Below are 101,794 nucleotides of genomic sequence, written 5' to 3' on the forward strand. Positions count from 1 at the left end.
GCCGGGTGAGGGGAGACCCGCGCTTACCCCTCCGCCAGCGCCGTCGGCTTGGGCAGCAGGCGGGCGAGGCCGTTGATCAGGGCGGCGGTTTCCTTGTCCAGCCTGCCGTCGAGGCAGGCGGGCCGGTAGCGCCGCTGGAAGGCGGTCAGGGTGGCCGGCAGGTCGGATATGTCGTAGCCGATCTGCGCCAGCAGGAAGGCGGCCTCCAGCGCGGTGCCGGGCGCGCCGGCGGGCTGCGGCTTCGGCCATAGGCCCAGCCGGTGGCGGGCGAGGCGCTGCCAGGGGAACAGCTCGCCGGGATCTTCCTTGCGGGTCGGCGCGATGTCGGAATGGCCGACCACGCGGTGGGGCAAAATCCCATGCCGCTGCCGGATGCTGGCCGCCAGCGTCAGCAGCGCGGCGATCTGCGCGTCCGGAAAGGGACGGTAGCCATGCTCGTGTCCCGGATTGACCAGTTCGATGCCGATGGAGGCGGAGTTCAGGTCGCTCTCCCCGGCCCAGAGCGACAGGCCGGCATGCCAGGCGCGGTTTTCCTCCGCGACCAGGCGGAAGCAGGCGCCGTCCTCCTCGATCAAGTAATGCGCGCTGACCTGGGCGGCCGGATCGCACAGCCGCTCCAGCGCCGCCTGGCCGCTCTCCATGCCGGTATAATGCAGCACCAGCAGATCGGGCCGCCGGCCGTCGCGGCGGTCGCCGAAATTGGGCGAGGGGCGGTCGATGACGGTCATGAGCGGGGGGCCGTCGGCTGCGCCTGCTGCGGCCGGCGGATGGTGATGATGGCGACGCCGACGATGGTGACGATACCGCCCAGTATCTTCAGCAGGCTGAGGCTCTCGCCCAGCATCGCCACGCCGGCCAGCACGCCGAAGACAGGGGCCAGCAGCGTGAAGGGCATCACCTGGGTGACCGGATATTGGCGCAGCATCCGCATCCACAAAGTATAGCCGATAATGGTGACGGCGACCGCCATGTAGACGATGGCCCCCCAGCCCTTCCAGCCGGCGGCGGCCAGCGCCGCCATGTGCCCGTCCTCCAGCAGCAGCGAGCCGAGCAGCAATTGCGGCGCGGCGAACACCGCCATCCAGCCATTCAGCGCCAGCGGGTCGATGTCCGATATCTGTTTCATCTGGATCGCCGCCACGGCCCAGACCATCGAGGCCATCAGCACGAAGCCGAGATAGAGCAGGTTGCTCTGCGTCTGCGGCTCGCCGGCCAGCAGCACCACGCCGCAAAAGGCCAGCGCCATACCCAGCGCGCGCCGCCAGCCCAGCTTGTCGTTGAAGAAAAGCGCGGCCAGCAGCGCCGAGAACGGCACCTGGATCTGTACCGCGATCGCCGCCGTGCTGGCGTCGACATGCTTCATGCCGGTGAACATCAGTGCGAAATGCACGAAGCCCAGCGTGAAGCTGAGCAGCACGATGCGGCCGAGCTGGGCGCGGGGCAGGGGAAAGAACGGCACCAGCAGGGCGGCCGTCAGCACGAACCGCAGCCCCATGATGAGCAGCGGCGGCAGCTCCTCCAATCCCCATTTGCCGAAACCGAAATTGGCGCCCCAGACCGCCATGACGAAGACAATCAGGGCGACGTCGCGCAGGTTCATGCCGACTTTGCCTGCTCGACTTCTTCGCGCATCGCCTCCAGCTCCAGCCAGCGATCCTCGGAAGTGGCGACAGCGGCGCGGGCGCGCTCCAGCAAAGCGCTGGATTTCTGGAAGCCGGCGGCGTCGCGGCGGAAGAAATCCGGATCGGCGAGCAGGGTTTCCAGCCGCGCGATCTCCGTCTCCAGCTTGGCGATGATGCCGGGCAGCTGTTCCAGCTCGCGCTGATCCTTGTAGCTCAGCTTGGCGGCGGGGGGCTTCGGCCGCTCCGGCTTTGGCGCGGCGGCTTTCGCGGCTTTCGGGGCTTCCTCGACCGGGACGGGGCGCTGCGTCAGGTAATCCTGATAGCCGCCGGCATATTCGGTGACCACGCCCTCGCCCTCGACGGCCAGGATGCTGGTGACGGTGCGGTCCAGGAAATCGCGATCATGGCTGACAAGCAGCACGGTGCCGGCATAATCGGCGACGACCTCCTGCAGCAAATCCAGCGTCTCCATGTCGAGATCGTTGGTCGGCTCGTCCAGCACCAGCAGATTATGCGGCTGGCAGAACAGCTTGGCGAGCAGCAGGCGGTTGCGCTCGCCGCCCGACAGGCTGCCGACGGGGCTGCGGAACTGCTTGTCCTGGAACAGGAATTCCTTCAGGTAGGTGGCGACATGCTTCGGCTTGTCGCCGATGAACACGGTGTCGCCGCCGGGGGCCAGCGTCTCCCACAGGCTGGTGGCGGGGTTGAGCTGCTCGCGCTTCTGGTCGAAATAGGCCAGCTCGACGCCGAAGCCGATCTTCACCCTTCCCTTGTCCGGCTTGGCCTCGCCGATCAGCATCTTCAGCAGCGTGGTCTTGCCGGCGCCGTTCGGGCCGATCAGGCCGATGCGGTCGCGGCGCAGCACGCGGGTGGAGAAATCCTTCACCAGCACTTTCTCGCCGCCCTCCGGCGTCGGATAGGATTTGAAGATGTGGTTGGCCTCGATGATCGCCGTGCCGGCCCCGTCGGCGGTTTCCACCGTCACCGTCATCTTGCCGGTCGGGCGGATGCGCTCGGCCCGGTCGCGGCGGCTGGCGAGCAGCGATTTCACCCGGCCCATATTGCGCTTGCGCCGGGCGGTCAGCCCCTCGCGCAGCCAGCGCGTCTCCTCGGCGATGCGGCGGTTCAGCTTCTGCGCCTGCATCTCCTCGTCGGCCAGCAGCTTGTCGGCCCAATCCTCGAAATGCGCGAAGCTCTGGTTGGTGCGGCGCAGATCGCCGCGTTCCAGCCAGTAGGTCTTCTGCCCCAGCCGCGTCAGGAAGGCGCGGTCATGGCTGACCAGCAGGATGCCGCCGCGGAAATTCAACAGCTCCTGCTCCAGCCATTCGATGGTCGGCAGGTCGAGATGGTTGGTCGGCTCGTCCAGCAGCAATATATCGGGGTCCGACACCAGCGTGCGGGCCAGCGCCGCGCGCCGGCCCTCGCCGCCGGACAGCCGCTCGGTCGGAGTATCCGGAGACAGGCTCAGGCGGCGCAGCACCGCCTCCACCAGATGGTCGCGGGGCGCATTGTCCTGCACCGGGCGCAGCCCCTCGGCGACGTACTGGCCGACCGTGCCACCCTTGGCGAATTTCGGCTCCTGCTGCAGATAGGCGATGGTGGCGCCCGGCTGCTGGAAACGCTCGCCGGCATCGAGATCGACCATGCCGGCCAGCGCCTTCATCAGGGTCGACTTGCCGCTGCCGTTGCGCCCGACCAGGCACAGCCGGTCGCCGACGCCCACCGGCAGGTCGACATTGGCGAAGACCGGATTGCCGCCGAAGCTGAGCGCCGCATTGCGCAGCGCCACGATGGGGGGATTGCTGGCCATGTCAGGGAAGTCTGTCCAGATATAAAGGATTGTCATTGCCGGCCTGAAACGTCACAGGCAAGGCAGTGCCCCTGGATGCCCGGATCAAGTCCGGGCATGACAGAAAAGAATGACGTCGGCTTGAGCGAATGCTCATTTCATCCCGCGATGTTTGCGGATTCGGTCGTAGGCGGCATTGATGGCGGCCACTTTCTCGTTGGCGACATCGATGAATTCCGGCGGCATGCCCTGGGCCATCAGCCGGTCGGGGTGGTTCTCGCGCATCAGGTCGCGATAGGCCTTCTTCACCGCCTCGTCATTCGCCGCCGGCTCGATGCCCAGCACGGTATAGGGATCGGCTCCGGATTCACCGGTATGCTGGGCGCGGATACGGTCGAAGGCCATCTCGTCGAAGCCGAAGATCGCCGCCACCTGGCGCAGATAATCATGCTCGGACGGCTTCAGGCTGCCATCGGCCTTGGCGATGTGGAACAGGCTGGCCAGCAACTCCTCCAGCACCGGCGAGCCGGGTTCGAACAAATTGGAGATCTGGCGCGCATAGGGCTCGAAGCCGCGCGCATCCTTTTTCGCCAGGTTGAACACGCGGGCGACGTTCTTGATCTCGTCCGGCGGCACGCGGAACACTTCCCGGAAGGCGCGGATTTCATGTTCCGAAACCGCGCCGTCCACTTTCGCCATCTTCGCGCCCAGCACGATGACGCCGATGGTGAAGGCGACCTTGCGGGTGCCGTCCTCGGTGATGCGGGGGTCCGCCTCCACCACGTCGATCTCGCGAATCTTGTCCACGGCGTGGCCGGCCAGCGCGCCCATGATCGCGCCCAGCGGCCCGCCCAGCGCGAAGCCCGCCGCTCCACCGATGATTGTGCCCCAGACGCTCATCCAATCCTTCTCCATCCGCGCGCGACCAGACCCTAGCGGCAAAGCGGCCGTCACGCCAGATGCGGCGGGTTGCCTCAGCCCCTCTCATCGACTGGCGCTTGACACTTACCCCTGCCGGCAGCATCTATGGAAGGTCGATTTGTGCAGTGCAATATAATCGACACGCATAGAGCGTTAAAGAAGCCCCTGGGGAGGGTGCCTGCAGTCGAAAGGGTACCCCTATGATCGTCTATCGTCGCCTTTGGCCGACCGACGTAAACGCCTACCACACGCATTTGATCCGGCTGACGCCAGAACAGCGCCATTACCGCTTCGGCGGCATGGTTGATGACGGCTTCCTGGAGCGCAAGACCGGCGATATCGACTGGATGCGCTGCCTGGGTTTCGGCTGCTTTGTCGATGGCGAGTTGCGCGGCGCGGTCTTCCTCATCCGCGCCCATAATGGCTGGCCGGACGAGGCGGAGCTTGCGATCACCGTCGAAGCGGCGTTCGAGGGACGCGGCATTGGCACGCAGCTTGCCCGCCGGGCGATCACCCAGTCGCGCAATCGCGGCGTGCGCCGGGTGACCCTGTTCTGCCTCAGCGATAATTACCGGCTGATGGCGCTGGCCCGGAAGTTCGACCCGAAGATGACCGTGGATCATGGCGACGCGGAGCTGACCATCGATCTCAGCCCCGCCGACCAGATCAGCTATGCGGAAGAAGCGCTGGGGCTGATGGAGACCACCCTGTCCAGCTTCTTCGAGAGCATTGGGGCGAAGGCGGCTTAAAAAGCCGTCGCCTGCCGCGTGACAGTGGCCGGGGAAGTTGCTAAGCACGTTACCGCAGTGCGACAAGATCGCGGATCGTAGCAAGGTGACGGAACATGGCGACACAACAGGTCGGCGCGGGCGAGTGGCAGTTCTGGATCGACCGGGGCGGCACCTTCACCGACATCGTCGCCAGGAAGCCGGATGGCGCGCTGGTCACCCACAAGCTGCTGTCGGAGAACCCGGAAGCCTATAAGGACGCCGCCCTTCAGGGCATCCGCGAGCTGCTGGGCCGGACAGCCGAGCAATCGATCCCGGCTGAGCTGGTCGAGGCCGTGAAGATGGGCACCACCGTGGCCACCAACGCGCTGCTGGAGCGCAAGGGCGAGCGCACGGCGCTGGCGATCACGCGCGGTTTCCGCGACGCGCTGCGCATCGCCTACCAGAACCGCCCGCATCTGTTCACCCGCAAGATCACTTTGCCGGAGCTGCTCTATGAGCGCGTGGTGGAGGTGAATGAGCGGATGAGCGCCCAGGGCGAAGTGCTGACGAAGCTTGATCTGGAGGCCGCACGCAAGGATTTACAGGCGGTGTTCGACAGCGGCATCCGCTCGCTCGCCATCGTGCTGCTGCACGGCTATCGCTACACCGAGCATGAGGCGGCGCTGGAGAAGGTCGCGAAGGAGATCGGCTTCACGCAGATTTCCGTCAGCCATCAGGTCAGCCCGCTGATGAAGCTGGTCGGGCGCGGCGACACCACGGTGGTGGACGCGTATCTCTCGCCGATCCTGCGCCGATATGTGGATCGCGTGGCGGGAGAACTGGGCGATACCCGCCTGATGTTCATGCAGTCGAATGGCGGGTTGACCGATGCCTTCCTGTTTCAGGGCAAGGACGCCATCCTGTCCGGCCCGGCCGGCGGCGTTGTCGGCTGCGTGAAGACCGCGCAGATGGCCGGCTTCGACCAGGTGATCGGCTTCGACATGGGCGGCACCTCGACCGATGTGTCGCATTTCAACGGCGAGTATGAGCGCGCCTTCGAGACCATGGTCGCCGGCGTGCGGATGCGCGCGCCGATGATGCGTATCCATACCGTGGCGGCGGGCGGCGGCTCGATCCTGTTCTTCGACGGATCACGCTTCCGCGTCGGCCCGGAATCGGCGGGCGCCAATCCGGGCCCGGCCTGCTATCGCCGGGGCGGGCCGCTGACCGTGACCGACGCCAATGTCATGGTCGGCAAGCTGCATCCGGATTTCTTCCCGCCGGTCTTCGGGCCGAAGCGCGACGAGAAGCTGGACGCCGATGTGGTGCGCCAGAAATTCGCTGCCATGGCCGCCGAAATGCAGAAATCCATGGGCGTGACGCGTACGCCGGAGGAAGTGGCCGAAGGCTTCCTGAAGATCGCGGTCGAGAACATGGCCAATGCGATCAAGCAGATTTCCGTGCAGCGCGGCTATGACGTGACGCGCTATGCGCTGAACTGCTTCGGCGGGGCCGGCGGGCAGCATGCCTGCGCTGTGGCCGACGCGCTGGGCATGAAGACCATTCTGATTCACCCCTTCGCTGGTGTGCTGTCGGCGTATGGCATGGGGCTGGCCGATCTGCGCGTGCTGAAGGAAAAGGCGGTCGAGGCCAAGCTGGCCGACGATCTGATCCCCGGCCTCGCCACCCAACTCGACGTGCTGGCCGAGGAAGGCGTCGCCGAGATGCAGGGCCAGGGCGTCGAGGACGACCACATCAAGGTGCTGCGCAAGGTGCATGTGCGCTATGACGGTTCCGACACTGCGCAGGTGGTTGAATTCGGCAGCCGGCAGGAGATCGGCGAACGCTTCGTCGAGGCGCATAAGCAGCTCTATGGCTTCTCCATGGAGGGCAAGGGCATGGTGGTGGAGGCGCTGTCGGTCGAGGTGATCGGCGTCACCGATTCCGCCGAGGACCCGATCCTCGATGCCGGCAGCGGCGTATTGCCGGCGGCCAAGGGCAATCTGCCGATGTATTGCGGCGCGGAACGCCACGACACCCCGGTCTATGACCGTCTCGATCTCGCCCCCGGCTGCAAGGTGGATGGGCCGGCCATTGTCACCGACGCCAATGCCACCACGGTGGTGGAGCCGGGCTGGCAGGCGGAGGTCACGACCCGCGACCATATGGTGCTGCGCCGGGTGAAGGCACTGCCGACCCGCGTCGCCATCGGCACCCAGGTCGATCCGGTGATGCTGGAAGTGTTCAACAATCTGTTCATGTCGATCGCCGAGCAGATGGGCGTGACGCTGCAGAACACCGCCTATTCGGTGAACATCAAGGAACGGCTGGATTTCTCCTGCGCCATCTTCGACGATGCCGGCAATCTGATCGCCAACGCGCCGCATATGCCGGTGCATCTGGGGTCGATGGGCGAGAGCGTGCGCACGGTGGTCCGCGAGAACCCGGATATCCAGCCCGGCGACGTCTATGCGCTGAACGCGCCCTATAATGGCGGCACGCACCTGCCGGACGTTACCGTTATCACCCCGGTGTTCGATGAGGCGGGCAAGAAAATCCTGTTCTATGTCGCCTCGCGTGGCCATCACGCCGATATCGGCGGCACCACGCCGGGCTCGATGCCGCCGGATTCGGTGACCGTCGATCAGGAAGGCGTGATGATCGACAATTTCCAGCTGGTCGATCAGGGCAAGTTCCGCGAGAAGGAGCTGGTCGAACTGCTGACCGGCGGGAAATACCCGGTGCGCAACGTGACGCAGAATGTCGCCGATTTGCAGGCGCAGATCGCCGCCAACGAGAAGGGCGTGGCGGAGCTTCGCAAGATGGTCGGGCATTTCGGCCTCGACGTGGTCATGGCCTATATGCAGCACGTCCAGGACAATGCGGAGGAGCAGGTGCGCCGCGTCATCGGCGTGCTGAAGGATGGCAGCTTCGCCTACGAGATGGACGATGGCAGCGTCATCAAGGTGACCGTTTCCATCGACCGCGAGAAGCGGTCGGCGAAGATCGACTTCACCGGCACCAGCGCGCAGCAGAAGACCAACTTCAACGCGCCCTCCGCCGTGTGCAAGGCCGCCGTGCTGTACGTGTTCCGCACGCTGGTCGATGACGATATCCCGATGAATGAGGGCTGCCTGAAGCCGCTGGAAGTCATCATTCCCAAGGGCTCGATGCTGAACCCGAACTACCCGGCCGCCGTGGTCGCCGGCAATGTCGAGACCTCGCAATGCATCACCGACGCGCTCTATGGCGCGCTTGGCGTGATGGGCGCGGCGCAGGGCACGATGAACAATTTCACCTTCGGCAACGAGACCTACCAGTATTACGAGACGATCTGCGGCGGCTCCGGCGCCGGCCCGGATTTCGACGGCTGCAGTGCGGTCCACACCCACATGACCAACAGCCGCCTGACCGACCCGGAGGTGCTGGAATGGCGCTTCCCGGTGCTGGTCGAGGATTTCCGCATCCGCGAGGGCTCCGGTGGCGCCGGCCTGCACAAGGGCGGCGAGGGCGTCATCCGCCGCGTGCGCTTCCGCGAGGCGATGACGGCGGCCATGCTGTCCGGCCACCGCGTCATACCGCCCTATGGTATGGCCGGCGGCGGGGAAGCGAAGACCGGCCGCAACGCCGTCGAGCGCACCGACGGCACGGTGATTGAGCTGGAACACATCAACCAGATCGAGATGCAGCCGGGCGACGTTTACGTGATCGAGACGCCGGGCGGCGGTGGCTATGGCCGCAAGCAGGCCTAAGGCGGCGGAGTAGGGGGGTTATCTCCGGGCCTCACTCTCCGTCGTCACCCTCGGGCTTGACCCGAGGGGCCAGACTTTCCTGGCGGCGGAGCTGTGAAGGGCGCGTCTTTACCTGCCCGGGGCACCTGCCGGGGCGGCGGAAAGATGCAGCCCGCTTGATCCCCACCCCCCACATCGCTACGGTTCTGGTCTTACCAGTTAAGTCACGGTGGAGTGGGTAGCCATGGGCGTCGCGGCGATCAGGCGGAACGATGCGCGGATTGAGGAGGCGGTGGCGGCGCTGAAGGCGCTGCTGGGGGACCGGCTGTCCACCGCCCGGGCCATTCTCGACCAGCATGGCAAGGATGAGAGCTATCACCCGGTGATGGCCCCCGACGCCGTGGCCTTCGCGGAATCGACCGAGGAGGTGGCTGAGATCGTGAAAATCTGCGCCGCCCACAAGGTGCCGATGATCCCGTTCGGCACCGGCACCTCGCTGGAGGGCGGGGTGGCGGCGCTGCAGGGCGGCGTGACCATTGATGTCAGCCACATGAATAAGATCCTGGAGGTCAACGCGCAGGATCTCGATTGCCGCGTCCAGGCCGGCGTGACGCGCAAGCAGCTGAACGAGCATCTGCGCGATACCGGGCTGTTCTTCCCGATCGATCCGGGGGCCGACGCCTCGCTGGGCGGCATGGCCTCGACACGGGCATCCGGCACCAATGCGGTGCGCTATGGCACGATGCGCGAGAATGTGCTGTCGCTGACCGTGGTGACCGCCGACGGGCGTATCATTAAGACGGCGCGGCGCTCGAAGAAATCGGCGGCCGGCTACGATCTCACCCGGTTGTTCGTCGGCTCCGAGGGCACGCTGGGCATCGTGACCGAGGTGGCGGTCCGGCTCTATGGCGTGCCGGAGCGGATATCCTCCGCCGTCTGCGCCTTTCCCGATCTGGAGGGCGCGGTGAACAGCGTCATCCTGATCATCCAGTCCGGCATTCCGGTCGCCCGCATGGAATTGCTGGACGAGGTGCAGATGGGCGCGTGCATCGCCTATTCCAAGCTGGAAGGCTACCAGGCCGCGCCGACTTTATTCTTCGAGTTTCACGGCACCGAGGCCGGCGTGGCGGAGCAGATCGAGATGGTGAAATCCATCGCCGGGGATTTCGGCGGCACGGATTTCAAATGGGCGACCAAGGCGGAGGAGCGGACCGCGCTGTGGGAGGCGCGGCACAAGGCCTATTACGCGGCCCTGGCGCTGCGCCCCGGCGCCAAGGGCTGGCCGACCGATGTGTGCGTGCCGATCTCGCGCCTTGCCGAGTGCATCTTGGAGACCAAGAAGGATATCGAGGCGTCGGGCATGCTGGCCCCGCTGGTCGGCCATGTCGGCGACGGCAATTTCCACCTGGTCTATGTCATCGACCCGGACCGGCCGGAGGAGCTGGCGCAGGCCAACGCCTTGAACGACCGCATGGTGCTGCGCGCCCTGGCGATGGAGGGGACGTGCACCGGCGAGCATGGCATCGGCTATGGCAAGATGGATTTCCTGGTGGCCGAGGCCGGTGAGGCGGTCAGCGTCATGCGACAGATCAAGCTGGCGCTCGACCCCGACAATCTGATGAATCCGGGCAAGATATTGCGTATTTGAGCGGCGTTTTGCGGTTTTCCGGCCGCGATGCCACACAACGCCTTGAAACTGCCATTCCCCCCCGCTACAGCATGCGGGCGACCGCTGGACGGAGCCGTGGTTCGCAAGGATAGTCGGCTCCGGCCCGATGGTGGCGTATCGCCATGCGCGAAGACATGGACGGAAGATTTGGGTATCGAAGGGGGCACAGGGTGCGGGTAGTTCTAATTATCGTCGGTAGCCTGCTGGCCCTGGCCGTCGCCCTGGTGCTGATCGTGCCGGCTGTCGTCGATTGGAACGACTACAAGCCTCGGCTGACCCAAGCGGTGCGCGACGCCACCGGCCGCGACCTCGCCATCGATGGCGATATCGGCCTGTCGATCCTGCCCACCCCCACGCTTTCGGCCCAGGGCGTGCGCTTCGCCAATCTTCCTGGCGGCAGCGCGCCGGACATGGCGCGCCTGAAGGCGCTGGATGTCGAAATCTCCCTGATGCCGCTGCTGACCGGCACGGTCCAGGTCGAGCGGCTGGTGCTGGTGGAACCCTTCATCCTGCTGGAGCAGACGGCCGACGGGCGGCATAACTGGATATTCGAAGCCCCCGCGCCCGACGCTGGCGCAACCGGCGACCCGCAGGAGGACTTCACCCCGCCGGCGCGCGGCTCCGCCATTCAGTTCGACAATGTGCGGATCGAGAACGGCACCTTGATCTATCGCAGCCCGGATGCCGCCGATCAGCGCATCGAGAAGCTGACGGCGACGATCACCGCCCCCACCCTGTACGGGCCCTACCAGGCGAACGGCACGCTGGCCTATCAAGGTAACCCGGCCACGCTGGAAGCCTCGCTCGGCAGTCTGGAATTCGATCGCCCGGCGCCGCTCTCGCTCCGTCTGGGGCTGGCGGAGCGCGGCAATCTCGCCTTTTCCGGCAGCCTTCAGCGCAGCCCGAAGCTCAGCGTCAGCGGCCGCGTGGAGGCGGAATCGGGCAATCTGTCGACCTTGCTGAACACGGTGTTCGGCGGCAAGACGCCGATCGTGGCGCTGGAGCAGAAGCTGGCGTTGCAAGGCACCCTCAGCGCGACGCCGGAGACGCTGGCGCTGGACGATATGCTGCTGACCTTCGGTGCCGCGCGCGGCACCGGGGCGTTGAATGCGCGCCTGGACGGCACACCCACCGTCGATCTGGTGCTGGAGGTCGGGCGCGTCGACCTCGACAAGATCATGGGCGACATCATCGCCCAGCGCGGGGCGGAGCCGCCGGCCCGCGCGCAGGGCCAGGACCAGCCGCAAGGCCGGCTGCAGGGAACTTCCTCCGGCTTGCCGAGCCATTTGCCGGAGGATATCAACCTCTCGCTCGACCTGACGGTCGAGGCGATCGATTATCGCGGCCGGCTGATCCGCCAGCTGCGCACCAATTTTGCGCTGGAGCAGGGCCGGCTGGCGTTGAATCAGCTCTCCGCCCAACTGCCCGGCGGCAGCGAGGCCTCGCTGCTCGGCGCCGCCAGTAACGGGCCTGATGGCGCGCGCTTCGAGGGGTCGGTGGAGATGGCGTCCACCAATCTGCGCGACCTTGCCGAATGGCTGCGCATGGATCTGTCCAAGGTGCCGGCCGAACGGCTGCGCAGCCTGTCGCTGCAAAGCGACATCGCGGTGGATTCGCGGGAACTGCGGCTCTCGCAGATCGACCTTCGGGTGGATTCCAGCAAGCTGACCGGCGGGCTGACCTATCTGCTGCAATCGCGCCCGTCCTTCGGCGCGACGCTGACATTGGACCGCTTGAACCTGGATGCCTACATGGCGGCGGTGCAGCAGCGCCTGGCCCCGGTGGTGCCGGAACAACTGCCGCGCACCGACGGCGCCGCGCCCCGGCCGTTGTTGGCGGTGCTGGACAGTTTCGACGCCAATCTGAAGCTGCAGGTCGGCCAGATGACCTATCGTGGCCAGCAGATACGCAACATCACCATCGATACCTCGGTGCTGGAAGGCGTGGCCACCATCCGCGACATCAGCGTCGCCGATCTGGCGGGCGCGCGCGCCAAGCTCAGCGGCAGCCTGGCGGCGCGCGAGGATGCGCCGGCCGGCGAGTTGCTGTTCGATCTGTCGACCCGGGCGCCGGGCCAGTTCTTCCAACTGCTGAATATCCAGGCTCCAGTGGAGCCGGCGCGGCTGGGCACGCTGGCGGTTAAGGGCAAGCTGGCCGGCACGCCGACCGCCTTCGACGTCGATAGCGCGCTGTCCATCGCCGGGGCCGAGATGAAAGTGACCGGCAGCATGGGCGTGGCGCAGTTTCCGCCGCGCCTCGATCTGGTCGCCGAAGGCAGCCATCCCAATTTGGCCCAGCTTCTTACCGCCTTCGCCGGGCGCAGCCCGACAGACGGGCCGCCGCTGGGCGATATCCGCCTGTGGTTGACCGCGCGCAGCGGCGAGACCGACGCCATGGCGATGAATGGCCGCATCGAGGCCGCCGGCGGCATGCTCAGCCTGGCCGGGGATGTGAATCCGTTTGCGCCGGTGCCTACCTTCGCGGTGCAGTTGGAGGCCAACAACGCCAATGCGGTGCGCATGCTGCGCGTGGTTGCGCCAAACTATCGCCCGCGCGGCGACCGGGATCGGCCTTTCATGTTGAATACCCGCCTGTCCGGCAATGTCTCGGCCTTCGACCTGGCCGATATCAAGCTACAGATGGGCGATATCGAAATGGCGGGCGCGGCTACGGTTTCGCGTTCCGGCAACCGGCCGAAGCTGACGGCGAAGCTGACGGCGAACGATATCGTCGTCGACCCCTGGCTGTCCGATCCCGACCGTGCGCCGAAAAGCAAGATGCCGGTGCCAGTACCGGTTTCCGGCCCGCAGGGCTGGTCGCGCGAGCCGCTGTCGCTGGCCGGGCTGCGGGCGATGGATGTCGATCTGAACGTCGAAGCCTCGGCGGTGCAGCTCGGCGAATATCGGGTCGATGAGGCGCTGCTGGCGCTGCTGCTGCAAGACGGCGTGCTCGACCTGTCAAAGCTGGAGGGCGGTCTGTTCGGCGGCACCTTCATGGCGAACGGCCAGCTTGTCGCCAACGAGACGCCGACCATGCGGCTGTCGCTACGGGTGAAGGATGCCGACTTGCGGCAGGCCGCGGCCAGTGCCGACCAGCCGCAGCATATTCGCGGCTTGGCCGATTTCGATCTCGATGTGAACAGCCGGGGCGTCAGCCAGGCGGCGCTGGTCGGCGCGCTGGCCGGCGAAGGCCGCTTCGCCGTGCGCGAGGGCGTGGCCGAGGGCTTCGACCTTGCCAGCGTCAGCGCGCAGTTGAAGGAGCTGGACAGCGCGGCCGCCTTCCTCGGCCTCGCCAAGGCCGCGTTCGGCGGCGGCGAGACGCCGTTCCAGCGGCTCGACGGCACCTACAAGATCGAGAAGGGCATGATCCGCACCGAGGATGCCACGCTGGTCGCGGCGGCCGGCGAAGGCAAGGTCACCGGCGTCATCGACCTGCCGAAGCAGCTGGTCGATGCGCAGGCGGTCTTCACCTTGACCGAGCATCCGAAGGCGCCGCCTTTCACGGTGAATTTCACCGGCTCGCTCTCCGAGCCGCAGACCAATTTCAGCACCCGCGCGCTGGAAGCTTTCATCGCGCAGCGCGCCATCGAGCGCGGGTTGATGCGCCTGATCCCGGAACAGGTGGCGCCGGACAGCGGCGCGGCCCCGGCGACCCAGACCCCGGCGACACCGGCCCCGACAACCGAGCAGCCGCAGAGCCAGCGCACGCCGACGCCGCGCGAGCAGCTGCGTCAGATGCTGCCGCGCCTCCTGAACAAGGAATAAACCTCAGAGATAGCCGAAGGCCTGGAGCGCCGGGCGGGCCGCCTCGGTCAGCCGGTCCTGCTCGGCCATTGGCCTGTCGCGCCAGCGGCCGTGGCCCGGCATGGCGGTGACGGCGGCCTGGGCTTCCTCCAGGCGCTGCGCGTCGATGCCGGGCACCAGGCTGCGCAGCAGATCGGCCAACGCCGGGCTGGTAGGATCGGTCGCCTCCTCCAGGCGCAGCACATGGTGATGCGCGCCGAACAATCGCCGCCCGCAGGCCAGTATTTCCAGGTTGGTCGCGGTCCAGAAGCGGATAGAGGCCAGCGGCAGGTCGTCGCCGGGGGCCTCGCCGAAGCGGCTTTCGTAATGCCGGTCGAGTTGCTTCTGGTTGGCGGACAATGCGATGTCCCGCCCGTCGCGCACCACATGCACGATCCGCGCGCCGGGCAGCGCCTCGGCGATGAAGGGCAGGACGAACAGCAGGCGCGGGTTTTTCCAGCCCCACAGGGCCGGTTCCCCGCCCTCGGCGCGCACCGTGGCGGCGACCTGGCGGATGCCCTCGACGCCGCTGCCGCGCAGTTCCGACGGTACGTCCGGCAAGCTATAATCCAGCGAGCGGGTCCGCGTCAGAATCGGGTTGATCAGCCGGTCCAGCACCGGCGGCAGATGGCGCAGGTCGCCGGCATGATTCACGGTCGAGCCCATGAAGGCGCCGGCGGCGATCATCGCATCGCGGATGGCGCGGGTGCCGGACCCGCCGGTGCCGCCAATAAGGATCGGGCTCATGAGGCCAGCGCCGCGGCGCGCAGGCTTTCGTCGCGCACCAGATCGGTCAATTCCGCCCGCAGCGCGTAGAATTCCGGCTGGGTGCGCAGATGGTAGTCGCGCGGGCGCGGCAGGTCGACGGCGGTGACCGCCTTCACCCGGCCGGGGCGGGCGGTCAGCACAACGATCCGGCTGGCCAGGAAAATCGCCTCCTCGATGTCATGGGTGACGAACAACACGGTCTTGCGTCGCCGCTCCCACACCTCCAGCAGCAATTCCTGCATCAGGCCGCGGGTCTGCGTATCGAGCGCGCCGAACGGCTCGTCGAGCAGCAGCAGCGCGGGGTTCGGGGCCAGCGCGCGCGCCAGGGCGGCGCGCTGTTGCATGCCGCCGGACAGGGCCTTGGGGAAATGCCCGGCGAATTCGGCCAGCCCGACCTGGGCCAGCAGATCGTCGGCGGCCTGGCGCGCCTCGGCGGTGCTACGGCCCTGCTCGATCAGGCCGAAGCCGACATTGTCGCGCACGGTGAGCCAGGGGAACAAGGCCGGCTGCTGGAACACCATGCCGCGCGTCGGCGAGGGCCCCTCGACCGGGACGCCATCCAGCGCGATGCGGCCGCTGCTCGGGCGATCCAGCCCGGCGACCAGCCGCAGCAGGGTGGATTTGCCGCAGCCCGACGGGCCGAGCAGGGCGACGAACTCGCCATCCTCCACCGTCAGGTCGATCGGCTTCAGCGCCTCGATGGCGGGCCCGCGGGCGCCGGCGTACAGACGGCCGACGCCGGAAATTTCCAGCTTTCCCATGCGATGTTAACGAGGGCTAGACGAGGAAGTTCAGATAGGAGCCGCGTGGCGCGTCCTGGTCGATTTCGTTCCGCGCCAGAAGCTGCGCCAGGCGTGTGAGCTGGCGACCGATCTCCGTCTCGTCGATGGCGGTGCGCAGCAGGGAGGGACGGCGCTGCGGGCCCTGGCGCGGGCCTTCCAGCTGCGCCTGGCGCGGCTGCACCCGCCCGGATGCGCCGTTGGCGCCCTGGCCGCCGATCCGGGGTCCTGTTGGCGTCAACGCCATGAACGCTGCCTTCCCTCGATAAAACCTGTCGTATTATGCCGTTAATTGACCAGCATTTGAAGCATGGCTTTGTCGCACCGGTCGCGATGGTCGCCAGCGGGCGGAAATGGTAGTCTATGCTGCATTTGTGAGGAATTGGGACGCCATGCATATCCTCGTCATCCAGAATCATCCCGGCTCCCCCGCCGGTATTCTCGGCCAGCAGATGGAGGCGCGCGGCGCCTGGCTGCAGGTGGTGGAGCCGCTGACCGGCGCGGCGATCCCGCAGAGCGCCGATCCCTATGACGGCGTGCTGATCCTGGGCGGCGCGCAGAGTGCGGCCGACGATGCCGGCAATCCATATTTCGCCGATCTGTTCGCGCTGCTGCGCGGCTTCCACGCGGCCGGCAAGCCGATGCTGGGCATTTGTCTGGGATCGCAATTGCTGGCCCGGCTGTTCGGCGAACGGGTCTACCGGCACGACCATGTGGAATTCGGCTTTCTGCCGCTTGAACTGACCGAGTCCGGCGGCACCGATCCGCTGTTGCGGGGACTGCCCGGCCGGCCGCACCTCATGGAGTTTCACGAGGACGCGTTCGATCTGCCGGCCGACGCCACGCTGTTGATGACCGGCAGCGGCTGTCGCAACCAGGCCTACCGGATCGGCGAAAGCGTTTACGCCTTCCAGTGCCATATCGAGGTCACGCCGGAGATCGTGCGCGACTGGGCCCGATTGCCTGCGGCGACCGAGGCGAATGGCGGGGCCGACCCGATTGCGCGCACGGAAGCGGAGATGGCGCGCCATATGGAAGGTTCGGCGCGCTTTGCCCGGCAGGTGGCGGATCGCTGGATCGATCTGGTGGCGCGCCGGCTTGCCGCCGGCCTGCGGAAGGCCGGGTAATGGCGGAGTCGCGGGACGGTGACAGGGGAGAGGGCTGGATGGAAAGGGTTAAATCGCTGTTTCGCGCGTCGCGCTTCGCTAATCGGCGCAAGCATCGGCGCTATCCGGTCAGCGCGCCGGTGGAGATATTGCATGGCGACGCCGCCGCGCGCGATGCCGAGATCACCGATGTCTCGGCTGGCGGGGCGCTGCTGATTCCGGTGCAGACGGTGGCGCCCGGCGCGTCGGTGGTGATCTATCACCCCTCCTCGATGATGCGGGTTGATGCGCGGATTGTCGCCAATGATGCGGTCGGCACGCGGGTGCAGTTCCTGTCGGAAGGGGCGGGGGCCATCGTCTCGGTCTGGCTGCGCGGGCTGCACGCCCGGCATCTCGGCGAACGGGAGATGGTTTAGCCGGTCAGCGGCGCGGCTTCGGCCATTCCGGGCTGCGGAATTCCTGAATCTCGATCAGGTAGCCGTTCGGGTCGCGCAGGAATGAGGAATAGACCTTGAATTCCTCGCTGTAGCGCGGCGGCGCTTCATACACCACGCCCTTGGCGGTCAGGAATTCGTACCAGCCATCGACATCCGGCGAGACGATGGTGAAGACCACGCCGCTCGGCTGCTTGGCGCGGATGTCGCGCGCGCAAAGGCCGACGAAGCTGTCCGGCCCGACCCTGTAGAGCCGGCAGGCGCCCTGGTCGAGCACCATCTCCAATTCCAGCACGCCACCATAGAAGATTGCACTCTTCTCCAGATCGTAGGTGTAGAGGAAGGTGACTTGCTGGTCGATCGGCGGGCGGGGCATCGGTTCTCTTCACTGCTATGGCGGATGGCGATCTAATAATTAGCCCAAGCGGCGGCCGCATGATAGATTCTTTCAATAGAATCAGAGGCAGGCGGAGCGAGGCCGAGAGCAGTACCGGATGGTGGCAGCGGAAAAATTCGATAAATCCGGACCCGAGTCCGATCAGGAGATGGATACCGGCGACCGTTCCGGCGCGCTTAATTTCGATCTGCGCACCGGCCAGCGGCTGGATCGTTTCTCCCGCACCGGAACCCATGCCTATGCGGCGGATTCGAAACTGGGCGTGCCGGGTCGGTTCTATGGCATGGTGCTGGACCCCAATCACCCGCCGCGCGTCAAGGCGCTGCGGGGGCTGAAGGGCGTGCGCCAGCCTGGCCTGACCTGGCTGGAGGAGTGGGCGGTGGTCCCCTGGCCGCTGGCGGGCGGCGCCCAGCGGCTGGTCTGCGTGTTCCGACAGCCGAACGGCGATCCGATCTTCGACGAGCGCTATTCGCCGATCATGCCGATGTCCGAACGGGTCGTGCTGGACGATTTCCTGCGGCCCACGGTGGAGATGCTGCTCAATCTCTACCGGCTTGGCCTGTCGCATGGCGGCATCCGGCCGACCAATATCTATGAATGCCGCGACCAGCACCGCTTCGTCCTCGGCGAATGCGTCAGCATCCCGCCGGGCCTGGATCAGCCGGCCCTGTTCGAGAATGTGGACCGTGCCGCCACTGAGCCGCTGGCGCGGGGAGAGCCGACAATGGCCGACGATGTCTACAGCCTGGGCATCACCATGGTGGCGATGCTGATCGGCCGCAACCCGGTGCCCGATCTGGACGATAAGGGGTTGCTGCGCAAGCGCGTCGAGGGATCGACCTTCATGATGCTGGCGGAGCGCCACCGCCTGCCCTACGCCACGTTGGACTTGCTGCGCGGCATGCTGCAGGACGATGCGCGGGATCGCTGGTCGCTGATGGATATTGATGCCTGGCTGAGCGAGGCGACGATACCGCCCTTTCGCCTGCATCTGCCGAAATCGGCGGGTTGGCCAATGGAATTCCACGGCAGCCAGCACGGCACCCTTCGCTCGCTCGCCTACGCGGTTGCCCGGCACCGGGATATCGAAGGCGCGAAGGAATTTCTGAAAAGCCGCAAATTCCGCAACTGGATGGTGCGCGGTCTCGACGAGGAGCGCCTGCTGATCTCGCTGGAGGGGCTGTTCACCGAGCGCGAGGACGTCAATACCGACAGGATGGCAGAGGCGGTCTCGCTGACCTGCATGCTGATCAACCCCTTCGCGCCGCTGCACTATAAGGGGCTGGCGGTGAACCCGACCGGCATGGGCACGATGCTGGCCGCCAGCATGGATGACAGCGTCATTCGCGGCCTGCTGATCGAATTGGTGAAGACCAACCTGCCGTTGCGCTGGCTGGGCATGCAGTCCGATACGGAGGGCTATGTCTCCACCCACCGCCAGCTTACCAAGGCTCAGGGGCTGGCCAGCCGCGCCGGCTGGGGCTTCGGGGTCGAGCGCGCCCTGTATGAGATGCAGCCGGCGGCGCGCTGCCTCAGCCCGTTGCTGGAGCGCTTTCTGATCTACCGGGTGGAAACCATTCTGCTGGCGCTGGAGCAGGTGGCTGCCAGCGCCAAGGAACCTTTTCTCCCGGTCGACCGGCACATCGTTGCCTTCGTGATGTCGCGGCGGCGCGATTTCTCCCTCGCCCTGCTGGATGGCATCGACAGCGAGGATTCGTTCGTGAAGGCCCAGGCCGCGCTGCGCTTCGTCGCCTATCTGGAGGAGAAAATCGCCGGCGCCGCGCTGCCGGAACTGACCCGCATGATTGGCGCCATGCTACAGCCCGGCATTGACCGCATCCTGCGCCCCCGCCGGAAACACGATTTGCAGCGCAAGACCGATAAGGCCATCGAGGACGGCAAGTTGCAGGCGCTGCTCGATGTGTTCAAGCAGGGCGGGCTGTTCGAAAAGGATCAACGCGAATTTGCCGATGCCTGTTTCCGCTGGCGGGTCAATAATTCCCATCTGATATCGGCAGAGCACGACCAGAAACTGATGATGGCCCGCGCCGGGGAGATCGGCAGCCGTGTCGCCTTCTTCATCGCGATCAGCGCGTCGTCGCTCGTCGCGTCCGGCATCATGCTGTTCATGCTGATCTAGCGGCCCCTCTGGCGAAAGCCCGCCTTCCGGCTATACTGGCGCCATGAAGCTCTATCGGTTCCATAGCGAGCGGCCGGCCAACCGCCATCGCGAATTGCTGATCCTGTGCGCGCGCATTGGCTATAACCCGTAGCGCTGGGTGTGTTCCGAACCGCCGGTCCAGGCGACCGGCGTCCCCGACACCGCCCTCCACGGAGCCTGCCGCATGAACGCCGTTAACCGTTCCATCGACACCAAGACCTATCAGCAGCGCGACGCCGCGCACCATCTGCACCCCTTCACCGACTACAAGGCGCTGGCCCGCGAGGGCACGCGGGTGATCACCCGCGCCGAGGGCTGCCATATCTGGGATTCCGAAGGCAACAAGATCCTCGACGGCATGGCCGGCCTGTGGTGCGTGAATGTCGGCTATGGCCGCAGGGAGCTGGCCGACGCCGCCTACAAGCAGCTGATGGAGCTGCCCTTCTATAATAGCTTCTTCAAGACCACCAACGCGCCGGCAGCCGACCTGGCGGCGAAGCTGGCGGAGGTGACGCCGGCCGGGCTGAACCACGCCTTCTTCGCCAATTCCGGGTCGGAGGCGAACGACACCATCGTGCGCATGGTGCGGCACTACTGGAACCTGAAGGGCCAGCCGGACCGCAAGACCATCATCAGCCGGGAATATGGCTATCACGGCTCCACTATGGCCTCGGTCAGCCTGTGCGGAATGAGCGCCATGCACGGCCAGGGCGACCTGCCGCTGCCCGGCTTCCACCATATCGATCCGCCCTACCAGTTCCGCGACGGCGCCAACATGACGCCGGAGGAATTCGGCCTGGCGGCGGCGCGCAAGCTGGAAGCGGCGATCCACCATATCGGGCCGGACAGGGTGGCCGCCTTCATCGCCGAGCCGATCCAGGGGGCCGGTGGCGTGATCATCCCGCCGATGAGCTATTTTCCGGAAATCCAGCGCATCTGCCGTGAATACGGCATTCTGCTGATCGCCGACGAGGTGATCTGCGGCTTCGGGCGCACCGGCCGCTGGTTCGGCTGCGACAGCTTCGACATCCAGCCCGACCTGATGCCGATCGCCAAGGGCCTGTCCTCGGGCTATCAGCCGATCTCTGCCGTCATGGTGGGGGAGCGGGTGGCGACCACCTTCATCGAGGAAGGTGGCGAGTTCTATCACGGCTTCACCTATTCCGGGCATCCGGTGGCGGCTGCCGTGGCGCTGGAGAACATCGCCATTATTCAGCGCGAAAAGCTGGTGGAGCGGGTGGCCGGCGATATCGGCCCGTATTTCGCCGAGAAGCTGCGCAGCCTGGAGGATATCCCCATCGTCGGGGAGGTTCGCACCATGGGGCTGATCGGCGCGGTGGAGCTGGTGAAGGACCGCAAGAACCGCACCTTCTTCGAGCGGCTGGGGGCCACCGGCACGATCTGCCGCGACCATTGCTTTGCCAATAATCTGGTGATGCGCGCTGTGCGCGACACGATGGTGGTCTCCCCGCCGCTGATCATCAGCCACGACGAGGTGGACGAGCTGGTCGCCAAGGCCCGCGCCGCGATCACCGCCACGGCGCGGGATGTCGGTGTCCTCTAGCATCGAGGCGGCGGGCGGGACGGTCGGCTGGCTGACGGCCGACGACGGGATTCGCGTCCGCTACGCCGTGTTCTCGCACGCCAAGCCGCGCGGCACCTTCCTGGTGCTGCCCGGCTTCACCGAGTTCATCGAGAAATATCTGGAAGTCGTCGCCGAATTGCAGGCGCGCGGCTTCCAGGCCGTGGTGCTGGATTGGCGCGGCCAGGGCAAGTCCGACCGGGCCTTGGAGGATCGGCACAAGGGCCATGTGCTGCATTTCGGTCATTTCCAGCAGGATACGGCGCAGCTTCTGGATGCGGTGGTGACGCCTCTGGCGGCTGGCGGGCCGCTCTACGGGCTGGGCCATTCGATGGGCGGCCATAATCTGCTGCGGCTGCTGCATGACCGGCCGGGGCGGTTCCGTTGCGCCATTGCGGTGGCGCCGATGGTCGATGTCTGGGCCGGCTGGCTGCCGCCCTGGGCCAGCCGCCTGATCGTGCGCATCGTCGCGCGCTTCACGCCGAACCATTATGTGCCGAAGACCGGGCCTTACGATCCGGAAACCAAACGCTTTGCCGGCAATCCGCTGACAAGCGACCGGGAAAGGTTCGAGCGCACCAAGCAGCTCATCCTGGCCGATCCCGAACTGGCGCTGGGCGGGCCGACCTGGACCTGGCTGAAAAGCGCCTATGACAGCATGGATACGCTGTCCGACCCGGCCTATGCGGCGGCGATTGACACGCCGGTGCTGCTGGCCAGCGCCGGGGCGGACCGGATCGTGCGTAGCCCGGCGCAGCATCGCCTGGCGCGGTTGATGCCGGCTTGCCGGCTACTTGATATGCCCGGCGCGAGGCACGAAATTTTGCTGGAACGGGATGACATTCGCCAAGCCTTCTGGCAGGCAGTGGACGATTTCCTGGCCGAGCATGAAGGAGAGAAGGCGTGAGCACCCCGGTCGAGGAGGGCTTCCATATGCCCGGCGAATGGCATCCGCATCGCCGTTGCTGGATGGCCTGGCCGGTCGGCGACCGGCTGTGGGGGGAAAAGACCGGCCAGGCGCATGACGCCTTCGTCGCCGTCGCCCGCGCCATCGCCCGGTTCGAGCCGGTGGCGATGCTGGCCAACCCGGCCGACGCGCCGGTCGCGCGCCGGCTGCTGGGCGACGCCGCCACGGTGATCGAGGCGGCTTTCGACGATTCCTGGTTTCGCGATACCGGCCCCAGCTTCGTCATCGACGGCAAGGGCGGCCTTGCCGGGGTGGATTGGGTGTTCAACGCCTGGGGCAACCGCCAGCCGCACGATAAGGACGCCGCGATAGCCGGCTGGCTGCTGGCGCGCGAGGGCATCGCCCGCTATTCCAGCCCGCTGGTGAATGAGGGCGGGGCGATCCATGTCGATGGCGAGGGCACGATGCTGGCGGTGGAGACGACCATCCCCAACGCCAACCGCAATTCGCTGACTCGCTATCGCATCGACAGCGAGCTGCGCGACGCGACCGGCTGCACCAAGGTGATCTGGCTGCCCGGCGGGCTGGACGGAGATTACGGCCCGGTCGGCACCGACGGGCATATCGACACGGTGGCCTGCTTCGCCCGGCCGGGCGTGGTGCTGGCGCAGGTGACGCTCGACCCGGCGGACAGCGACTATGCGACGCTGCAGGCCAATCTCGCCATCCTGAAGGGGGCGACCGACGCCAGGGGGCGGAAACTGGAGATCGTCGAGATCGAGCAGCCGGCCCGGCGCGAGGATCACGCCACCGGTGGCCGCCTGCCGATGTCCTATGTGAATTTCTACCTGGCCGGCACGTCCGGCGGCCCGCGGGGGCTGGTGCTGCCGGTCTATGACGACCCGGCGGACGGGCCCGCCATCGCCACGCTGCGACGGGTGTTCCCGGATCGCGAGATCGTCACCATCCCCGGCACCATCCTGTTCGAGGGCGGCGGCGGGGTGCATTGCATCACGCAGCAGGAACCCGCGCCTTAGGACGTTTCCGCGCTCATGGTGAACGCCATCACGCCGAGGAAGCGATTCACCACCGTCTTGTTATCCGACAGCGGCAGGATCGCCACCTCGTAGCGCAGGAAGTGCTTCTGTCGCCAGCCGACCGGCCCGAAGGCGCGGGCCGGGATCGCTTCGTCGCGAATTTTGCAATAGAGCAGACGGGTATGCTCGCCCAGCACGGTATCGACCAGCTGGCCGGTATTGTCCACGCCGACCCAGCCGGTGATGCGGGTGCCGATCAGCGTGTAGCGGAAATTATCGATCTCCGGCAGCGATTCGACGAGAAACAGATCGCCCAGATAAGGCTTCATCCTGGCCGGGTCGAAATCGGCGCGGGCCGGCAGCCGGCCCGGTGCCGATTTGCTGCGCCACAGCTCGACCACGGCCCGAACGCTCGGCGACTGGCAATCGAGCGCGAAATCGACAAAGCTGCCATTCGGTCCGAGGGGCTGGAGCGGGCGGCTTGCGTTCATGCTGCTTCCGGCTTTGCGGTATCGGTCACGCCTATTCTACGGCGTCATACTCTTTTAGGATCATCGGCGGCATCGTCGGCGGGGTCAACCGCCCGGCTGGAATTTCACGTCACATCACCAATATGGCGGCTATCCGCCAATGCCCAGCAATTTGGAGAGGCTGAATGACCGAAGTGACTCTTGCCGCGACGCAGATGGCCTGTTCCTGGGACAAGGCGGCCAATGTCGCCCGGGCCGAGGCGCTGGTGCGCGAGGCGGCGGGACGGGGCGCGAACGTCATCCTGATCCAGGAGCTGTTCGAGACGCCTTATTTCTGCGTCGACCAGAAGCTGGAGCTGTTTCGCCTGGCCAGCCCCATTGCCGAGAACGAGACGGTGAAGCGCATGCAGACGCTGGCGGTTGAACTGGGCGTGGTGCTGCCGGTCAGCGTGTTCGAGCGGGCGAACAACGCCTATTACAATTCCATCGTCATACTGGATGCCGACGGCGCCAATCTGGGCGTCTACCGCAAGTCGCACATTCCCGACGGGCCGGGCTATCAGGAGAAATTCTACTTCAACCCCGGCGACACCGGCTTCAAGGTGTTCGATACGCGCTTCGGCAAGCTAGGCTGCGCCATCTGCTGGGACCAATGGTTCCCGGAAAGCGCGCGCGCCATGGCGCTGATGGGGGCCGACTTCCTGTTCTACCCCACCGCCATCGGCAGCGAGCCGCAGGATGCCAGCCTGGATTCGATGGAGCATTGGCGCACCACGATGCGCGGCCATGCGGCGGCCAACATGATGCCGCTTCTCGCCAGCAACCGTATCGGCCGGGAGGAGGGCGACGCCGCTGGCATCACCTTCTACGGCTCCTCCTTCATCGCCGACCATAAGGGCCAGCTTGTGGCGGAAGCGAACCGCACCGACGAGACGGTGCTGACCGCCCGCTTCGACCTGGACCGCATCCGCGCCGAGCGCGCCGGCTGGGGGTTTTTCCGTGATCGCCGGCCGGAATTATATGGGCCGCTGATGACCTTGGATGGACAAACCCGGCGCTAGGTCAATCCAGAATACGATCGGCGGCCGTCTTCCTTTCATTTTCCGCATCATGCAAAAGACAGGGCCAGATACCCTGTACTGAAACATCCCGTTTATGAATCCGTCTCAATTCGCGATTGCTTGCCAAGGCAAGGCGGATATGCCGGCGTTATTTTTATTTTTTGCGAGATTTTTGTGGTTTCCATCGTGTTTACCATCTTACGGTATGTGGAATACGCCGTTATGCACCGGCAGGGCGGGCGGCGCCTTATGACCAACCGGATGGGACGATGCTCGACCGGCAAATCATTGAGGGGCGGATCGAGACGCAAGAGCTGTCTCTGGACCTTCTCGGCTATGGGAGCCTGTACAAACTGCATCGCTACTGGGATCAGGCGCGCCAGGGGCGGCGCTGGCTGCGCTATGATTTGCTGCGGCCGGAGGAATTCGCCTTCGCCTGGCCGCGTGTCGCCCTGGTGGAACGGCGGGAGAAGCCTTGCCGGAATCGCCAGTTCCTCATCCGCTTGACCGGCTCCAATCTCGAGAACACGCCGTTTGGTTTCACCGCGGGCAGCTTCGTGGAGGATGTCGCGGTCGATTGGTATCGCGCGCATCTCATGGCCCGCTACGCGCGCTTCTTCGAGGCCGGCCAGCCCTGCCTGGACCGCGTGCGCGTGCAGCTTCCGCCGGCGTCGCGCCACTTCGCCTATGACCGGCTGCTGCTGCCCCTGACGCTGACCGGCGACCGCGTCGATCTGCTGCTGCTCGCCAGTGCCGGCTCCGACCCGCTCAACCTGTATATGGCCAGCCAGATGCGGGATTACGCGGTCGATGCCTAAAAGGCCGCCCAGCCCGGCTTGCGCGGGGTGAGGCGCGTCTCGCCGACGGTCATCGCGCCGTCGGCTTCCAGCGCCTCCAGCCGGATCAGCGCCAGGCCCTGTCCGTCCACGGCGCTGCGCATCTCGCCCGCTTCCTTGCCGGCGCTCTCGATGATGGCGCCGGGTTCGGGGATCGGCCCGTCGATGGCGACCGGCATCAGCCGCTTCTTGATCAGGCCGCGATATTTGGTGCGCGCGGTCAGCTCCTGGCCGACATAGCAGCCTTTCTTCCAATCGACGCCGCGCAGCTCGTCGAAGCCATTTTCCAGCAGAATGGCCTTTTCCACCTGCATGTCGCGGCTGCCGTCGGGCAGGCCCAGCGAGATACGCAGCCAGTCGTAATCGGCAACTAGGCCGGCCGAGAAGCCGGCCTGCTCCAAGGCGGCCATGTCGGGCAGATACAGCCGCGCCCCGGCCTCCGCCAGGCGGGGATCGACGAAGGCCACGCCCGCGCCGAAGCCCGTGGCCGCACCGGGCTCGGCCGGCAGGCCCAGCGCCTCCAGCGCGTCGTCGCCATAGGCCAGCGCCACCGGCCAGTCCAGCAGTTCCAGCACCACCTTGGAACGCAGCTTGTAGAGCGACAGACGGCGCTTCAGATCTTCGATGCGGTCAGCCTCCGCCTCCAGCAGAAAGGCGTCCTCCCGTTCGACGATGAAGAAATCATGCAGAAACTTGCCCTGCGGCGTCAGCAGCGCCGCCCAGATCGCCCGTCTGGGTCCGGCTTTCTCGATGTCGTTGGAGATCAGCCCCTGCAGGAAGCCGCGCCTGTCCTCGCCGGCGATCCTCAGCAGACGGCGGGGCGGCAGGATAAAATGGCGGTCGGTCATTCCGGTCTTTCCGTTGTCAGGCTCCCGGACATATCTCGGACCGGGACGGGGCGGATGCAAGTCTGCCATGAAGCGATGCCGCCAGCCCTTTTCTTTGCATCGGGTACGCGGTAATCATCGCTGATGCCGCTGAAAGGGAGTGCTTCTTCATGGATACGCAGGACATCACCCGGCCGAACGATCTCGAATCCTTCTGGATGCCGTTCACCGCGAACCGGCAATTCAAGAAGAACCCGCGCATGCTGGTCGAGGCCGAGGGCATGTATTACACCACGGCCGATAATCGCCGCATCCTGGACGGCACGGCCGGCCTGTGGTGCGTGAATGCCGGTCATCGCCGCGAAAAGATCGTGAAGGCGATCCAGAAGCAGGCGGAGAAGCTGGATTACGCCCCATCCTTCCAGATGGGCCACCCGCTTTCCTTTGAGCTGGCGAGCCGGCTGACCACGCTGACGCCGGGCTATGACCGGGTGTTCTTCACCGGCGGCGGATCGGAATCGGTCGATACCGCGCTGAAAATGGCCATCGCCTACCATAGGGTGCGCGGCGAGGGCACGCGGACCCGGCTGATCGGGCGCGAGCGCGGCTATCACGGCGTCGGCTTCGGCGGCATCTCGGTCGGCGGCATCGTCTCCAACCGCAAATTCTTCGGCAGCCTGCTGCCCGGCGTCGATCACCTGCCGCATACCCATAATCCGGAGAAGCAGGCCTTCACCCGCGGCATCCCGGAATGGGGCGGGCACCTGGCCGACGATCTGGAGCGCATCGTCACGCTGCATGACGCCTCCAACATCGCCGCCGTCATCGTGGAGCCGGTCGCCGGCTCGACCGGCGTGCTGATCCCGCCGCAGGGCTACCTGCAGAAGTTGCGCTCAATCTGCGACAAGCACGGCATCCTGCTGATCTTCGACGAGGTCATCACCGGGTTCGGCCGCCTGGGCGCCAGCTTCGCCACCGAATATTTCGGCGTGAAGCCGGATTTGATCACCACCGCCAAGGGCCTGACCAACGGTTGCGTGCCGATGGGCGCCGTGTTCGCCCGCGAGGGCATCTATGACACCTTCATGAACAACGCTCCGGAAGGCACCATCGAGTTGTTCCACGGCTACACCTATTCCGGCCATCCGCTGGCCGCCGCCGCCGGTTTGGCGACGCTGGACGTCTACAAGGAAGAAGGCTTGTTCGAGCGCGCCGCCGAGCTGGCGCCCTATTGGGAGGATGCCGTGCATTCGCTGAAGGGCGTGGGCCCGGTCATCGACCTGCGCAATCTCGGCATCATCGCCGGCATCGAGCTGGAAGGCATTCCCGGCAAGCCGACCGCGCGCGCCATGGAGGCCTTCACCAAAGCCTACGATAAGGGGCTGCTGATCCGCACCACCGGCGACATCATCGCGCTGTCGCCGCCGCTGATCCTGGAGAAGAGCCATATCGACGATATGTTCGGCATGCTGGGCGACGTATTGAAGACGCTACACTGATCCCAGACGGCTTGGTTGCTAAAAGGCGGCGGCATTTGCCCGCCGCCTTTTGCATTTGCGGTATTCGAAGGTGCTGCGTGGCAGTGGCAGGGAAATTGCTTTATGCTGATCAGTGAATTCCTTCCGGGAGTGAGGTTATGAGACGCCTTTTGCTGATCGTCGGAACGCTGATGGCGCTGAGCGCGTGTACAGCGGCGCAAGAGCAGGCGCCGGTATGGCTGGGCGGCACGCCACGCGACGCCGAGGCCCAGATGGTGGAGGAAGTGCCGGTCTATTGCTATCACAGCCTGGCGCGACCGGAATGCTACAGCCATCCGCTGCCGCCGAAGGAAACCAGCCGGCTGGTCAGCTATTTCGGCCCGCCGCCGCAATCCCTGGACGCCACCGGCCCGACCCGTCCCTGATCCCTCTATCCGTTGGAATCATTAATCTGTTTTGCTTTCCCGCAGTCTCCGCACCGGTTGCCGCCGCCGTCCTGACAATCCTCCTGATGTCCGGTTCCGGACAGGTGCGGGCGGAGAGTCCGGGCAGCTATGGCGCGGCCATGCGCTGGTATGAGGCCGAAGCCGCGGCCGGCAATGCGCGGGCGCAATATCTGCTGGGCCTGTCGCTGGAGCAGGGCGCGCGCGGACCGGTGGATCCGGCGGGTGCGGCACGCTGGTATGAGAAAGCGGCGGCCCAGGGGCTGGCGGATGCGCAGCTGAAGCTGGCCTTGGCGCTGCAGTTCGGGCGCGGCGTGGCGGCCGATCCGGCCCAGGCGCGCGCCTGGTATGAGAAGGCAGCCCGGCAAGGCTTGCCGGAGGCGGCGTACAATCTTGCCTATCTGCAGGAAAGCGGCCTCGGCGGACCGGTCCAGCCGGCCAAGGCGATAAGCAATTACGAACAGGCGGCGCGGGGCGGCATCGGCCGCGCCTACATGGCGCTGGGCGGGGTGTACGCGCGCGGCCTGGAGAGCGTCGCGCAGGACCTGCCCGCCGCATATTCCTGGCTTATTCTGGCCGTCGATGCCGGGCAGCCGGGGGCGGAGACCCTGCTGGAAGCCGTTGGCGCGGAACTTACCGATGTCCAGCGCGCCGAAGCGCGTGCAGGTGCGAAGAAATGGCGCGACAAGCCGCTATCTTAGCGACACATTAAATAGTATTTTCACTAAATGTTAATGAAAGTGTTGTGGAATGCTGTCTGCCTCCTCGACCACGAGGATGGCTCTTAGCATTTGCACCCAAAAACGGTAGAGGTGAGTTTCATCGCGTTGCAACATGATCAAAGCCTGGTTGGCCGCAAAAGTGGCCGCCCGGCCGTGCATGGCTTCGCTTAGCTTTTCCGCACACTGCAGCACTTCCTCGCTGGGGAGCATGGCGGGGATGGTTTCAGCGGCGGGCGTCACCGGGCGTACCGCGGAGCCAGCCGAACCTGGCCGGGAAGTATGTTTGACGGATAAGGCGTCGCAACCGTGATGAATAGCGTGCGCACTTTTTGACAACCTTTGTATAGTATGGGTCACACGAGTTTATTCTGATGAACATTGGCCGAGACACGAAATCCCCCGTCATGCCCCGCAAACCCAGACGCACCAGCCAGGACTTGCTGATCGGTCGTCGCCTGCGCGACCGGCGGAAATTCCTGAAACAGAGCCTGCAGGAGCTTTCCGCCCAGGTTGGGGTCTCCTACCAGCAGATCCAGAAATATGAGAGCGGGCAGGACCGTATTCCCGCCAGCATCCTGTTCCTGCTGTCCAAGGCGCTGGACACCTCGCCCAACTATTTCTTCACCCGTACCCTGGAAGACGAAATCCGCGAGCTGTTCCCGGACATCACCAAGGAAGCCCTGGCCGAGGCCATGGCCTTCCTCTACTGGTTTCAGCGCATCGAGGACGACACGTTGCAGGACCATATGCGCAAGATGATCATGCATATGAGTGGCGACCCGGCCCCGAAATAGGCGCCCGGCCCGGCAGGAGCGCCCAGCGGGACGTCCCGCAATGCATCTCGTGGGGTGGTGATATCCGGCGCGCATGACCTCCACCTGACTACCGGCGGCGCGGACGGGCGGCGAAGAAGATGCCGCCCTTGGGGCGCAGCGAGATCATCGGCTCGGTCTCGACTTCCTCGCTGGTATGCAGGGAAAGGTCGAAGCGCTGCAGCATCTGCGCCACCATGATCTGCGCCTCGAACATCGCGAAGTGATTGGCGATGCATTGGCGCGGTCCGGTGCCGAACGGGAAGTAGGCGTGTTTCGGCCGGTCGGCCCCAGCTTCCGGGGTGAAGCGGTAAGGGTCGAACTTTTCCGGATCCGGCCAGTATTCCGGATTGCGGTGCATGACATAGGGGCACAGCATGATGGTAGTACCCTTGGGGATGCGATAGCCGCGCACCTCGTCATCGTTCAGCGCCGCGCGGCTCATGGTCCAGAAGGGCGGGTAGAGGCGCATCGCCTCCTGCGCCACCATTTTCACGAAGGGCAGGTTCGACAGGTCCTCGTAAGTAGGCTGCCGGCCGCCCAGCACCCGGTCGACCTCGTCGCGCGCGGTCGCCATATGCTCGGGATTACGGCACAGCATGTAGAGGCACCAGGCGATCGAGACCGCCGTGGTCTCGTGGCCGGCCAGCACCATGGTCAGGAAATCGTCGCGCAGCCGCGATAGCGACAAGGGCTCGCCGGTCACCGGGCAGGCGCTGTCCAACAGCATCTGCAGCATGTCCGGCCCGGCCGGGTCGTGACTGGAGCGGCCCTCCATGCGGTCCTTGATGACCTTGTAGAGCAGTCCGTCGAAATCGGCGATGGCCTGCAACCGCTCGGCGCGGGCGCGGGTCGGCAAGTCGTGCAACAGCTCGAACAGCGACCAGACGCGCTTCTCGCTCTGCACCATGATGGTGGTGATGATCTCGGTGAAGCGGTCCTTATCCTCGGCCAAGTCGCAATTCATCAGCGTGCGGGTCGCCACGTTCAATGCGGCGGCCATGACCTTAGGCACGAAATTGACCGGCTGGCCGTCGCGGGTTTCCGCCTCGATGGCGTCGCAGAGATTGTCGCCGCATTCCGCCATCACCTGGCAGTAATGGTCGAAGCGGTGCCGCCTGAAGGAGGGCTGCGCCAGCGTGCGCTTGGAGCGCCAGACCTCGTTCTCGGTGACCAGCATGCCGTCGCCGAACATCGCCTTCAGGCGGTAGTAGAAGTCGCTCTTGCGGTAATTGCCGGCATTGGTCTGCATCACATGCTGGATGAATTCCGGATGGTTCACCAGATAGAGCGGCTTGCCGGCGATGTCGAAACCGACGATCTCGCCATGCTCGCGCGCCATCCGCACGAAGAAGCTGGGCGGATGGGGCTTCGAGGCGAACAGCACGCCGACGAAAGGCAGCAGCTTCGCCTTCGGCACGCGCTTGGCCTGGGCAAAGGCCCCGGCGCTGACGGCAATGCGCCGGGGCTGCTTGCGCGCCGGCGCTCCGGCGAAATCCAGCTCAGCGACCATCGCCGGTCATCGACAGCGAGTAGGGGGAGATGCTGTCGCTGCGCTCCTTGGCGTAGACGGCGGCGGCCTTCAGCAGGTCGCGCAGCACGGTCTCCTTGTTGGCGTCCGCTTCCTCGGCGAGGAACAGCAGACAGTTGGTAATGCCTTCGAGGCTGTTGGCCCCGGTCGCGGCGTCGCGGAAGGCGTTATTGTCGGTCATGCGCATGGTGGTTTCCTTCATGATATTCAGGTTCCTCAACCGGCGATGGCGGGACGTTCGCCCGTCATCATCCGGCCTGGCACAACCGGGCGACGGCGTTCCCAAAGGACCGTCATCCGTTCTGCGGCGTTGCGATTGTGCCAATTCACAGTGAGAGAGCCGGCGACGCAGCTCTCGACCCCGATCTGCAGCGCGTCGCCGAAGCGGCGGCATTCGAAGCCGCCGATATGCAGCAACCGCTCGAATTGCGTGTCGGTCACGCAGGTCAGCGCGCCGATCTCCAGATCGTCGCAAACCTCGAACAGGGTTTTCAGCAGGTGCGCGGTGATGCGCATCGTCTCGGCCCGGAACACCCGCCGCTTCATCCGGGGGATGACGGCGAGGCGGCTGATCTCCCACACATCCGGGCCGCGCAGCACCGGGTGCTCGCCCATCAGCGCGGGGAAATGCGTATCCAGCAGGTGCGGGCGTTCGGTCGGCAGCAGGCGAAAGCAGCCGACCAGGGTGCCGTCCTCCTCCACCGCGGCGACGTGGATCGCCGGGTCGCAGTCGAACCGGTCGATCTCGCGGCCATGATCGAGCGGCAGGTTCCAGCCCCGAATTTCATTGAAATAGCGGTTGCGGAACCGGAACAGCTCATCCAACTGCCATTCGCTGAAGCGATCATGCGCCGGGCTGTGGATCTGGAGTCGCACGTGCCTTTTCCCCCGATAAGGATGGGGAAAGAGTGCCGATCCGGCCTCAGCCTACCTAGCTGCACAATTGTCTAGGTGTAGATTAAGGGATTGTTTTTATTGAAGGTTGGTTGCGCGACGTTAGACCATGCGATGGGTCTTGTTGCCGGTGATGCCGCCCGGCTCCAGCACCCCCAGATAGACCAGCTTGGCGATGGCGTGGGGGGTGGAAAAAACGTTCAGCTTGTTATGCGCATTATAGATATGGAACTTCACCGTATGCATCGACACGGCGAGGATGTCGGCAATCTCGTCCTGGGTCTTGCCGGCGGCGACCCATTTCATCACCTCGATCTCGCGCCCGGTCAGTTTCAGCTCCTCCTGCACCAGGAATTCGGTGCCCAGCTTGCTGCGCAAGGTGAGGTGAAAATGGTTGGCGACCAGCGTGCAGTCCTGCAGCACGGTGGGGTCCAGCGACATGAAATCGCCCTCGCTGCCGGCGGAGACGAAGGTGATCAGGCCGTAATCGCCGCCCGCGCCATAGATCGGGATTGACAGCCCCTTATCGACCCCGACATCGATGGAATCGCCGAGCAGCCGGCGCTGCGGGTCGCTGACCTCGCGCTTCAGATAGTCGCGGACATTCCAGGCGAAAGGCAGGCGGGTGGCGTTGCTGTCGGCGATGACCGGGTCGATGCGGGCCAGTTCGTTGGTCTGGTAATGCCGCACCCAGTCGCTGGGGTAATCGCACAGAATCAGCGGGATTTCCGCGAAGCTGCCGGGCCCCGGATGCTCGTTCGGCAGCAGCTTGGCGCCGACATAGAAGATGCGGCCGAAACCCATCAGATCGGCCATGCCCTGCAATTGGGCCTTGAATTCGCCGACTGTCTTCAGCGAATGCAGTTCGACAAGCTTCTGAGCAAGCGAGCTGTCCATACGAAGTTTCCCCGGTTCCCGGTCAGCAGGGGCGCGCCTGGCAGGCGTCTATTCTACCCTTGTGGCCTGTCGCTTGGCTGCACGATGGAACGAACCTCATTATAAAGAGCATTCGATGAAATTCCTAACATGCAACCGCATGGGTGTCATGGATAAGCAAAACCTAAGTTATGTCCTGAGCGGGCTTCTGCCATGAGCCGTCCGGCCATCTTTCTCGACCGCGACGGCGTGATCAACGAGGATGTCGGCTATGCATGGCGACAGGCCGACATACGGTGGGTGAGGAACGCGCCCGAAGCCATCGCCTGGTTGAACCGGCGCGGCTATCTGGTGGTGGTGGTCACCAACCAGTCCGGCATCGCGCGCGGCTATTATAGCGAGCGCGATTTCGACGTGCTGACTGGCTGGATGCATGCCGCCCTGGGGCAATATGGCGCGCGGATCGACGCGGTCTATCATTGCCCGCACCACCCCACGGCGGGTCAGCCGCCCTACAATGTCGTCTGCAACTGCCGCAAGCCGAAGCCGGGGCTGCTGGTGAAGGCGATCGGCGATCTCGGCATCGATCCGGCGCGCAGCCTGATGATCGGCGACAAGCTGACCGACATGGAGGCCGCCGCCGCCGCCGGCGTGCCCGGCCTGCTGTTCCCGGGCGGCGACCTGCTGGAATTCGTGCGCGATGCGCTCGACAATGGATAAGCCCGTCCCGCCGCGCTACCTGCCCTATGGAGAGGGCGGTTGGCGGCTGTCGATGGGGCTGCTCTCGCTCGACCCGGCGGAGTGGATCGAGGCGGACGCGGATTATCCCGCGCAGCTCGCCTTGAAGGAGGAATTGCTGGCGACGCGGCACGATGCCGTTTTCCAGGCCCTGCCGGGCACCGAGGCGGCGCAGGCCGAAGTACTGGCGCTGTTGGCCCATCATCTGCCGGCGCGTTTTCCCGACCGGTTCCGGCGCGCGGGGAATGCGCTGCACAGTCTCGCCGATGACCGCCGGATAGCGCTTGATGATTCCGGCCGCGCGCCGCTCGATATCGCCGGCCGTCTGGTGCAGGAGGATTTATGCCTGATGCGCGCCGGCCCGGAGGGATACGAGCTGGTCGCCGCCTCGCTCTGCTTTCCGGCGAGCTGGCGGCTGGCCGACAAGATCGGCCGGCCGATGCTGGCGATCCACGCGCCGGTGCCGGGCTATGCGGAAAAGCTGGGCAAGCCGGTCGACCGGTTCTTCGGCTTTCTGAAGGCCGACAAGCCGGTCTGGCGCTTCAACTGGTCGCTGCCGGACAATGACCGGCTGTTCAGCCCCACCGGCCATGGCCGTGCCGCGCATGATCCCGAGATCACGGCGGAGAATATCGGCCAGCGCGTCTTCATCCGCGTCGAACGCCAGACACTGCGCCGCCTGCCGGCAAGCGGCGACATCCTCTTCACCATCCGCACCTATCTCGACCGGCTGGATCGGCTGGAGCCGTTTCCGCCTCTCGCCCGCGCGCTGCTGGGGGCGGTCGGCGACCTCACCCCCGGCATGACGCGCTACAAGAGCATCCAGCCGTTCCGCGCCGCGCTGGAGGAATATCTGACGCGGGTGGGAGGGGCGTAGTCGCCGTTCCCTGGCCAGACCTCAATACATATGCTGGCCGCCATTGATGGACAGCGTGGAGCCGGTGATGAAACCGCCCTCGTCGGCGACCAGGAAGACCACGCCGCGGGCGATCTCCGAAGCCTTGCCGAGGCGACCGACCGGCACGCGGGCAACGATCTTCTCCAGCACGTTGGCCGGTACGGCGGCGACCATATCGGTGTCGATATAGCCGGGGGCGATGGCGTTCACGGTGATGCCCTTGCCCGCGCCTTCCTGGGCCAGCGCCTTGGTGAAGCCGTGGATGCCCGACTTGGCGGCGGCATAGTTAACCTGGCCGTACTGACCGGCCTGGCCGTTGATCGAGCCGATATTCACGATGCGGCCGAAATTGCGCTCGCGCATGCTGTCGATGACGGCGCGGCACATGTTGAAGCAGGAACCGATATTGGTATCGATCACCTCCTTCCACATTTCGTAGCTCATCTTGTGCATGGTGCCGTCGCGGGTGATGCCGGCATTGTTCACCAGCACTTCGACCGGGCCCAGATCGGCGGTCACCTTGGCGACGCCCTCCTGGCAGGCCTGGAAGTCGGAGACGTCGAACTTGTAGGCGGGGATGCCGGTTTCCTCGGTGAATTGCTTCGCCCGTTCGTCATTGCCGCCGTAATTCGCCGCGACCTTGTAGCCGGCATCCTTCAGGGCGATGCAGATCGCCTTGCCGATGCCCCTGGTTCCGCCCGTTACGATTGCCACACGCGCCATGCTTTCCTCCCTGTTTAATGCCGGTTCCGTTTGTCGGAGCCTTGCTTACCCAACGATGATGGCACGCGCTGGGCATGTTGCAATTGACGAGCGTCAAATACGCGAAAAAAAGCGCCGTCCGGAAAGCCTGGGCGGCGCTTTTATCGTTACGAGCGCGGCTCGATCAGCGTTCGACGCACATGGCGATGCCCATGCCGCCGCCGATGCACAGGGTGGCGAGGCCTTTCTTGGCGTCGCGCTTCTGCATTTCGTGCAGCAGGGTGACCAGCACCCGCGCGCCGGACGCGCCGATGGGATGGCCGAGGGCGATGGCCCCGCCATTCACATTCACCTTTGCCGTATCCCAGCCCAGATCCTTGTTCACCGCGCAGGCCTGTGCGGCGAAAGCCTCGTTTGCCTCGATCAGGTCGAGGTCGCTGGCCTTCCAGCCGGCCTTCTCCAGCGCCGCCCGGCTGGCGGGGATCGGCCCCGAACCCATGATCGCGGGATCGACGCCGCGCGTCGCCCAGGAGGCGATGCGCGCCAGCGGGGTGATGCCGCGCCTGGCCGCTTCCTCCGCGCTCATGAGCACCAGGGCGGCCGCGCCGTCATTGATCCCCGACGCATTGCCGGCGGTGACGCTGCCCTCCTTGTCGAAGGCCGGCTTCAGCTTCGCCAGCGTATCGACGGTGGTGCCGTGGCGCGGATATTCGTCGGCATCGACCACGGTATCGCCCTTGCGGCCGGAAATCGTGACCGGCACGATCTCGTCCTTGAAGCGGCCGGATTTCTGCGCGGCTTCCGCCTTCTGCTGCGAGGAGGCGGCGAACTCGTCCTGCTGTTCGCGGCTGATCTGCCATTGCTTGGCGACATTCTCGGCGGTGTTGCCCATATGGTAGCCGTTGAAGGCGTCCCACAGCCCGTCCTTGATCATGGTGTCGACCATCTTCATGTCGCCCATCTTGGTGCCGTTGCGCAGATGGGCGCAGTGGGCCGACTGGCTCATGCTCTCCTGGCCGCCGGCGACGACGATGGATGAATCGCCGTTGCGGATCGCCTGGTAGCCCAGCGCCACGGTACGCAGGCCGGAGCCGCAGACCTGGTTGATCAGATAGGCCGTCGCCTCCTTCGGAATGCCGGCGGCGATGGCGGCCTGGCGGCCCGGATTCTGCCCGGCCCCGGCGGTCAGCACCTGGCCGAAGATCAGCTCGGAGACTTCGGCTGGATCGACCTTGCCGCGCGACAAGGCCTCGCGGATGGCGATGGTGCCCAGATCATGCGCGGGCAGGCTGCTTAGCGCGCCGTTGAACGCCCCGATGGGGGTGCGCGCGGCGCTGGCGATGACGATCTCGGTCATGAAAATGACTCCTCCGAATACGGTGGCGGCTTGGTGCCGTCTGTTCCGCGCCTACAATAGTTGCAGCGCAGCGGTGAGGCAAACGGCGCGCCTAGGATTTGACGGGCAGGCCGTCGATCCAGTCCGCAATGGCGGGCCAGACCAGCTCCCGCGCCCGGCCGCCGGCCATCATGCCGATATGGCCCAGCGGCGGCTCTATCATATCGGCTTTCGGCAGCGCGGTTGCCAGGGCCCTGGCGCTGGCCGGCGGCACGATGCGGTCGCCGCCCGGTATCAGCGCCAGCGCCGGCAGGTCGATCCGCCCTGGCGTCACCGGATGGCCGGCCACCCGCCAAACGCCGTTGGCCGGGTCGTTGCGGCCGTACCAGCCCTCCAGGCAATCATGCGCGACCGGGGCCGCCAGCGGCACGCCGTCATTCAGCCAATCCTCCAGCGCCACGAAGCCGACCGCCTTGTCGCTGGCCGGGTCGAGCGCGGCAAAGGCGCGGAACTTGCGGAAGGCGAGGTGGATGTCGAGGCCGGAGAACAGCGCCTGCACCGCGTCGGTCGGCAACTCGCCCAGCCGGTCGGCCAGCGCCAGCAGGCCGGGGGCGATGCCGGGCAGCCATTCCGCGACCGCCGGGCGTTCGGCGGCGAAATCCCACGGGGCGGCCAGCAGCGCCAGCCCGGCCAGGTCGCGCTGCCGGCGCTCGGCCAGGGCCGCCGCCATGGTGCCGCCCATGCAATAGCCGACCAGCACGGGCGCTTCGCCCACCTCGGCCAGTACGGCGTCGAGCGCGGCTTCCAGCCGGCCGGCGATATAGGCGGAAATGTCGAATCCCCGCTCCACCGCGCCCGGCGCGCCCCAATCCACCAGATAGGGGCGATAGCCGCGTCCGGCGAGATCGCGCAGGAAGCTGCGGCCCGGGGCGAGGTCGAGTATATAGCCGCGATTGATCAGCGAAGGCACCGCCAGCACCGGGCGGCCGCGTTTGCGGCGCCTGTCGGCATAGGCGAGCAGTCGGGTGGTGCCTTCGCTCCAGGCCAGGCGCGGGGGCTTCAGCCCGGCCTCGGCGAAGGCGGCGCCGCGGTCGTAGGGATGGTGGCGATAGGCGGTCAGCCCGGCGAGGAAGTCGGACCAGCGCCGGGCGACGGCGGCGGCCAGCGCGGCGTCAGTCCTTGCGGCGTCGCGTCCCGCCAGCGCGGCTTGCAGGGCGCTTGCCCTGTCCCGCAGCGCCGGCCTCCAGGGCAGCGAGCCGCTCCTCAAGGACGGCAATGCGGTCACGGAGCTCATCAAGGTTGCCGCCGCGACCGTCAGATGCAGGTTCAGTGGGCGCGGGCCCTGTCGCATGAGTGGCTCCCGCCATGAAAGGGAACGGCATCGGGGGAACGCCGCCGCGACTCATCGCATTCATCGTCTCCGCCCATAGATGCAGCATGGGTTGCAGGCTGCGCGCAAGTTCCGGATCGGTGGCCAGGGCATTTATCTGGTCCTGCCACAGATCGAGGAAACGTTCGGCGAGGTCTTGGTCGTCGTCGCGATCGGTCATGGCGGTACTATAGGCCGCCCGTCACCGTCCCGCCACACGCGGGTCTGCAAGAGAGTTATGCTGCACTTGCGGGCGGATTTGTTGCGCAGCAAGATTCTCGTTGCAAAGCAGCAATTTCCATCCAACTGTATTGCCCTATGCATTGCGTCGATAGCAGACGCGCATGCCGTAGACGACAAAGAGATGCGGCATCAAGCAATTAGGGTAGGGGATCATTCGCATATGGCCGAGAAGAACAAGCCGGGCGACGACGCCCCGATCACCATCAAGAAATATGCGAACCGCCGTCTCTACAATACGGCGACCAGCAGCTACGTCACGCTCGACCATCTGTGCCAGATGGTGAAGGACGGCGTCGATTTTCAGGTGTTCGACGCGAAGACCGGCGAGGACATCACCCATAGCGTGCTGACGCAGATCATCTTCGAGGAGGAGGGCAAGGGCCAGAGCCTGCTGCCCATCAGCTTCCTGCGCATGCTGATCAGCTTCTATGGCGACAGCCTGCAATGGGTGCTGCCGAAGTATCTCGAACACACCATGTCCTCCTTCGCGCGGAACCAGGATCGCATGCGCTCCTACGTCGACAATGCGTTCGGTGGTCTGTTCCCGTTCGGCACCAATCTGGAGGAGATGGGCAAGCAGAACATGGCGATGCTAGAAGGCGCCATGCGCATGTTCAATCCGTTCGGCATGGAGGGCGGGCTGAGCAACGGCGTGGGCAAGCCGCCCCAGGCGCCGCACCCGGCCGCCCATCCCGCGGCGGAGGCCACGCAGTCCGCCGCCCAGGCCTCGGTCGTGGCGCTGAAGGACCAGATCGACAATCTGCAAAAGCAGATCGACGCAATGGCGAAGCTGCAGATCGAGGTGGCCAAGGCCGGCCAGGCCGCCATGAACCAGGCGATGGACAAGGACGGGCAGAAGAAGAAAGGCTAGCGCCTACTTCTCCGCGACCGGCGCGGCGTCCGGGGCGGGTTCGTGCGCGCCGCACAGCCAATCGAGAACACGCTTTTCCGCCGGTTGCAGGCCGGTCAGATCAGTGCGCTGCAACAGCTTGGCATCGACGCGGGCCTGTTCCTGCAATTCCTTGACGAAAGCGCTGAGGGCGGTCTTCTGATCGCTTTCATGCGCGATCTTGGCGTTTAGCTCCTCCATCTGGCCTTCCCAATTGCGGGCCATGCTATGGAGGTAGGCGCGGTGGTCGCCGAGCAGATTCTCCAGCGCCTTCTTCACCTGGCGCTCGTAATTATCCAGCGCCTGCTTGCGCTGCTCATTCTTCACCAGCCCCAGGAAAGCGCCGCCGCGCAGCATGCCCAGCCGCTCCGGATCCTTCATCATCACGCGCAGCTTGGCGGCTTCGTGGTTCAGCGCGAAACCGTCGAAATTGGCCAGGGCCAGGTCGGGGTGGCGATAGCTGCCGGCCAGCAGGGTGCGCAGCGCCTGGATGCGGCCGCGATGCCGCTTCACGAAAGTCAGCTCGTCGCGGACGACGTTGCGTTCCTGGCTCATCTGGTTGACGCGGCCATCCACCATCCGCACCGCCATGCGCGCTTCGTCGATCAGCGCGTTCATCGCCCGGAACCGGTCCAGCCCGACCGGCATCGCCCCGATCTCGCGCTCGCGGGCGACCAGTTCCTGAAACAGATCGTCGGTAGCGGGCGCTGTGGGGTCGCTATCGTCGCTCATCGGCGGGAGCCTTGCGAGGAAGGTCGACGGAAAACAAGCAGTACCCTTCCTTTCTAAAAACTTCTCCGCCTATTTCAACAGGATATTGACGACTTCATAAAGCTGGGTGCGCGCGCGCAGGAGGTAGAAGCCCTGCGCCGTCAGATGGTTGGGCAGCAGCAGCGCATCGGGCGAACCGCCGATGACGATCAGCGGCTCCAGCTCCGCGCCGGTTTTCAGCCCATCCAGCATCTGCTGCCACACCCCGTCGAGCTGGCGTTCGCGCAGCACCTGTTCGAAATCCTGTCCGAGCGCGTTCAGGATGACATAGTGGGCGTATAGCTGCCCCTTGGTGCTGTAGAAAATATCGTCGACATCGGTATCGAACAGCCAGAACGGCCCGTGCGTGATGTGCCCGTCGATCTGCGCCGAGGCGGAGCCGAGGTCGGAGGCGATGCGCTCCAGCGCCGACATCAGATTGTCGCCGCGCCGGTCGAACACCGTCTGGCCGCTGGCCAGCCGGCTGTTGTAGCTGCGCAGCGCCCGTACCGCCGCCCTGTACTGCGATTCCGAGGTCGCCGTGGGCGCCAGCGAAACGGACGGATCCCAGACCCACACATTGCCCGGATATTTCAGCAGCCCCGCCGCGCGCTCCAGGTCGCCATCGATCTGGCTGGTGCCGCGTAGCCGGCCGATATGGTCCATCATCTCGACGCTGAAGCGCGACGCCGCCTTCACGATGCCCTGTTGGAAATTGGGCATGTTGTCGAGGATGGAGCCGGGCAGGAAGAACGGATCGTTCGGCGTCCAGCCATGCGTGTCGGTCTCGCGCTCGACCAGGGCGGCCGCCGCCTCCACCGCGCGGCTGGCGCCGGGCGGGACGTCGGCGGTGGCGAAGCTGGTGTCATCATCGACGGTATTTATGATCGCCGCTCCGGCGACGTAATACAGCGCCACCAGCAGCACCAGCACGGCCAGGCTGCGGCCGATCAGCCCGCCGCTCAACCTCCCGCTCAGGCCCCCGCCCAGGCGGCGCATCCAGCGCTTGCGGGGGGCGGAATATTCGTCGTCGACATAGAGATCGTCGCGGGTGTTGTCGCTGGCCATGCGGGTGATCCGATTCTGCGTTGTTCCCTTGCACAGATAGGGTGCGGTATCGGGAAAGTCATCAGGCTTTGCCTCGCCATCTTGTGGTCATCGCCGCACTTGACCAGAATAGCGGCAGCCGCTGCGCGCCGATTTGCTTGATAAGCCGCTTCGCCACCGAAAGCCTGGAGTTCCCCCCGCCATGCGCGACGCCATCCCCGCCATCCTGGCGATCGTGCTGGGCGTCATGATCCTGCAACTCGGCAACGGGTTGATCGGCGTGCTGGTGCCGCTGCGCATGGGGATGGAGGGGCTGTCGCCCAGCATGGTCGGCGTGGTCGCGACCTTCTATTCGCTGGGCTTCCTGGCCGGCTGCTTCGTGGTGCCGCAACTGGTCCGGCGCATTGGCCATATCCGCGCCTTCGCCGTGTTCGCCGCCGTGGTTTCGGCCGGCACGCTGGGGCTGACGCTCGCGGTCGACTGGATGCTGTGGAGCGGCATCCGCTTTCTGCTCGGCATCTGCATGGCCGGCCTGTTCAGCGTGGCGGAAAGCTGGATCGTCGCCCAGGCCCCGCAGGCCATCAAGGGCCGGGTGCTCAGCTTCTACATGGTGTGCAACAAGCTGACGCTGGTGGGGGGGCAGATGCTGGTGTCCGTCGCCGACCCGATCAGCATCGGCTTCTTCCTGCTGATCAGCGCCTGCGCCTCGCTCTCCCTGGTGCCGGTCGCGTTGACCCGCGCGGCGACGCCGGCGATACCGTCGGTTTCCATGCTGTCGCTGCGCGAGCTATACGCCATCGCGCCGGCGGCCCTAGTCGGCTGCTTCTCCTCCGGCCTTACCAATGCCGCGGTGATCGGGCTGCTGCCGATCTACGGGTTGCAGGTCGGGTTCGGCGTCGGAGCCATCGCCGGGCTGGTCTCGGTCATGCAATTGGGCAGCCTGCTGGCGCAATGGCCGCTGGGCTGGATGTCGGATCGGATCGACCGGCGGCAGGTGATCGTCGCCGGGCTTGGGGTGGTGGTGGTCACCTCGGCGGTGATCGCGCTGTTTGGCGGTCAGCTGCCGAGCTGGTCGATCTACATCATCTTCGCGCTATGGGGAGCGACGGGCCTGTCGGTCTATGCCATCTGCATCGCCCATGCGAGCGACTTCGCCGAGCCGTCCAAGATGGTGCCGCTGACCAGCTCGCTCTTGCTGACCTGGGCGCTGGGCTCGGCCGTTGGCCCGATCGTGGCCAGCTATGCGATGGAGGTGATGGGGCCGGGCGGATTGTTCGTCTATGCCGGGGTCATCGCTACGCTGACCGGCGGCTTCGTCACCTATCGGATGACCCGCCGCGCACCGGTGCCGGTGGATCAGCGCGAGAAGTTCGTGAACATGCCGGCGACCAGCCCGCAGGTCAGCAAGATGAACCCGCGCGCCCAGCAGGACACGCCCGCCCCGGACGATATGTCGGTGAAATAGGCGCTACGGCGCTGCCGCTTCCAGATGGCGGTAGCGCAGCTTCAGCCCGATGACCGCCGTCACCAGCAGCATCGTCACGCCGTTCGCCAGCACGATGGGGAAGGATTGCAACAGTAAGCCGTAGATCAGCCACAGCAGCGCCCCGGTGAAGAACACCGTGAACATGGTCAGCGATATGTCCCGCGTCGATCGGCTGCGCCAGGTCTTGATCACTTGCGGCAGGAAGGAAAAAGTAGTCAGCGCACCGGCGACGGTGCCGATCAGATCAACAAGAAACGGGTCCAGCATGCCCGCCAGGCTCCCAAAGGAGGACCGCCCGGTCGGCGGCGCAGCGACTATGCGAGCGGCAAGGCAGCGCCGCAATCGGGTATTTTTTAAACCGGCCTGCTTGACATCGCACGGTAACAAGACCAACATAATAATTACCAAGTGATCGTAATTTTCGAAAGAAAATTGCGCGAAGGCTTGGTTGGCCCAACAGCAGGGGGGTGTCCGAAACAGGCATGAATCCACCTGACTAAACATAGCCTTACGGAAGATGCGTCTACATGAAAAGCCAAAGGCCCGGACTTAGCGCCGGGCGCCGGGACAGATGGTCCCGTGCCAAATGAAGCCCCGCCCTTAGCTGGCGGGGCTTCTGCGTTCGGGATCGGCGGCCGCCGCCTGCAGGATAGCGTCCAGTAGACCGGGGAAGCGGGCCTCAAGATCGTCGCGGCGCAACGTGTTGGCGTGCTGGGTGCCTTCGCGACGGCTACAGATGATGCCGGCCTCGCGCAGGATGCGAAAATGGTTCGACAGGGTGGATTTCGGCATGTCCGGGCAGGGCATCGTGGCATTGCAGGCCTGATCCGGGCAATCGCGCAGCCGGCGCACGATGGCCAGCCGCATCGGATCGCTCAGCGCATGCAGGACGCCGTGCAGGGTGATGCTGCTGATATCGGGGTGAATAAGAGGACGCATAAACAGCCAAATCGCATCATACAGCGTAAAATTCAATAGTTCAATTTTCTTGAACATAAGAACTTGGCCGCCCATCTGCTGCTCATCGATCCTTATTCCCGATGGGAGACTTTTCAGATGAGCAAGATTTTAGCCGGCAAGATTGCCCTGGTGACCGGCGCCAGCCGTGGCCTGGGCCGCGCCATCGCCGAACGCCTGGGGCGCGACGGCGCGCTGGTCGCCGTGCATTACGGCCGCGCCTCCGCCGAGGCCGAGTCGGTTGTGCAGACGATCAAGAAGGCCGGCGGTGACGCTTTCGCCGTGCAGGCGGAGATTGGCGATGTCGCCAGCATCCAGGCAATGTTCCAGGCGCTGGACAAGGAACTGACTGACCGCACCGGCGAGGTCAGGTTCGACATTCTGGTCAATAATGCCGGCATCGCGCCGATGGTCTCGCTGGAGGAAACCGACGAGGCCACGTTCGACCGCATCTTCGATGTGAATGTGAAGGGGCTGTTCTTCGTCACCCAGCAGGCCATCGGCCGGTTGCGGGACAATGGCCGGATCGTGAACCTGTCCTCCGGCCTGTCGCGCGCGGTGGGCGGCATGGATATTCCGGCCTACTCGGCGACCAAGGGTGCGGTCGACGTGCTGACCCGGCAATGGGCCTCGAAGTACGGCGCGCGGGGCATCACCGTAAACTCGCTGGCGCCGGGCGCGATCGATACCGACATGAATGCCGGCTGGCTGCGCGGCAATGCGGAATCGGAGCAGATGATCTCCAGCAGCCAGGCGATCAAGCGGATCGGCAAGCCGACGGAAATCGGCGATGCCGTCGCCTTCCTGGCCGGGCCGGACAGCCGCTGGGTCACCGGCCAGTATATCGAAGCCAGCGGCGGCTGGCTGCTCTAGGCGCTGTTTCCGTTCAGGCGGCGGCGCACCCGCGTCGCCGCCTTGCGGATTTGCGCCCGGTCGCTCTCCAGCGCCAGCGCGGCTTCAGCGAAGTCGACCGTCATCTCCAGGCTGGCGAGCAGCACCGACGGCACCGCCGGATCGGTGGCGGCCAGGCCAATCCGCTCCAGCGCGGATATCTGCCGCAGCACCACCTCGACCGATTTGGCGCCGTCGCGGGCCAGCGAGTGCAGCGCCCGGTCCAGCATCTTGTCAAATCCCAGGGCGGGCAGGGACAGCCGGTCGCATGCCTCCGCCTCTTCAGACTTTGCCACTGGCGGCTGCGCGGCCCGGCACAGCAGCGCCTCCAGCCGGTCCAGGCAAATGATCGCGGTCTTCGGGTCGTTGATGCCGGGCGACAAGGCGCGGCTGCCGATCTCGCCCAGTATTTGCAGGCCCAGTAGCGGATCCTGGTGATAGCTGCGCTCCTCGCCCAGCAGCAGGCAATCCAGCAGCGCCTCGATATCCTTGTCGCTCAATGGCGCGGTGCCCGGCATCAGCGCCAGGGCCGAGCGGTGCGGATGCATGAAGTCGCCCGGCCGCCCCAGCAGTTCGATGCGCAGATCGTGCCGCGCCGCCTGCGCCTGCAATTCCTGCGTATCGATGCTGCACAGATAGGCGCTGCGACGGCAGGCGAGCAGCCGCGCGCCTTCCGGCGGGCTGTCCCGCTCCGGCGCGGCTTTCGCGCCCAGGAGTGGGTTTTCCAGGAAGCGGTCCAGCGCCTCATTGGTGTCGTGTTGCACCCGGACGACGATATTGCCCAACCGCAGCGTGCCGGCGATATGGTGCATCCAATGCACGAGGTAGCGCAGCGCCAGCACCGTCAGCACCACGCCGGTGCCGAACAGGACGGTCAGCCCACTCCTGTCGTAGAGCGCCAGTCCGAGGCCGACGAGGCCGAACAGGGCGAAGACAAAGGTGGCGACGAAGGTGCTGAGCGCATTCTGCGTCACCTCGTCCGCCATCAGGCCGGGCAGGGCGCGCGGCGATGCCTGGGTGACCGCCATGTTCAGCACCACCATCAGCGCCGACAGGGTGACGGTGGTGACCGTCAGCATGGCGCTGGCCAGCAGGGTCAGCAATTCCTTCACCAGTTCGGGATCGACCGACGGGATGGCGATGCCGGCGGGCAGGGCGCCATCGACCCCGGCGATCCCCCAGGCCACGCCGGCCGCCGTGACGGAAGCCACGGTCGGGCGGAACCACAGCGCGGACCGGACTTGCAGGGCGAGGCCGCGCAGCTGGGTGAGCATGTCCGTTACTGCAACCGGATGGCGGCGGCCGTCTGCCGCGCCTGTGCCGCTTCAGCCGTCTCGCCGGACAGGTCGAGCGCATCGGCGTAGCGCAGCCAGCTATAGCGGCTGTGCGGCCTGATCTGGCTGCGTTGCGCCAGCAGCAGCCTAGCCAGCGGCGCGCGCCCGGCGCCCAGCGCGGCCTCAATGACGATCTGGTGGAAGATATCGCGCTGGGCGTGGCTGGCGCCGATTGCCTGCCAGTCATGGCGCAGCGGCAGCATCAGCGCCAGCGCGCGGTCGAAGCGCTTTTCGGCAAAAGCCAGGATCGCCTCCGAGATCGGCGCGGTCAGCGGCCCGGCGACCAGGGCGGCGCTGTTACCGCCCGGTGCTGCCCCGAAGGCGCGCAGCGAGGCCAGCAGCGTCTCGGCATCTGCCTTGCGGCCGGATTTCGCCAGCGCGATCATGAAATGCGTGTCGGTGAAGGCCAGCACATGGTCGTTCAGCCGCTTCGCCGCCACATCGCCCAGCAAGTCCCAGCGATTGCCGACATCGACGCCGCAGAATTCCAGCCGCAGCAGCAGCGAGGCGGCGTTCTGCACATCGAGGTAGAAGCCGTTCTCATCCACCTCCACCTCGGCATCGTACAGCGCCAGCACGCGGTCATATTCCCCGGCCTCCAGTGGGAACAGCGCGGTGTGCCACCAGATATGGTCCTTGAACGGGTTGCGGTCGCCCCAGCTTCCGGCTGGTTGGCTGAGCCAGGCCATGCCGTCCTTCAGCCGCCCCTGCATTTCCAGCACATGGGCCACGGCGTGAACCGACCACAGATCCTCCGGGTTGATCTCCACCGCCCGGCGGCCGACGCGCTCGGCCTCGGCATAGTCGCCGCTTTCCTCCAGCCCGAAGGACAGCATGCCCAGCACATTGCCGTAGCCCGGCATGTCCTCGTCCCAGGCCGGCAGTACGCCCGCCGGCAAGTCGCGCAGCGCCGCCGAGCGGCCGAGCCAGAAGCTGGCGAAATGATGCAGCCGCAGGGCCAGCACATCGGTGGGGTATTCGGCCAGCAACTGCTCCCACACCGCGCAGGCAGTCGCCGTGTCGCCCGCCGCCCAGGCCTCCAGTGCCGCCAGATGCAGCCGCTCGCGCGGGGTGATCGACGCCGCCCCGGCTTGGGCCCCGGCCTGGGCCTGCGCCAGCGCCTTGCGCGCCGCCGGCACTGTGGCGTTGGAGCCGATCAGCAGCATGAAATAGCCGCGCAGGATCAACCCCATGACGAAGCCCGGATCGGCCGCCAGCGCTTGCTTCAGCTTTTCGCCGCCGGACAGCCGGTATTCCAGATAGTCCTGGATCGCGCCATTGAAGGCGGCGGCCGCCTCGGCGCTGTCGGTGGTCAGGGCAAGGCCCCGTTCGTCCTGCTGCATTGCGATTCCTCGATTGCGCTTCTTGTTCGCAAGGGTGACCGCCCGCAGGCCGGGCTGTCCAGATATTTCAGGCGGTTAAGGTTGGCCTTGTCCCGGCTGGCCAGGGGTAGGGCCGGAAATCGAATTGTCGCCTTTACCGTATTCCCTCATGCTTGCACGAAACGGAGAAGCTGATGTTCGACGGGTTCGAGGAAGCCAGGGCGAGGGTGCCCGATGCCGAAATCCATTACCGGATCGGCGGCAGCGGGCCGCCCTTGCTGCTGCTGCACGGCTACCCGCAGACGCATCATATCTGGCACAAGGTTGCGCCCATGCTGGCGGAACGGTTCACGCTGGTGATGCCGGATCTGCGCGGCTATGGCCGCAGCCGGGGGCCGGCGCCCGACGCGGCGCATCTGCATTATTCCAAGCGGGCGATGGCGGCCGACATGGTTGCGCTGATGAGCGGCCTGGGGTTCAAGCGTTTCGGCCTTGCCGGGCATGACCGGGGCGGTCGTGTCGGCTACCGGCTGTGCCTGGATCATCCGCAGCGGGTGACGCGCTTCTGCCCCATCGACATCATCCCGACGCTGGATGCCTGGGAACGGATGGACGCCGACAAGGCGATCTCGACCTATCACTGGCAGTTCCTGGCGGTGCCTGCCCCGGTGCCGGAAAAGCTGATCGGAGCCGACCCGGATTTCTATTACAGCCATCTGCTGGATCGCTGGGCGGGGTATCGCGACCGGCTCGCCCCGGAAGCGGTGGCCGACTATCTGACGCAGTTCCACGATCCGGCCGTCATCGCCGCGACCTGCGCGGATTATCGCGCCGGAGCCTCGGTTGACCGCCGACACGATGCCGAGGACCGCGCCGCCGGCCGCGGGATCGTCTGCCCGGTGCTGGTGCTGTGGGGACGCGGTTACCTGGCGTCGAAGGCTGCCTCCCCGTCCGCGATCTGGCGCGACTGGGCCACGGAAGTCAGCGAGGTGGCGTTGGATTGCGGCCATTTCGTCGTCGAGGAGGAGCCGGAGAAGGCTGCCGCAGCGTTGGGCGAATTCTTCGCCTGACCGACCAATTCATGGCATCGTCCAAATGGGCCTGGCGCGTCGTTTCCGCTATTGTCGCCGGATCGTCAACCGGGAGCCAGGCCCATGTCGATTGTCACCAGCGTCGAGCAGTTGAACGCCCTGTATGGCGTGCCGTCGGATGCCTCCACGGTGAAGGAGGTGGACTGGATCACGCCGGACTACCGGGTCTTCATCGAGGCGTCGCCTTTCGTGGCGCTGGCGACCAGTGGGCCGGAAGGGCTGGATTGCTCGCCGCGCGGCGACAAGCCGGGATTCGTGCGCATCGCCGACGAACGCACGCTGATGATGCCCGACCGGCGCGGCAATAACCGCGTCGATTCGCTGAGCAACATCGTGCGCGACCCCCGCGTCGGGTTGCTGTTCCTGATTCCCGGTTCCGGCACCACGCTGCGGGTGAACGGGCGCGCGCAGCTCTCCATCGACGCCGATCTCTGCGCTAGCTTCGCGGTGGAGGAGAAAGCGCCCCGTTCGGTTATCGTCATCGCCGTCGAAACGGTCTATTTCCAGTGCGCCCGCGCCATCGCGCGCTCGGAGCTATGGAACCCGGAACGCCATGTCGATCCCGCAAACCTGCCGACGCCTGGCCGGATATTGGCGGCGCTCAGCGAGCAACGGGTCGGCGGCGAGGCTTATGACAAGGAATGGCCGACCCGGGCAAAGGCCAGCATGTGGTGATCAGTTCCGCATCTGCCGGGCCAGATCGCGCTCGATCAGATCGATATTCTTCAGGTTGGCCTTCCAGAACAGGTCGAATGCGTCGCCCAGCGCCGGTACCGCGCCAACCGTGACGTCGATGGCGACATTGCGCGCCATGCGCACCAGCGTGCGGCGGCTGACACCCATGCGGTAGGCTTCAAGCACGATATAGGCGGAAACCAAGCCGGTCGACACGTCGCCGACGCCGGGGATCAGCCCGACCAGCGAATCCAGGCCGAAACGCAGCGGCGTGCCGGGAATGCCGAAGCGCGCATCAAGCAGCCCGGCGATTCGCCGCAACCGGGCCAGCCGCTCCAGGCGGGTCGGCGCCCGCCTGAAGCCATCCGCGCCGCTATCGTAGCGCTCGGTCATTTCTTCGCGATGACCCAGACAGCATGCACGATGCCGGGGATGTAGCCCAGGATCGTCAGAATGATATTGATCCAGAAATGCTTGCCGATGCCGACCTGCAGGAACACGCCCAGCGGCGGCAGCAGAATGGCGATGATGATGCGGATGAGATCCATCTTCGTGTCGTTCCTTTTGCTCGTTTGCTTTCTTAAACGTCTCGGCCCCTGCTTTGATCCATCGGAGCCTCATGGGAGACATTTATGCATAACCATTTCTTAATGGATGGGGGCGCATAGAGCGGTCACAAGACAAATAATAGGGACCGACAATGTTTCTCAGGGGTATCCGTATAACCAATCTGCTGACCGGCCTGTTCGGTCTGCTGCTCGCCTTCCTGGTGGCTTTCTGCGCCAGCCAGATGATCGACGCCGTGTTCGAACAGCGCCAGGCCCAGCGCATGCTGACCGGCGCGGACGCAACGCGTGACGTTTTCACCGCCCTTCAGAATACCCGGCTTGAACGCGGCCCGGTAACCAGCGCCCTGCGTGCCGACGGACCGGCCTCTAGCGGCTTGCTGACCTCCATCGACAAGGTGCGCGGCCTGTCGGCCCCGGCCTCCGAGGCGGTTATCGAAGCCTGCGGCAAGGTGGATTGCGGGAAGGTCTCGGCATCGTCGCTGCGCGCCGCGCTGGATACGCTGGCCGGTCTGCGCAAGGAAGTCGATGCCGGGTTGCGCGCCGGCCTTGCCAACCGCCGCGCCGGCCTGGCCGACGATTGGCAGAAGAACGCGACCGTGATGGTCGATCTGCTGGAAGGCATCTCCGAGCATTTCGGGACCCAGATGCGCCTGGCCGACCCGGCCGGCGCGGAATTGATCGCCATCAAGGACGCCGCCTACCTGACCCGCGACGCGGTCGGGCTGGAGCGAGTCATCGTCGGCGACGCCATCGACGCCGGCAGCGTTACCGCCGACCAGCGGGCGAAGATGCTGGTCTATCGCGGCCAGGCGACCGCCGGCTGGTCCCAGGTTCAAAGCCTGACGGCGCGCGACGGCATGGAACCGCGGATCCTGTCGGCTTTGGCGGTGGCGAAGAAAAGCTTCATCGATACGCTGATCCCGGCGCGCGACCAGATCGACCAGGCGCTGGCGGCCGGCAAGCCATCCGCCGTCTCCAAGGCGGATTGGTCGCGCCTCAGCGTCGGCACGTTGGATGATATGGTCGGCCTCTCGACCTCTGCGCTCGATGTGCTGGCCGACCATGCGGCGAACCGCAACCAGGCGGCACAGATCAAGCTGGCGATCAATGCCGGCCTGCTGCTGCTGGCGCTGGCCATCGGCGCCGCCGGCCTTATGCTGGTACGCGGCCGGGTAACCCGGCCGATGGCCGGCATCACCCAGGCCATGCTGCGGGTCGCCGAGGGCGATCTTGAGGGCGAGATTCCCTATCGGGACCGCAAGGACGAAATCGGCGATCTGGCCGGCACGCTGGTGGTGTTCCGCGACAATGCGGAAGCCCGCCGGCGGATGGAGGCCGCTACCGCCGAGGAGCAGCGCAAGCGCGCTGAGCGCCAGCAAGCCGTCGAGGCCATGCTGGTGAGCTTCGACCGCAACGTCTCCGGCGTGCTGGAGGCCGTGGCCGCCGCTGCGACGGAGCTGGAGCGCACCGCCCAGAGCATGACCGATATCGCCCAGGTCGCCAGCGCGCAGGCGCAGGCCACCTCCGGTGCGGCACAGCAGACCTCGGCCAATGTGCAGACCGTGGCGGCGGCGACCGATGAGATGGCCGCCTCCACGGCGGAGATCGCGCGGCAGGTCGAGGAAAGCGCCAAGGTTGCCCGCCAGGCCTCCTCCGAGGCCGAGCAGACGGGCGGCATCGTGGAGAATCTATCCAACTCCGCCCGGCGCATCGGCGAGGTGGTGAATCTGATCAACGACATCGCCGAGCAGACCAATCTCCTGGCCTTGAACGCCACCATCGAGGCGGCGCGCGCCGGGGAAGCCGGCAAGGGTTTCGCGGTCGTGGCGTCGGAGGTGAAGAATCTGGCCAACCAGACCGCCAAGGCGACCGAGGATATCGTCGGCCAGATCGACGCCATGCAGGCAGCGACCAATTCGACGGTGCAGGCCATCGCTTCCATCGCCGCCGTGATCGCCCAGATAAACGAAATCTCCTCCACCATCTCGGCCGCCGTCGAGGAGCAGAACGCGACCACGACGGAGATCGCCCGTAATGTCCAGGAGGCGGCTTCGGCCACCGAGGGCGTGACCGGCAATATCGAGAAGGTCAGCGACGCCGCCGAGCAGACGGGCGCTGCCGGCACCCAGGTGCTGGGGGCTGCGCAGGAGCTTTCGGAAAAGTCGGAGCAGATGCGCCGCGAGATCGAGGCCTTCCTGGCCGATATCCGCGCCGCCTGATCGCGCTGGCGAAACGCCGGTCCCGTGATTTCTGCGGGACCGGCGTTGCCGTTTCCGCGACGATGATGCGCCGGCGAAGTCGCTATGGCATTCTACGTTCCGAATTTGGAACGGTGAGCCATGCAGGATCTGAACGACCTCTCCTATTTCGCGGCCGTGGTCGCCCATGGCGGCTTCGCGCCGGCCGGGCGGGCGCTGAAGGAGCCGAAATCGAAGCTGTCGCGCCGCGTCGCCCAGCTGGAGGCCAGCCTGGGTGTGCGGCTGATCGAGCGCTCGACCCGGCGCTTTCGCGTGACCGAGGTCGGCCAGGCCTTCTATGAACGCTGCCGCACCATCATGCTGGAGGTGGAGCAGGCCGAGGCCGTCGCCGCCGAGGCCCAGGGCGAGCCGCGCGGGCTGGTGCGCGTCAGCTGCCCGCCGGGACTGCTGGAATCGATCACCGGCATCTTTAGCGCCTATCTGCGGCGCTATCCCAAGGTGACGCTGCAATTGCTGGCGACCAACCGGCGGATCAACCTGATCGACGAGCGCGTCGATATCGCCTTTCGCGTCCGCTCCACGCTGGACAGCGATGCCGGCCTGACCATGCGCCGGCTGACCACCAGCCGGCAGATACTGGTCGCCAGCCCGGAGATCGCCGCCCGCGCCACCGACATGGCTCAGCTGGGCGCGCCGGGCGGGGTGCCGACGCTGAGCTACAATGAGGCGGCGCTGCACGATAGCTGGGTGCTGGCCAACGCTGCCGGCGAGACGCGCACGCTGAACCACGATCCGCGCTTCGTGTGCAGCGATTTCGGCGCCATGCGCGACGCCGCCGTGGCCGGGCTGGGGGTGACGCTGATGCCGAACCATTCGTGCTGGCCCTGGTTACAGAGCGGCGCTTTGGTGCAGGTCTTCCCGGAATGGTCGGCCCCGGAGGGCATCGTGCATCTGGTCTTCACCACAAAGCGCGGCCTGCCGCCGGCGGTGCGCGCGCTGATCGACCATATCGCCGAGGGCTTCCGCAGCGAGCGCCATGCCGCCCGCGAGGCCGGCGTGCCCGACCTGGCCCCACACCCGGCGCATGTGCATCCGCCGACGCCCCGGCCAAAGGATCTGGCCGCGAAAGATCTGGCGAACGACTGATGAGCGCTGAAACCGAAATGCAGGACGATTTGGACGAAGGGGAGGACGATGCCGCCGCCCTGCCGGCCGGCCTGAAGAACTACATCACGCCCGAGGGGCTGGAGCGGCTGAAGGCGGAGCTGAAGGATCTGCGCCAGATCGAGCGGCCGAAAGTGGTGGAGGTGGTGTCCTGGGCTGCCGGCAATGGCGACCGGTCGGAGAATGGCGATTATATCTATGGCAAGAAGCGGCTGCGCGAGATCGACCGCCGGCTGCGCTTCCTGGCCAAGCGCATCGAGATCGCGGTGCCGGTCGACCCGGCCTTGCAGACCAACCGCGACCAGGTGTTCTTCGGCGCCACCGTCACCTATTGCGACAGCCGGGACGCCGAACGCACGGTGCGCATCGTCGGCATCGACGAGGTCGATCACGACAAGGGCGAGATCAGCTGGATATCGCCGGTTGCCCGCGCCCTGCTGAAGGCCCGCATCGGCGATCTGGTGAAGCTGCGCACCCCGGCGGGGATGGAGGAGCTGGAGGTGCTGGCGATACGCTACGGGGCAGGGTGATCCCATTCCAGCCCCAGCTTCTCGGCCAGGCGGGCGGCGTTGGCGGGGGCGCGGACCTTCACGTCATTGTCGAAGTAAATGAAGACGTCATGGCCGGATTTGCGCGGTTTGCGCGCCGTCGTCACCCGTTCCGCGTCGCGCGGCTCCGAGCCCCGGGCCCAGCTGCCGGCCCGGCTGGCCCAGCGTTCCAGCGCTTCCTCGTCATAGCCGCTGACATACAGCTCCTTCGAGCCATGCAGCCGGCAATAGACGAAATCGGCGGTAACATCCATCAGCCGCGGCCAGTCCACCGTGTCGGCGCAGACCAGCGCCACCTTGTATCGGCGCAGCAGATCGATGAAGGCGGGGTCGCGGAAGCTCTCATGCCGGATTTCGACGGCGTGGCGCAGCGGCCGCGCGCCATCGGGGTCGAGCCAGGCGCGGCCCTGCATCCGCGCATCGTGCCGCCGGGCCAGCGCGGCCGCTTCGTCGGTGTCGTGCGGCAGCAGCGCCAGAAATGTCTCGAACAGATCGCGGTCGAACCGCAGGCTGGGCGGAAACTGCCACAGGATCGGCCCCAGTTTCGAACCCAGCCGCAACAGGCCGGAGGCGAGGAAATTCGCCAGCGGCGTCTCGATCTCGCGCAGCCGCCTGGTGTGGGTGATGTAGCGTGACGCCTTCACCGCGAAGACGAACCCTTCCGGCGTCTCGTCGCGCCAGCGCGCGAAGCTGTCGGGCTTTTGCAGGCCGTAAAAGGTGCCGTTGATCTCGATGCTGGAAAACCGGCTCGCCGCATAGGCCAGCTCCCGCCGCTGCACCAGCCCCTTGGGATAGAAGCCGCCCCGCCAGGGCGGATAAGTCCAGCCGGATATGCCGATGCGGATGGTGGCGGTGGATGACATGCGGTTCTCCTGAATGCAAAGGAAGAACCTGATGCCGCCACGCTGGTTCCACGCGACGGCGCGCTATTGAAGCCGATGATTGCCTGGCCGCGGCGAAAGCCGGCCCATCGAGCTTATTTGGGGGGATTTGCTCTCCTCCAGGCCGCCCGCCCTGAAAGTCCGTCGGCGCTTCTTGAGCGCCATGATGAACTTGAGGAAAAAGTCGGAACGGGAGTAGTCGGATTTGAGGTCAACGTGCCGCCGCAGGACGTCCCTCAATTCTCCACGAGATACTTTTTGGATTATCAGAAGCGACGGCACTAAAAATCGACTTTTCGATAGGCCACTGCCTGAAAGCGAAATCATACGACTAACTGATTGGCTAGCTAGGGGAAACGAACTGGTCCTTGCTGAATATAGGCCACGCTGCAGAGCTTCCCGCTATCCACTGGCGGCAACGTAACCTCGACAAACTCGGGCCAGACCAGCGTTCCACCTTGGTCGAATCGCTGCGATCTTCCCTTGAACGGCGAGCATAAAAATAGCCGCTCCTCAGCCTTGATGACCGAAAAGCGGTCGCGCTGATCGCTGAGAGACGGACGACAGCTATCCAATCTGTGCGTCCGAGAGCGGCACGTCCGCTCACGGCCACTTCTTGTTAGAATGGATATTTATCAATATCTTAACCTTGAATCCGGCATGAGGATAAGCTGCCCTCCGTTTTGCTTGTCTGCAGGATGCTCTCCCAAAAAAAAGAATGACAGCAGGACCGCCATACCTCTAAAGATCGACTAAAGGCGCCTCCATAAGAAGGCGCTGTAATGGGAGAAAAAGCGTGGCGGATTACATTCTCCAGGCCGAGGGCCTGACCAAGCAATTCAGCGGATTCACAGCTGTTTCCAATGTGTCCCTGTCCCTGGAGCGGGGCACGATCCATGCCCTGATCGGGCCGAACGGTGCGGGCAAGACGACCTGTTTCAACCTGTTGACCAAGTTCTTGAAGCCCAGCGCCGGCGAGATTCGGCTGAACGGGCGGGACATCACCGGCCTGTCGCCGGATGCGGTGGCTCGGCTCGGCATGGTGCGCTCCTTCCAGATATCGGCGGTGTTCCCGCAGCTCACCGTGCTGGAAAATGTGCGGCTCGCCGTGCAGCGCCGACGCGGTGGCTCCTTCGACTTCTGGCGCAGCAAGGGCTTGCTGCGCGATCTGGAGCCGCGTGCGATGGAACTGGTCGAGGCTGTCGGGCTGGGGGATGTGGCCGGCGTCACGGCTGAAGCGCTGTCCTATGGGCGCAAGCGCGCGCTGGAATTGGCAACCACCCTGGCGCTGGACCCGGAGATCATGCTGCTGGACGAGCCGATGGCCGGGATGGGGCATGAGGATATCGGGCGCATCACCGATTTGATCCGTACCGCGGCGCAGGGGCGCACAGTGCTGCTGGTCGAGCATAATCTGAACGTGGTGGCTAATCTGTGCGACCGCATAACAGTGCTGATGCGGGGCGAAATCCTGGCTGAAGGCGACTACGCCACGGTGTCCAAGGATCCGCGCGTCATCGAGGCCTATATCGGGGGTGCCGGCCATGCATGAAACCTTGCTCGAAACCCGCAATCTGCAAGCCTGGTACGGCCAGAGCCATGTGCTGCACGGTGTGGACATCACGGTGCGCAGCGGCGAGGTGGTCACGTTGTTGGGTCGTAACGGTGCAGGCAAATCCACTACGCTGAAGTCGATCATGGGCATGGTCCCCAAGCGCTCCGGCTCGATCCGCTTCGAGGAGAGCGAGACTATCGACCTCGCGTCGCACCGGATCGCCCGGCTGGGCATTGCCTATTGTCCGGAGGATCGCGGTATCTACGCCACGCTGAATGTGGAGGAGAACCTTCAGCTTCCGCCGGTGACCCGCCCCGGCGGCATGAGCGTGGAGGCAACGCTCGACTTGTTTCCTAATTTGCGCGAGCGGCTGAAAAGTCCGGGTATGAAGCTGTCCGGCGGCGAACAGCAGATGCTGGCGATCGGCCGCGCCCTGATGAGCCGGCCGCGCCTGCTGCTGCTCGACGAGCCGACCGAGGGGCTGGCGCCCGTGGTCGTGCAGCAAATCGGCGGCATCATCCGGCGGCTGAAATCGGAAGGCTTCACCATTTTGATGGTGGAGCAGAATGCCCGTTTTGCCGCGACCGTCGCCGACCGGCATTACGTCATGGAGCGCGGCCGGATCGTCGACGCCCTGAACAATGCCGATATCGAGCAGAATTTTGACCGCGTGGTCGCGCTGCTAGGCGTCTGATTCGCGGTCCGATTGCCGGCGCGTGCGGAAATGCGATGGCCGGAACCCGGTCATCCGCTTGAAGGTGTTGGAAAAGGCGAAGGGGTTGTTGTAGCCGACCCCGAGCGCGATTTCCTCGATCTTGGTCTGCGTCGTGGCGAGCTGGTGCGCGGCATGCTGGATGCGCAGATATGTCAGTTGCTGCATCGGGCTGCGCCCCAGGCTGGCCTGGCACAGGCGGCGCAGATGCTCGCCGCTGATATTGGCCAGACTGGCCAGGTCGCCGGCGGTCCACGGCCTGTCCAAATCCTGCTGCACGCTTTCCCACACTGACCGCAGCCGGTCCTCGCGCTGGAGCGGCTCCGCGAACCGGGTGATGTAATGCTCGATCAGGTCGATCCACAGCATGGCCGATCCTGAATCGGCCCGGGTCTCCACCTCGCGGTAAAGCCCTAGAATCGCGTGCCGCAACGGCTCTGCATCGAAGCGCGCCATCACCGGGGCGATGAATCCAATGGCCGAGCGCGGCGAACTCGGCATGTAGCGCACCCAGCAATATTGCCAGCGCCGCGAGGGGATGGCGTGAAAGGCATGCAGCACATGGGCGGGTGCCAGCGATACCATGCCGGCGCGGTGCGGCCGCCAACGGCCGTCCAGCAGGATACGCCCCTCACCGCCCAAAGTAGCATGGACATAGGTACCGGTGAGACGGGTTCTAACGATGCGGTATGGAGGGGCGGCATCGCCGACCCCGACATGGGAAATCTGCCGGCTCGCCAAGGCGTTACAGTCCTGGGCGCGTACAATAAGCTGCCGTGTATCTTCTCCGACGATGTGTGTTTCAGATAGGTTCTTGTGCAAACCAGCCATGGATCGCCGTTCTGTTCTGCCGGTAAAGTGGAAAGCAATAAATAAGAGCAAACGCTAACACTGGGAGAGAAACATGCGAAATAGTCTTCGATTGATGGCGGCTGCGTCCATGCTGGCATTTGGGGCCAGCGCGGCATCGGCCCAGATATCCAACGATGTGGTGCGTATCGGCGTTCTGGCGGATATGTCGGGCATCTATAGCGACCTGTCCGGCAAGGGCGCGGTCGAGGCGGTGAAGATGGCGGCCGAGGATTTCGGCGGCACCGTCCTGGGCAAGAAGATCGACGTGGTCTTCGCCGATCATCTGAACAAGGCGGATGTCGGCGCGGCCAAGGCGCGCGAATGGTTCGACACCGGCGGCGTGGACCTGATCAACGACCTCGCCAATTCCGGCGTGGCCCGTGCGGTTGCGGCGGTGGCCAAGGAGAAGAAGCGCCATATCGTCGTCAATGGCGCGTCCAACATGGGCATCACCAACGAACTGTGCTCGCCCTATGCCATTCATTATGCCTACGACGCCTATTCGCTGGCGCACGGCACCGGCAAGGCAGTGGTGGAACAGGGCGGCAAGACCTGGTTCTTCCTGACCGTCGATTTTGCCTTCGGCATCGGCCAGGAGGAGCAGGTTTCCAAGGTGGTGCGCGCCAATGGCGGACGGGTGGCCGGTGCAGCGCGCCATCCTCTGGCGACCACGGACTTCTCCTCCTATGTGCTGCAGGCTCAGGCCTCGAAGGCGGAGATTATCGGCATTGCCTCAACCGGTGCCGACGCGGTGAACGCGATCCGTGCGGCCGCCGAATTCGGCGCGACGAAGAACCAGAAGCTGGCCGCCCTGCTGCTCTGGATCGAGGATGTCCACGCCCTTGGCCTGCCGGCCGCGCAGGGGCTGTTGCTGACCAATGCCTGGTATTGGGACATGAATGACGAGACCCGCGCTTTCGCCAAGCGTTTCTTCGAGCGGGTCGGCAAGATGCCGAACATGGCGCAGGCAGCCGATTATTCCTCGACCATGTTCTATCTGAACGCGGTCAAAGCGGCCGGCACCGACGAGCCGGACGCGGTCTCCAAGAAGATGCGCGAGATGACGGTCAGCGACATGTTCACCAAGCAGGGCACGGTTCGCGCCGATGGCCGCTTCGTCCATGACATGTATCTTTGGCAGGTGAAGACCCCGGCGGAATCGAAGGCGCCCTGGGATTATCTGAAGCTGGCGGCGACGATCCCGGCGGAACAGGCCTTCCAGCCGCTCTCCGATAGCAAATGCGAGTTGGTCAAGAAATGATCGGTGCGACACCGGGCTGGCGTTACCTGCCAGCCCGGGACGTTTGCACGCTCGCCGAAGGCCGGCCTGCATCATGGCCGGCCTTCGGGCGGGACGAATGGATCGTCGGACGGAGACCGACCGGCTAATGGATATTTTTGGCATTCCGCACCAGGCCCTGCTGGGCCAGGTCATGCTCGGCCTCGTCAATGGCGCCTTCTATGCAGTGCTCAGCCTGGGGCTGGCGATTATCTTCGGCCTGCTGCGCATCGTGAATTTCGCTCACGGCGCCTTCTTCATGCTGGGCGCGTTCGTGGCCTTCCTGATCGGCCGCTATTTCGGCATCGGCTACTGGCCGGCGATGATAATGGGACCGCTGGTCGTCGGGCTGCTCGGCATTCTGTTCGAGCGTTTCGCTCTGCGCCGCTTGTACAAACTGGACCCGCTTTACGGCCTGTTCCTCACCTTCGGCCTGGTCCTGGTGCTGGAGGGCGGTTTCCGGGTGGCGATGGGATCGTCCGGACATCCCTTTGCCACCCCCGATTCCCTGCGCGGCGTTGTCAATCTGGGCTTCATGGTTCTGCCGGTCTATCGCGCTTTCGTCATCCTGGTGGCGGTCGTGGTCTGCGCCGGCACCTGGATCATCATCGAAAAGACGCGGATGGGGGCGTATCTGCGCGCCGCCACCGAGCGGCCTGACCTGACCCAGGCCTTCGGCATCAATGTACCGATCCTACTGACGCTTACCTACGGTGCCGGCGTGGCGTTGGCCGGTTTCGCGGGCGTGCTGGCAGCCCCCATCCAGCATGTGAACCCGTCCATGGGCTCCGACCTCGTCATCATCGTCTTCGCCATCGTCGTCATTGGCGGCTTGGGCTCCGTCCTTGGCTCGGCGCTGACCGGGCTTGGCCTCGGCGTGATAGAGGGGCTGGCAAAGGTCTATTACTCCGAGGCTTCTTCGACGGTCGTCTTCCTGGTGATGGCGCTGGTTCTGCTGCTGCGGCCATCCGGCCTGTTCGGGAGGGAGGAAAATTGATGTTCTCCCCTGCCCTGAAACGGGGCCTTCTTGTCGTGCTGCTGGCCGCCTTGCTAATCGCGCCCCTCATGCCGCACCTCATCTATCCGATCTTCCTGATGAAGATGATGTGCTTCGCGCTGTTCGCCTGCGCGTTCAACCTGCTGCTCGGTCATGCCGGCATTGTGTCCTTTGGCCATGCCGCTTTCTTCGGCGGCTCGGCCTACATCACCGGCTACGCCTTGCGCGACATGGGATGGTCGACGGAACTGGCGATCCTGGCCGGCGCGCTGTTCGCCGCGATCCTGGGCATCGTCATCGGCGCGCTGGCCATTCGCCGCCAGGGCATCTATCTGGCGATGATCACCCTGGCGCTGGCGCAGATGGTCTATTTCACCTTTCTCCAGGCGCCCTTCACGGGTGCGGAGGACGGCATGCAGCCAATCCCGCGCGGCAGCCTGCTGGGGTTCATCGACCTGTCCAGCGACACCAGGCTCTACTATCTCGTGCTAGCCTGCGTGGCGGGCGGCCTGTGGCTGGTCAATCGCATCGTGAACTCCCCTTTCGGCGAGGTGCTGCGCGCCATTCGCGAGCATGAGCCCCGCGCCCGGTCCATGGGCTATGCCGTCGATCGCTACAAGATCGTCGCCTTCGCACTCTCGGCCGGCCTGTCGGGATTGGCCGGGTCGCTGAAATGCGTGGTCTTCCGGCTGGCATCGCTGACCGATGTGCATTGGCACATGTCCGGTGACGTCATTCTGATGACGCTGCTGGGCGGTATGAACTCCGTCTTCGGCCCGGCTATTGGCGCGGTTCTGATCTCCCTGCTGCGCCACTATTTCGACGCGCTGGGCGCGTGGGTCACGGTGGTGGTCGGCCTCATCTTCATGCTCTGTGTCCTGGTTTTTCGCCGCGGAATCCTGGGCGAAATCAATCATCTGCTGTCCCGGCGCCCTGCGGCCCCCCACCCCCTCAAGGAAGAACAGAATGCCCAGATTTGAACGCTCCGCCATCCTTGAACGCTTCCGGGACATGATCCGCCGCGGCGACCCCATCGTCGGCGGCGGGGCGGGCACGGGCATCTCGGCGAAATGCGAGGAAGCCGGCGGCATCGACCTCATCATCGTCTATAATTCCGGGCGCTACCGCATGGCCGGGCGGGCGTCCTCGGCCGGGCTTCTGGCCTATGGCAACGCCAACGATATCGTGCGCGAGATGGCGGTCGAAATATTGCCGGTCTGCAAGACCACGCCGGTGATCGCCGGGGTGAACGGCACCGACCCCTTCATCATCATGCCGGTCTTCCTGAAGGAGCTGAAGGAGTTGGGCTTCTCTGGCGTACAGAACTTTCCGACCGTCGGCATCATCGACGGCACCTTCCGCGTCAGCCTGGAGGAAACCGGCATCAACTTCGCTAGCGAGATCGATATGATCCGCCAGGCTCATGAGCTGGACCTGCTGACCACGCCCTATGTCTTCTCCGCCGACGAGGCAGTGGAGATGGCGAAGGCGGGGGCTGACATCATCGTGCCGCATATGGGCGTGACGACCGGCGGCAGTATCGGCGCCACCACCTCGAAGACGCTGGAGCAGTCTGTGACGCTGATCGACGAATGGGCGGAAGCCGCGCGCAGTGTGCGCCGGGATGTCATCATCATCGCCCATGGCGGGCCGATCTCCTCGCCCGAGGATGTCGACTTCGTGCTGAGGAACAGCACGCATTGCAACGGATTCTATGGCGCCAGCAGCGTCGAGCGGCTGCCCGTCGAGACCGCTATCGTAAACCACATAAAAACCTTCAAGGGCTTGACCTCATTGAAGGAAAAGGGAGGAAACTGAAAATGGCAGGGGTCTATATCAGCGCCGTGATGGATATTCCGCTCGAGGAGGCGTGGGGCGTGCTGCGCGACTTCAACGCGCTGCCGGTCTATCACCCCTTCTTCTCGAAGAGCGAGATCGAGGATGGCAAGCCCTCCGACCAGATCGGCTGCGTGCGCAATTTCTTCACCCATGAGGGCGGGCACATCCGCGAGGAGCTGTTGACCCTGTCCGACCGCGAGCATGTCTGCGCCTACCGCATCCTGGAGGCGACGCTGCCGGTGCAGAATTATGTGGCGGAGATGCGCCTGAAGCCGATCACCGAGGGCAACAAATGCTTCGGCGAATGGTGGGCCGAATATGATGTGGCGGAGGCCGATGCGGTCAGCGTCCATCAGACCGTCAGCGACACGTTCCGCTTCGCCTTCGAGGGGGCGGTGAAGGTCGCCAATTCCCGCCGCAAGGCATAACCCGCCATGGCAGCTACCGGCACGGCCCCTGGCACGGCTTATGTCGTCGGCACCTTCGATACCAAGGCGGAGGAGCTGCTCTATGTCGCCGGGCTGCTGCGTGCGGCCGGGCTTTGGGTGGTCACAATCGATGTCGGCACGAAGACCGCTTCGGCTGAGGCCGATATCAGTGCGCAGGCTGTCGCCGCCTGCCATCCCGAAGGGGCCGATGCCGTGTTCGCGGCGGGCGACCGGGGGGCGGCCGTCACCGCGATGACGGAAGCGCTGCTGGGCCTTGTCGCCACGCGGCGGGATATCGGCGGCATGATCGGCCTGGGCGGTTCCGGCGGTACCTCGATCATCGCACCTACCCTGCGGGCGCTGCCCATCGGCGTGCCGAAGCTGATGGTCTCCACCCTGGCCGCCGGCGATGTCGGCCCGTTCGTCGGGGTGCATGACATCGCCATGATGTATCCGGTCACCGACATTGCCGGGCTGAACCGGCTGTCGCGGGTGATCCTGGCAAACGCCGCTCACGCGCTTGCCGGCATGATGACGCGGCCGGTGCCGCAACCGGCGGACAGCCGCCCGGCGCTGGGCTTCAGCATGTTCGGCGTCACCACCGCCTGCATCCAGCAGCTGACCGCGCGCCTGTCTGGCGATTATGAATGCCAGGTGTTCCACGCCAACGGCCCCGGCGGTCGGGCGCTGGAGGCCATCGCCGGTTCCGGCATGCTGCAGGGCATGGTCGATATCACCACGACCGAGGCAGCGGATCATCTGCTGGGCGGCGTCTGCACGGCGGGGCCGGAGCGATTCGACATTGTTGCCCGCACCGGCATTCCCTGGGTCGGCTCCTGCGGGGCGCTGGACATGGTGAATTTCTGGGCGCCGGAGACCATCCCGGAGCGCTATCGTGGCCGGCTGTTCCACGCCCATAACGCCAATGTCACGCTGATGCGCACCAATGCCGGGGAGCTGGAGCAAATCGCAGCCTGGATCTGCGGCAAGCTGAATGCTTCGTCCGGCCCGGTCAGGCTGCTGCTGCCGGAAGGTGGCGTCTCAGCCCTCGACGCGCCTGGGCAGAAATTCCACGATACCGACGCCGATGCCGCGCTGTTCGCGGCGTTCGAGCGGCATTTCGTGGCCAGCGCGGACCACCTTCTGGTCCGCGTGCCGCACCACATCAACGATCCGGGTTTCGTCGAGGCGGCGGAACGGCATGTGCGCGAGCTGATGTGATATCCGGCGGTACCGTGAAATCATGACCTGAGTCCCGACTTGCCTCCAGATTTTGGCAGAGTTCGTCATTGCGCGGAGCCCGGACGAACCCAAGCGTCTGCCAAGGTGCTCAAGGAGTATCGTGGCAATCATACTATATGGCGGCTATTACACGGGGGCGCCCCAAACCGGACAACCCGCTCCCGGCCCCCAAGATGCTGTCAGGGTGAGCTGAAAAGCGGGAGAGTTTTGCGCAAGCCGGAGATTACTATGACAGACACCCGGATGCTCCCAGCCAGTACGGCAGGCGAACCGTCTCAGGCTGTCCTGCCGCACTGGCCTTTGGTTCAGATTGCCTGACCGCCCGAAACCTCAATGCGCTGTGCGGTGACCCAGCGGTTGCTGTCGGAAAGCAGGCTCGCGACCATCGGACCGATGTCGTCAGGCAGGCCAACACGACCGAGTGCGGTCAGCCCGGCGAACTGGGCATTCAGATCGGGGTTGTCGCGCACGACGCCCCCACCGAAATCGGTCTCGATGGCGCCGGGAGCAACGGTGTTCACCGCAATGCCGCGTGGACCAAGCTCTTTCGCCATATAGCGGGTCAGCGTTTCAACCGCGCCCTTCGCCGCGGCATAGGCAGAGAAGCCGGAATAGGTAAAACGGGTCAGGCCCGTTGAGAAATTCACGATGCGTCCGCCATCAGCGATCAGGGGCAACAACGTCTGGGTCAGGAAGAATATCCCTTTAACATGCACGTCGAACAATCCGTCGAACTGCGCCTCGGTCGTCTCGCTGATCGGGGCGAATTCGCCATGACCTGCGTTGTTGATCAGATGGTCGAAGGTGGCGCTATTCCAGACCTCGCGCAGGCTATCGCGCAAAGTGTTGGCAAAGGCGGGAAAGCTCGCGATTTTCGACACATCAAGCTGGAGGGCGACAGCCTTGCGGCCCATGGCTTCGATTTCAGCCACGACTTCACCAGCTTGGGCGACATTGCCACGATAGGCCACGATGACATCGCCACCGTGGCGAGCGATTGACAGGGCGGTGTTTCTGCCAAGGCCGCGGTTGGCGCCGGTGACCAGTGCGATTTTGCTCATGTAATCTTCCTCATATTGTTCGGATGAGCAGAAGATAGGGCTAACAGGTCTGGCAGAGTTGCCTGTTCCTCGCGTGGTTTTGCCTGTTCTTACGAAATGCGAGGGTGGGGCTTGCAAAAGAGCCGGCATTCTTGCCTGATGCTGCAATGACGTTCCCGGTTGCCTTGCCGATGCATAGTCTTTTCGACCTCGTTCGCCGTCACGCGGATGCCCATTCCGACCGATCCGGCTTCGCCCCAACGCCGTTTCGTGGTCTTGGCGCGGTACGGGCGCTCTATCCGGGCGAATTACAGGTGACGGTGCAAAAGCCGTTGATTGCAATCTGCCTTCAGGGTCGCAAACGGGTGACCATAGGCACGAACAGCTTTGACTATGGCGCGGGCGAGGCGTTGGTCATCACTGCCGATGTTCCGACCATCAGCCAGATTCTCGAAGCCAGCCCCGCTGCCCCTTATTATGCGCTGGCGCTGGAACTCGACGCACCGCTGTTGCGATCGCTGACCGTCGAGGCCGATCTGCGTCCTATCGATACCGCCCCGATCCGGGTGGAGCCGGCTGACACCGATGTGATGGATGCCGCGCTGAGATTGTTGCGGCTAATGGAACGGCCCGCCGCTTTGTCGGTTCTGGGCGAGGCGCTGCTGCGCGAGATGCATTACTGGCTGCTGACAGGGGAACACGGCGCTGCGATCCGGTCTCTTGGCAGAGCCGATACTCACGCCCATCGCATCGCCCGGGCGGTGTCGCTGATCCGTCAGAACTATGCCAGTACGTTGCGTATCGGGAATCTGGCGGCTGTGGCGGGGATGAGTGAATCTTCCTTCCATCAGCACTTCAGAGCCGTCACAACGCTCTCGCCGCTACAGTTTCAGAAGCAATTGCGACTAATCGAAGCGCGGCGGCTGATGCTCATGGATAGCCAAGGGATTGCCCATGCTGCTCATCTGGTCGGCTATGAAAGCGTGCCGCAGTTCACTCGGGATTACGCGCGCCTGTTCGGCACACCACCCGGACGTGACATTCGTGAGGCGAGACTAAGTGTATGAGTTAGCACGTCGCCTGCTTGGTCTCGCCTCAGGATTGCATCAACGCTATTGGGCTGTGAATGGCTGCAATCCGCGTGCCTCAGCCTCGCCCTACGCCCGCTCCGACATTTTCATCACCAGCTGTATTTCAGCGTCGCATAGACCGTTCGCCCGACGCCCCAATAACAGCCGGTGGCGGACAGGCAGGTCGCCACATACTCCTTGTCGAACAGATTGCTGACATCGAGCGCCAGCTGCATCCCCTTCAGCGAGGGTTTCAGCAGGCTCAGATTGTAGCGGATGCCGGCATCGACCAGGGTATAGCCGGGAACATCGTAGTTATTCGTGTTGTCCCCATAGGTCTGGCCGATATAGCGCGCGCCGGCGCCGAAGCCGAGGCCGTGCAGCGCGCCCGCTGGCATTTCGTAGTCGAGCCAGGCCCCCGCCTGATGCTCCGGCACGAAGGCTAGACGGTTGCCCTGGGTGTTGATGCCCGACGCATTGGCATTGGCGCTGGTGATCTCGCTATCCGTATAAGCGTAGGAGGCAATCAGCGACAGGCCGCCGGTCAGCTGTGCCTTGCCTTCCAGCTCCAGGCCGCGCATCCGCACTTCGCCGGTCTGGGTGTTGAAGCGGCTGTTGGACGGGTCCGGCGTCAGCACATTCTGCTGTGTCAGCTGATAGGCGGACAGGGTGATGAAGCTGCGCCCGCCCGTGGGCTGGTATTTGACGCCGATCTCGAACTGCTCGCCTTCCATCGGGTCGAACGGGCTGCCGCTGCTGTCGGTGCCGCTGGTGGGCTGGAACGAGGTGGAATAGCTGGCATAGGGCGCCAGGCCATTGTCGAAAGTATAGACCGCGCCGACCCGGCCGGTGAAGGCCCGGTCATCCTGGGCCGCGCCCGTGTTGGACGTCGCGGTCTGGGTGCGGGTGTCCGTATCGGCCCAGTCATACCGGCCGCCCAGCACCAGGGTCATCTGGTCGATCTTCATCTGGTCCTGCACGTACAGGCCAAGCTGGCGGCGTTCCTGATCAATCCGCATGGCCGTCGGCGGGCGGCTGACAGCCGTGCCATAGGTCGGATTATATGCGTTGAACGGGGGCGACAGCATGGTCAGCTGCGATTCCTCGAAAGTGCTGTCCTCGTAGGAATAGTCGAAGCCGATCAGCGTCTTGTGGGCCACGCTGCCGGTTTGGAACTCGGCGATTGCCTGATTGTCCACGGTGAGCAGCTGCGCGCTTTCCGGGAAGGCCCAGGCATAGCGGCCGAGCGCTGCAGGGTCGCAGGGCGAGGTCGCACAGAAGGCCTGCACGCGCTGGCTGTCGGTATCGACATCGCCATAGCGCAAATTCTGGCGCAGCGACCAGGTGTCGTCGATGCGATGGTCCAGCTCATAGCCGGCGAACCATTGCTCGTTGTTGAAATGGTCGTAGCCCGGCTCGCCGACAAATGTCTCACGCGGCAGCAGGCCCTGGCTGCCCGGATACAGCGTGCCGACCGCAGGCAGGGCGGGTGCGCCGCCGCCACCCGCTGCGTCAATTTCCTGATATTCACCAAAGAAGGTGATCTTGGTGTCGCGGCCCTCCTATCGTGTTCCCCTCAGGCGCGGGGATGAACCGCTGGTGCGAATGTTTTCCACTTCTACGCAGCCGTATTCTCTCACCATGAGGCTGGAGTTTCCCTCGGCCGTGCCGCCGCCCATGCCTGGTAATGCGGCGCCAGCTCTGCCGGCAAGGCCTGCTCGAATGCGGCATCGAGAGGATAATGCGGCATGGCGAGCTGTATGGCATCGAGCAGCGCCAGACCCAGCTTGCGGTCCTTGGACTTCTTCAGCGGGTTCCGGCTCGGCTTTTCCGACATCCGGAGCTTCTGCTGGGCAAGGGCGATGGGAAAATAAAGGCGAAGTAAAGACTATTATAAAATAATATGAAAAACAAAGGCTTGCGAGAAACTGGCGGAGGGGGAGGGATTCGAACCCTCGGTACGCTTGCACGCACAACGGTTTTCGAGACCGTCCCATTCAACCACTCTGGCACCCCTCCGAAGGATCGCCGTGGGACGAGCGGGTGATGTCTAGCGGCGTGCGGTCGAGATTGCAAGCGTGCGATAAACGCCGTGTTTAATCTCCGGGGGCGATGGGGCGCAAAGCGGTGGCGCGAAGCGGCGGCCTGGGGCGATTCCGGCGTTGACATCGCTTCGCCCGTAAGTATAGTCGCGCCTCCACATGGGGGGCTGCCTCCCGTGTGGCGTTCCATTGCGCGCGGGACGGCCGGTCTTTCGCGGGGAGTGCTTCCCTGATGAAGTCGGTGACTGCCGCGGGCGGCGGGAACGACCACGGAATTCATTGTAGCAGGCGGTTAGTCTCATGTTCGCAGTCATCAAGACCGGCGGTAAGCAATATAAGGTCGCCAAGGACGACGTGATCCTCGTCGAGAAGCTGATCGGCGAGGCCGGCGTTTCGGTGTCGTTCGAAGAGGTGCTCATGGTCGGCGCCGAGGGCGACCTGACCGTCGGCGCGCCGATGGTCGCCGGCGCCAGCGTGGCCGCCACGATCGTCGAGCAGACCCGCGGCGACAAGGTGATCATCTTCAAGAAGAAGCGCCGCAAGAATCATCGCCGCAAGAACGGCCATCGCCAGGATCTGACGGTCCTGCGCATCACCGACATCCTGGCCGCCGGCGGCAAGTCCAAGGCGAAGAAGGCTGCGCCTGCGGCCGAGACGAAGGAGTAACCATCCATGGCACATAAGAAAGCGGGCGGCTCCTCGCGCAACGGGCGCGACTCCGCGGGCCGCCGCCTCGGCGTGAAGAAGTTCGGCGGCGAGCAGGTGATCCCGGGCAACATCCTGGTTCGCCAGCGCGGCACCAAGTTCCATCCGGGGGCGAATGTCGGCATCGGCAAGGACCACACGCTGTTCGCGCTGGTTCCCGGCGAGGTGAAGTTCGCGCGCAAGGCGAACGCACGCACCTACGTCTCGATCCTCCCGGTGGCGGTGGCGGCGGAATAATCCACCCACCATTCCGGGCTAGAGTTTACGAGAAGGGGAATGGGCAGCCATTCCCCTTTTTGCCGTTCAAGGCGCTGAAAAATGAAGTTTCTCGACGAAGCGAAAATCTATCTGAAGAGCGGTGACGGCGGGCCGGGATCGGTCTCGTTCCGGCGCGAGAAATTCATCGAATATGGCGGCCCGGACGGCGGCAATGGCGGGCGCGGGGGCGATGTGATCCTGGAGGCGGTCGAGGGGCTGAACACGCTGATCGACTATCGCTACCAGCAGCACTTCAAGGCCAAGAACGGCATGCACGGCATGGGCAAGAACCGCACCGGCTCTGACGGCAACGACGTCGTGCTGAAGCTGCCGGTCGGCACCCAGATTTTCGACGAGGAGAAGGACGAGCTGATCGCCGACCTGACCGAGGTCGGCCAGCGCATCGTGCTGATGAAGGGCGGCGATGGCGGCCTGGGCAACGCGCATTACAAGACCTCCACCAACCAGGCTCCGCGCAAGCACACGCCGGGCTGGCCGGGGCAGGAGCTGTGGGTCTGGCTGCGCTTGAAGCTGATCGCCGATGCCGGGCTGGTGGGGTTGCCCAATGCCGGCAAATCGACCTTTCTGTCCGTGGTCTCGGCCGCGCGCCCGAAGATCGCCGATTACCCCTTCACCACCCTATGGCCGCAGCTCGGCGTGGTCGAGCGCGACGGCGAGGCCTTCGTGGTGGCGGATATTCCCGGATTGATCGAGGGCGCGCATGAGGGGGCCGGGCTCGGCACCCGCTTCCTGGGCCATGTCGAGCGCACCGGCGTGCTGCTGCACCTGATCGACGGCACCCAGGACGATCCGGTGAAGGCCTACCGGACGATCCGCAAGGAGCTGAAGCTCTACGCCGCCAGCCTTGCGGCGAAGCGCGAGATCGTGGCGCTGAACAAGGTCGACGCGATGGACCCGGCCGATGTGAAGGAAAAGCTGAAGAAGCTGAAGCGCGCGGCGAAGACCGAGGTGTTCCCGATCTCCGGCGTGACCGGCGAGGGCGTCGATACGGTGCTGCGCACGCTGCGCCCGGTGATCCGCGACTATCGCGCCGCCGAGAAAAAGGCGGATATGGAAGCCGCCGGGATTTATCAGGAGAAGGACTGGCAGCCATGAGCAGCGCGGTCGATCTCGACGGATCGGCGGATTTATCGCTGGGCACCGCCCGGCGGCTGGTGGTGAAGATCGGCTCCGCCCTGCTGGTCGACGACCGCAGCGGCCAGATCCGGCAGGATTGGCTGCGCGCGCTGGCCGAAGATGTGGCTGAACTGCGCGGCCAGGGCATCGAGGTTGTGCTGGTCTCCTCGGGCGCCATCGCGGTCGGCCGGCGGCATCTGGGGCTGACCGGCAAGGCCATCGCGCTGGAGGAGAAGCAGGCCGCCGCCGCGACCGGGCAGATCAAGCTGGCGCACGCTTATCAGGATGCGCTGGCGCCTTACGACATCACCGTGGCGCAGGTGCTGCTGACGCTGGAGGATACCGAGGTGCGCCGCCGGCACCTGAATGCGCGCGGCACCATCGGCACGTTGCTGCGGCTGGGCGCGGTGCCGGTGATCAACGAGAACGACACGGTCACCACCACGGAAATCCGCTTCGGCGACAATGACCGGCTGGCCGCTCGCGTGGCCCAGATGATCTCCGCCGACACGCTGGTGCTGTTGTCGGATATCGATGGGCTGTACACCGCCGATCCGCGCAAGGACAAGGATGCCCGGCATCTGCCGGTGGTCGAGCAGGTGACGCCGGAAATCGAGGCGATGGGCGGCGAGGCGGCGACCGGCTATTCGTCGGGCGGCATGGTGACCAAGCTGGCGGCGGCGAAGATCGCCATCGGCGCCGGCTGCCGCATGGCGATCGCCCATGGCAAGGCGCTGCATTCGCTGCGCAAGCTGGGCGAGGGCGCGCGCTGCACCTGGTTCCTGCCCTCGGCCGAGCCGCGCACCGCGCGCAAGCGCTGGATCGGCGGCCATCTCAGCACGGCGGGCGCGCTGCTGGTCGATGCCGGTGCCGCCGGCGCGCTGGGGGCGGGCAAGAGCCTGCTGCCGGCTGGCGTGCGTACGGTGGAGGGCGATTTCCAGCGCGGCGACGCGGTTCTGGTGGTGGGGCCGGACGGTCAGGTGCTGGGGCGCGGGCTTAGCGCCTATTCCTCGGAGGATGCGCGGCGCATCGCCGGTCACAAAAGCCGTGAAATAGAAGCCATTCTTGGCTACCGTGGTCGCGATGAAATCATCCATCGCGACGATCTGGTCCTGAACTAGGCGCATCGCGATGGAGGCGGGAGAATACAAGGTGGCTACGGCAACCAAGAAGGCGCTGACGAGTGAGGAAGCCGCCGCGCTGACCATGCAGCGTATCGGCGTCGCCGCGCGCGCCGCCGCGGCCGAGCTGGCGTTGACCGCGCCCGAAACCAAGAGTCGCGCCCTGCTCCTGGCGGCGCAGTCGGTGCGCGATGCTGGGGACGCGATCCAGGAGGCCAATGAGAGCGACATGCAGGCCGGCGAGGCGAAGGGCCTGACCCGCGCCCTGCTCGACCGGCTGATGCTGAACGACGAGCGCATCGAGGCAATGGCCGAGGGGCTGGAGGCTGTGGCGGCGCTGCCCGACCCGGTCGGGCGCGTGCTGGCGCAGTGGGACCGCCCGAACGGTCTGAAGATCGCCCGGCTGGCGGTGCCGCTGGGCGTCATCGGCATCATTTACGAATCCCGGCCCAATGTGACCGCCGATGCCGGCGGGCTGTGCCTGAAGGCCGGCAATGCGGCGATCCTGCGCGGCGGGTCGGAGAGCTTCCATTCCTCCACCGCCATCATCCAGGCGCTGCGCCAGGGCATCGCCGCCGCCGGCCTGCCGGAAGCCGCGATCCAGCCGATGCCCAGCACCGACCGCGCGCTGGTCGGCGAGATGCTGCGCGCCGCCGGGGTGATCGACGTGATCGTGCCGCGCGGCGGACGCGGGTTGATCGAGCGGGTGATGAATGAAAGCCGCGTGCCGGTCATGGCGCATCTAGACGGTCTGTGCCACGTCTATGTCGATGGCGAGGCCGATGCGAAGAAGGCCCGCAACATCGTGTTCAACTCGAAGATGCGGCGGCCCGGCGTTTGCGGCGCGGCGGAAACCTTGCTGGTCGATGCCCGCGCCATGGCGGGCATGCTGCCGGCGATCCTGAACGATCTGATCACCGAGGGGTGCGAGGTGCGCGGCGATCCGGCGGTCTGCGGGCTCGACCCGCGCGTGCTGCCGGCGACCGAGGCGGATTGGTCGACCGAATATCTCGACGCCATCATCTCGGTGAAGATCGTGAATGGTGTTGAAGGGGCCATCCGCCACATCAATGGCTATGGCTCGCACCATACCGACAGCATCGTGACCGAGAACCAGGAAACGGCCGACCGTTTCCTGGCCGGCATCGACAGCGCCATCGTGCTGCACAACGCCTCCACCCAATTCGCCGATGGCGGCGAGTTCGGCATGGGGGCGGAGATCGGCATCTCCACCGGCAAGCTGCATGCGCGCGGCCCGGTCGGAGCGGAGCAGCTGACCAGCTATAAATATGTCGTGCGTGGCACGGGACAGGTCCGACCCTGACCAGCTTTCGCCCGTCGCCGCTCTTCCCGGCCAATCGCGTGGCGCCGACCGGATCGCTTGTCCCGGACCGGCGACGGCTGCGCGTCGGGCTGATGGGCGGTTCCTTCAACCCGGCGCATGAGGGGCATCGGCATATCGCCCTGCTGGCGCTGCACCGGCTGGCGCTGCACGAGGTGTGGTGGCTGGTGACTCCGCAGAATCCGCTGAAGCCGGTAGCCGGCATGGCGCCCTTCGCCGAGCGTCTGGCCGGCGCGCGGGAGGTGGCCTCGCATTCGCGCATCCGGCCGTCCGATCTGGAGACCCGGCTGGGCACCCGTTTTACCGCCGACACGCTGCTGGCGCTTCGCCGCCGCTACCCGACTTTCCGCTTCGTCTGGGTCATGGGGGCGGATTGTTTGCCGGAATTTTCGCGTTGGCATCGCTGGAAGACGATCTTTGATACCGTTCCAGTTGCGGTATTCGACCGTCCTTCCTATTCTTTAGGGGCAATGTCCAGCGTCGCCGCCAGGCATTTCGCGAAAAACCGGGTTCCGGCCCGGGCGGCGGCGACATTGACGATGCGAACACCGCCGGCCTGGGCATTCCTGCACACGCGGCGGCATACCCTCTCGGCGACCCGAATCCGGCATGAAGCCGCATCGGGCGCGCGGGCGGGCCAACGAATGCGAGGATGATGGAAGGAAAGCGCACCCGTAAGCTTGCTCCCAAGCTTGCACACCAGGAGTCGAAGCAGTGGCTCGACCTCGTGGTTAAATCCTTGGATGACGACAAGGCAGAGGATGTCATCGTCATCGACCTCGCCGGTAAGTCCAGCTTCGCCGATTACATGGTCATCGCCTCGGGTCGTTCGACCCGTCAGGTGTCGGCCATTGCCGACCATCTGATGGAACGGTTGAAGGCGGCGGGCATTGGCTCGGTGGCGGCGGAAGGCATGACCCAGGGCGACTGGGTGCTGATCGATGGTGGGGACGTGGTCGTGCACCTGTTCCGCCCGGAGGTCCGCGCCTTCTACAATCTGGAGAAGATGTGGGGGCTGGAGCTGCCGGCGTCGGCGGCAGTCAGCACCATCGCCGTCACCGCCTGACGGCCTGGGAGCAATCCCTTGCGCATTACCATCGCAGCCGTCGGGCGGGCGAAGCCGGGCGTGCTGCGCGATCTGTACGAGCTGTATACGGGCCGGCTGCGCTGGCCCGTTTCGCTTAAGGAGGTCGAGCCGAAGGGCCGCCTGTCCGGCCCCGAGCTGGCGGCGAAGGAGGCCGAGCTGCTGCTGGCCGCCGTGCCGGCCGGGGCGCGGGTCATCGCGCTTGACGAGCGCGGCCGGGAATTCGACAGTCCCGGCTTCGCCGCGCTGATCGGTGGCTGGCGCGACGAGGCGGTGGCCGATATCGCCTTGCTGATCGGCGGGGCGGACGGCCATGACGACAGCGTACGCCGGCGCGCCGACCTGCTGCTGGCCTTTGGCCGCGCCACCTGGCCGCATATGCTGGTGCGCGGCATGCTCGCCGAACAGCTCTACCGCGCCCAGCAGATATTGGCGGGGCATCCTTACCACCGGGAGTGAAGCGACCGCAAAATCGCCGGATTTGCTTGGCTTAAGTTCGAGCGAATCCCTGTCTTTGTTCCCTATTTGCGCCTATATTCACGTTATGAACGATATGATTGCTGCCAAATCCGCCCTGCCGTTCGAGAAGCCGAAGGGACCGGTGGTCCTGTGTATCCTGGATGGCTGGGGCTACCGCACCGAGCCGGAGAATAACGGCATCGCCCAGGCGAATACGCCGAACTGGAACCGGCTGCTGGCGAGTTGCCCGCGCTCGCTGCTGGATGCCTCCGAGCTGCATGTCGGCCTGCCCGTTGGCCAGATGGGCAATTCCGAGGTCGGGCATATGAATCTCGGCGCCGGCCGCAAGGTGATGCAGGATCTGCCGCGCATCGATCTGGCGATCCAGGATGGCAGCCTGGCGCAGGCGCCGGAGATCGCGCAGCTTGTCGCCAAGCTGAAGGCCAGCGGCGGCGCGTGCCACCTGCTGGGGCTGTTGTCGCCCGGCGGCGTGCATTCCCACCAGGATCACATGGCCGCATTGGCGCGCATCCTGGCGGCCCAGGGCATCGCGGTGAAGGTGCACGCCTTTCTGGACGGGCGCGACACGCCGCCCAAGGCGGCCAGGGAATATATGGCGCGCTTCCTGGCCGATATCGGCGACGCTGCGACGGTGGCGACCGTTACCGGCCGATTCTTCGCCATGGACCGCGATAATCGCTGGGAGCGTGTGACGCAGGCCTATGAGGTGATCGTCAATGGCGCCGGTAAGGCGGCGTTGGACGCCCTGAGCGCTGTCACGGCTGCTTATGAGGCAGGGGAGACGGACGAGTTCGTCAGCCCCACGGCGATCGGCGCCTATGCCGGCATGCAGGATGGAGACGGCCTGCTGGTGGCGAATTTCCGCGCCGACCGGGCGCGCGAAATCCTGACCGCGTTGGTCGATCCGGCCTTCGACAAATTCCCGCGTTCTCGGCTGGTGCGTTTCGCCGGCACGCTGGGCATGGTGGAATATTCCACCGCGCTGGCGTCGTTCATGCCCTGCCTGTTCCCATCGACGGAGCTGGCGAATGTGCTGGGCAAAGTGGTCGCCGATGCCGGCATGACCCAGCTGCGCATTGCCGAGACCGAGAAATATGCCCATGTCACCTTCTTCCTGAATGGCGGCAAGGAGACGGAGTTTCCCGGCGAGAACCGCATCCTGGTGCCGTCGCCGAAGGTGAAGACCTACGATCTCCAGCCGGAGATGTCGGCCCCGGAAGTGACCGACAAGCTGGAGGCCGCGATCCTGTCCGGCCAGTACGATCTGATCGTGGTGAATTACGCCAATGGCGACATGGTCGGCCATACCGGCATCATGGCGGCGGCGATCAAGGCGGCCGAGACCATCGACGGCGCGCTGGGCCGGCTGGAAGCGGCGATCAAGCAGGCCGGCGGCGTCATGCTGGTGACCGCCGACCACGGCAATATCGAGATGATGGAAGATCCCGGCACGCATGAGGCGCATACCGCGCACACGCTGAACAGGGTGCCGGCCATCCTGGTGAACGGTCCCGCCGGCGCTGTCGGCCTGGCCGATGGAATCCTGGCCGATGTCGCGCCGACGCTGCTGCAATTGCTCGGCGTGCCGCAGCCCGAGGAGATGACCGGCCGGTCGCTCATCCGTATGGAGGCGGGGGCGTCTGCCGCCAAGGCGGAGGCTCGTGCCACGGCCTGAGCGCGCGCCGATGCTTCGCGCCCTCCGTGCTGGGGCGGCGCTGGGGCTGGTTCTGACCGCATCGCTCGCGGCCGGCATTGCCTATGCCCAGACGCCGGTCCCGCTGGTCCCGCCGCCCGACGGCAAGCTGAAGGCGCTGGAACAGGCGCTGGAGCGCGAGGAGAAGCGCAAGCAGGCGCTGGAACGCCAGGCCGAGCAATTGCGCGGCGAGGCGGAGCGGCTGCGCGACGATTCCATCAAGGTCGCCAAATCGATCCAGGAGCGGGAGGCAGTGCTGACCCGCGTCGAGGCCTCGTTGCGCGAATTACAGGCCGAGGCACGGCGCAAGCAGGCCGCCCTGCGCGGGCGCGAGGGCGATGTGGTGATGCTGCTGGGCGCGCTGGAGCGGCTGTCCCGTCGGCCGCCGGAAGCGCTGATCGCGCAGCCCACCGCGCCGGTCGATACGGTGCGCGGCGCCATGCTGCTGCGCGCGGCGCTGCCGAGCGTGCAGGAATCGGCCGACGACCTGCGCCAGGAGCTGGAGGATATGGCGGCCCTGCGCCGCGAGATCGAGGCGGAACGCCGCCGGCTGGCCAACGCCACGCAATCCATGGAGGCGGAGCGCAAGCGGCTGGAGAATTTGGCCGCCAGCCGGCGCAAGCTGGTCGGCCGCACCGAGGCGGAACGCGAGCGGCTCGATACCGCCGTCTCCCGCATGTCGGCCTCGGCCGCCGATATGCGGGAATTGCTGCGGCAGATCGAGATTGAGCGCGAGGCCCAGCGCAAGGCGGAGGAAGAGCGCCGCCGCCAGGAAGAGGCGCGCCGCATCGCCGACGCCAAGCGCGCGGAGGAGGAGGCCAGGCGGCTGGCGCAATTGCCGCGCCCCCAGGCCAAGCCGAACGCGGAGCCCAGCCGCCAGGTCGCCAGCCTGCCGCCGCCGCGCCGGGTTGCGCCCAGCGTCTCGCCCAGCGGCCCGCCCTCGGGCCAGCAGCGCTCCATCGAGCGGGCGAAGGGCAGCTTGATGCTGCCGGTGCAGGGCAAGGTCGCCCATGCCTATGGCGAGCGCGGGGAGACCGGCCCGCTGCGGGGTTTGCGCATCGAGGCGCGCGATCAATCGGTGGTGATCGCCCCGTTCGATGGCCAAGTGGTCTATGCCGGCCGTTTTCGCGGCTATGGGCAAATCTTGATCATCGAACATGGCGATGGATATCATACGTTGTTAGCGGGTTTGGGGCGGATCGACAGCGCCGCCGGTCAGTATGTGCTGGCGGGCGAACCGGTCGGAGCGATGAGCGGCGAGGGCGGCGGATCGCCTGAGCTTTATGTTGAATTGCGCCGCAATGGCGAGCCGATAAATCCGCTGCCGTGGCTGGCAGCCAGTGGCAACAGGACAAGTGGATGAAGTATTTTTCTCGCAAAGCAGTCGCCGGCGCCGTCGCCCTGATCGCGGTTTCCGGCGTTGCCCTCGGCTCGTTGCACGCACAGCAGAACGGCCAGCGGTCGGAGACTTACCGCCAGCTTAACCTGTTCGGCGAAGTGTTCGAGCGTGTGCGCTCCGACTATGTCGAGGAGGTCGGCGACGAGAAGCTGATCGAAACCGCGATCAACGGCATGTTGAGCTCGCTCGACCCGCATTCCGGCTATCTGACCGCCAAATCCTACCAGGACATGCAGGTGCAGACCCGCGGCGAGTTCGGCGGGCTGGGCATCGAGGTGACGATGGAGCAGGGGCTGGTGAAGGTCGTCTCGCCGATCGACGACACGCCGGCCTTCCGCGCCGGCCTGCAGCCCGGCGATTTCATCGTGGCGCTGGATGGCGAGCAGGTGATGGGCCTGACGCTGGGCGAGGCGGTGGAGAAGATGCGCGGCCGCGTCGGCAGCGAGATCAAGCTGACCATCCGGCGTGGCATCGCCGAACCGTTCGATGTGTCGCTGAAGCGCGACGTGATTCGCATCCAGTCTGTGCGCAGCAAGCTGTTCGACAACGCGGCCTATATCCGCGTGACCACCTTCAACGAGCAGACCATGACCGGGCTGGAACGCGCCCTGGCCGATGTGAAGCAGCAGAAGGGCAAGGATCTGAACGGCATCGTGCTCGATTTGCGCAATAATCCGGGCGGTCTGCTGGACCAGGCGATTGCCGTTTCCGACGCCTTCCTGGATAAGGGCGAGATCGTCTCCACCCGCGGCCGGCGCGAGGAAGACGGCCAGCGCTTCAACGCCAAGGCGGGCGACCTGGCCGAAGGGCTGCCGGTCGTCGTGCTGGTCAATGGCGGCTCCGCCTCGGCGTCGGAAATCGTCGCCGGTGCGTTGCAGGATCATGGCCGCGCCATCGTGCTGGGCACCAAATCCTTCGGCAAGGGCTCGGTGCAGACCATTATTCCGCTGCCCGGTCATGGCGCGATGCGGCTGACCACGGCGCGCTACTATACCCCGTCGGGCCGGTCGATCCAGGCCGTCGGCATCGAGCCGGACATCAATGTTCCCGCCGCGCGCATCGACGTGATCGACGAAGGCCGCCGGCGCAGCGAGGCCGATCTGCGCGGCGCGCTGTCGAATGACACCACGCCGCAGCCGAAGGCCGATCCGAAGGCAACGCCGCCGGCCGCCCCGGGGGGCGATACCGCGCCGGGCAATCAGCCGCCCGCTCCGCAGAAGGGCACGCCGCAGGCAGCGCCCGGCGAAACGGAAGCACCGGTGCTGGGCGAGGCGAATGACTACCAGCTCATCCGGGCGGTCGATCTGTTGCGTGGGCTGGCCCTGTTCAATAAGCGTGCGGTGAATTGAGCTGAAGCTTCCCAGGGTGAAATTTCCCTCCTTCAAGGGCCGTCGGGCAAAAGGTGCGGCGGATGGCGGTTTCGACGACGATCCGCCACCCTTCGAGGAGCAGGAAGACGAACCGGAAGCGGTTCGCGAACCCCTAGGCGCGCCCGTCGCCACGGCCGACCGCAAGGGCGGCATTGGCGGGGTTCTGCTGGGGCCGCTGGGCCAGGGACTGGTTCTGCTGCTGCTGATCGGCGGGTTGGGGGCTCTGGGCTTCTGGCTGGCCAGCAATGGGGCGGCGACGGCCTCCAAGCGGGCTTTGCTGACGCCGCGCGCCACCTTCTCCTTCCTGCCGCCGGCGCAGCAACAGCAGCAGGCGGCCCCGCCGCCGGCCGCCACCCCGGCTCCGGCCGAGCCACAGACGGCTTCTCCGCCGCCAGCACCGGCCGCTCCGGCGCCGCAAGCGGCAACCCCCCAGGCTCCGTCACAGGCCCCATCCCAGCCACCGCAGGCCGCACCCGCGCCTGCTCCAGCTCCCACCCCCGCGCCGCGCCGCCAGGTCGCGCTGGCGCACGATCCTGCCCTGGTCGAGAACACGCCCTACGGTCTGTTGCCGAAGATCGGGGCGGAAGGGCAGCAGCCCTGGCGCGCCTATGCCCATGCTTTTCCGGCGGCGGAGCAGCGGCCGCGCATCGCGCTGATCATCAACGGCCTCGGCCTGTCCGGCGCGGCGACCGAAGCGGCGATCCAGGATCTGCCCGCCCCGGTCACGCTGGCCTTTACCCCCTATGCCGGGCGGCTCGGCGAATGGATATCCATGGCCCGCGCCGCCGGCCATGAGGTGTTGCTGAGCATGCCGATGGAGCCAACCGGCTTCCCGCAGAGCGACCCCGGCCCGCACACGCTGCTGACCAGCCTCAGCCCGGTCGAGAATCTGGATCGGATGGAATGGGCGATGGGCCGTTTCACCGGCTATGTCGGCGTGGTGGATTTCCTTGGCTCGCGCTTCACCACGGACGAGCGCGCGCTGCTGCCGGTGCTGAAGGCGGTGAAGGAGCGCGGTCTGATGTTCGTCGACAGCAAAAGCTCCTCCTCCAGCCTGGCGGCGCAGATCGCCGGCAGCATCGACCTGCCGCACGCGGTGAATACGCGCTTTATCGACAATGAGGCCAGCCGGGGCTATATCGACAAATCGCTGGAGGAGCTGGAGCGTGTGGCGCGGCGCGGCGGCTCCGCCGTCGGCATCGGCTATGCCTATCCGGTGACGCTGGAACGGGTGAAGGCCTGGGCCGCCACCCTGCCGGGCAAGGGGCTGGTGCTGGCTCCCATCACGGCGACCACGACCCGCCAGGCGCCGCGCGGCTAGTTTCGGAAGGAAGAACGAGTGGACGACAGGCTGTACCGCCCCGGCGTGGGTTTCATGCTGATCAATCGCGACGGCCGTGTCTTCGTGGCGCGTCGCCTGGATATGCCCAGCGAGGCCTGGCAGATGCCGCAGGGCGGCATCGACGAGGGCGAGGACCCGGCCGTCGCCCTGTTCCGCGAGATGCGCGAGGAGATTGGCACCGACAAGGCCGAGATCGTCGCCGAGAGCGACGATTGGTACCGCTACGATCTGCCCGAGGATCTGCGGTCGAAACTATGGGGCGGCCGCTATATCGGCCAGCGGCAGAAATGGTACGCGCTGCAATTCCTGGGGAGCGATTCCGACATCAACATCGCCACCGAGGAACCGGAATTCATGGACTGGAAATGGGTGCCTTCCGCCCAGGTGCCGGAACTGATCGTCCCCTTCAAACGCGATTTGTACCGCAGCGTCATCGGCCATCTGACCGCCAAGCTGCCGCCGCGCTTCGTGCTGGCGTAAGCCGGCTAAGCCGCCGCCTTCTCGGCCTGGGCGGCCTTGCGGGTGATGAGCCACCAGGCGATGCGGTTAACCGCGCGGTTCAGCGGGCCGTTGGGCTTCAGGCCGACGGCCTTGAACATCATCGCCATGCCACGCTCGACATGGTGCGGCCGGTAATAGCGGAAGGCGCGCTGCTGGTAGGCCTGGCAACAGCGGTCGCGGTCATACGCGCCGCCCTGGCCATTGTCGTTCGCGGCGTAATAGGCGAAGGCCAGCTCGTCATCCTCGCTCTCGGCGACGCGGCTGGCGGCAATCGCGAAGCGGCGCAGCACGCCCAGCTTCTCGATCTCCTGGTAGCGCTTCAGGTGGCTGTAGAACAGCTTGTAATGCCGCAACTCGTCGGCGGCGATACGCTGGCAGATATCCTTCAGCACCGGCTCGTCGGTCGAATCGGCAAGCGCGCTGTAGTAGGAGCTGGTGCCGATCTCCACCACGCAGCGCGCCACAAGCTCGCCCGACAGCGAGCCGCGCACCGACCGGTCGGCGTCCATCGGCAGCTTGATGGTGTCGGCGAAGCGCTTGAAGCTGCTCTCGAAGTCGAAAGTGGGATCGGCCATCTCGGCCCAGCGGCGCAGCGCTACGCCATGCTGCACCTCTTCCAGCGCCCAGCTTCGGGCGACGGCCTTGAAGGCTTCGTCATCGTGGAAGACGTTGCACAGATAGTCGCCATAAACGCCGCCATTATGTTCGACCATGCTGGCGGCCTTAACGATCGAGACGATCTCGGGATCGATCTTGCCGGGCTCGAAGCGCGCCCAGTCGATATCGTCTAGCGTCCAATGTGCCATGATTGGCTATGCTCCGTTTGTTGCTTGGCGCAACGCACGGCGCCCCCTCCTCGTTTTCGGTACTATCCGGTCGTTTTCGACCTTTTCTTATTTAGTCGGCCGACAGAGGAACGCAAACCCTTTGTGACAGTTTCGCGCATTCATATCCCAACGCTATGGGCCAATGAGCCGTTCCAAAAACAACGGGGTCCCGAAGGACCCCGTTTTTCTTCCCAGCGTGCGCCTGAGCGATCAATGTCCGGTTTCGAGCGCCCGGATCATCGCGTTTGTCACATCGATCTTTTCCTGCAAGGCGGCCTTCTCGGCATCCGTCTTGGCAGCCTGAAGATCTTCCTTCTGGTCCTTCAGGCGCTGCTCGATGGCGGCGCGGTCCAGCTCGGCCAGCGGGATGGCCTCGTCGGCCAGCACGGTGCAGCGATCCTCGGTCACTTCGGCGAAGCCGCCGGCGACGAAGATGCGCTCCTTGATCTGGCCGCCCTCATAGATCTGGATGACGCCCGGGATCAAAGTGGAGATCAGCGGGGCGTGGCGCGGCAGAACGCCGAAATAGCCTTCGGCGCCCGGCACGACCACCATCTCCACCGGCTGCGATATCAGCAGCTTCTCCGGCGAGACCAGCTCGAAATTCGTGGTTTCGGCCATTTGTCAGGCTTCTCCCGTCAGCGAAAGGGCGCGTGGAAGCGGGGCGGCGTTAAGCCGCTTCCGCCGCCATCTTCTTGGCCTTGGCAACCGCTTCCTCGATGGTGCCGACCATGTAGAAGGCCTGCTCCGGAAGGTCGTCATAGGCACCCGCGCAGATGTCCTTGAAGGCCTTGATGGTGTCTTCCAGGCCGACCAGCACGCCCGGCGTGCCGGTGAACACTTCCGCGACATGGAAGGGCTGCGACAGGAAGCGCTGGATCTTGCGGGCGCGGGCGACGACCAGCTTGTCGTCCTCCGACAGCTCGTCCATGCCCAGAATGGCGATGATGTCCTGCAGCGACTTGTAGGTCTGCAGGATGCGCTGCACTTCGCGGGCCACCGTGTAGTGCTCCTCGCCGATCACGCGCGGATCGAGGATGCGGCTGTTGGAGTCGAGCGGATCGACGGCCGGGTAGATGCCCAGCTCGGCAATCTGGCGAGACAGCACGGTGGTGGCGTCCAGATGGGCGAAGGAGGTGGCCGGCGCCGGGTCGGTCAGGTCGTCGGCCGGCACGTAGATGGCCTGCACAGAGGTGATCGAGCCCTTCTTGGTCGAGGTGATGCGCTCCTGCAACGCACCCATGTCGGTGCCCAGGGTCGGCTGATAGCCCACCGCGGACGGGATGCGGCCCAGCAGCGCCGACACTTCCGAACCCGCCTGGGTGAAGCGGAAGATGTTGTCGACGAAGAACAGAACGTCCTGGCCTTCCTCGTCGCGGAAATATTCCGCCTGGGTCAGGCCGGTCAGTGCGACGCGGGCGCGGGCACCCGGCGGCTCGTTCATCTGGCCGTAGACCAGCGACACTTTGGAGCCTTCGCCCTCAAGCTTGATAACGCCCGATTCCATCATCTCGTGATAGAGGTCGTTACCCTCTCGGGTGCGCTCGCCGACGCCGGCGAACACGGACACGCCACCATGCGCCTTCGCGACGTTGTTGATCAGCTCCATGATCAGCACGGTCTTGCCGACGCCGGCACCGCCGAACAGGCCGATCTTGCCGCCCTTGGAGTAGGGGGCCAGCAGGTCGATGACCTTGATGCCGGTGATGAGCTGCTCGGTCTCGGTCGCCTGGTCGACGAAGGCCGGGGCCTGGCGATGGATCGGCATCCGCATCTTGGCGCTGACCGGACCGCGCTCGTCGACCGGCTCGCCGATCACGTTCATGATGCGGCCCAGCGTCTCCGGGCCAACCGGCACGGAGATCGAATCGCCGGTATCGACCGCTTCCTGGCCGCGGACCAGACCGTCCGTGGTGTCCATGGCGATGGTGCGGACGGTGCTTTCGCCCAGATGCTGGGCCACTTCCAGCACCAGGGTGCTGTCGCCCAGCTTCACATGCAGCGCGTTCAGGATGGCCGGCAGGTCGCCGTCGAACTGAACGTCGACGACGGCGCCGATCACCTGGGTAATCTTGCCAACGAGATTTTTCTTCGCCATGGCCTACTCCACTCTTTCAATCCGTATTGCCGCGCCTGCGGTTTAAAGCGCTTCCGCACCGGAGATGATCTCGATCAGCTCCTTGGTGATGTTCGCCTGGCGCTGGCGGTTATAGGTCTGCGACAGCTTGTTGATCATGTCGCCGGCATTGCGGGTCGCGCTGTCCATCGCGGACATGCGCGCACCCTGCTCGCCTGCGGCGTTCTCAAGCAGCGTCTTGTAGATCTGGATCGCCAGATTCTGCGGCAACAACGCCTCCAGAATGCTCTCCTCGTCCGGCTCGAACTCGTAGAGAGCCTGCGGGCCGGTCTTATCGTCCGCCTTCTGCTCGGCGGTGATCTCCGGCAGGGCGACGGGGATCAGCTGCTGCGCGGTCGGGATCTGCGCCATGGCGGACCGGAACCGGGCATAGAAGATCGTCGCGACATCGAACTCGCCGGCTTCGAACATTTCGGCGACCCGCACCGAAATGCCGCTGGCGTCGGCGAAGGTCAGCCGCTTCTGGCCGGCGAAGCTGACCATGTCGACGATCTTGTCGCGGAATTCGCGGCGCAGCGAATCGCGGCCCTTACGGCCGACGCACAGAATCTTCACGGTCTTGCCGTCGGCCAGCAGCCGGCGGATGTGAAGCCGGGCCGCCTTTACGATATTGGCGTTGAAACCGCCGCACAGGCCGCGATCGGCGGTGGCGACGATCACCAGATGCACATCGTCCTTGCCGGTGCCGGAGACCAGCTTGGGCGCGCCGGACGCGCCCTGCAGCCGGCCGGCCACCGAGGCCAGCATCCGCTCCATGCGTTCGGCGTAGGGGCGGGCGGCTTCCGCCTGCTCCTGCGCGCGACGCAGCTTCGCGGCCGCGACCATCTTCATCGCCGAGGTGATCTTCCTCGTCGACTGGACGCTTTTGATCCGGTTTCTTAGGTCCTTGAGGCTGGGCATCCGCTCTCGCCTTGGTTGCTACCGGGAAAGATCGAGGATCAGGCGAAGCTCTTGGAGTAAGTCTCCAAGAGATCCTTCAGCTTGCCCTCGATCTCGGCGGTCAGCTGCTGCTCCTTGCGGATGGCGGCCAGGATGTCCGAGCCGCGGCCACGCAGCTCAGCCAGCAGGCCGGCCTCGTACTTGTTCACCTGGTCGACCGGCACCTTGTCGAGATAGCCCTTCACGCCGGCATAGATCACCGCGACCTGCTCTTCGACCGGCAGCGGGCTGTATTGCGGCTGCTTCAGCAACTGCGTCAGGCGCGAACCGCGGGCCAGCAGGCGCTGGGTCGAGGCGTCGAGGTCGGAGGCGAACTGTGCGAACGCTTCCATCTCGCGATACTGCGCCAGCTCCAGCTTGATCGAGCCGGCGACCTGCTTCATCGCCTTGATCTGCGCGGCGGAACCGACGCGCGACACGGAGATGCCGACGTTCACCGCCGGGCGGATGCCCTTATAGAACAGGCCGGTCTCCAGGAAGATCTGGCCGTCGGTGATGGAAATCACGTTGGTCGGAATGTAGGCCGACACGTCGCCCGCCTGGGTTTCGATGACCGGCAGCGCCGTCAGCGAGCCCGAACCATGATCCGCGTTCATCTTCGCGGCGCGCTCCAGCAGGCGCGAATGCAAATAGAACACGTCGCCCGGGAAAGCCTCGCGGCCTGGCGGGCGGCGCAGCAGCAGCGACATCTGGCGGTAGGCGGTCGCCTGCTTCGACAGATCGTCATAGATGATCAGCGCGTGCATGCCGTTGTCGCGGAAGAACTCGCCCATCGCGCAAGCGGTGTAGGGGGCGAGGAACTGCAGCGGGGCCGGCTCGGAGGCGGTGGCGGCCACGACGATGGAATATTCCATCGCGCCGTAATCCTCCAGCGTCTTCACGATCTGCGCGACGGTCGAGCGCTTCTGCCCGACCGCGACGTAGATGCAATAGAGCTTCTTCGACTCGTCGTCGCCCTTGTTGACGTTCGCCTGGTTGATGATGGCATCGATGGCGACGGCGGTCTTGCCGGTCTGGCGGTCGCCGATGATCAGCTCGCGCTGGCCACGACCGACCGGGATCAGGCTGTCGATGGCCTTCAGGCCGGTCTGCACCGGCTCATGCACGGAGCGGCGCGGGATGATGCCCGGGGCCTTCACCTCGACGCGGGTGCGGTTCACGTCCTTCAGCGGGCCCTTGCCGTCGATCGGGTTGCCCAGCGCATCGACCACGCGGCCCAGCAGGCCCTTGCCCACCGGCGCGTCGACGATGGTGCCGGTGCGCTTGACGGTGTCGCCTTCCTTAATGTCGCGGTCGTCGCCGAAAATCACGATACCGACATTGTCGGTTTCGAGGTTCAGCGCCATGCCACGGATGCCGTTCGGGAATTCGACCATCTCGCCGGCCTGGACCTTGTCCAGACCGTAGACACGGGCGATGCCGTCACCGACCGACAGAACGGTGCCGACTTCCGCCACTTCGGCTTCGGAACCGAAATTGGCGATCTGTTCCTTCAGAATGGAAGAAATCTCAGCGGCGCGGATGTCCATCAAGCAGTCCCTTTCATCGCGAGCTGCAGCCGCTGCAGTTTGCTGCGCAGCGAACTATCGATCATACGTGATCCAACCTTGACGATCAGCCCGCCGATGAGGGCAGGCTCGACCTTCGTTTCAATGGCGACCTTGGTGCCGATCGCCTGTTTCAGCGCATCCGTGAGCGCCTTTTCCTGCGTCTTGGTGAGCGCCTTGGCGGAGGTGACCTCCGCCGTGACCTCGCCGCGACGGCGGGCAAGTTCGTTCAGGAATGCGTCGATGATGTTGTTCAGGGCGAACAGGCGGCGGTTATTCGCCACCGTGCCCAGGAATTTGCGGGTCAGCGCGTTAGCGCCGGCCTTGTCCATGACCGCATCCATTGCCTTGGCCTGCTGCTCGCGGCCGAGGATGGGCGAGCGGATTAGGCGGACCAGATCGTCGGATTCGACGAGAAGCTGGCGCAGCGCGCGCAAATCCTCGGCGACGTCGTCCAGTGCCTTGCTGCTGTCCGCGAGTTCATAGAGCGCCGTCGCATAGCGCTGAGCGATCGCTGACAGGCCTTGCGTCCCTTTCGCCAACTGGGGGCTCCCACTTTAGATGCGGCTGACCGAATTCGCTGTCGCATATCCGCCGAAAACCCTTGCCGAGGCTGGGATTATCGGCGCAATACGAGCCTATCGGGAAGGCGTGACCCCCCGAAGGCCGGGCGTTGTCTAACATAGTCGTATAGGGTGTGCAAGCCGTAGCGGCGCAGGGGAACGGCGCATTTCCGCAAAGGTTCCAACCATCCCCGAAATCGGCCCGAAAGGCCGCTTACAGGAAGCTGTACGGATCGACATCGACCTGCACGCGCACGCTGGCGGGAACCTCCACCTGGGCGAGCCAGCGACGCAGGACGGGCTGGATGGCGATGGCTTTCGCGGTCTTCAGCAACAGGCGGCAGCGATGGCGGCCGCGCAGGATCGAGAAGGGAGCAGGGGCGGGGCCGAGGACGCGCACCCCCTCCTCGCGCGGGGCAGTGCGGCCCAGGCGCAGCGCCACAGCCTCCACCAGCCGCTGGTCGGCGCCGGAGACGATCAGCCCGGCCAGCCTTCCATAGGGCGGCATGCCGGCGCGGCGGCGGTCGTCGGCCTCGGCCTCCAGGAACCGGTCGCGGTCGCCCTCGACCAGCGCTTTCAGCACCTTGTGGTCGGGATCGTAGGTTTGCAGCAGCACCCGGCCGGGATGCTCGGCGCGGCCGGCGCGGCCGGCGACCTGGTGCAATATCTGATAAGTCCGCTCCGCCGCGCGCAGATCGCCGCCCATCAGGCCCAGATCGGCGTCGATCACGCCGACCAGCGTCAGCAGCGGGAAATGATGGCCTTTGGCGACGAGCTGCGTGCCGATCAAGATGTCGACCTCGCGCTCGCGCACGCTGCGCAGCAGCTCGCCGACGGCGGCGGGGCCGGCCAGCGTGTCGCTGGCGACTACGGCGAAGCGCGCCTCGGGGAAGGTATGCAGCACCTCCTCGGCGATGCGCTCCACGCCGGGGCCGACTGCCTTGAAGCCATCCGTGCTCTGGCAACTCGGGCATTCGCTGGGCAGCCGGGCGGTATAGCCGCACTGGTGGCATTGCAGCCGGCCGGCCAGCCGATGCTCGACCAGCCAGGCCGTGCAGTTCGGGCAGCCCAGCCGGTGGCCGCAGGAGCCGCACAGCGTCAGCGGCGCATAGCCCCGGCGGTTCAGGAACAGCACCGCCTGCTCGCCGGCTTCCAGCGTGCCGCGCATCGCCTCGACCAGCGGCGGCGATAGCCAGCGACCCGGCGCCGGGCGGTGGGCGCGCATGTCGATGGCCTGGATCATCGGCAGGGCGGCGCCGGCGAAGCGGTCCGGCAGCGTGACCTTGGCGTAGCGCCCGGCCTCCACATTCGCCACCGTCTCCAGCGATGGGGTGGCGGAGACCAGCACGATGGGAATCTCCCCCAGATGCGCGCGCACCACCGCCATGTCGCGGGCATTGTAGGTGACGCCTTCCTCCTGCTTGAAGGCGGGCTCATGTTCCTCGTCGACCACGATCAGGCCGAGATCGGGGAAGGGCAGGAACAGGGCCGAGCGCGCGCCGACCACCACCCCGGCCTTGCCTTCCGATACGGCGCGCCAGCCATCGCGGCGCTGCGCCTGGGTCAGCTCCGAATGCCATTCCAGCGGGCGGCAGCCGAACCGGGCCTCGAAGCGCTCCAGCCAATGCGGGGTCAGCGCGATTTCCGGCAGCAGCACCAGCACTTGCCGGTTGTCCCGCAAGGCGGCGGCGATGGCCTCGAAATACACCTCGGTCTTGCCGGAACCGGTGACGCCATCCAGCAGCGTTGCCGAATAGCCGCCGCCGATTCCCCCGCTCAAGGCCTCGGCGGCGCTCCGCTGATCGTCCGACAGATCGGGACCGGGCAGCGCGGGATCGGGAACCGGCGGGCGAAGGGACGGGGGCAGCAGCACGGTCGCCAGCGCGCCGGCCTCGGCCAGCCCCTTCACCACGCCTGAGGAGACGCCGGCTTCCCGCGCGATGTCGCCGGCGGGCAATGGCGGCAGGTCGCGCAGCAGGGTCAACACCCGGCGGCGCGCGGCGCTCGGGCGCAGCCCTTCAATGTCGAAACCCTCGGCCAGGCGGTAGGCGACGACCGGCTTGGCCGGCTCCAGCGCCGCCGGCACGCTCATCGCCATGCGCAGCACCTGGCCGGGGGCGGCCAGAGTATAGGCGGCGACCCAGCTCACGAAGCGGCGCAGCACCGTGGACATCGGCGGCGCGTCGAGCCGGCCGACCACATCCTTCAGCCGGGCCTCGGCAATATCGCCGCTGCCGCCCAGCGCCCAGACCACGCCCAGCATCTGCCGGCGGCCCAGCGGCACGATGACGAAATCGCCCTCCGCGAGGTCCAGCCCCTCGGGCACGCGGTAATCGTAGCCCTCGCCGATCGGCAGCGGCAGCAGAACGGTGACGCGCGCAAGCGTCGCGTTTTTGTCATGTTGCGTTGCGGCGGCGGCGCTGGCTGTTTTATCCGTCATGGGGTAGGTTTAGCGATGAGCGGGATCGAGGGCGAGCGTTCCTCGATCCCATGTCGTATTCGGATAATGCAAGGACCGTTTTCCTCGATGAAATTCTTCGTCGATACCGCCGATGTTGCCGAGATCCGCGAACTCGCGGGCAGCGGCCTGCTGGACGGCGTGACCACCAACCCCTCCCTGATCGCCAAGAGTGGCCGCAAGATGGCCGATGTGATTGCGGAAATCTGCGCCGTCGTTCCCGGCCCCGTCAGCGCCGAGGTTACGGCGACCGAATCCGAGGGCATGCTGAAGGAAGGCCGCTACCTCGCCAAGATCGCCGACAATGTCGTGGTGAAGCTGCCGCTGACCCCGGAAGGGCTGAAGGCCTGCAAGGCGCTGACCGACGAGGGCACGCAGACCAACGTCACACTGTGCTTCTCCGCCGCCCAGGCGATCCTTGCGGCGAAGGCCGGCGCTACCTATGTCTCGCCCTTCGTCGGCCGGCTCGACGATATCGGCCAGGACGGCATGGAGCTGATCGCCGATATCGTGCAGATCTACGCCAACTATCCGGCCTTCACGACCGAGGTGCTGGTCGCCTCGATCCGCAATCCGGTGCATGTGGTCGATGCCGCGAAGCTAGGCGCCGATGTCTGCACCGTGCCGCCCTCGACCCTGCGCCAGCTGTTCAACCATCCGCTGACCGACAAGGGCCTGGCCGCTTTCCTGGCCGATTGGCAGAAGACCGGCCAGTCCATCCTGTAACCCGAAAGACGCGCGCATGACCGAAGACAGCCGCATCGTCCGCACGCCGAACCCGCCCGCCGCGGCGGGTACGCCGTCGGCCAAGCGTTCGGTCACCGCCGCCGATGTCGAGCAGTATCTGCGGCGCCACCCCGATTTCCTGGTCAAGCATGCGAACCTGGCCGAAGTGCTGGCGCCGCCGACGCGCGACAATGGCGACGGGGTGGTGGACCTGCAATATTTCCTGGTCCACCGGCTGCGCGGCGAGTTGAGCGGCCTGAAGGAACAGCAGCAGAATCTGATCGGCACCATCCGCGCCAACACGGCAAATCAGGCGCGGGTTTACGAAGCGGTGCTGGCGATGCTGAACGCCACCAGCTTCGAGCATTTCATCGAGATTGTGACCAGCGACCTGGCGATCATCCTGGATGTCGACGCGGTGGCGCTGTGCGTCGAGACCAACGGCTTCCTGGATGCCGGCGACCGCATGGCCGGCGTGCGCATCCTGGCGAACGGGCGCATCGACGGGTTGCTGGGCGACGGGCGTGACGTGATGCTGGGCGAGGTGATGCTGGGCGACGCCGATATCTTCGGCGGCGCGGCGACCCTGGTGCAGTCGCAGGCGATGAGCCGGCTGCGTTTCTCGCCCAAGGCCCCGCACGGGCTGCTGGTGTTCGGCTCCCGCCGGGAGGACACTTTCCATCCTGGGCTGGGGACCGAACTGCTGATGTTCCTGTCCCGCGCGCTGGAAAGCTGTGTGCGGCGATGGCTCGACCTGCCGGCGGATTGAGCGTTCCCGATCAGGCGGCCCCCGATCTTCGGGCCGCCATCCTGGACTGGCACCGCTGGCTATCGGAGGAGCGGCAAAGCTCCTCCCATACTGTCGAGGCTTATGGCCGCGATCTTTCCGTCTTTATCGACTTCATGGCCGGGCATCTTGGCGGGGCGATGTCGCTGGCCGACCTTGAGCACCTGAAGGCGGCCGATTTCCGCGCCTATCTGGCGGGGCGCGCGGGCGAGGCCTATGCCCGAAGCTCCACCGCGCGGGCTTTTTCCGTGGTGCGCAGCTTCTTCCGTTTCTTGGAGCGGCACGGCAAGATCGCCAACGCCGCGATCCATTCCGTGCGCACGCCGAAACTGCCGCACGCCGTGCCCAAGGCGTTGAGCGAGGAGGAGGCGGACCGGCTGGTCGACGGCACCGACATCGCCGCCGCCACCGAGGCCGAACCCTGGGTGCTGGCCCGCGACGCCGCGCTGATCACGCTGCTCTATGGCTGCGGCCTGCGCATCGGCGAGGCGCTGGCGCTGAGCCGGGGAGACGCCCCTTCCGGCGATCTGATGCGGGTGACCGGCAAGGGCAACAAGCAGCGCGTGGTGCCGGTGCTGCCGGCGGTGCGCGACTCGATCGCCGGCTATCTGGCGCTCTGCCCGCATGCCGGGGATGCACGCACGCCGCTGTTTCTCGGCGTGCGTGGCGGGGCGCTTAATCCGCGCCTCGTCCAGGGGCTGATGCAGAAGCTCCGCGCCGCGCTCGATTTACCCGACAGCGCCACGCCGCACGCCCTGCGCCACAGCTTCGCGACGCATCTGCTCGCCGGCGGGGGCGATCTGCGTGCAATCCAGGAATTGCTCGGCCACGCCTCGCTCTCCACCACCCAGCGCTATACCGATGTGGATTCGGCCAAGCTGCTTGCCGTTCACCGTGCCGCGCATCCCCGGGCCGGGCGGTAACGCAAAAGCCCCGGCCTGGGGCCGGGGCTTCGCGGAATCTCTCAAGATCGGTCCTGGTCAGACGATCTCGACCAATTCGATATCGAAGGTGAGATCCTTGCCAGCCAGCGGATGGTTGGCGTCGAGCGTCACCGACTGGTCTGACACGGACGTGACCGTCAGCAGCAGCGGCTGGCTGTTCGGGCCCTGCGCCTGAAGCTGCAGGCCTTCCTGGAAATCGATGTCCTGCGGCAGGGAAACGCGCTCGATCTCCTGCACGAGGTCGGGACGGTGCGTGCCATAAGCGTCTTCGGCCGGTACGGTGACCGTGCGACTCTCGCCCGGCTGCAGGCCCAGGGCAGCCTGCTCGAAGCCACCGATCACCTGGCCCTGGCCGACGGTGAACTGCAAGGGATCCCGCCCGACCGAGGAATCGAACTGCGCCCCATCCTCAAGCGTGCCTGTATAATGTACGCGGACGGTATCGCCCGATTTCACAGCGGTCATAAGCCGCCTCCTGATCTCAATAGGTTCCGCACGCCGCATGGGGTGCGTTGGATCGGTGAGCCCTCCAGGGCCTCACCGGTTCTGGCCATTCCGGAAGCAGTACATCCGGAATTGCGTAAATATCGCCCGACACGATGCCGGACGGCAAGCATTGCAGATGGGTCCGCGAGGCGGCGGCATCAACCCGGCCAAGCAATTCTCCGCCAAATTGTATCTTGTAGAATTCAATATGCGGAAATATGTTTCGTATTATCGAATAAGAACCGAGGTAAAATCGGGAGGAGGACGCCATGGCCCATCAGGAATTGGAAATCAGGAAGATAGCCGGCGCGATCGGCGCGGAGATTCACGGGGTGGATCTGTCGCAACCCCTGGGCGACAACGTCGTCGGGGCTATCCGCCAGGCTTACCTGGACAATCTCGTGATCTTTTTCCGCGATCAGGATTTATCCCCGGCGCAGTTCCTGGATTTCTCCAAGCGGTTCGGACAGCCGGTCGAATATCCCTTCGTGAAGGGCATCGACGGCTTCCCGGAGATCATCCAGGTTGCCAAGCTGGAGCATGAGACGGTGAATTTCGGCGGCGTCTGGCACTCCGACACCACCTATCTCGAAAAGCCGCCGATGGGAACCATGCTGATCGCCCGCGAAGTGCCGCCCTATGGCGGCGACACGCTGTTCGCCAATCAATACGCGGCCTATGAGGCGCTGTCGGACAAGATGAAGGAGCTGCTGGACGGGCTGGTCGGCATCAGCAGCTCGGCCAAGGCGGACGTCTCCAAGACCCGCGAGGACCGCATCAAGGACAGCGCCAACACGCAGGCCAGCAGCAGCTACCTGTCGGAGCATCCGGTGGTGCGCACCCACCCGGAAACCGGCCGCAAGGCGCTTTACATCAACACCGCGCACACGGTCGCCTTCAAGGGCATGACCGAGGCGGAGAGCGCGCCGATTCTGAATTTCCTGTTCCAGCACCAGATCAAGCCGGAATATACGTGCCGCTTCTCCTGGCGGCCCGGCTCCATCGCCTTCTGGGACAACCGCGCGGCCCAGCATAATCCGATCAACGATTATCACGGCTTCCGCCGGGTCATGCACCGCATCACCCTGGCCGGCGACACGCCGGTCTGACGCGGGCGTTACAGCCCGCGCAATTCAGCGGCCAGGGAATCGAAGGCGGCGCCGACTTCCATGAGATGGGCGAGATAGGCATCCCGATTCTGCTGCATGCGCGCGATGGGACCGGCCAGGGCCACGCCCAGAGTCTCGTCCAGCAGGTGGCGGGAGATCGAGATCGCCATCACATCGACGATGTTCTCGCCCAGCGTCTGGTACCAGCCGCGGGCGCGTGAGGCGTCCAGCTCCTCAGTCAGCGCCTTTGCGTCGGTGACGGTGTTCTCGGTGACGCGCGGCAATTTCAGCCGGGCAAGCAGGGCGGCCAGCTCGGCCGCTTCCATCTGGCCCAGCAGCGACTTGCCGATGGCGCTGGAATGCAGCGGCTTCAGATCGCCGGGGCTGGAGGTGTAGCGCACGATGTGGCTGCCCTCGATCACCTCCAGATAGGTGATCTGGTCGCCCTGGCGCTTGCCCAGCAGCACGGTCTCGCCGGTTGCCTTCATCAGCCCTTCGAGGATCGGCGTCAGCTTCTCCAGCAGCGGGTCGTGCCGGGCGATCGCCTGGGCGATGGTGAGCAGGCGCTTGGTCGGGTAGACCCGCTTGCGATGATCCAGAATATAGACATAGCCGCGCGATTGCAGGGTACGGACCAGCGAATGGCAGCTGCTGATCGGCGCGTTGATGCGCTGCGCGATCTCGGTCAGCGATAGTGGCGCGCGGGCCTTGGCGAATATTTCCAACAGATCGAGCGTTCGCGCCGCCGTCTTGACCGAATCCTGCCCTGCCATGCCATCCACGCTTTTGCTTATTGGTTGCCGCCAACAGTAAACGCGGTCGCGGCAGTTGCAAGCCGAAAGCCGCCGCGAAACTCCCCCTGAATTTGCTTGGGGTAATAAAATTACCTTACTATCGATTTCGATAAAGAGAAAAGTCTTTCAACGCACGGAAGACGGCGATATCGTTGCGCCTCGTTCAACAGGGCGGTCCGGCCCGTATCCGGATCGCATCCATAACAGATGCGGGAAGCGTCAAGTCCCAGCGCCAGATTGGGCCGCCGCTTACCCGGGATGGAGGAAGACATGACCCAGTCGCCGCGCTCCCGCGCCTTTTCGAGCATGATTCGCACCGGCATGGCGGGTCTCGCGCTTGCCGCCGGCCTGGCCGTCGCGACCGGCCCCGCCTCGGCCCAGCGCCTGGCGATGGGCGGCACGCATGGCCAGTCCGCCTTCTATGCCTATCAGGTCGCCGTGGTGTCGGACTGGAACAAGACGCTGGGCATGAATATGAGCATCCAGGAGCTGGGGGGCGCCTCGGCCTCGACCACGGCGCTGATGCGCGGCGAGGTCGATATGGGCATCGCCGTGACCTCCAGCGACTATGCCACCATGAAGGGCAAGGGCGGCGAGAAGCTGCGGACGCTGTATTATTTCGCGCCGCTGCCGGCCAATTGGGTGGTTGCCGCCGATTCCGACATCAAGAGCATGTCCGACCTGGCCGGCAAGCAGTTCAATCCGGGCGGTCGCGGCTCGGCCACGGAAAAGCAGGCCGACGAGATCATGAAGGTGCTTGGCATCGCGCCGGAGATGTTCCGCGCCGGCGGCACGGATGCGCTGGAATCTTATCAGAACCGTCGCATCGTCGGTTTCATGAAGGCCGGCCTGCACCCTGACGGCTATATCCAGCAGGCGCACGCCTCGCGGCCGATCAGGATGATCCCGATGACCCAGGCCGAGGCCGAGAAGGTCGTGACGGAAATCCCTTATTTCAGCGTCGCCAAGGTGACGCCCGGCGATAATTACGGCAGTCAGCCGGCCGATATCACGACGGTGCAGACCGCCATCGGCATCAACACCACCAGCGATCTGCCGGAAAAGGTGGCCTATGAGGTCGCTAAGCGGATTTTCTCGGCCGAAGGCATGGCGGCGGCCAAAAGCGGCTATCCCGCCGCTGACCGGGTGATTCCGGCCGACCTGACGCTGTCGGCTTCGGTCGCGCCGCTGCATCCCGGCGTCGCGCGTTACTTCAAGGAAGTCGGCGCCGCCGTGCCGGCGCGCCTCGCCGCAAAATAAGCTTCTGCAATCCAACCGACCTGGACCGCCAGCGCCCCGCGCTGGCGGTCGCCCTTTTGCAAGACACGACACGAACATGGAACCTGAAGAGAGAGAAAGCGGCTACCGCAAATATGGCGGTCTCGCCGGCGCGGCCTTGGCCGCAGCGGCGATCATTTGGGTTCTGTTCCATGTCTACACCGCGGGCGTGGGCACGCTGCCGAACTATCAGCAGCGCGCGGTGCATCTGGGCGGCGCTTTGGCGCTGGTGTTCCTGCTCTATAGTGGCACGAAGCGCGATTCCACGCTGCTGCGTCTGCTCGACCTGATTCCGGCCGCGCTCAGCATCCTGGTGCTGGGCTACATCGTCTGGAACTACAACACCATCGTCGAGAATACCTGGTTCACCGACGAGCCGGTTGAGAAGCTGTTCGGCGTGCTGCTGCTGCTGCTGGTGCTGGAAGGCGTGCGGCGCGCGCTGGGCTGGCTGTTCGTTGGGATGATCGTTGCCTTCTATCTCTACGCCTATTTCGGCAATTACATTCCCGGCATGCTGGGCCATCGCGGCCTGTCGATCGATCGGCTGATCTATGCCTTCTATCTGGGCGAGAACGGGTTGCTTGGCCCGTTGATGGGCATTTCCGCCACCGTCGTCACGCTGTTCCTGATCCTGGGCGCGCTGCTGAACAGCAGCGGGGCGGGGCAGGTGTTCATCCTGGTCGCCATGCGGATCGGCGGCAGGGTGCGCGGCGGCGCGGGCATGGTCGCGGTGTTCGGCAGCGCCTTCATGGGCATGGTGAACGGCAGCACGGTTGCCAACGTGACCAGCACCGGCGTGCTGACCATCCCGCTGATGAAGCGCTTCGGCTTCAAGCCGGAATTCGCCGGCGCGGTGGAGGCGGTGGCCTCGACCGGTGGCCAGATCATGCCGCCGGTCATGGGACCGGGCGCCTTCCTGATGGCCGAGCTGCTGGGCGTGGCCTATCTGCAGGTGGTGACGGCCGCCCTGGTGCCGTCGCTGCTGTTCTTCCTGGCGCTGCTGATCGGCGTCTATCTCTACGCGCTGAAATATGATTTGAAGCCGCTGCCGGCGGAACTGATCCCCTCGGCCCGCGAGGCCTTCGCGCCTTACCCGATGATCAGCCTGCTGATTCCAATCGGCATTCTGATCTATTTCATCGTCAACCAGTACACGATCCAGCTCGCCGTGTTCTGGGCGATCATCGCCATCGTGGCGCTGATGCTGATCGGCGTGCTGCTGCGTCCGCAGACCGCGACCTCCGAGGCGGCGGACCGGGCGCGCGACGTGGCCGGGCTGGACGCGCCGTCGCCGGCTCCGCTGGCCGAGCCGGCATTGCCGCTGGGCGAGCGCCTGTCGGTCATGGTCCGCTCGGTCCTGGACGGCCTCTATGAGGCGGCGCGCGGCGTGGTGTTCATCGCCATGATCATCGCGGCGGCGCAGATCATCGTCTCGCTGATCAACCTGACCGGCCTGGGCATCACCTTCTCGCAGCTCATCGTCAATATCGGCCAGGGCCATATCCTGCTGTCGCTGGTGCTGACCATGATCATCGCCATCGTGCTGGGCATGGGCATGCCGACGCCCGCCGCCTACGCGGTGGGGGCGGCCGTGCTGGCCCCGCCGCTGATCAATCTGGGTTTCGATCTGCTGCCGGCGCATCTGTTCCTGTATTTCTTCGCCAGCGTCTCGGCCATCACCCCGCCGGTCGCGGCCGGCGTGTTCGCCGCCGTGGCGATCAGCGGCGGCACCATCATGGGCACCGCCGCCTATGCGATGATCCTGGCCTGCAGCCTGTTCCTGATCCCCTTCATGTTCATCATGAATCCGGAGCTGACATTGCAGGGCAATCCGCTCGACGTCGGGCTGGCGATGGTGTCGGCGACCATCGGCATCGTGTTCATGTCGATCACCGCCATCGGCTATTGCCGGGGGCCGGTCTCCTGGGGGCCACGTATTCTTCTGGCGCTCGGCGCGGTGGCGCTGATCGACCCAAGCTGGCTGACCGACCTGGCCGGCGTTGTGCTGGCCGGGCTGGGCCTCGCCTGGCATCTTCGCTTCGACAAGCAGGCCCGCCGCCTAGCCGTGCAAGATTGATCGTTCGTTCGTTTCAAGAGGAAATCCGATGAAGATCGCCATTCTGGGCGCCGGGGCCATGGGCTCCGTCTATGGCGCCATCCTGGCCCGCGCCGGCGACAATGACGTCTGGCTGGTGGATCGCTGGCAGGACCATGTCGACGCCATCCGCGCCAATGGGCTGAAAATCACCGGGGCCAGCGGCGACTGGATGTCGCCCTCCAAGGCCACCACCGATCCGGCCGAGGTCGGCCTGTGCGAACTGGTTATCGTCGCCACCAAGACCCGCGACATCGAGGCGGCGCTGGCCGGGGCCAAGCCGATGATCGGCCCGGACACGCTGCTGTTGTCGATCCAGAACGGCCTAGGCGCCTACGACATCCTGGTGAAGAGCGTGTCGAAGGACCGGCTGCTGCTGGGCATCGCCGGCGGTTTCGGCGCGACCATCCCGACGCCGGGGCATGTGCATCATAACGGCTTCGAGATCGTGAAGATCGGCGCGACTATCGACTCCGCGCAGCCCGCCGCCGAGACGGTGGCGAAAATCTGGGCCGATGCCGGCTTCCGCGCCGAGGCCGCACCGGACATCCAGTCGATGATCTGGTCGAAGCTGATCTGCAACGTCACCTACAGCGCGGTGTGCGGCATCACCGGCCTGACCATCGGCCAGGTGATGGAGACGCCGGAAGCCTGGCGCGTGGCCTCATCCTGCGCGTCGGAGGCCTTTGCCGTCGCCAAGGCGCGCGGCATCAATCTCAGCTTCGACGATCCGGTCGCCTATGTGCACAAGTTCGGCTCCGCCATTCCGGGGGCGAAGCCCTCGCTGCTGCTCGACCGGCTGGCCGGCCGGCAGGGCGAGATCGACTTCCTGAACGGCGCGGTTGCCGACGAGGGCGCGAAGCTGGGCGTGGCGGCCCCGACCAATTCCATCGTGGCCGGCCTGGTCCGCGCCATGGAGGCGCATGACATGCGCCCGGCTTCCCACAAGAACTGAGGACAGACACAATGTTCCGCAAAGATGGCTGGTATCGCTCGATCCTCTACGCTCCGGCGCACCGCGACAATCTGGAGCAGGTCTTCGCCAACACGCCCGCCGATGTGGTGATGCTGGATCTGGAGGATGGGGTGCCGCTGGCCGACAAGCCGGCCGCCCGGGTGAAGGCGACCGCGCTTGCCAGGCAGAGCTGGACCCCGCTGGTGGCGCTGCGCGTCAACAAGGCCGATAGCGGGATGATCCCGGAGGACCTGGAATGTTTCGGTCCCGGCATCGGGGCCGTGATCCTGCCGAAGGCCGAGCGCGTCGCCGATCTCCAGGATATCGACCGCCGCCTGACCGAGAAGGAAAAGGCGCTGGGCATCGAGGCTGGGCGTACGAAGATCATCGGCTTGGTCGAAAGCTGCCTGGGCGCGCTGGAGGCGGCCAATCTGGCGCGCGCCACGCCGCGCATGCTGACGCTGGGCATTGGCGCGTCCGACTTTGTGGCCGATATCGGCAGCCCGGTCACCCGCGCCACGCTGGACCCGGAGGCGCTGTCGCTGCCGCGCCGCATGTTGGTGCTGGCGGCCCGCGCCGCCGGCCTCAGCGGCCCGTTCGATGGCGGCCAGTTCCCACCGGGCAAGCCGGGCTGGGGCGAGGCGTGCGACATGGTCCGGCGCATCGGCTTCCAGGGCAAGGTCTGCTTCGACGATGCCCAGGCCGCAGAAGCCAATGCCGTGTTTTCCGCCCGGGAGGGGGAGACGCTGCGATAAAGCGAACAGACGTTAAGGAATTACACATCAGTGACGGGCAGAATGGCGTTCATCAGCCATTCGAGAAGCCCCTATGGTCGCTGGCAGCAATTCCTGGACGTTCCTGGACGAACTTGACGATCCTGCGAGTCTGAACAGCAGTATCCTCTATCTCTATCGCTATTGGCGCAACATCTCGCCGGCAGGCAGCTTGCCGGGCCGGCAGCATTTCGACCCGCTGCATGTGCCGCACCTGATGCCGCGGGTGTGGATGCTGGATGTCGTGCGCCCGGAACTGCGCCTGCGCTATCGCCTGGTCGGCACGCGCGAAGTAGCGACGCTGGAGCGCGACCCGACCGGCGAATGGCTGGACGAGGTGCATCCGGTGGTAAAGGAGGATCCGGTGTTGGCCAGCCGCTATCGTCATACCGTGGAAACCGGCCGGCCGACCTATCGGTTCGGCAATGTGCGCTTCGCCCACGATAAATTGCACCAGAAGGTAGAAAACATCATCCTGCCTTTCGCCCGCGATGGCGTGGAGGTGGACATGCTGCTGGCCTTCTCGATCCTATATCGCAGCGACGGCACGGAAATATAGGTGTGTCGGCCTGCACGCGATGGCTTGCCAGCCATAGGGAAATGGCGCAGATACCCCATCTCGTTTCAGGCAGGGGGAAATATGGCGGGCATGAAGTCGAAGCTGGCGGCGGCGCGGCGCAGCGTTGTGGGGCAGGCGGTGCTGGTCGTGCTGGGGGTGGCGCTGCTGGCGGCCTGTTCCTGGATCGACGTGCCGATGTATCCGGTGCCGATGACGTTGCAGAGCTTCGCGGTGCTGCTGGTCGGCTTCGTCTATGGGCCGTGGCTGGGGCTGGTCACCGTGCTGGCCTGGCTGGGGGCGACGGCGCTGGGCCTGCCGCTGCTCTCCGGCGGAGCCGCCGGGTTGACGCCTTTTACCGGGCGCACCGCCGGCTATATCGCGGCTTTCCCCATCGTCGCCTGGCTGGCCGGTCATCTGTCGCGCCGGCATGGCGGCTTCGTGCGGCTCGGCGTCATCGGGATTATCGGGCATGCCGTGCTGCTGGCGATGGGGGTGGCCTGGCTGGCGCAATCCATTGGCTGGGCCAAGGCCTGGCAGTTCGGCGCGCAGCCCTTCCTGGCCGGGATGCTGGTGAAGAGCCTGCTGGCCGCGCTGGGCGCCCGGCTGGCAGGTAAGTAAGCCACCGCCAATGGAAACCCCCGGCTGCTTGTGATACCCCTTTACGGGTCGTCCATCGCAGCCGGAGGTGAAGATGAGTTGGCATAATGCGCAAGACCCGATGCCTGGCGACAAGAGAAGCTGCGACGCGCTGGAACTGGTGATCGTGCCGCGCGCCCGCGATCTGGGCGGTTTTTCGGTCCGCCGCGCGCTGCCCTCGGCGCAGCGCCGCATGGTCGGACCCTTCATCTTTCTCGATCAGATGGGCCCGGCGCATTTTGCACCCGATACCGGTATCGATGTGCGCCCGCACCCGCATATCGGTCTTGCGACGGTGACCTATCTGTTCGATGGCGAGATCATGCACCGCGATTCGCTGGGCAGCGCGCAGCCGATCAAGCCGGGGGCGCTGAACTGGATGACCGCCGGGCGCGGCATCAGTCATTCCGAGCGCACCCCGCCGGAACTGCGGGCCCGTGGCGCGGCGCTCTCCGGCATCCAGGCCTGGGTGGCGCTGCCGGAGGATAAGGAGGAGACCGAGCCGGCCTTCGAGCATTTCGGCGCGCACCTGCTGCCCTCCATTATCGGCGAGGGCAAGGCTATCCGCATTATCGCCGGTTCGATGTTCGGCGCCTCCTCCCCGGTGAAGACCGCCAGTCCGCTCTTCTACGCCGACGTGGCGATGGAGGCCGGTTCCTCCTTCCCGCTCGATCCCGATGAGGAGCGCGCGCTCTATATCGCCAGCGGCACGGTGGAGATTGCCGGCGAAAGCTTCGGCGAAGGGAACCTGCTGGTGTTTCGTCCCGGTGACCGCATCACCGTGAAAGCCGTGGAGGATGCCCGCTTCATGGCGCTGGGCGGCGCGCCGATGGAAAAGCCGCGCTTCATCTGGTGGAATTTCGTCTCCTCCTCGAAAGAACGCATCGAGCAGGCCAAGGAGGACTGGAAATCAGGCCGCTTCGCCCTGGTGCCCGGCGACGACGAATTCATCCCGCTGCCGGATTTCGGCGGCTAGGGCAATACACCCGTGCCGAGCGCGCGGGTTGCAAGCGGCGGCGTGAAGGCCGATCCTTAAGGCATATCCCGGCGACGCTTTCGTCGCCGCCCCCGTTGAAAGGGCACGACATGCCTGCTTTTTCCATTCTCGATCTGGCCCCGGTGCCGCAGGGCGGCGCGCCGGCCGACGCGCTGCGCAACACGCTGGATTTGGCGCAGAACGCCGAACGCCTCGGCTATAACCGCTATTGGCTGGCCGAACATCACAATATGACCGGCATCGCCAGCGCCGCCACCTCGGTGGTCATCGGCTATGTCGCCGGCGGCACCAAGACGATCCGCGTGGGCGCGGGCGGCATCATGCTGCCGAACCATTCGCCGCTGGTGATCGCCGAGCAGTTCGGCACGCTGGCGACGCTGTATCCCGGCCGCATCGATCTCGGCCTCGGTCGCGCGCCGGGCACCGACCAGCGCACGTTGCGCGCGCTGCGCCGCTCGCCCGACACCGCCGACAGCTTCCCCCAGGACGTGCTGGAATTGCAGGCGCTGCTGGGCCCGTTGCAGCCGAACCAGCTGATCCAGGCGGTGCCCGGCACGGACACCAACGTGCCGCTGTGGATTCTGGGCTCCAGCCTGTTCGGCGCACAGCTCGCCGCCATGCTGGGGTTGCCCTACGCCTTCGCCTCGCATTTCGCGCCGGATGCGCTGATGCAGGCCTTGCAGGTCTATCGCGAAGGCTTCCGCCCCTCGGCGCAGCTCGACCGGCCGCATGCGATGGTCGGCATCAACGTCTTCGCCGCCGAGACTGACGCGGAGGCGCAATATCTGTTCACTTCCGCCCAGCAGCGCTTCCTCGGCATGATCCGCGGCCAGCGCGGCCTGTTGCCGCCGCCGATCCCGGTGGAGGAGATGGAGCGGATGTGGTCGCCGATGGAAAAGGCGCAGGCCTCGCGCATGTTGTCCTGCTCCTTCGTCGGCGCGCCGGACACCATCCGACGGGAGCTGGAAAGCTTCGTCGCGCGCACCGGCGCGGACGAGCTGATGATCGCCTCCGCCATCCACGACCATAAGGCGCGCGTGCGCTCCTATGCGCTGATGGCGGAACTGCAGCCGGCCTTTGCGCGGGCGTATGAGGCGGCGTCCTAGCCTGCCGCCGCTACCCTTAGAGACGCCGCCCAAGGGGCTTGGGCGGCTCCTCGGGGTCAGCGTACTGGGGCGCTGCGCCGGTGTCGCCTGGCGAGGGGCCCAGGCCGGGCCATTCTAAGATACCCCGGTGCCACTTGGTGACCTCATGCTGAGGAGC

General features: G+C 65.5%; 101 protein-coding genes and 1 tRNA gene. 60 read left to right on the forward strand and 42 right to left on the reverse strand.

Annotation, left to right across the window (positions count from 1 at the left end; genetic code table 11):
* Positions 1-23: 23 nt before the first annotated feature.
* From AUP43_RS09235 to AUP43_RS09250, 4 genes are all read right to left on the reverse strand, one after another.
* Positions 24-728, reverse strand: coding sequence for an N-acetylmuramoyl-L-alanine amidase (locus tag AUP43_RS09235; RefSeq protein ID WP_067555582.1), 705 nt, complete (start codon positions 726-728; stop codon positions 24-26).
* A complete protein-coding gene (locus AUP43_RS09240; protein WP_067555584.1) occupies positions 725-1,600 on the reverse strand; it encodes a DMT family transporter in 876 nt (291 codons plus the stop codon). Before AUP43_RS09240 ends, AUP43_RS09235 begins: the two co-directional genes overlap by 4 nt.
* On the reverse strand, positions 1,597-3,432 hold the full coding sequence (locus tag AUP43_RS09245) for an ATP-binding cassette domain-containing protein (RefSeq protein WP_067555587.1): 1,836 nt from the start codon (positions 3,430-3,432) through the stop codon (positions 1,597-1,599). The genes AUP43_RS09240 and AUP43_RS09245 overlap by 4 nt, the downstream gene beginning before the upstream one ends.
* A gap of 132 nt (positions 3,433-3,564) precedes the next feature.
* Complete coding sequence (locus AUP43_RS09250) at positions 3,565-4,311, reverse strand: TerB family tellurite resistance protein (RefSeq protein WP_067555590.1); 747 nt, start codon at positions 4,309-4,311, stop codon at positions 3,565-3,567.
* A 221-nt stretch (positions 4,312-4,532) separates the two neighbouring features.
* On the opposite strand from AUP43_RS09250, the gene AUP43_RS09255 reads away from it, so the two are divergent.
* The 4 genes from AUP43_RS09255 to AUP43_RS09270 all read left to right on the forward strand — a co-directional run bounded on the left by AUP43_RS09255 (position 4,533) and on the right by AUP43_RS09270 (position 14,206).
* Positions 4,533-5,081, forward strand: a complete 549-nt coding sequence (locus AUP43_RS09255) for a GNAT family N-acetyltransferase (RefSeq protein ID WP_067555593.1) — start codon at positions 4,533-4,535, stop codon at positions 5,079-5,081.
* Between the two features lie 95 nt (positions 5,082-5,176).
* Positions 5,177-8,794 (forward strand): hydantoinase B/oxoprolinase family protein, encoded by a 3,618-nt coding sequence (locus tag AUP43_RS09260; protein ID WP_067555604.1) that lies wholly within the window; start codon positions 5,177-5,179, stop codon positions 8,792-8,794.
* Positions 8,795-9,017: 223 nt separating this feature from the next.
* Entirely contained in the window at positions 9,018-10,421 is a 1,404-nt protein-coding gene (locus tag AUP43_RS09265) for an FAD-binding oxidoreductase (protein WP_067555607.1), read from the forward strand.
* A 191-nt stretch (positions 10,422-10,612) separates the two neighbouring features.
* On the forward strand, positions 10,613-14,206 hold the full coding sequence (locus tag AUP43_RS09270; protein WP_067555610.1) for an AsmA family protein: 3,594 nt from the start codon (positions 10,613-10,615) through the stop codon (positions 14,204-14,206).
* Between the two features lie 3 nt (positions 14,207-14,209).
* Here the strand turns inward: AUP43_RS09270 and AUP43_RS09275 are convergent, their stop codons facing one another.
* The 3 genes from AUP43_RS09275 to AUP43_RS09285 are packed head-to-tail and all read right to left on the reverse strand — an operon-like array spanning position 14,210 to position 16,018.
* Positions 14,210-14,971 carry a sulfotransferase gene (locus AUP43_RS09275; protein WP_067555614.1) on the reverse strand — a complete coding sequence of 254 codons (762 nt, stop codon included), beginning with the start codon at positions 14,969-14,971 and terminating at the stop codon, positions 14,210-14,212.
* On the reverse strand, positions 14,968-15,753 hold the full coding sequence (locus AUP43_RS09280) for an ABC transporter ATP-binding protein (protein ID WP_067555617.1): 786 nt from the start codon (positions 15,751-15,753) through the stop codon (positions 14,968-14,970). Before AUP43_RS09280 ends, AUP43_RS09275 begins: the two co-directional genes overlap by 4 nt.
* Positions 15,754-15,769: 16 nt before the next feature.
* A complete protein-coding gene (locus AUP43_RS09285; protein ID WP_067555620.1) occupies positions 15,770-16,018 on the reverse strand; it encodes a hypothetical protein in 249 nt (82 codons plus the stop codon).
* A gap of 145 nt (positions 16,019-16,163) precedes the next feature.
* Between AUP43_RS09285 and AUP43_RS09290 the strand changes: the two genes are divergently transcribed.
* Positions 16,164-16,898: a type 1 glutamine amidotransferase gene (locus AUP43_RS09290; RefSeq protein ID WP_067555622.1), complete on the forward strand. Its 735-nt coding sequence runs from the start codon at positions 16,164-16,166 to the stop codon at positions 16,896-16,898.
* A gap of 38 nt (positions 16,899-16,936) precedes the next feature.
* A complete protein-coding gene (locus tag AUP43_RS09295) occupies positions 16,937-17,293 on the forward strand; it encodes a PilZ domain-containing protein (protein WP_067555625.1) in 357 nt (118 codons plus the stop codon).
* Positions 17,294-17,297: 4 nt separating this feature from the next.
* Here the strand turns inward: AUP43_RS09295 and AUP43_RS09300 are convergent, their stop codons facing one another.
* Positions 17,298-17,687, reverse strand: a complete 390-nt coding sequence (locus AUP43_RS09300; protein ID WP_067555628.1) for a VOC family protein — start codon at positions 17,685-17,687, stop codon at positions 17,298-17,300.
* Between the two features lie 118 nt (positions 17,688-17,805).
* Here AUP43_RS09300 and AUP43_RS09305 point away from each other — a divergent pair, with 118 nt between their 5' ends.
* The 4 genes from AUP43_RS09305 to AUP43_RS09320 all read left to right on the forward strand — a co-directional run bounded on the left by AUP43_RS09305 (position 17,806) and on the right by AUP43_RS09320 (position 23,395).
* Positions 17,806-19,848: a protein kinase family protein gene (locus AUP43_RS09305; protein ID WP_067555632.1), complete on the forward strand. Its 2,043-nt coding sequence runs from the start codon at positions 17,806-17,808 to the stop codon at positions 19,846-19,848.
* A 205-nt stretch (positions 19,849-20,053) separates the two neighbouring features.
* Positions 20,054-21,433 (forward strand): aspartate aminotransferase family protein, encoded by a 1,380-nt coding sequence (locus AUP43_RS09310; RefSeq protein WP_067555634.1) that lies wholly within the window; start codon positions 20,054-20,056, stop codon positions 21,431-21,433.
* Positions 21,423-22,358, forward strand: coding sequence for an alpha/beta fold hydrolase (locus AUP43_RS09315; protein WP_198154867.1), 936 nt, complete (start codon positions 21,423-21,425; stop codon positions 22,356-22,358). Before AUP43_RS09310 ends, AUP43_RS09315 begins: the two co-directional genes overlap by 11 nt.
* Positions 22,355-23,395 (forward strand): agmatine deiminase family protein, encoded by a 1,041-nt coding sequence (locus tag AUP43_RS09320; RefSeq protein WP_067555640.1) that lies wholly within the window; start codon positions 22,355-22,357, stop codon positions 23,393-23,395. Before AUP43_RS09315 ends, AUP43_RS09320 begins: the two co-directional genes overlap by 4 nt.
* Here the strand turns inward: AUP43_RS09320 and AUP43_RS09325 are convergent.
* Positions 23,392-23,886, reverse strand: coding sequence for a PAS domain-containing protein (locus tag AUP43_RS09325; RefSeq protein ID WP_067555644.1), 495 nt, complete (start codon positions 23,884-23,886; stop codon positions 23,392-23,394). The two genes, AUP43_RS09320 and AUP43_RS09325, sit on opposite strands and share 4 nt — an antisense overlap.
* A 164-nt stretch (positions 23,887-24,050) precedes the next feature.
* Here AUP43_RS09325 and aguB point away from each other — a divergent pair, with 164 nt between their 5' ends.
* A complete protein-coding gene (gene aguB, locus AUP43_RS09330; RefSeq protein ID WP_067555648.1) occupies positions 24,051-24,926 on the forward strand; it encodes an N-carbamoylputrescine amidase in 876 nt (291 codons plus the stop codon).
* 269 nt (positions 24,927-25,195) lie between these two features.
* On the forward strand, positions 25,196-25,744 hold the full coding sequence (locus AUP43_RS09335) for a PAS domain-containing protein (protein ID WP_067555651.1): 549 nt from the start codon (positions 25,196-25,198) through the stop codon (positions 25,742-25,744).
* On the opposite strand, the gene ygfZ is transcribed toward AUP43_RS09335, so the two are convergent.
* The gene (gene ygfZ / locus AUP43_RS09340; RefSeq protein ID WP_067555654.1) at positions 25,741-26,610 is read right to left on the reverse strand and encodes a CAF17-like 4Fe-4S cluster assembly/insertion protein YgfZ; all 870 of its coding nucleotides are present in this window, start codon (positions 26,608-26,610) and stop codon (positions 25,741-25,743) included. The two genes, AUP43_RS09335 and ygfZ, sit on opposite strands and share 4 nt — an antisense overlap.
* Before the next feature lie 149 nt (positions 26,611-26,759).
* On the opposite strand from ygfZ, the gene AUP43_RS09345 reads away from it, so the two are divergent.
* The 3 genes from AUP43_RS09345 to AUP43_RS18635 all read left to right on the forward strand — a co-directional run bounded on the left by AUP43_RS09345 (position 26,760) and on the right by AUP43_RS18635 (position 29,211).
* Positions 26,760-28,088 (forward strand): aspartate aminotransferase family protein, encoded by a 1,329-nt coding sequence (locus AUP43_RS09345; RefSeq protein WP_067555657.1) that lies wholly within the window; start codon positions 26,760-26,762, stop codon positions 28,086-28,088.
* Positions 28,089-28,225: 137 nt separating this feature from the next.
* Positions 28,226-28,492 (forward strand): hypothetical protein, encoded by a 267-nt coding sequence (locus AUP43_RS19230; RefSeq protein ID WP_067555660.1) that lies wholly within the window; start codon positions 28,226-28,228, stop codon positions 28,490-28,492.
* Between the two features lie 86 nt (positions 28,493-28,578).
* Positions 28,579-29,211 carry a tetratricopeptide repeat protein gene (locus tag AUP43_RS18635; RefSeq protein WP_198154868.1) on the forward strand — a complete coding sequence of 211 codons (633 nt, stop codon included), beginning with the start codon at positions 28,579-28,581 and terminating at the stop codon, positions 29,209-29,211.
* A 30-nt stretch (positions 29,212-29,241) separates the two neighbouring features.
* On the opposite strand, the gene AUP43_RS09360 is transcribed toward AUP43_RS18635, so the two are convergent.
* Positions 29,242-29,472: a hypothetical protein gene (locus AUP43_RS09360; protein ID WP_157089297.1), complete on the reverse strand. Its 231-nt coding sequence runs from the start codon at positions 29,470-29,472 to the stop codon at positions 29,242-29,244.
* Positions 29,473-29,636: 164 nt separating this feature from the next.
* On the opposite strand from AUP43_RS09360, the gene AUP43_RS09365 reads away from it, so the two are divergent.
* A complete protein-coding gene (locus tag AUP43_RS09365) occupies positions 29,637-30,026 on the forward strand; it encodes a helix-turn-helix domain-containing protein (protein WP_067555669.1) in 390 nt (129 codons plus the stop codon).
* A gap of 88 nt (positions 30,027-30,114) precedes the next feature.
* Here the strand turns inward: AUP43_RS09365 and AUP43_RS09370 are convergent, their stop codons facing one another.
* From AUP43_RS09370 to AUP43_RS09385, 4 genes are all read right to left on the reverse strand, one after another.
* Complete coding sequence (locus AUP43_RS09370; RefSeq protein ID WP_067555672.1) at positions 30,115-31,557, reverse strand: cytochrome P450; 1,443 nt, start codon at positions 31,555-31,557, stop codon at positions 30,115-30,117.
* Entirely contained in the window at positions 31,547-31,777 is a 231-nt protein-coding gene (locus AUP43_RS09375) for a hypothetical protein (protein WP_157089298.1), read from the reverse strand. Before AUP43_RS09375 ends, AUP43_RS09370 begins: the two co-directional genes overlap by 11 nt.
* Before the next feature lie 14 nt (positions 31,778-31,791).
* Positions 31,792-32,451, reverse strand: a complete 660-nt coding sequence (locus AUP43_RS09380; RefSeq protein ID WP_067555678.1) for an acyl-homoserine-lactone synthase — start codon at positions 32,449-32,451, stop codon at positions 31,792-31,794.
* A 120-nt stretch (positions 32,452-32,571) separates the two neighbouring features.
* The gene (locus AUP43_RS09385; RefSeq protein ID WP_067555682.1) at positions 32,572-33,366 is read right to left on the reverse strand and encodes a LuxR family transcriptional regulator; all 795 of its coding nucleotides are present in this window, start codon (positions 33,364-33,366) and stop codon (positions 32,572-32,574) included.
* 192 nt (positions 33,367-33,558) lie between these two features.
* Here AUP43_RS09385 and AUP43_RS09390 point away from each other — a divergent pair, with 192 nt between their 5' ends.
* A complete protein-coding gene (locus AUP43_RS09390) occupies positions 33,559-34,065 on the forward strand; it encodes a D-glycero-alpha-D-manno-heptose-1,7-bisphosphate 7-phosphatase (RefSeq protein WP_067555685.1) in 507 nt (168 codons plus the stop codon).
* A complete protein-coding gene (locus AUP43_RS09395; protein WP_067555688.1) occupies positions 34,058-34,960 on the forward strand; it encodes a heme-dependent oxidative N-demethylase family protein in 903 nt (300 codons plus the stop codon). Before AUP43_RS09390 ends, AUP43_RS09395 begins: the two co-directional genes overlap by 8 nt.
* A 21-nt stretch (positions 34,961-34,981) precedes the next feature.
* Here the strand turns inward: AUP43_RS09395 and phbB are convergent, their stop codons facing one another.
* The 4 genes from phbB to AUP43_RS19405 form a co-directional block, all read right to left on the reverse strand.
* The gene (gene phbB, locus AUP43_RS09400) at positions 34,982-35,704 is read right to left on the reverse strand and encodes an acetoacetyl-CoA reductase (protein ID WP_067555690.1); all 723 of its coding nucleotides are present in this window, start codon (positions 35,702-35,704) and stop codon (positions 34,982-34,984) included.
* 163 nt (positions 35,705-35,867) lie between these two features.
* Positions 35,868-37,040 carry an acetyl-CoA C-acetyltransferase gene (locus AUP43_RS09405; protein ID WP_067555693.1) on the reverse strand — a complete coding sequence of 391 codons (1,173 nt, stop codon included), beginning with the start codon at positions 37,038-37,040 and terminating at the stop codon, positions 35,868-35,870.
* 91 nt (positions 37,041-37,131) lie between these two features.
* A complete protein-coding gene (locus AUP43_RS09410; RefSeq protein ID WP_232315005.1) occupies positions 37,132-38,304 on the reverse strand; it encodes an alpha/beta fold hydrolase in 1,173 nt (390 codons plus the stop codon).
* Positions 38,192-38,569, reverse strand: a complete 378-nt coding sequence (locus AUP43_RS19405) for a hypothetical protein (protein WP_232314986.1) — start codon at positions 38,567-38,569, stop codon at positions 38,192-38,194. Before AUP43_RS19405 ends, AUP43_RS09410 begins: the two co-directional genes overlap by 113 nt.
* A 222-nt stretch (positions 38,570-38,791) precedes the next feature.
* On the opposite strand from AUP43_RS19405, the gene phaR reads away from it, so the two are divergent.
* Complete coding sequence (gene phaR, locus AUP43_RS09415; protein ID WP_067555700.1) at positions 38,792-39,502, forward strand: polyhydroxyalkanoate synthesis repressor PhaR; 711 nt, start codon at positions 38,792-38,794, stop codon at positions 39,500-39,502.
* 3 nt (positions 39,503-39,505) lie between these two features.
* On the opposite strand, the gene AUP43_RS09420 is transcribed toward phaR, so the two are convergent.
* Together AUP43_RS09420 and AUP43_RS09425 are read right to left on the reverse strand one after the other, a co-directional pair.
* Positions 39,506-40,252 carry a hypothetical protein gene (locus tag AUP43_RS09420; protein WP_067555704.1) on the reverse strand — a complete coding sequence of 249 codons (747 nt, stop codon included), beginning with the start codon at positions 40,250-40,252 and terminating at the stop codon, positions 39,506-39,508.
* Positions 40,253-40,321: 69 nt separating this feature from the next.
* The gene (locus tag AUP43_RS09425; protein ID WP_067555707.1) at positions 40,322-41,338 is read right to left on the reverse strand and encodes a DUF2333 family protein; all 1,017 of its coding nucleotides are present in this window, start codon (positions 41,336-41,338) and stop codon (positions 40,322-40,324) included.
* 181 nt (positions 41,339-41,519) lie between these two features.
* On the opposite strand from AUP43_RS09425, the gene AUP43_RS09430 reads away from it, so the two are divergent.
* Positions 41,520-42,782, forward strand: a complete 1,263-nt coding sequence (locus AUP43_RS09430; RefSeq protein WP_067555710.1) for an MFS transporter — start codon at positions 41,520-41,522, stop codon at positions 42,780-42,782.
* 3 nt (positions 42,783-42,785) lie between these two features.
* Here the strand turns inward: AUP43_RS09430 and AUP43_RS09435 are convergent, their stop codons facing one another.
* Positions 42,786-43,070 carry a SemiSWEET family sugar transporter gene (locus tag AUP43_RS09435; RefSeq protein WP_067555713.1) on the reverse strand — a complete coding sequence of 95 codons (285 nt, stop codon included), beginning with the start codon at positions 43,068-43,070 and terminating at the stop codon, positions 42,786-42,788.
* A 333-nt stretch (positions 43,071-43,403) separates the two neighbouring features.
* Positions 43,404-43,817 (reverse strand): ArsR/SmtB family transcription factor, encoded by a 414-nt coding sequence (locus AUP43_RS09440; RefSeq protein WP_232314988.1) that lies wholly within the window; start codon positions 43,815-43,817, stop codon positions 43,404-43,406.
* Between the two features lie 42 nt (positions 43,818-43,859).
* On the opposite strand from AUP43_RS09440, the gene AUP43_RS09445 reads away from it, so the two are divergent.
* Complete coding sequence (locus AUP43_RS09445; RefSeq protein WP_067555871.1) at positions 43,860-44,633, forward strand: SDR family oxidoreductase; 774 nt, start codon at positions 43,860-43,862, stop codon at positions 44,631-44,633.
* On the opposite strand, the gene AUP43_RS09450 is transcribed toward AUP43_RS09445, so the two are convergent.
* Together AUP43_RS09450 and AUP43_RS09455 are read right to left on the reverse strand one after the other, a co-directional pair.
* Positions 44,630-45,925 (reverse strand): DUF2254 domain-containing protein, encoded by a 1,296-nt coding sequence (locus AUP43_RS09450; RefSeq protein ID WP_067555716.1) that lies wholly within the window; start codon positions 45,923-45,925, stop codon positions 44,630-44,632. The two genes, AUP43_RS09445 and AUP43_RS09450, sit on opposite strands and share 4 nt — an antisense overlap.
* A gap of 5 nt (positions 45,926-45,930) precedes the next feature.
* A complete protein-coding gene (locus tag AUP43_RS09455; RefSeq protein ID WP_084462686.1) occupies positions 45,931-47,328 on the reverse strand; it encodes a tetratricopeptide repeat protein in 1,398 nt (465 codons plus the stop codon).
* 173 nt (positions 47,329-47,501) lie between these two features.
* Between AUP43_RS09455 and AUP43_RS09460 the strand changes: the two genes are divergently transcribed.
* Both AUP43_RS09460 and AUP43_RS09465 read left to right on the forward strand, forming a co-directional pair.
* Positions 47,502-48,377, forward strand: coding sequence for an alpha/beta hydrolase (locus AUP43_RS09460; protein ID WP_067555722.1), 876 nt, complete (start codon positions 47,502-47,504; stop codon positions 48,375-48,377).
* A gap of 84 nt (positions 48,378-48,461) precedes the next feature.
* Positions 48,462-49,073 carry a pyridoxamine 5'-phosphate oxidase family protein gene (locus AUP43_RS09465; RefSeq protein ID WP_067555724.1) on the forward strand — a complete coding sequence of 204 codons (612 nt, stop codon included), beginning with the start codon at positions 48,462-48,464 and terminating at the stop codon, positions 49,071-49,073.
* Here the strand turns inward: AUP43_RS09465 and AUP43_RS09470 are convergent, their stop codons facing one another.
* Both AUP43_RS09470 and AUP43_RS18640 read right to left on the reverse strand, forming a co-directional pair.
* On the reverse strand, positions 49,074-49,466 hold the full coding sequence (locus AUP43_RS09470) for a DUF4112 domain-containing protein (protein ID WP_067555727.1): 393 nt from the start codon (positions 49,464-49,466) through the stop codon (positions 49,074-49,076). It lies immediately after the preceding gene.
* Positions 49,463-49,621 carry a YqaE/Pmp3 family membrane protein gene (locus tag AUP43_RS18640; protein WP_084462687.1) on the reverse strand — a complete coding sequence of 53 codons (159 nt, stop codon included), beginning with the start codon at positions 49,619-49,621 and terminating at the stop codon, positions 49,463-49,465. Before AUP43_RS18640 ends, AUP43_RS09470 begins: the two co-directional genes overlap by 4 nt.
* Positions 49,622-49,773: 152 nt before the next feature.
* On the opposite strand from AUP43_RS18640, the gene AUP43_RS09475 reads away from it, so the two are divergent.
* From AUP43_RS09475 to greB, 3 genes are all read left to right on the forward strand, one after another.
* Positions 49,774-51,861 (forward strand): methyl-accepting chemotaxis protein, encoded by a 2,088-nt coding sequence (locus AUP43_RS09475; protein ID WP_067555730.1) that lies wholly within the window; start codon positions 49,774-49,776, stop codon positions 51,859-51,861.
* A gap of 120 nt (positions 51,862-51,981) precedes the next feature.
* On the forward strand, positions 51,982-52,986 hold the full coding sequence (locus AUP43_RS09480; RefSeq protein WP_084462688.1) for a LysR family transcriptional regulator: 1,005 nt from the start codon (positions 51,982-51,984) through the stop codon (positions 52,984-52,986).
* Positions 52,986-53,534, forward strand: coding sequence for a transcription elongation factor GreB (gene greB, locus AUP43_RS09485; protein ID WP_067555733.1), 549 nt, complete (start codon positions 52,986-52,988; stop codon positions 53,532-53,534). Before AUP43_RS09480 ends, greB begins: the two co-directional genes overlap by 1 nt.
* On the opposite strand, the gene AUP43_RS09490 is transcribed toward greB, so the two are convergent.
* Entirely contained in the window at positions 53,519-54,415 is an 897-nt protein-coding gene (locus AUP43_RS09490) for a DUF72 domain-containing protein (RefSeq protein WP_067555736.1), read from the reverse strand. The genes greB and AUP43_RS09490 overlap by 16 nt on opposite strands.
* Positions 54,416-55,229: 814 nt before the next feature.
* Between AUP43_RS09490 and AUP43_RS09500 the strand changes: the two genes are divergently transcribed.
* Positions 55,230-55,985, forward strand: coding sequence for an ABC transporter ATP-binding protein (locus AUP43_RS09500; RefSeq protein WP_067555741.1), 756 nt, complete (start codon positions 55,230-55,232; stop codon positions 55,983-55,985).
* A complete protein-coding gene (locus AUP43_RS09505) occupies positions 55,978-56,682 on the forward strand; it encodes an ABC transporter ATP-binding protein (RefSeq protein ID WP_067555874.1) in 705 nt (234 codons plus the stop codon). The genes AUP43_RS09500 and AUP43_RS09505 overlap by 8 nt, the downstream gene beginning before the upstream one ends.
* On the opposite strand, the gene AUP43_RS09510 is transcribed toward AUP43_RS09505, so the two are convergent.
* On the reverse strand, positions 56,671-57,441 hold the full coding sequence (locus tag AUP43_RS09510; protein ID WP_067555744.1) for a helix-turn-helix transcriptional regulator: 771 nt from the start codon (positions 57,439-57,441) through the stop codon (positions 56,671-56,673). The two genes, AUP43_RS09505 and AUP43_RS09510, sit on opposite strands and share 12 nt — an antisense overlap.
* Before the next feature lie 163 nt (positions 57,442-57,604).
* Here AUP43_RS09510 and AUP43_RS09515 point away from each other — a divergent pair, with 163 nt between their 5' ends.
* From AUP43_RS09515 to AUP43_RS09540, 6 genes are all read left to right on the forward strand, one after another.
* The gene (locus AUP43_RS09515) at positions 57,605-58,813 is read left to right on the forward strand and encodes an ABC transporter substrate-binding protein (RefSeq protein WP_232314999.1); all 1,209 of its coding nucleotides are present in this window, start codon (positions 57,605-57,607) and stop codon (positions 58,811-58,813) included.
* A 97-nt stretch (positions 58,814-58,910) separates the two neighbouring features.
* The gene (locus AUP43_RS09520) at positions 58,911-59,828 is read left to right on the forward strand and encodes a branched-chain amino acid ABC transporter permease (RefSeq protein WP_232315001.1); all 918 of its coding nucleotides are present in this window, start codon (positions 58,911-58,913) and stop codon (positions 59,826-59,828) included.
* Positions 59,828-60,808, forward strand: a complete 981-nt coding sequence (locus tag AUP43_RS09525) for a branched-chain amino acid ABC transporter permease (protein WP_067555754.1) — start codon at positions 59,828-59,830, stop codon at positions 60,806-60,808. The genes AUP43_RS09520 and AUP43_RS09525 overlap by 1 nt, the downstream gene beginning before the upstream one ends.
* Positions 60,795-61,646: a phosphoenolpyruvate hydrolase family protein gene (locus AUP43_RS09530; RefSeq protein WP_067555757.1), complete on the forward strand. Its 852-nt coding sequence runs from the start codon at positions 60,795-60,797 to the stop codon at positions 61,644-61,646. Before AUP43_RS09525 ends, AUP43_RS09530 begins: the two co-directional genes overlap by 14 nt.
* A 2-nt stretch (positions 61,647-61,648) precedes the next feature.
* Positions 61,649-62,095, forward strand: coding sequence for an SRPBCC family protein (locus AUP43_RS09535; protein WP_067555760.1), 447 nt, complete (start codon positions 61,649-61,651; stop codon positions 62,093-62,095).
* Positions 62,096-62,101: 6 nt separating this feature from the next.
* Positions 62,102-63,316: a Tm-1-like ATP-binding domain-containing protein gene (locus AUP43_RS09540; RefSeq protein ID WP_067555765.1), complete on the forward strand. Its 1,215-nt coding sequence runs from the start codon at positions 62,102-62,104 to the stop codon at positions 63,314-63,316.
* Positions 63,317-63,642: 326 nt separating this feature from the next.
* Here AUP43_RS09540 and AUP43_RS09545 read toward each other — a convergent pair whose 3' ends face one another.
* Complete coding sequence (locus AUP43_RS09545) at positions 63,643-64,398, reverse strand: SDR family NAD(P)-dependent oxidoreductase (protein ID WP_067555768.1); 756 nt, start codon at positions 64,396-64,398, stop codon at positions 63,643-63,645.
* A gap of 146 nt (positions 64,399-64,544) precedes the next feature.
* Here AUP43_RS09545 and AUP43_RS09550 point away from each other — a divergent pair, with 146 nt between their 5' ends.
* Positions 64,545-65,444 carry an AraC family transcriptional regulator gene (locus AUP43_RS09550; RefSeq protein ID WP_232315003.1) on the forward strand — a complete coding sequence of 300 codons (900 nt, stop codon included), beginning with the start codon at positions 64,545-64,547 and terminating at the stop codon, positions 65,442-65,444.
* Positions 65,445-65,557: 113 nt separating this feature from the next.
* Here the strand turns inward: AUP43_RS09550 and AUP43_RS09555 are convergent, their stop codons facing one another.
* The 3 genes from AUP43_RS09555 to AUP43_RS09565 all read right to left on the reverse strand — a co-directional run bounded on the left by AUP43_RS09555 (position 65,558) and on the right by AUP43_RS09565 (position 67,466).
* Positions 65,558-66,991, reverse strand: a complete 1,434-nt coding sequence (locus AUP43_RS09555) for a TonB-dependent siderophore receptor (protein ID WP_269746873.1) — start codon at positions 66,989-66,991, stop codon at positions 65,558-65,560.
* A gap of 92 nt (positions 66,992-67,083) precedes the next feature.
* Positions 67,084-67,284 carry a hypothetical protein gene (locus tag AUP43_RS18985; protein ID WP_157089300.1) on the reverse strand — a complete coding sequence of 67 codons (201 nt, stop codon included), beginning with the start codon at positions 67,282-67,284 and terminating at the stop codon, positions 67,084-67,086.
* A 92-nt stretch (positions 67,285-67,376) separates the two neighbouring features.
* A tRNA-Ser gene (locus tag AUP43_RS09565) sits at positions 67,377-67,466 on the reverse strand.
* 323 nt (positions 67,467-67,789) lie between these two features.
* On the opposite strand from AUP43_RS09565, the gene rplU reads away from it, so the two are divergent.
* The 13 genes from rplU to AUP43_RS09630 all read left to right on the forward strand — a co-directional run bounded on the left by rplU (position 67,790) and on the right by AUP43_RS09630 (position 79,900).
* A complete protein-coding gene (rplU, locus tag AUP43_RS09570; protein WP_067555774.1) occupies positions 67,790-68,155 on the forward strand; it encodes a 50S ribosomal protein L21 in 366 nt (121 codons plus the stop codon).
* A 6-nt stretch (positions 68,156-68,161) separates the two neighbouring features.
* Positions 68,162-68,431 (forward strand): 50S ribosomal protein L27, encoded by a 270-nt coding sequence (gene rpmA / locus AUP43_RS09575; protein ID WP_067555777.1) that lies wholly within the window; start codon positions 68,162-68,164, stop codon positions 68,429-68,431.
* A gap of 81 nt (positions 68,432-68,512) precedes the next feature.
* Positions 68,513-69,568: a GTPase ObgE gene (gene obgE, locus AUP43_RS09580; RefSeq protein ID WP_067555780.1), complete on the forward strand. Its 1,056-nt coding sequence runs from the start codon at positions 68,513-68,515 to the stop codon at positions 69,566-69,568.
* Positions 69,565-70,710 carry a glutamate 5-kinase gene (gene proB, locus AUP43_RS09585; RefSeq protein WP_067555783.1) on the forward strand — a complete coding sequence of 382 codons (1,146 nt, stop codon included), beginning with the start codon at positions 69,565-69,567 and terminating at the stop codon, positions 70,708-70,710. Before obgE ends, proB begins: the two co-directional genes overlap by 4 nt.
* A gap of 31 nt (positions 70,711-70,741) precedes the next feature.
* Entirely contained in the window at positions 70,742-72,034 is a 1,293-nt protein-coding gene (locus AUP43_RS09590) for a glutamate-5-semialdehyde dehydrogenase (RefSeq protein WP_269746872.1), read from the forward strand.
* Between the two features lie 38 nt (positions 72,035-72,072).
* Positions 72,073-72,708 (forward strand): nicotinate-nucleotide adenylyltransferase, encoded by a 636-nt coding sequence (locus AUP43_RS09595; protein ID WP_067555786.1) that lies wholly within the window; start codon positions 72,073-72,075, stop codon positions 72,706-72,708.
* Positions 72,705-73,118 (forward strand): ribosome silencing factor, encoded by a 414-nt coding sequence (gene rsfS / locus AUP43_RS09600; RefSeq protein ID WP_067555789.1) that lies wholly within the window; start codon positions 72,705-72,707, stop codon positions 73,116-73,118. Before AUP43_RS09595 ends, rsfS begins: the two co-directional genes overlap by 4 nt.
* An 18-nt stretch (positions 73,119-73,136) precedes the next feature.
* Positions 73,137-73,595, forward strand: coding sequence for a 23S rRNA (pseudouridine(1915)-N(3))-methyltransferase RlmH (rlmH, locus tag AUP43_RS09605; RefSeq protein ID WP_067555792.1), 459 nt, complete (start codon positions 73,137-73,139; stop codon positions 73,593-73,595).
* Positions 73,596-73,680: 85 nt separating this feature from the next.
* Positions 73,681-75,291, forward strand: coding sequence for a 2,3-bisphosphoglycerate-independent phosphoglycerate mutase (gene gpmI / locus AUP43_RS09610; RefSeq protein WP_084462691.1), 1,611 nt, complete (start codon positions 73,681-73,683; stop codon positions 75,289-75,291).
* Between the two features lie 10 nt (positions 75,292-75,301).
* Complete coding sequence (locus AUP43_RS09615; RefSeq protein WP_067555795.1) at positions 75,302-76,672, forward strand: murein hydrolase activator EnvC family protein; 1,371 nt, start codon at positions 75,302-75,304, stop codon at positions 76,670-76,672.
* Complete coding sequence (locus AUP43_RS09620; protein WP_067555799.1) at positions 76,669-78,057, forward strand: S41 family peptidase; 1,389 nt, start codon at positions 76,669-76,671, stop codon at positions 78,055-78,057. Before AUP43_RS09615 ends, AUP43_RS09620 begins: the two co-directional genes overlap by 4 nt.
* Positions 78,058-78,073: 16 nt before the next feature.
* Positions 78,074-79,399 carry a divergent polysaccharide deacetylase family protein gene (locus AUP43_RS19580; RefSeq protein WP_067555802.1) on the forward strand — a complete coding sequence of 442 codons (1,326 nt, stop codon included), beginning with the start codon at positions 78,074-78,076 and terminating at the stop codon, positions 79,397-79,399.
* 18 nt (positions 79,400-79,417) lie between these two features.
* Positions 79,418-79,900 carry an RNA pyrophosphohydrolase gene (locus tag AUP43_RS09630; protein WP_084462692.1) on the forward strand — a complete coding sequence of 161 codons (483 nt, stop codon included), beginning with the start codon at positions 79,418-79,420 and terminating at the stop codon, positions 79,898-79,900.
* Positions 79,901-79,905: 5 nt separating this feature from the next.
* On the opposite strand, the gene AUP43_RS09635 is transcribed toward AUP43_RS09630, so the two are convergent.
* From AUP43_RS09635 to AUP43_RS09665, 7 genes are all read right to left on the reverse strand, one after another.
* Positions 79,906-80,727 (reverse strand): acyl-ACP desaturase, encoded by an 822-nt coding sequence (locus tag AUP43_RS09635; protein ID WP_067555805.1) that lies wholly within the window; start codon positions 80,725-80,727, stop codon positions 79,906-79,908.
* Positions 80,728-80,958: 231 nt separating this feature from the next.
* Complete coding sequence (locus AUP43_RS09640) at positions 80,959-81,369, reverse strand: F0F1 ATP synthase subunit epsilon (protein ID WP_067555808.1); 411 nt, start codon at positions 81,367-81,369, stop codon at positions 80,959-80,961.
* A gap of 49 nt (positions 81,370-81,418) precedes the next feature.
* Complete coding sequence (gene atpD, locus AUP43_RS09645) at positions 81,419-82,846, reverse strand: F0F1 ATP synthase subunit beta (RefSeq protein WP_067555811.1); 1,428 nt, start codon at positions 82,844-82,846, stop codon at positions 81,419-81,421.
* A gap of 42 nt (positions 82,847-82,888) precedes the next feature.
* Positions 82,889-83,785: a F0F1 ATP synthase subunit gamma gene (locus tag AUP43_RS09650; protein ID WP_067555814.1), complete on the reverse strand. Its 897-nt coding sequence runs from the start codon at positions 83,783-83,785 to the stop codon at positions 82,889-82,891.
* A 38-nt stretch (positions 83,786-83,823) separates the two neighbouring features.
* Entirely contained in the window at positions 83,824-85,353 is a 1,530-nt protein-coding gene (gene atpA, locus AUP43_RS09655; protein WP_067555817.1) for a F0F1 ATP synthase subunit alpha, read from the reverse strand.
* Positions 85,353-85,913 (reverse strand): F0F1 ATP synthase subunit delta, encoded by a 561-nt coding sequence (locus AUP43_RS09660; RefSeq protein ID WP_067555820.1) that lies wholly within the window; start codon positions 85,911-85,913, stop codon positions 85,353-85,355. Before AUP43_RS09660 ends, atpA begins: the two co-directional genes overlap by 1 nt.
* A 235-nt stretch (positions 85,914-86,148) precedes the next feature.
* Positions 86,149-88,374, reverse strand: coding sequence for a primosomal protein N' (locus tag AUP43_RS09665; RefSeq protein ID WP_084462693.1), 2,226 nt, complete (start codon positions 88,372-88,374; stop codon positions 86,149-86,151).
* 87 nt (positions 88,375-88,461) lie between these two features.
* Here AUP43_RS09665 and fsa point away from each other — a divergent pair, with 87 nt between their 5' ends.
* The 3 genes from fsa to AUP43_RS09680 are packed head-to-tail and all read left to right on the forward strand — an operon-like array spanning position 88,462 to position 90,828.
* Positions 88,462-89,118 carry a fructose-6-phosphate aldolase gene (gene fsa, locus AUP43_RS09670; protein ID WP_067555823.1) on the forward strand — a complete coding sequence of 219 codons (657 nt, stop codon included), beginning with the start codon at positions 88,462-88,464 and terminating at the stop codon, positions 89,116-89,118.
* Between the two features lie 16 nt (positions 89,119-89,134).
* A complete protein-coding gene (locus AUP43_RS09675; protein ID WP_067555826.1) occupies positions 89,135-89,887 on the forward strand; it encodes a DUF484 family protein in 753 nt (250 codons plus the stop codon).
* Positions 89,863-90,828 carry a tyrosine recombinase XerC gene (locus AUP43_RS09680; RefSeq protein WP_067555829.1) on the forward strand — a complete coding sequence of 322 codons (966 nt, stop codon included), beginning with the start codon at positions 89,863-89,865 and terminating at the stop codon, positions 90,826-90,828. The genes AUP43_RS09675 and AUP43_RS09680 overlap by 25 nt, the downstream gene beginning before the upstream one ends.
* 57 nt (positions 90,829-90,885) lie before the next feature.
* Here AUP43_RS09680 and AUP43_RS09685 read toward each other — a convergent pair whose 3' ends face one another.
* The gene (locus AUP43_RS09685; RefSeq protein WP_067555832.1) at positions 90,886-91,314 is read right to left on the reverse strand and encodes an FKBP-type peptidyl-prolyl cis-trans isomerase; all 429 of its coding nucleotides are present in this window, start codon (positions 91,312-91,314) and stop codon (positions 90,886-90,888) included.
* A 290-nt stretch (positions 91,315-91,604) separates the two neighbouring features.
* Here AUP43_RS09685 and AUP43_RS09690 point away from each other — a divergent pair, with 290 nt between their 5' ends.
* Positions 91,605-92,444 carry a TauD/TfdA dioxygenase family protein gene (locus AUP43_RS09690; RefSeq protein ID WP_067555835.1) on the forward strand — a complete coding sequence of 280 codons (840 nt, stop codon included), beginning with the start codon at positions 91,605-91,607 and terminating at the stop codon, positions 92,442-92,444.
* An 8-nt stretch (positions 92,445-92,452) separates the two neighbouring features.
* Here AUP43_RS09690 and AUP43_RS09695 read toward each other — a convergent pair whose 3' ends face one another.
* Positions 92,453-93,217, reverse strand: coding sequence for an IclR family transcriptional regulator (locus AUP43_RS09695; protein ID WP_067555838.1), 765 nt, complete (start codon positions 93,215-93,217; stop codon positions 92,453-92,455).
* Positions 93,218-93,508: 291 nt separating this feature from the next.
* Here AUP43_RS09695 and AUP43_RS09700 point away from each other — a divergent pair, with 291 nt between their 5' ends.
* From AUP43_RS09700 to AUP43_RS09735, 8 genes are all read left to right on the forward strand, one after another.
* Entirely contained in the window at positions 93,509-94,498 is a 990-nt protein-coding gene (locus tag AUP43_RS09700) for a TAXI family TRAP transporter solute-binding subunit (protein WP_067555841.1), read from the forward strand.
* Positions 94,499-94,574: 76 nt separating this feature from the next.
* The gene (locus tag AUP43_RS09705) at positions 94,575-96,593 is read left to right on the forward strand and encodes a TRAP transporter permease (protein ID WP_067555845.1); all 2,019 of its coding nucleotides are present in this window, start codon (positions 94,575-94,577) and stop codon (positions 96,591-96,593) included.
* 28 nt (positions 96,594-96,621) lie between these two features.
* Positions 96,622-97,566: a ketopantoate reductase family protein gene (locus AUP43_RS09710; protein ID WP_067555849.1), complete on the forward strand. Its 945-nt coding sequence runs from the start codon at positions 96,622-96,624 to the stop codon at positions 97,564-97,566.
* A gap of 11 nt (positions 97,567-97,577) precedes the next feature.
* Positions 97,578-98,321, forward strand: a complete 744-nt coding sequence (locus AUP43_RS09715; RefSeq protein ID WP_067555853.1) for an HpcH/HpaI aldolase/citrate lyase family protein — start codon at positions 97,578-97,580, stop codon at positions 98,319-98,321.
* A gap of 73 nt (positions 98,322-98,394) precedes the next feature.
* Positions 98,395-98,898, forward strand: coding sequence for a PAS domain-containing protein (locus tag AUP43_RS09720; RefSeq protein WP_067555856.1), 504 nt, complete (start codon positions 98,395-98,397; stop codon positions 98,896-98,898).
* Between the two features lie 90 nt (positions 98,899-98,988).
* Positions 98,989-99,516 carry a biotin transporter BioY gene (locus tag AUP43_RS09725; RefSeq protein ID WP_084462695.1) on the forward strand — a complete coding sequence of 176 codons (528 nt, stop codon included), beginning with the start codon at positions 98,989-98,991 and terminating at the stop codon, positions 99,514-99,516.
* Positions 99,517-99,589: 73 nt separating this feature from the next.
* Positions 99,590-100,510: a pirin family protein gene (locus AUP43_RS09730; protein WP_067555862.1), complete on the forward strand. Its 921-nt coding sequence runs from the start codon at positions 99,590-99,592 to the stop codon at positions 100,508-100,510.
* 110 nt (positions 100,511-100,620) lie between these two features.
* A complete protein-coding gene (locus AUP43_RS09735) occupies positions 100,621-101,637 on the forward strand; it encodes an LLM class flavin-dependent oxidoreductase (protein WP_067555865.1) in 1,017 nt (338 codons plus the stop codon).
* Positions 101,638-101,794 lie beyond the last annotated feature (157 nt).

Origin of the sequence: Oceanibaculum pacificum (assembly GCF_001618175.1) — a bacterium.
Taxonomy (GTDB): domain Bacteria; phylum Pseudomonadota; class Alphaproteobacteria; order Oceanibaculales; family Oceanibaculaceae; genus Oceanibaculum; species Oceanibaculum pacificum.

Coding starts and splice junctions, on each gene's coding strand:
- AUP43_RS09460 (WP_067555722.1), top strand. CDS start 47,502: ATGTTCGACGGGTTCGAGGAAGCCAGGGCGAGGGTGCCCGATGCCGAA.
- AUP43_RS09405 (WP_067555693.1), bottom strand. CDS start 37,040: ATGACCGAGATCGTCATCGCCAGCGCCGCGCGCACCCCCATCGGGGCG.
- AUP43_RS09695 (WP_067555838.1), bottom strand. CDS start 93,217: ATGGCAGGGCAGGATTCGGTCAAGACGGCGGCGCGAACGCTCGATCTG.
- proB (WP_067555783.1), top strand. CDS start 69,565: ATGAGCAGCGCGGTCGATCTCGACGGATCGGCGGATTTATCGCTGGGC.
- AUP43_RS09240 (WP_067555584.1), bottom strand. CDS start 1,600: ATGAACCTGCGCGACGTCGCCCTGATTGTCTTCGTCATGGCGGTCTGG.
- AUP43_RS09705 (WP_067555845.1), top strand. CDS start 94,575: ATGGAACCTGAAGAGAGAGAAAGCGGCTACCGCAAATATGGCGGTCTC.
- AUP43_RS09665 (WP_084462693.1), bottom strand. CDS start 88,374: ATGACGGATAAAACAGCCAGCGCCGCCGCCGCAACGCAACATGACAAA.
- rsfS (WP_067555789.1), top strand. CDS start 72,705: ATGATGGAAGGAAAGCGCACCCGTAAGCTTGCTCCCAAGCTTGCACAC.
- AUP43_RS09530 (WP_067555757.1), top strand. CDS start 60,795: ATGCCCAGATTTGAACGCTCCGCCATCCTTGAACGCTTCCGGGACATG.
- phbB (WP_067555690.1), bottom strand. CDS start 35,704: ATGGCGCGTGTGGCAATCGTAACGGGCGGAACCAGGGGCATCGGCAAG.
- AUP43_RS09635 (WP_067555805.1), bottom strand. CDS start 80,727: ATGGCACATTGGACGCTAGACGATATCGACTGGGCGCGCTTCGAGCCC.
- AUP43_RS19405 (WP_232314986.1), bottom strand. CDS start 38,569: ATGACCGATCGCGACGACGACCAAGACCTCGCCGAACGTTTCCTCGAT.
- AUP43_RS09345 (WP_067555657.1), top strand. CDS start 26,760: ATGGATACGCAGGACATCACCCGGCCGAACGATCTCGAATCCTTCTGG.
- rplU (WP_067555774.1), top strand. CDS start 67,790: ATGTTCGCAGTCATCAAGACCGGCGGTAAGCAATATAAGGTCGCCAAG.
- AUP43_RS09465 (WP_067555724.1), top strand. CDS start 48,462: ATGTCGATTGTCACCAGCGTCGAGCAGTTGAACGCCCTGTATGGCGTG.
- AUP43_RS09710 (WP_067555849.1), top strand. CDS start 96,622: ATGAAGATCGCCATTCTGGGCGCCGGGGCCATGGGCTCCGTCTATGGC.
- fsa (WP_067555823.1), top strand. CDS start 88,462: ATGAAATTCTTCGTCGATACCGCCGATGTTGCCGAGATCCGCGAACTC.
- AUP43_RS09435 (WP_067555713.1), bottom strand. CDS start 43,070: ATGCTGGACCCGTTTCTTGTTGATCTGATCGGCACCGTCGCCGGTGCG.
- ygfZ (WP_067555654.1), bottom strand. CDS start 26,610: ATGACCGACCGCCATTTTATCCTGCCGCCCCGCCGTCTGCTGAGGATC.
- AUP43_RS09680 (WP_067555829.1), top strand. CDS start 89,863: ATGGCTCGACCTGCCGGCGGATTGAGCGTTCCCGATCAGGCGGCCCCC.
- AUP43_RS18635 (WP_198154868.1), top strand. CDS start 28,579: ATGTCCGGTTCCGGACAGGTGCGGGCGGAGAGTCCGGGCAGCTATGGC.
- AUP43_RS09285 (WP_067555620.1), bottom strand. CDS start 16,018: ATGGCGTTGACGCCAACAGGACCCCGGATCGGCGGCCAGGGCGCCAAC.
- phaR (WP_067555700.1), top strand. CDS start 38,792: ATGGCCGAGAAGAACAAGCCGGGCGACGACGCCCCGATCACCATCAAG.
- AUP43_RS09520 (WP_232315001.1), top strand. CDS start 58,911: ATGGATCGTCGGACGGAGACCGACCGGCTAATGGATATTTTTGGCATT.
- AUP43_RS09720 (WP_067555856.1), top strand. CDS start 98,395: ATGGTCGCTGGCAGCAATTCCTGGACGTTCCTGGACGAACTTGACGAT.
- AUP43_RS09685 (WP_067555832.1), bottom strand. CDS start 91,314: ATGACCGCTGTGAAATCGGGCGATACCGTCCGCGTACATTATACAGGC.
- AUP43_RS09545 (WP_067555768.1), bottom strand. CDS start 64,398: ATGAGCAAAATCGCACTGGTCACCGGCGCCAACCGCGGCCTTGGCAGA.
- AUP43_RS09370 (WP_067555672.1), bottom strand. CDS start 31,557: ATGGTCGCTGAGCTGGATTTCGCCGGAGCGCCGGCGCGCAAGCAGCCC.
- AUP43_RS09335 (WP_067555651.1), top strand. CDS start 25,196: ATGCTCGACCGGCAAATCATTGAGGGGCGGATCGAGACGCAAGAGCTG.
- obgE (WP_067555780.1), top strand. CDS start 68,513: ATGAAGTTTCTCGACGAAGCGAAAATCTATCTGAAGAGCGGTGACGGC.
- AUP43_RS09305 (WP_067555632.1), top strand. CDS start 17,806: ATGGTGGCAGCGGAAAAATTCGATAAATCCGGACCCGAGTCCGATCAG.
- AUP43_RS09260 (WP_067555604.1), top strand. CDS start 5,177: ATGGCGACACAACAGGTCGGCGCGGGCGAGTGGCAGTTCTGGATCGAC.
- AUP43_RS09325 (WP_067555644.1), bottom strand. CDS start 23,886: ATGAACGCAAGCCGCCCGCTCCAGCCCCTCGGACCGAATGGCAGCTTT.
- AUP43_RS09725 (WP_084462695.1), top strand. CDS start 98,989: ATGAAGTCGAAGCTGGCGGCGGCGCGGCGCAGCGTTGTGGGGCAGGCG.
- AUP43_RS18985 (WP_157089300.1), bottom strand. CDS start 67,284: ATGTCGGAAAAGCCGAGCCGGAACCCGCTGAAGAAGTCCAAGGACCGC.
- AUP43_RS09430 (WP_067555710.1), top strand. CDS start 41,520: ATGCGCGACGCCATCCCCGCCATCCTGGCGATCGTGCTGGGCGTCATG.
- AUP43_RS09420 (WP_067555704.1), bottom strand. CDS start 40,252: ATGAGCGACGATAGCGACCCCACAGCGCCCGCTACCGACGATCTGTTT.
- AUP43_RS09275 (WP_067555614.1), bottom strand. CDS start 14,971: ATGAGCCCGATCCTTATTGGCGGCACCGGCGGGTCCGGCACCCGCGCC.
- AUP43_RS09730 (WP_067555862.1), top strand. CDS start 99,590: ATGAGTTGGCATAATGCGCAAGACCCGATGCCTGGCGACAAGAGAAGC.
- AUP43_RS18640 (WP_084462687.1), bottom strand. CDS start 49,621: ATGGATCTCATCCGCATCATCATCGCCATTCTGCTGCCGCCGCTGGGC.
- AUP43_RS09235 (WP_067555582.1), bottom strand. CDS start 728: ATGACCGTCATCGACCGCCCCTCGCCCAATTTCGGCGACCGCCGCGAC.
- AUP43_RS09425 (WP_067555707.1), bottom strand. CDS start 41,338: ATGGCCAGCGACAACACCCGCGACGATCTCTATGTCGACGACGAATAT.
- AUP43_RS09255 (WP_067555593.1), top strand. CDS start 4,533: ATGATCGTCTATCGTCGCCTTTGGCCGACCGACGTAAACGCCTACCAC.
- AUP43_RS09650 (WP_067555814.1), bottom strand. CDS start 83,785: ATGCCCAGCCTCAAGGACCTAAGAAACCGGATCAAAAGCGTCCAGTCG.
- AUP43_RS09245 (WP_067555587.1), bottom strand. CDS start 3,432: ATGGCCAGCAATCCCCCCATCGTGGCGCTGCGCAATGCGGCGCTCAGC.
- AUP43_RS09550 (WP_232315003.1), top strand. CDS start 64,545: ATGACGTTCCCGGTTGCCTTGCCGATGCATAGTCTTTTCGACCTCGTT.
- AUP43_RS09450 (WP_067555716.1), bottom strand. CDS start 45,925: ATGCTCACCCAGCTGCGCGGCCTCGCCCTGCAAGTCCGGTCCGCGCTG.
- AUP43_RS09280 (WP_067555617.1), bottom strand. CDS start 15,753: ATGGGAAAGCTGGAAATTTCCGGCGTCGGCCGTCTGTACGCCGGCGCC.
- AUP43_RS09290 (WP_067555622.1), top strand. CDS start 16,164: ATGCATATCCTCGTCATCCAGAATCATCCCGGCTCCCCCGCCGGTATT.
- AUP43_RS09445 (WP_067555871.1), top strand. CDS start 43,860: ATGAGCAAGATTTTAGCCGGCAAGATTGCCCTGGTGACCGGCGCCAGC.
- AUP43_RS09470 (WP_067555727.1), bottom strand. CDS start 49,466: ATGACCGAGCGCTACGATAGCGGCGCGGATGGCTTCAGGCGGGCGCCG.
- AUP43_RS09375 (WP_157089298.1), bottom strand. CDS start 31,777: ATGAAGGAAACCACCATGCGCATGACCGACAATAACGCCTTCCGCGAC.
- AUP43_RS09540 (WP_067555765.1), top strand. CDS start 62,102: ATGGCAGCTACCGGCACGGCCCCTGGCACGGCTTATGTCGTCGGCACC.
- AUP43_RS09385 (WP_067555682.1), bottom strand. CDS start 33,366: ATGGACAGCTCGCTTGCTCAGAAGCTTGTCGAACTGCATTCGCTGAAG.
- AUP43_RS09390 (WP_067555685.1), top strand. CDS start 33,559: ATGAGCCGTCCGGCCATCTTTCTCGACCGCGACGGCGTGATCAACGAG.
- AUP43_RS09535 (WP_067555760.1), top strand. CDS start 61,649: ATGGCAGGGGTCTATATCAGCGCCGTGATGGATATTCCGCTCGAGGAG.
- AUP43_RS09620 (WP_067555799.1), top strand. CDS start 76,669: ATGAAGTATTTTTCTCGCAAAGCAGTCGCCGGCGCCGTCGCCCTGATC.
- AUP43_RS19230 (WP_067555660.1), top strand. CDS start 28,226: ATGAGACGCCTTTTGCTGATCGTCGGAACGCTGATGGCGCTGAGCGCG.
- AUP43_RS09490 (WP_067555736.1), bottom strand. CDS start 54,415: ATGTCATCCACCGCCACCATCCGCATCGGCATATCCGGCTGGACTTAT.
- AUP43_RS09690 (WP_067555835.1), top strand. CDS start 91,605: ATGGCCCATCAGGAATTGGAAATCAGGAAGATAGCCGGCGCGATCGGC.
- AUP43_RS09675 (WP_067555826.1), top strand. CDS start 89,135: ATGACCGAAGACAGCCGCATCGTCCGCACGCCGAACCCGCCCGCCGCG.
- rpmA (WP_067555777.1), top strand. CDS start 68,162: ATGGCACATAAGAAAGCGGGCGGCTCCTCGCGCAACGGGCGCGACTCC.
- AUP43_RS09480 (WP_084462688.1), top strand. CDS start 51,982: ATGCAGGATCTGAACGACCTCTCCTATTTCGCGGCCGTGGTCGCCCAT.
- AUP43_RS09265 (WP_067555607.1), top strand. CDS start 9,018: ATGGGCGTCGCGGCGATCAGGCGGAACGATGCGCGGATTGAGGAGGCG.
- AUP43_RS09475 (WP_067555730.1), top strand. CDS start 49,774: ATGTTTCTCAGGGGTATCCGTATAACCAATCTGCTGACCGGCCTGTTC.
- AUP43_RS09700 (WP_067555841.1), top strand. CDS start 93,509: ATGACCCAGTCGCCGCGCTCCCGCGCCTTTTCGAGCATGATTCGCACC.
- AUP43_RS09310 (WP_067555634.1), top strand. CDS start 20,054: ATGAACGCCGTTAACCGTTCCATCGACACCAAGACCTATCAGCAGCGC.
- AUP43_RS09505 (WP_067555874.1), top strand. CDS start 55,978: ATGCATGAAACCTTGCTCGAAACCCGCAATCTGCAAGCCTGGTACGGC.
- greB (WP_067555733.1), top strand. CDS start 52,986: ATGAGCGCTGAAACCGAAATGCAGGACGATTTGGACGAAGGGGAGGAC.
- AUP43_RS09640 (WP_067555808.1), bottom strand. CDS start 81,369: ATGGCCGAAACCACGAATTTCGAGCTGGTCTCGCCGGAGAAGCTGCTG.
- AUP43_RS09615 (WP_067555795.1), top strand. CDS start 75,302: ATGCTTCGCGCCCTCCGTGCTGGGGCGGCGCTGGGGCTGGTTCTGACC.
- AUP43_RS09295 (WP_067555625.1), top strand. CDS start 16,937: ATGGAAAGGGTTAAATCGCTGTTTCGCGCGTCGCGCTTCGCTAATCGG.
- AUP43_RS09440 (WP_232314988.1), bottom strand. CDS start 43,817: ATGGGCGGCCAAGTTCTTATGTTCAAGAAAATTGAACTATTGAATTTT.
- AUP43_RS09715 (WP_067555853.1), top strand. CDS start 97,578: ATGTTCCGCAAAGATGGCTGGTATCGCTCGATCCTCTACGCTCCGGCG.
- aguB (WP_067555648.1), top strand. CDS start 24,051: ATGACCGAAGTGACTCTTGCCGCGACGCAGATGGCCTGTTCCTGGGAC.
- AUP43_RS09735 (WP_067555865.1), top strand. CDS start 100,621: ATGCCTGCTTTTTCCATTCTCGATCTGGCCCCGGTGCCGCAGGGCGGC.
- AUP43_RS09250 (WP_067555590.1), bottom strand. CDS start 4,311: ATGAGCGTCTGGGGCACAATCATCGGTGGAGCGGCGGGCTTCGCGCTG.
- atpA (WP_067555817.1), bottom strand. CDS start 85,353: ATGGACATCCGCGCCGCTGAGATTTCTTCCATTCTGAAGGAACAGATC.
- AUP43_RS09395 (WP_067555688.1), top strand. CDS start 34,058: ATGGATAAGCCCGTCCCGCCGCGCTACCTGCCCTATGGAGAGGGCGGT.
- AUP43_RS09515 (WP_232314999.1), top strand. CDS start 57,605: ATGCGAAATAGTCTTCGATTGATGGCGGCTGCGTCCATGCTGGCATTT.
- AUP43_RS09365 (WP_067555669.1), top strand. CDS start 29,637: ATGCCCCGCAAACCCAGACGCACCAGCCAGGACTTGCTGATCGGTCGT.
- gpmI (WP_084462691.1), top strand. CDS start 73,681: ATGAACGATATGATTGCTGCCAAATCCGCCCTGCCGTTCGAGAAGCCG.
- AUP43_RS09525 (WP_067555754.1), top strand. CDS start 59,828: ATGTTCTCCCCTGCCCTGAAACGGGGCCTTCTTGTCGTGCTGCTGGCC.
- AUP43_RS09455 (WP_084462686.1), bottom strand. CDS start 47,328: ATGCAGCAGGACGAACGGGGCCTTGCCCTGACCACCGACAGCGCCGAG.
- atpD (WP_067555811.1), bottom strand. CDS start 82,846: ATGGCGAAGAAAAATCTCGTTGGCAAGATTACCCAGGTGATCGGCGCC.
- AUP43_RS09300 (WP_067555628.1), bottom strand. CDS start 17,687: ATGCCCCGCCCGCCGATCGACCAGCAAGTCACCTTCCTCTACACCTAC.